The 115,343-nt window shown below is 71.6% G+C and carries 72 protein-coding genes and 1 pseudogene (1 of these 73 running past the window's edge); 44 read left to right on the top strand and 29 right to left on the bottom strand.

All coding sequences use genetic code 11. The features are described from left to right. The 3 genes and pseudogenes from ACTOWY_RS34680 to ACTOWY_RS34670 all read left to right on the top strand — a co-directional run. Positions 1-2,172, top strand: a pseudogene (locus ACTOWY_RS34680) (type I polyketide synthase); its annotated part reaches 405 nt to the left of the window's first position; the annotation flags it as partial. A 549-nt stretch (positions 2,173-2,721) separates the two neighbouring features. Further along, positions 2,722-3,906 carry a beta-ketoacyl reductase gene (locus ACTOWY_RS34675; RefSeq protein WP_441313870.1) on the top strand — a complete coding sequence of 395 codons (1,185 nt, stop codon included), beginning with the start codon at positions 2,722-2,724 and terminating at the stop codon, positions 3,904-3,906. 40 nt (positions 3,907-3,946) lie between these two features. After that, on the top strand, positions 3,947-5,437 hold the full coding sequence (locus ACTOWY_RS34670; RefSeq protein WP_441313825.1) for an FAD-dependent oxidoreductase: 1,491 nt from the start codon (positions 3,947-3,949) through the stop codon (positions 5,435-5,437). A 255-nt stretch (positions 5,438-5,692) separates the two neighbouring features. Here the strand turns inward: ACTOWY_RS34670 and ACTOWY_RS34665 are convergent, their stop codons facing one another. Continuing rightward, complete coding sequence (locus ACTOWY_RS34665; protein WP_441313824.1) at positions 5,693-6,520, bottom strand: ABC transporter permease; 828 nt, start codon at positions 6,518-6,520, stop codon at positions 5,693-5,695. Next, a complete protein-coding gene (locus tag ACTOWY_RS34660) occupies positions 6,517-7,434 on the bottom strand; it encodes an ATP-binding cassette domain-containing protein (RefSeq protein ID WP_441313823.1) in 918 nt (305 codons plus the stop codon). Before ACTOWY_RS34660 ends, ACTOWY_RS34665 begins: the two co-directional genes overlap by 4 nt. A 248-nt stretch (positions 7,435-7,682) precedes the next feature. On the opposite strand from ACTOWY_RS34660, the gene ACTOWY_RS34655 reads away from it, so the two are divergent. The 3 genes from ACTOWY_RS34655 to ACTOWY_RS34645 all read left to right on the top strand — a co-directional run bounded on the left by ACTOWY_RS34655 (position 7,683) and on the right by ACTOWY_RS34645 (position 9,673). Continuing rightward, a complete protein-coding gene (locus tag ACTOWY_RS34655) occupies positions 7,683-7,916 on the top strand; it encodes a DUF5988 family protein (RefSeq protein ID WP_441313822.1) in 234 nt (77 codons plus the stop codon). A 304-nt stretch (positions 7,917-8,220) separates the two neighbouring features. Beyond that, positions 8,221-8,991 (top strand): AfsR/SARP family transcriptional regulator, encoded by a 771-nt coding sequence (locus ACTOWY_RS34650; protein WP_441313821.1) that lies wholly within the window; start codon positions 8,221-8,223, stop codon positions 8,989-8,991. 76 nt (positions 8,992-9,067) lie between these two features. Beyond that, positions 9,068-9,673, top strand: coding sequence for a dTDP-4-dehydrorhamnose 3,5-epimerase family protein (locus ACTOWY_RS34645; RefSeq protein ID WP_441313820.1), 606 nt, complete (start codon positions 9,068-9,070; stop codon positions 9,671-9,673). A 997-nt stretch (positions 9,674-10,670) separates the two neighbouring features. Here ACTOWY_RS34645 and ACTOWY_RS34640 read toward each other — a convergent pair. The 3 genes from ACTOWY_RS34640 to ACTOWY_RS34630 are packed head-to-tail and all read right to left on the bottom strand — an operon-like array spanning position 10,671 to position 17,844. Continuing rightward, complete coding sequence (locus tag ACTOWY_RS34640) at positions 10,671-13,133, bottom strand: AAA family ATPase (protein WP_441313819.1); 2,463 nt, start codon at positions 13,131-13,133, stop codon at positions 10,671-10,673. Further along, positions 13,130-14,671, bottom strand: coding sequence for an MFS transporter (locus ACTOWY_RS34635; protein ID WP_441313818.1), 1,542 nt, complete (start codon positions 14,669-14,671; stop codon positions 13,130-13,132). The genes ACTOWY_RS34640 and ACTOWY_RS34635 overlap by 4 nt, the downstream gene beginning before the upstream one ends. Continuing rightward, the gene (locus tag ACTOWY_RS34630) at positions 14,668-17,844 is read right to left on the bottom strand and encodes a BTAD domain-containing putative transcriptional regulator (protein ID WP_441313817.1); all 3,177 of its coding nucleotides are present in this window, start codon (positions 17,842-17,844) and stop codon (positions 14,668-14,670) included. The genes ACTOWY_RS34635 and ACTOWY_RS34630 overlap by 4 nt, the downstream gene beginning before the upstream one ends. A 138-nt stretch (positions 17,845-17,982) precedes the next feature. Between ACTOWY_RS34630 and ACTOWY_RS34625 the strand changes: the two genes are divergently transcribed. The 9 genes from ACTOWY_RS34625 to ACTOWY_RS34585 all read left to right on the top strand — a co-directional run bounded on the left by ACTOWY_RS34625 (position 17,983) and on the right by ACTOWY_RS34585 (position 29,921). Continuing rightward, complete coding sequence (locus ACTOWY_RS34625; protein WP_441313816.1) at positions 17,983-19,158, top strand: nucleotide disphospho-sugar-binding domain-containing protein; 1,176 nt, start codon at positions 17,983-17,985, stop codon at positions 19,156-19,158. A gap of 128 nt (positions 19,159-19,286) precedes the next feature. Continuing rightward, complete coding sequence (locus ACTOWY_RS34620) at positions 19,287-22,463, top strand: hypothetical protein (RefSeq protein ID WP_441313815.1); 3,177 nt, start codon at positions 19,287-19,289, stop codon at positions 22,461-22,463. Between the two features lie 28 nt (positions 22,464-22,491). Further along, entirely contained in the window at positions 22,492-24,579 is a 2,088-nt protein-coding gene (locus ACTOWY_RS34615) for an NHL domain-containing protein (RefSeq protein WP_441313814.1), read from the top strand. 106 nt (positions 24,580-24,685) lie between these two features. Next, positions 24,686-25,558 (top strand): purple acid phosphatase family protein, encoded by an 873-nt coding sequence (locus ACTOWY_RS34610; RefSeq protein ID WP_441313813.1) that lies wholly within the window; start codon positions 24,686-24,688, stop codon positions 25,556-25,558. A gap of 21 nt (positions 25,559-25,579) precedes the next feature. Continuing rightward, positions 25,580-26,305 (top strand): metallophosphoesterase family protein, encoded by a 726-nt coding sequence (locus tag ACTOWY_RS34605; RefSeq protein ID WP_441313812.1) that lies wholly within the window; start codon positions 25,580-25,582, stop codon positions 26,303-26,305. 35 nt (positions 26,306-26,340) lie between these two features. Beyond that, complete coding sequence (locus ACTOWY_RS34600) at positions 26,341-27,759, top strand: purple acid phosphatase family protein (RefSeq protein WP_441313811.1); 1,419 nt, start codon at positions 26,341-26,343, stop codon at positions 27,757-27,759. A gap of 85 nt (positions 27,760-27,844) precedes the next feature. Beyond that, positions 27,845-29,071 (top strand): cytochrome P450, encoded by a 1,227-nt coding sequence (locus ACTOWY_RS34595; RefSeq protein WP_441313810.1) that lies wholly within the window; start codon positions 27,845-27,847, stop codon positions 29,069-29,071. After that, the gene (locus ACTOWY_RS34590) at positions 29,059-29,730 is read left to right on the top strand and encodes a TetR/AcrR family transcriptional regulator (protein WP_441313809.1); all 672 of its coding nucleotides are present in this window, start codon (positions 29,059-29,061) and stop codon (positions 29,728-29,730) included. The genes ACTOWY_RS34595 and ACTOWY_RS34590 overlap by 13 nt, the downstream gene beginning before the upstream one ends. Further along, complete coding sequence (locus ACTOWY_RS34585) at positions 29,727-29,921, top strand: ferredoxin (protein ID WP_441313808.1); 195 nt, start codon at positions 29,727-29,729, stop codon at positions 29,919-29,921. Before ACTOWY_RS34590 ends, ACTOWY_RS34585 begins: the two co-directional genes overlap by 4 nt. A gap of 180 nt (positions 29,922-30,101) precedes the next feature. Here the strand turns inward: ACTOWY_RS34585 and ACTOWY_RS34580 are convergent, their stop codons facing one another. Then, complete coding sequence (locus tag ACTOWY_RS34580) at positions 30,102-30,956, bottom strand: DMT family transporter (RefSeq protein ID WP_441313807.1); 855 nt, start codon at positions 30,954-30,956, stop codon at positions 30,102-30,104. Positions 30,957-31,123: 167 nt separating this feature from the next. Between ACTOWY_RS34580 and ACTOWY_RS34575 the strand changes: the two genes are divergently transcribed. Beyond that, a complete protein-coding gene (locus ACTOWY_RS34575) occupies positions 31,124-31,855 on the top strand; it encodes an SGNH/GDSL hydrolase family protein (protein WP_441313806.1) in 732 nt (243 codons plus the stop codon). A gap of 159 nt (positions 31,856-32,014) precedes the next feature. Here ACTOWY_RS34575 and ACTOWY_RS34570 read toward each other — a convergent pair whose 3' ends face one another. After that, the gene (locus tag ACTOWY_RS34570) at positions 32,015-34,762 is read right to left on the bottom strand and encodes a BTAD domain-containing putative transcriptional regulator (protein WP_441313805.1); all 2,748 of its coding nucleotides are present in this window, start codon (positions 34,760-34,762) and stop codon (positions 32,015-32,017) included. Then, the gene (locus ACTOWY_RS34565; protein WP_441313804.1) at positions 34,756-35,325 is read right to left on the bottom strand and encodes a TetR/AcrR family transcriptional regulator; all 570 of its coding nucleotides are present in this window, start codon (positions 35,323-35,325) and stop codon (positions 34,756-34,758) included. The genes ACTOWY_RS34570 and ACTOWY_RS34565 overlap by 7 nt, the downstream gene beginning before the upstream one ends. Before the next feature lie 91 nt (positions 35,326-35,416). Here ACTOWY_RS34565 and ACTOWY_RS34560 point away from each other — a divergent pair, with 91 nt between their 5' ends. Genes ACTOWY_RS34560 through ACTOWY_RS34550 form a run of 3 tightly spaced genes read left to right on the top strand, consistent with a single transcriptional unit; the run spans position 35,417 to position 37,336 of the window. Continuing rightward, a complete protein-coding gene (locus ACTOWY_RS34560) occupies positions 35,417-36,337 on the top strand; it encodes an alpha/beta fold hydrolase (RefSeq protein ID WP_441313803.1) in 921 nt (306 codons plus the stop codon). 49 nt (positions 36,338-36,386) lie between these two features. Further along, positions 36,387-37,145, top strand: a complete 759-nt coding sequence (locus ACTOWY_RS34555) for an NAD-dependent epimerase/dehydratase family protein (RefSeq protein ID WP_441313802.1) — start codon at positions 36,387-36,389, stop codon at positions 37,143-37,145. A gap of 8 nt (positions 37,146-37,153) precedes the next feature. After that, on the top strand, positions 37,154-37,336 hold the full coding sequence (locus ACTOWY_RS34550; protein WP_441313801.1) for a hypothetical protein: 183 nt from the start codon (positions 37,154-37,156) through the stop codon (positions 37,334-37,336). Between the two features lie 108 nt (positions 37,337-37,444). Here the strand turns inward: ACTOWY_RS34550 and ACTOWY_RS34545 are convergent, their stop codons facing one another. Continuing rightward, the gene (locus tag ACTOWY_RS34545; protein ID WP_441313800.1) at positions 37,445-38,152 is read right to left on the bottom strand and encodes a GntR family transcriptional regulator; all 708 of its coding nucleotides are present in this window, start codon (positions 38,150-38,152) and stop codon (positions 37,445-37,447) included. Between the two features lie 78 nt (positions 38,153-38,230). On the opposite strand from ACTOWY_RS34545, the gene ACTOWY_RS34540 reads away from it, so the two are divergent. The 7 genes from ACTOWY_RS34540 to ACTOWY_RS34510 are packed head-to-tail and all read left to right on the top strand — an operon-like array spanning position 38,231 to position 44,109. Next, positions 38,231-39,211 carry a phosphoglycerate dehydrogenase gene (locus ACTOWY_RS34540; protein ID WP_441313799.1) on the top strand — a complete coding sequence of 327 codons (981 nt, stop codon included), beginning with the start codon at positions 38,231-38,233 and terminating at the stop codon, positions 39,209-39,211. Continuing rightward, positions 39,208-39,951 carry a hydroxypyruvate isomerase family protein gene (locus ACTOWY_RS34535; RefSeq protein ID WP_441313798.1) on the top strand — a complete coding sequence of 248 codons (744 nt, stop codon included), beginning with the start codon at positions 39,208-39,210 and terminating at the stop codon, positions 39,949-39,951. The genes ACTOWY_RS34540 and ACTOWY_RS34535 overlap by 4 nt, the downstream gene beginning before the upstream one ends. Further along, on the top strand, positions 39,948-40,583 hold the full coding sequence (locus ACTOWY_RS34530; protein ID WP_441313797.1) for a hypothetical protein: 636 nt from the start codon (positions 39,948-39,950) through the stop codon (positions 40,581-40,583). The genes ACTOWY_RS34535 and ACTOWY_RS34530 overlap by 4 nt, the downstream gene beginning before the upstream one ends. Then, positions 40,571-41,830: a 3-oxo-tetronate kinase gene (gene otnK, locus ACTOWY_RS34525; protein WP_441313796.1), complete on the top strand. Its 1,260-nt coding sequence runs from the start codon at positions 40,571-40,573 to the stop codon at positions 41,828-41,830. The genes ACTOWY_RS34530 and otnK overlap by 13 nt, the downstream gene beginning before the upstream one ends. Then, on the top strand, positions 41,827-42,519 hold the full coding sequence (locus tag ACTOWY_RS34520) for a substrate-binding domain-containing protein (protein WP_441313795.1): 693 nt from the start codon (positions 41,827-41,829) through the stop codon (positions 42,517-42,519). The genes otnK and ACTOWY_RS34520 overlap by 4 nt, the downstream gene beginning before the upstream one ends. After that, positions 42,516-43,859, top strand: coding sequence for a TRAP transporter large permease subunit (locus tag ACTOWY_RS34515; protein WP_441313794.1), 1,344 nt, complete (start codon positions 42,516-42,518; stop codon positions 43,857-43,859). The genes ACTOWY_RS34520 and ACTOWY_RS34515 overlap by 4 nt, the downstream gene beginning before the upstream one ends. A 16-nt stretch (positions 43,860-43,875) precedes the next feature. Next, complete coding sequence (locus ACTOWY_RS34510; protein WP_441313793.1) at positions 43,876-44,109, top strand: hypothetical protein; 234 nt, start codon at positions 43,876-43,878, stop codon at positions 44,107-44,109. A 69-nt stretch (positions 44,110-44,178) separates the two neighbouring features. Here the strand turns inward: ACTOWY_RS34510 and ACTOWY_RS34505 are convergent, their stop codons facing one another. Together ACTOWY_RS34505 and ACTOWY_RS34500 are read right to left on the bottom strand one after the other, a co-directional pair. Next, positions 44,179-45,081 carry a hypothetical protein gene (locus ACTOWY_RS34505; protein WP_441313792.1) on the bottom strand — a complete coding sequence of 301 codons (903 nt, stop codon included), beginning with the start codon at positions 45,079-45,081 and terminating at the stop codon, positions 44,179-44,181. Positions 45,082-45,100: 19 nt separating this feature from the next. Then, the gene (locus tag ACTOWY_RS34500; RefSeq protein WP_441313791.1) at positions 45,101-45,529 is read right to left on the bottom strand and encodes a peptidase inhibitor family I36 protein; all 429 of its coding nucleotides are present in this window, start codon (positions 45,527-45,529) and stop codon (positions 45,101-45,103) included. Between the two features lie 152 nt (positions 45,530-45,681). Between ACTOWY_RS34500 and ACTOWY_RS34495 the strand changes: the two genes are divergently transcribed. Together ACTOWY_RS34495 and ACTOWY_RS34490 are read left to right on the top strand one after the other, a co-directional pair. Beyond that, a complete protein-coding gene (locus ACTOWY_RS34495; protein WP_441313790.1) occupies positions 45,682-47,169 on the top strand; it encodes a discoidin domain-containing protein in 1,488 nt (495 codons plus the stop codon). Positions 47,170-47,259: 90 nt separating this feature from the next. Next, on the top strand, positions 47,260-50,307 hold the full coding sequence (locus ACTOWY_RS34490) for a BTAD domain-containing putative transcriptional regulator (protein WP_441313789.1): 3,048 nt from the start codon (positions 47,260-47,262) through the stop codon (positions 50,305-50,307). A 273-nt stretch (positions 50,308-50,580) separates the two neighbouring features. On the opposite strand, the gene ACTOWY_RS34485 is transcribed toward ACTOWY_RS34490, so the two are convergent. Further along, positions 50,581-52,353 (bottom strand): ABC transporter substrate-binding protein, encoded by a 1,773-nt coding sequence (locus ACTOWY_RS34485; protein ID WP_441313788.1) that lies wholly within the window; start codon positions 52,351-52,353, stop codon positions 50,581-50,583. 93 nt (positions 52,354-52,446) lie between these two features. Here ACTOWY_RS34485 and ACTOWY_RS34480 point away from each other — a divergent pair, with 93 nt between their 5' ends. The 6 genes from ACTOWY_RS34480 to manD all read left to right on the top strand — a co-directional run bounded on the left by ACTOWY_RS34480 (position 52,447) and on the right by manD (position 59,578). Beyond that, positions 52,447-54,405: a prolyl oligopeptidase family serine peptidase gene (locus ACTOWY_RS34480; protein ID WP_441313787.1), complete on the top strand. Its 1,959-nt coding sequence runs from the start codon at positions 52,447-52,449 to the stop codon at positions 54,403-54,405. A 37-nt stretch (positions 54,406-54,442) separates the two neighbouring features. Next, a complete protein-coding gene (locus ACTOWY_RS34475; RefSeq protein ID WP_441313786.1) occupies positions 54,443-55,207 on the top strand; it encodes a FadR/GntR family transcriptional regulator in 765 nt (254 codons plus the stop codon). A gap of 203 nt (positions 55,208-55,410) precedes the next feature. After that, positions 55,411-56,691 (top strand): ABC transporter substrate-binding protein, encoded by a 1,281-nt coding sequence (locus ACTOWY_RS34470; protein WP_441313785.1) that lies wholly within the window; start codon positions 55,411-55,413, stop codon positions 56,689-56,691. Further along, positions 56,688-57,707 (top strand): carbohydrate ABC transporter permease, encoded by a 1,020-nt coding sequence (locus ACTOWY_RS34465; protein ID WP_441313784.1) that lies wholly within the window; start codon positions 56,688-56,690, stop codon positions 57,705-57,707. Before ACTOWY_RS34470 ends, ACTOWY_RS34465 begins: the two co-directional genes overlap by 4 nt. Then, positions 57,632-58,363 (top strand): carbohydrate ABC transporter permease, encoded by a 732-nt coding sequence (locus ACTOWY_RS34460; RefSeq protein WP_441313869.1) that lies wholly within the window; start codon positions 57,632-57,634, stop codon positions 58,361-58,363. The genes ACTOWY_RS34465 and ACTOWY_RS34460 overlap by 76 nt, the downstream gene beginning before the upstream one ends. A gap of 21 nt (positions 58,364-58,384) precedes the next feature. Continuing rightward, the gene (manD, locus tag ACTOWY_RS34455; protein WP_441313783.1) at positions 58,385-59,578 is read left to right on the top strand and encodes a D-mannonate dehydratase ManD; all 1,194 of its coding nucleotides are present in this window, start codon (positions 58,385-58,387) and stop codon (positions 59,576-59,578) included. Between the two features lie 30 nt (positions 59,579-59,608). Here manD and ACTOWY_RS34450 read toward each other — a convergent pair whose 3' ends face one another. Further along, positions 59,609-63,343 carry an nSTAND1 domain-containing NTPase gene (locus tag ACTOWY_RS34450; RefSeq protein ID WP_441313782.1) on the bottom strand — a complete coding sequence of 1,245 codons (3,735 nt, stop codon included), beginning with the start codon at positions 63,341-63,343 and terminating at the stop codon, positions 59,609-59,611. A gap of 280 nt (positions 63,344-63,623) precedes the next feature. Here ACTOWY_RS34450 and ACTOWY_RS34445 point away from each other — a divergent pair, with 280 nt between their 5' ends. Both ACTOWY_RS34445 and ACTOWY_RS34440 read left to right on the top strand, forming a co-directional pair. Then, positions 63,624-70,310 (top strand): LamG-like jellyroll fold domain-containing protein, encoded by a 6,687-nt coding sequence (locus ACTOWY_RS34445; protein ID WP_441313781.1) that lies wholly within the window; start codon positions 63,624-63,626, stop codon positions 70,308-70,310. Beyond that, positions 70,307-76,036, top strand: coding sequence for an RHS repeat-associated core domain-containing protein (locus ACTOWY_RS34440; RefSeq protein WP_441313780.1), 5,730 nt, complete (start codon positions 70,307-70,309; stop codon positions 76,034-76,036). The genes ACTOWY_RS34445 and ACTOWY_RS34440 overlap by 4 nt, the downstream gene beginning before the upstream one ends. A gap of 20 nt (positions 76,037-76,056) precedes the next feature. Here the strand turns inward: ACTOWY_RS34440 and ACTOWY_RS34435 are convergent, their stop codons facing one another. The 3 genes from ACTOWY_RS34435 to ACTOWY_RS34425 are packed head-to-tail and all read right to left on the bottom strand — an operon-like array spanning position 76,057 to position 80,649. Continuing rightward, on the bottom strand, positions 76,057-77,235 hold the full coding sequence (locus ACTOWY_RS34435; RefSeq protein ID WP_441313779.1) for a serine hydrolase domain-containing protein: 1,179 nt from the start codon (positions 77,233-77,235) through the stop codon (positions 76,057-76,059). A gap of 40 nt (positions 77,236-77,275) precedes the next feature. Then, positions 77,276-79,204 (bottom strand): N-acyl-D-amino-acid deacylase family protein, encoded by a 1,929-nt coding sequence (locus ACTOWY_RS34430; protein WP_441313778.1) that lies wholly within the window; start codon positions 79,202-79,204, stop codon positions 77,276-77,278. Beyond that, entirely contained in the window at positions 79,201-80,649 is a 1,449-nt protein-coding gene (locus ACTOWY_RS34425) for an APC family permease (RefSeq protein ID WP_441313777.1), read from the bottom strand. Before ACTOWY_RS34425 ends, ACTOWY_RS34430 begins: the two co-directional genes overlap by 4 nt. Positions 80,650-80,862: 213 nt before the next feature. Here ACTOWY_RS34425 and ACTOWY_RS34420 point away from each other — a divergent pair, with 213 nt between their 5' ends. Next, complete coding sequence (locus tag ACTOWY_RS34420; RefSeq protein WP_441313776.1) at positions 80,863-82,077, top strand: PucR family transcriptional regulator; 1,215 nt, start codon at positions 80,863-80,865, stop codon at positions 82,075-82,077. A 153-nt stretch (positions 82,078-82,230) separates the two neighbouring features. Here ACTOWY_RS34420 and rho read toward each other — a convergent pair whose 3' ends face one another. Both rho and ACTOWY_RS34410 read right to left on the bottom strand, forming a co-directional pair. Beyond that, a complete protein-coding gene (rho, locus tag ACTOWY_RS34415) occupies positions 82,231-83,358 on the bottom strand; it encodes a transcription termination factor Rho (protein WP_441313775.1) in 1,128 nt (375 codons plus the stop codon). Between the two features lie 607 nt (positions 83,359-83,965). After that, positions 83,966-84,553 (bottom strand): TetR/AcrR family transcriptional regulator, encoded by a 588-nt coding sequence (locus ACTOWY_RS34410; protein ID WP_441313774.1) that lies wholly within the window; start codon positions 84,551-84,553, stop codon positions 83,966-83,968. An 80-nt stretch (positions 84,554-84,633) separates the two neighbouring features. Between ACTOWY_RS34410 and ACTOWY_RS34405 the strand changes: the two genes are divergently transcribed. Continuing rightward, positions 84,634-85,575, top strand: coding sequence for a patatin-like phospholipase family protein (locus ACTOWY_RS34405; RefSeq protein ID WP_441313773.1), 942 nt, complete (start codon positions 84,634-84,636; stop codon positions 85,573-85,575). A gap of 78 nt (positions 85,576-85,653) precedes the next feature. Here ACTOWY_RS34405 and ACTOWY_RS34400 read toward each other — a convergent pair whose 3' ends face one another. Both ACTOWY_RS34400 and ACTOWY_RS34395 read right to left on the bottom strand, forming a co-directional pair. Beyond that, positions 85,654-86,367 carry a hypothetical protein gene (locus ACTOWY_RS34400; RefSeq protein ID WP_441313772.1) on the bottom strand — a complete coding sequence of 238 codons (714 nt, stop codon included), beginning with the start codon at positions 86,365-86,367 and terminating at the stop codon, positions 85,654-85,656. Between the two features lie 44 nt (positions 86,368-86,411). Next, positions 86,412-90,044, bottom strand: a complete 3,633-nt coding sequence (locus ACTOWY_RS34395) for an nSTAND1 domain-containing NTPase (RefSeq protein ID WP_441313771.1) — start codon at positions 90,042-90,044, stop codon at positions 86,412-86,414. Positions 90,045-90,167: 123 nt separating this feature from the next. On the opposite strand from ACTOWY_RS34395, the gene ACTOWY_RS34390 reads away from it, so the two are divergent. The 4 genes from ACTOWY_RS34390 (at position 90,168) to ACTOWY_RS34375 (ending at position 103,031) form a co-directional block, all read left to right on the top strand. Further along, entirely contained in the window at positions 90,168-95,840 is a 5,673-nt protein-coding gene (locus ACTOWY_RS34390) for a hypothetical protein (RefSeq protein ID WP_441313770.1), read from the top strand. 125 nt (positions 95,841-95,965) lie between these two features. Further along, positions 95,966-96,475, top strand: a complete 510-nt coding sequence (locus tag ACTOWY_RS34385) for an RICIN domain-containing protein (RefSeq protein WP_441313769.1) — start codon at positions 95,966-95,968, stop codon at positions 96,473-96,475. Positions 96,476-96,515: 40 nt separating this feature from the next. After that, a complete protein-coding gene (locus tag ACTOWY_RS34380) occupies positions 96,516-100,031 on the top strand; it encodes an Ig-like domain repeat protein (protein WP_441313768.1) in 3,516 nt (1,171 codons plus the stop codon). Positions 100,032-100,142: 111 nt separating this feature from the next. Further along, the gene (locus ACTOWY_RS34375) at positions 100,143-103,031 is read left to right on the top strand and encodes a hypothetical protein (protein WP_441313767.1); all 2,889 of its coding nucleotides are present in this window, start codon (positions 100,143-100,145) and stop codon (positions 103,029-103,031) included. 26 nt (positions 103,032-103,057) lie between these two features. Here ACTOWY_RS34375 and ACTOWY_RS34370 read toward each other — a convergent pair whose 3' ends face one another. The 5 genes from ACTOWY_RS34370 to ACTOWY_RS34350 form a co-directional block, all read right to left on the bottom strand. Beyond that, on the bottom strand, positions 103,058-103,555 hold the full coding sequence (locus ACTOWY_RS34370; RefSeq protein WP_441313766.1) for a DinB family protein: 498 nt from the start codon (positions 103,553-103,555) through the stop codon (positions 103,058-103,060). A gap of 201 nt (positions 103,556-103,756) precedes the next feature. Next, complete coding sequence (locus tag ACTOWY_RS34365; protein ID WP_441313868.1) at positions 103,757-104,857, bottom strand: sensor histidine kinase; 1,101 nt, start codon at positions 104,855-104,857, stop codon at positions 103,757-103,759. Then, positions 104,850-105,524: a response regulator transcription factor gene (locus tag ACTOWY_RS34360; RefSeq protein ID WP_441313765.1), complete on the bottom strand. Its 675-nt coding sequence runs from the start codon at positions 105,522-105,524 to the stop codon at positions 104,850-104,852. The genes ACTOWY_RS34365 and ACTOWY_RS34360 overlap by 8 nt, the downstream gene beginning before the upstream one ends. A 181-nt stretch (positions 105,525-105,705) precedes the next feature. Next, complete coding sequence (locus ACTOWY_RS34355) at positions 105,706-106,269, bottom strand: VanZ family protein (protein ID WP_441313764.1); 564 nt, start codon at positions 106,267-106,269, stop codon at positions 105,706-105,708. A gap of 50 nt (positions 106,270-106,319) precedes the next feature. Beyond that, entirely contained in the window at positions 106,320-107,567 is a 1,248-nt protein-coding gene (locus ACTOWY_RS34350; RefSeq protein WP_441313763.1) for a serine hydrolase domain-containing protein, read from the bottom strand. A 191-nt stretch (positions 107,568-107,758) separates the two neighbouring features. On the opposite strand from ACTOWY_RS34350, the gene ACTOWY_RS34345 reads away from it, so the two are divergent. Next, positions 107,759-111,040, top strand: coding sequence for a S8 family serine peptidase (locus ACTOWY_RS34345; RefSeq protein WP_441313762.1), 3,282 nt, complete (start codon positions 107,759-107,761; stop codon positions 111,038-111,040). 56 nt (positions 111,041-111,096) lie between these two features. Here the strand turns inward: ACTOWY_RS34345 and ACTOWY_RS34340 are convergent, their stop codons facing one another. The 4 genes from ACTOWY_RS34340 to ACTOWY_RS34325 are packed head-to-tail and all read right to left on the bottom strand — an operon-like array spanning position 111,097 to position 114,524. Then, a complete protein-coding gene (locus tag ACTOWY_RS34340) occupies positions 111,097-111,891 on the bottom strand; it encodes a hypothetical protein (RefSeq protein WP_441313761.1) in 795 nt (264 codons plus the stop codon). After that, positions 111,888-112,421, bottom strand: a complete 534-nt coding sequence (locus tag ACTOWY_RS34335; protein ID WP_441313760.1) for an RNA polymerase sigma factor — start codon at positions 112,419-112,421, stop codon at positions 111,888-111,890. Before ACTOWY_RS34335 ends, ACTOWY_RS34340 begins: the two co-directional genes overlap by 4 nt. Positions 112,422-112,462: 41 nt before the next feature. Next, positions 112,463-113,482: a phosphotransferase family protein gene (locus ACTOWY_RS34330; protein ID WP_441313759.1), complete on the bottom strand. Its 1,020-nt coding sequence runs from the start codon at positions 113,480-113,482 to the stop codon at positions 112,463-112,465. A gap of 40 nt (positions 113,483-113,522) precedes the next feature. Beyond that, positions 113,523-114,524, bottom strand: coding sequence for an alpha/beta fold hydrolase (locus ACTOWY_RS34325; RefSeq protein ID WP_441313758.1), 1,002 nt, complete (start codon positions 114,522-114,524; stop codon positions 113,523-113,525). Between the two features lie 110 nt (positions 114,525-114,634). Between ACTOWY_RS34325 and ACTOWY_RS34320 the strand changes: the two genes are divergently transcribed. Further along, positions 114,635-115,216 carry a helix-turn-helix domain-containing protein gene (locus ACTOWY_RS34320; RefSeq protein WP_441313757.1) on the top strand — a complete coding sequence of 194 codons (582 nt, stop codon included), beginning with the start codon at positions 114,635-114,637 and terminating at the stop codon, positions 115,214-115,216. Positions 115,217-115,343 lie beyond the last annotated feature (127 nt).

Raw genomic sequence — 115,343 nt, 5'->3', positions numbered from 1 at the left:
TGGGAAGCCCTGGAACACGCGGGCATCGACCCCACCAGCCTCGGCGAAACCGCCACGGGTGTGTTCACCGGGGTGACGGCCCAGGAGTACGGCCCCCGGATGCACGAGCCCGCCGACGAGCTGACCGGCCACCACCTGACCGGCACCCTGGTCAGCGTCGCCTCGGGCCGGATCGCCTACACCCTTGGCCTGCAAGGCCCCGCGGTCAGCATCGACACCGCCTGCTCGTCCTCGCTGGTCGCCATCCACCAGGCGGTCCGGTCGCTGCGCGCAGGCGAGTGCACGATGGCCCTGGCCGGTGGCGTGACCGTGATGGCCACCCCCGGCGTGCTGACCGAGTTCAGCCGCCAGCGCGGCCTGGCCCCCGATGGCCGCTGCAAGTCCTTCGCCGCCGCCGCCGACGGCACCGGCTTCGCCGAAGGCGCGGGCCTGGTTCTGCTCCAGCCCCTGTCAACCGCACTCCAGCAGGGACGCCGGGTCCTGGCCGTCATCCGCGGCACCGCCGTCAACCAGGACGGCGCCTCCAACGGCCTCACCGCCCCCAACGGCCCATCCCAGCAACGCGTCATCCACGCCGCCCTGACCAACGCCGGACTGACTCCCGACCAGATCGACGCGGTCGAGGCGCACGGTACCGGCACCACCCTCGGCGACCCCATCGAAGCCCAAGCCCTGCTGGACACCTACGGCCGACACCACCACGACCGACCGCTCTACCTCGGCTCGCTCAAGTCGAACATCGGCCACACCCAGGCCGCCGCAGGCATCGCCGGGCTGATCAAGATGGTCTACGCCATCAACCACGCCACGCTGCCCAAAACCCTGCACGTCGACGAGCCATCCCCGCACATCGACTGGTCCCACGGCAGTCTGCACCTGCTCACCGAGAGCATCCCCTGGCCCGACACGGATCGCCCCCGCCGGGCGGGCGTGTCCTCCTTCGGCATCAGCGGCACCAACGCCCACCTCATCCTCGAACAGCCACCCACCACCGAAACTCCCGCCGAGCCGCCAAACAATGCGGTCGTGCCCTGGGTCCTCTCCGCCAAGTCCGACAAGGCATTGCGCGCCCAAGCCGCCAACCTGGCCAGGTTGGCCGACCTGCGGCCTGCCGATGTGGCCCACGCATTGGCCACCCGCACCCAGTTCCCACACCGAGCCGCAGTCATCGCCTGCGACAGCAAGGAATTCGCGGCGGCGCTGGAAGAACTCGCCGCCGGACGCCCGCACCCCGCCCTGATCAGCCAGGTCGAGGACGGCGGCCAGGGCAAGTTGGTGTACATGTTCTCCGGCCAAGGCAGCCAGCACCCCGGCATGGGCAGCCAGCTCTACACAACACATCCGGTCTTCGCCGAAGCCCTGGACGAAATCTGCGCCGAGTTCAACCAACACCTCGACGAACCCCTGCGCGAGGTCATGTTCGATCAGCAATCCGCGCTCCTGGAACAAACCCTCTACACCCAAACCGCCCTGTTCGCCCTGGAACTGGCCCTGTTCCGGCTGATCACCCACTACGGACTCCAGCCCGACTACCTGATCGGCCACTCCATCGGCGAACTCACCGCCGCCGCAGCCGCCGAGGTACTCACCCTCCCCGACGCGTGCAGTCTGGTCGCCACCCGAGCCCGGCTGATGAACACCCTGCCGCCCGGCGCGATGCTCAACATCCACGGCACCGCCGACCTGCTCGACCAGATCGACATCGCCGCCTACAACAGCCCAACCCACACCGTCGCCTCCGGATCACCCGAGGACATCGACCAACTCGCAGAACTGTTGCAGGACAAGGGCATCAAGACTCGCCGCCTGCACGTCGCGCACGCCTTCCACTCCGCCCACACCGAACAGATCCTGCCTGAGTTCACCAAACACGCGGCCACCCTCACCTACCAGCCACCCCGAATCCCGATCATCTCCAACCTCACCGGATCGGTTGCCACTCAAGAACAACTCACCGATCCCCACTACTGGGCCCAACTCATCCGCCAGCCAGTCCACTTCGGACCGGGAATCGCCACCCTGGAAAACCTCGGCGCCACCACCTATCTGGAGCTGGGCCCCGACACCACCCTCACAACCCTCGCCAACCACAACACCTCCGGCCTGATCACCGCCACCCTCAACCGCGACAACCCAGAACCCACCACCCTCACCACCGCCCTCGCCCAAGTCCACCTCCACGGCCACCCCCTCAACTGGAGCACCCTCCTCGAACCCCTTCAGCCACAGCAGGTCGAGCTGCCCACCTACCCGTTCCAGCGATCGCACTACTGGCTGACCGAACCGCGTCAACCCGCGCCAGACCACCTCTCGGACGCGGATCTGGAGACGCTGCTCGGCACGGTGGACGCGGACCAGCAAGCTGCTCTGCGGACCGCGCTGCCCCTACTCGCCAGGTGGCGCCGACAGCGCGACAGCCAGTACCGCCTCACCTGGACCCTGCTGCCCGACACTCCCCACGCTCCGACAGGACGATGGCTGGTCGCCATCCCGGATTCCTATGTGGACGATCCACTGGGAGTGCTCCAGGCGCTGACGGAACACGGTCTCGACCCCGCCCCGGTGATCGTGGACACGCCAGAGCTGATCAGCCAGGCACGGCAAGGCGACGTTCGAGGCGTGCTGGCCGTTCAGCTTGATGTGGCCGCCACGGCCAGATTGCTGCGGGCACTGGATGACGCCGGGTTGGACGCGCCCGTCTGGGCTGCGACCGTCGGTGCGATGCCGGTCGAGGGTACGGCTGCCGACCCGTCCCAGGCCCAGCTCTGGGGTTTCGGGCAGGCCATGGCCGCCGAGTCCCCGGCGCGCTGGGGCGGCCTGGTCGACCTGCCGGGCCCGCTCGACCGCCGGGCCCGAGCACGACTGGCCCAGGTACTGGCCGCGACCGACGGCGAGGACCAGCTCGCGATCCGGCCCGCCGGGGTGTTCGCGCGCAGACTGGTCCGCCTCCCCATCCAGGAGGACAAGGCCCGGGTGCCCAACGGGGCGACCGTCCTGATCACCGGCTGCGACAGTCCCCTCGCCGCGCCCGCGGCCCGCTGGCTGGCCGAACACGGCGCCGAGCGATTCGTGCTGGTGGCCGAGACGCCGGTACCGGAACTCCAGTCCGGCCTCCTCGGCCGCGGAGCTTCCGTGGACCTGGTGCGGGGCGCCGCAGCTGACCGGGCGTTGCTCGCCGAGGTCATCGACGGCATCCCGGCCACGCACCAACTCGCCGTCGTTGTCCACATCGCACAGTCCACAGTGGACTCTGCCGTGATGCTGGGCGAGCTGACCGCCGAACTGGACTTGGCGGCCTTCGTGCTGTTCTCCGCCGCACCGGAGTTACCCGGTGCCGTGCCCGCGCACGCCAAGTTGCAGGCGCTCGCCCATCAGCGCGGCGCCCTGCACGTGGGCTGGGGGCCAACACACGACGGCCAGACTCCGGGCCTGCACGGCCTCTCACCCGAGCTGGCCATGAGCGTGCTCGGCCGGGCCTTCGAGCGCCAGGGACAGAGCGTCCTGGTCGCCGACGCCGACTGGTCGCAAGTGGTGAACGCGGGCGGCCACACGGCCTTGTTCCGCGCCCTCGCCGAACCGGAACCCGCCGAGCCGGTGGCCGCGGAAGCGGGGCCCTCACTACACGAACGGCTGGCCACGGCCGAGGGTGATGAGCGGCTGGCGATCGTGCTGGACCTGGTGTCCACCACCACCAAAACAGTCCTGAACATTCCCGCCACCGACCAGGTCGATCCGGAGGTCAACTTCCTGGACCTGGGGTTCTCCTCCCTCGCCGCGGTGGAGTTCAGCAAGCGGTTGCGCCGGTTGAGCATCGAGGTCTCGCCGGGTGCGATGTACGACAACCCGACGCCCGCGGCGCTGGCCGAACACCTCTGCGCGGAACTCGCGTCCGGGTCCGGGCGGTGAGTCCGTCATGAGGTTCCGAAATGTCACGAAGGGAGTTGGCATGAGCCACTCGGTCGTTGTCGCCGGCGGTGGCCCGGTCGGCCTGATGCTCGCCTGCGAGCTGGCCCTGCTGGGGGTGCGCACGCTGGTGGTCGAACAGCGCCCCCAGCCCAGGGAGGATGCCCCGGGAATCGCGGTGAACGCGACGGTTGTCGAGCTGCTCGCCCAGCGGGGCATCATGGACGCCATCCGGTCCGACGGGGTCGAGTTGCCGCAGGCTCGGTTCGCCTTGCTGTGGCTGGACACCACGCGGATGCGGGAGAAGCGGGTGTATGGGTTCGTCATCCCGCACGCTCAGCTCGCCCGGCGGCTGGCCGAACGGGCCCTGGAACTCGGCGTGACCATCCGCCGCGGACAGGAGGTCGTCGGGTTCAACCAGGACGAGAACGGCGTGGTGGTGGACCTGCGGGGGGATGCGGGCATCGAGTCGGTGCCGTGCCGCTACCTGGTGGGCTGCGACGGCGCGCGCAGTGTGGTGCGCGGGCTGGCCGGAATCGACTTCCACGGCACCGAATCCCCGTTCTACGGCCTGATCGCGGAGGTCGAGCACGAACCCGGCGACGCGCTGACGGAGTGGATCGGCACCCGGCTGGCGCCGGACGGGATCCTGATGGCGGTGCCCTCCGTACCGGGGCGGATCCGGGTGGTGACCGCCGAATTCGGCCGCACCGCGCCGGATCCCGTTGCGGCGCCGACATTCGACGAGCTGCGGGCGACAGTGTCCCGGCTGGCCGAAGCCGACTGGCAGCCCACCGGACAGGCACTCTGGCTCAGCCGGTGGGAGAACGCGACCAGGCAGGCCGAGCGATACCGGGCGGGGCGGCTGTTCCTGGCCGGGGACGCCGCGCACGTGCACTTTCCATTGGGGGGTCAGGCATTGGCGACCGGACTGGAGGACGCGGTCAACCTGGGGTGGAAGCTGGCGGCGGAGATCCACGGGTGGGCGCCGCCGGGGCTGCTGTCCACCTACCACGCCGAGCGCCATCCGGCGGGCGCGCGTGCCTGCCGCACCTCGCAGGCGCAGGTGGCGCTGATGCACCCGGTGGAGCAGGTGGCGCCGGTGCGGGAGCTGCTCACCGAGTTGATCCAGTTCGCCGAGGTCAACGAGTACCTGATCAAGGTGCAGGGGAACCTGGACGTGCGCTACCCGATCACCTCGGCGACCGCGGGCGCGCATCCGTTGCTGGGCCGCCGGTTGCCGCAGGTGCCGGTGGCCGTCTCGACCGGGGAGACCGACCTCGGCGTGCTGCTGCGGGCCGGGCGCGGGGTGGTGCTCGACCTGTCCGAGGGCGCGGTCAGCCTGGCCGGGATCGAGGGCTGGGCGTGCAGGGTGGACGTGGTCCCGGCCAAGCCGTCCGCGGAGATCGCGGCGGTGGCGCTGCTGCTGCGGCCGGACGGCTACGTGGCCTGGGCGGATTCGACCGGCGCCGATGACGCCGGCCTGCGTAGCGCCCTGCGAACCTGGTTCGGCGAACCGTCCATCAGGCGCTAACCGGACCCACCCCGTGTTGGCCGTTGTGGACGGTGAGTTGGCCGTTGTGGACGTCGAGTTGGCCCAACTGGTACGCCAGTTTGGCCCAAGTGGGCGTACCAGTTGGCCCAAGTGGGCGGGGAGGGCGGAGCGTGCCGCCAGTTCGGCCAAGACTGGGTACGACAACGGCCAACACTGTGTGCGACAACGGCCAACACGCCGGTGGGGGAAGGTGCGGCGGCCGCGTCTGGGGTTGCGCGGCCGCCGCACGGGGTTTCAGACGTCGCGGGAGCGGAAGACCGCGAAGGTCACGGCCAGCACGATGGCCGCGACCACGTACAGCCAGAGCAGGCCGCCCAGTGGTGGCAGGAAGCCGGGGTTGCCCTCCGGGGAGAGCACCTGCATGCCAGCCGAGCTGGGCCAGAACTTCAGCAGCGGCTTGCCGATCACCGAGGGCAGGCTGGGCAGGATCGCGGTGGGCACCAGCAGGGTCGCGGTGAACATGACCGCGATCCCGCCAGCCGTGGCCCGGACCAGGGTGCCCACGCCGAGGCCGAGCAGTGCGACCGCGGTCATCACCAGGCCGACGCCGACCACGGCCCGCAGCACGCCGGGCTGGTCCAGGGTCGCGAACGGCACGTCCCGCGAGGCGAAGACGCCCTGCCCGGCGAAGAACATGGCGAAACCGACCGGAATGCCGACGGTGAGACCGGCGATGGTGACCACGGTGGCCTTGGCCGCCAGCAACCGGCCGCGGCGCGGGACCGCGGCCAGACTGGTGCGGATCATGCCGGTGGAGTACTCGGAGGTCATCGCGAGCACGCCGAGCACCACCATCGCCAGCATGCCGAAGATGAGCCCGGTGAACAGGCTCTCGTAGGTGGGATCGAAGGCGGCGCGGCGGGCGTCGGCGCCGTTGCGGTAGGTCTGGGCCGCGTCCAGGCTGGCCAGTGACCCGATGCCGACGCCGACCACGGCGGTCAGGATCAGGGTGTACCAGAAGGACTTCAGGCTGGCCAGCTTCTGCCACTCCGAGCGCAGCGCGTGCCCGAAGGTCGCGGCGGGCACGGTGCTCCTGGGGCCGGTGGCGGCGTGCCGGCTCATCGCAGGGCTCCTTCCGGCACGCCGAACTCCACGCTGTCCCTGGTGAGTTTCATGAACGCCTCTTCCAGCGATGCCTGCCGGGTGGTCAGCTCATACAGCACAACGCCGTGGGTGGCGGCGAGTTTGCCGACGGCCTCGCAGTACATGCCGGAGACCTCCAGCATGCCGCCCGGTCCGGGCGTGACGCTCGCGCCGGCCTCGGTGAGGCGGCGGGCGAAGGTCTCGGCGTTCGGGGTGCGCAGGAACACCACCTTCTGCGAGTTGGCGCGGACGAAGTCGGCCACGCTGGTCTGCGCGATCAGCTCGCCGCGGCCGATGACCAGCAGATCGTCGGCGGTCAGCGCCATCTCGCTCATCAGGTGGCTGGACACGAGTACCGTGCGGCCCTCGTTGGCCAGATCGCGCATGAGGTTGCGCACCCACAGGATGCCCTCGGGATCGAGCCCGTTGACAGGTTCGTCGAACATCAGGATCCCGGGGTCGCCCATCAGCGCGGCGGCGATGCCCAGGCGCTGGAACATGCCGAGGGAGAACTTGCCGACCCGGCGGCCGGCGACCTTGTCCAGGCCGACCACGCCGAGCACCTCCTGCACCCGGTTGCGGGCGATGCCGTTGCTCAGCGCCAGGCACAGCAGGTGCTGGTAGGCGGTGCGGCCGCCGTGCACGGCCCTGGCGTCGATCAGCGTGCCGACCTCGCGCATCGGCGCGGGCAGGTCGAGATAGCGCTTGCCGTTGACGGTGACGGTGCCGCTGGTCGGCCGGATGAGTCCCAGGATCATGCTCATCGTGGTGGTCTTTCCCGCGCCGTTGGGCCCGAGGAAGCCGGTCACCAGTCCCGATCTGATCGTGAAGCTCAAGTCGTTGACCGCGGGCACGGCGCCGTACTTCTTGGTGAGGCCACGAGCCTCGATCATCCGACCTCCTTGGCGCGGACTCTTGGTCTCTCCACCGTGCCTTCGGGCGCTGACCGGAGCCTGACACCGGACAGACCCCCGCGCCGATCACCGGTCTGACCGCGGACCGCCCGGCGGGCGGGTAGGGGGTGGATAAGGGGCTGCCTGCGGGGCACCACCCCTTTTCTTTCTGGGTTCCCACGTTGTAAGCGCGCTTTTAGGGTGCTAGCGGAAAGTCTCCACACCGCACGAGGGAAGGAGGCAGTGGCGTGAATCGGATCAACGACACCCCGGGCGGCACCGAGATCGTGCTGGTGGGCGGCCCGGCCGACCTACCGGCCACGATCAGGAACCTGCGGATCGGCAACCTGGGCAAAACCAAGATCAAGATTCCGCGGCTGGGCGGTTACGAGCACTTCGAGCTGGTCGCGGAGGCGGGCAATGGCCGCCCCGCGGTGCCACTGGTGTTCCGGTGGACGATGCGCACCAAGATCGCGGAATAGCTTTCCCCGTGAGAGGGAATCGCAAGAGGATGCGGACACCGGGCTCAGGTCCGGTCGCCGCGGTCGCTGTCGTTGGGACGACGGTGCGACCCGGACCCGGCATCGCGGCCGGCGTCTGATCCTCGGGGGGACCGAACCGCCGCTGCGACGCCGACGCGTCGCCGGCCGGGAGCCGGGTTCGGTCTGACCGCCTCACCGGGAGGCGAGCACCACCTCGGCAGCTCCTGGACCACACCGCCGAGTTCATATGTGCACCGCGCTGGGGGCGGCTGACGGTGACAGAGCGCTTCAGGGGAGAGGCTTAGTGAAATACGAGATCCTGGGACCGTTACGGGTCTTAGACGACAACGCATATACCTCGATCAGCGCGCGCAAGGTGGAGATCACCCTGGCCGTGCTGCTGATCCGGGCGGATCACGTGGTGTCCTTCGACCAGCTGGTGACCGAGCTGTGGGGGGATTCGCCACCGCGCCGGGTGGCCGCGGGGGTGCACGTGCACATTTCGCAGCTGCGCAAGTTCCTGCACCGTCCGGACCGGGCGGACAACCCCATCGTCACCCACCCACGGGGCTATTTGCTGAAGCTGGGCAACGACGAACTCGACTTCCGGCACTTCCTGCGGCTCTGCGAGAGCGGCCGCGGTCTGGTGCGGGAGGAGCGCTGGGCGGAGGCGGCGGACTGCCTGGAGCGGGCGCTGGGGCTGTGGCGCGGGCCGGTGCTGCGTGATCTGGGCAACGGGCCGATCATCGACGGGTTCGCGGCCTGGCTGATGGAGTCGCGGCTGGAATGCCTGGAACTGCTGGCGGATTGCCGGCTCCAGCTCGGCAGACACCGGGAACTGGTGGCGCAGCTGTACTCGCTGATCGCCGAGTACCCGTTGCGGGAGACCTTCTACCGGCGGCTGATGCTGGCGCTGTACCGCTCCGACCGGCAGGCCGACGCACTGGAGGTCTACCGGCGGGCGCGCCGGACCCTGCACGACGAACTGGGCCTGGAACCCTGCCGGGCCCTGCAGGACCTGCAACGGGCGATCCTGTCCTCACCCAGGCAGCTGGACCTGCTGGCCGCCGGGTGACACCGCCCCGGGGTGGCGGCGCGCACCGCCACCCCGGGCCTGCGCCGGTCCGACTACGAAGGTGTGGTGATCTGTCGTGAAGTCACGTCCGCTGGCGGTGCCCGGCGTGTTCCTGTTCTCCCCCCAGGCTTTCGCCGATCCGCGGGGCGTTTTCCTGTCCCCGTATCAGGAGGCGGCGTTCGTGGAAGCCTTGGGGCACAAGCTGTTCCCGGTCGCGCAGACCAGTCAGAGCACCTCCCGACGCGGGTCGGTGCGCGGCATCCACTACACACTCGCGCCGCCGGGCACGGCCAGATATGTCTGCTGTACCAGGGGCCGGGTGCTGGATTTCGCCATTGATCTGCGGGTGGGTTCGCCGACGTTCGGGTTGTGGGATCAGACCGAATTGGACGGTCAGAGCTGCCGTTCGGTGTACTTCCCGCCGGGGGTCGGGCACGCCTTCGTCGCACTGGAGGACGACACGGTGGTGACGTACCTGATGTCGGAGCGCTATGTCCGGGAGAACGAGCTGGCGGTCTCGGTGGTGGACCCGGCAATCGGGCTGCCACTACCCGCGCTGGCCGATCCAGTGCGCTCGGACCGGGACCGCGCGGCGCCAACACTGGCCTGGGCCCGCGACCTGGGCCTACTGCCCGACTACACCGCCTGCCAGGCAGTCGAGCAACGCTGGCGGCAGAACTAATCCGCAACCCCCACCGGCGAGTTGGCCGTTATGGACGGCGAGTTGGCCGTTGTTGTACGCCACGTTGGCCGTTGTGGGACAGAGCAGAGGGTGGGGTTGGGGTGAAACCCCACGACGAGGGCTCTCGCGTGTTCTCCGTACGGCCTGGAGCATGCAGACCACACCCCGATGAGTGGCCCCTGCAACACAAACCGCCGCCAAACCCACCCAACGTGACGGGGGCCGCTCATCGGGGTGTGGTTGGCTGGCGGAAGGCCGTACGGAGAACACGCGAGCCCTCGGAGCCACGCTGGTTCAGGCCCCGGCAGCCCAAACCCCGCCCCGCAACCTGCTCATGCCGGGGTTTGATCTGCCTCCCCCCTCCGGTGGTCTGCCCGGCCGGCGAGGCCATCCTTTTTTGATCTTCGGCTCTTGATCTAAACCAAAATCAAGATCAAGGGCGTCCTCGCCGGACGGGCAGAAATCAAAGGATGGGGGGACGAACGAAGAGCAAGAACCAGTGCTCGTGTGCGGTTCCCCATCCCCGTCAGCCCTCCGATACCAAACCACATCTCACCGAGCGGCCCCCGTCACGTTGGGTGGTGTCGGCGGCGGTTTGTGTTGCAGGGCCACTCGGTGAGATGCGGTGTGTCCTCTCCAGGCTGACGGGGATGGGGAACCGCTCGGGGATAGTTTTCGAAAAGCCACCCCCGCCACCGGTATTCGGGCTTCGCCCGGTCGCGGAGTCTTGGAACCGCCCGACCGCCTGTCTCCGGGCTTCGCCCGCCTGCCCGCCCACAACGGCCAACACGCCGGCGGAGGGGTTCAACCTCCACGGGAGTGTTGGCCGTTGTCGTACCCAGTCTTGGCCGAACTGGCGGCGTCCTCCGCCCTCCCCGCCCACTTGGGCCAACCGGTACGCCCACTTGAGCCAAACCGGCGTACCAGTTGGGCCAACTCGACGCCCACAACGGCCAAGACACCGTACGACAACGGCCAACACGGGGGCGGGGGGGTGTTAGCGGGGTGTGAGTGGGGTGGCGACGCCGCATTCGGTGGCTAGGCGGTGGGCTCGGGCGGACAGGTCGGCTGCTTTGGTTTCCTCGCCGAGTTCGTGGTGGGTTCTGGCGAGTTCGGCTACCGCGAGGGTTAGTTCGTAGCGGTCGCCTTCGCGGTCGAGGGTGCCGATGGACTCGCGGAGCAGCGGGAGTCGTTCCTCGGCGGCGCGGGTGATCGCGAGTACCCGCAGGGAGACTCCGCGTGGACTGCCGCCGGCTGGGCAGCGGAGCAGCTGCTCGTAGACCAGGTCGCGGGCCAGGTCGAGTTTGCCGAGGCCGATCAGTGCCTGGGCGGCGTCGGTTCGCCAGGGCACCACGGTGGGCAGGTCGAGTTCCCAGCCGGTCATCAGCTGGCCGCAGGTCTGGAAGTCGGCCAGGGCGGCCTGGTGGCGGTCGGTGGCCAGGTAGTAGCCGCCCCTGGCGCGCAGGTACTGGAGGCCGAAGACACTGCGGAACATCATGTCCGGCACCGGGATCCGCAGGTACCTGGCGGCCTGTTCGTGCTTGCCCATCGCGGTGGTGGCCAGCAGCAGCGAGGGCAACGGCATGGCCAGGAACACGCCCCAGCCCGGCGGCGGGACCAGAGTCACCGCGTCCTCCGCGGAGGCCTCCGCCTCAGCCATCCGGCCCTGCCGGATCTGCACGATCGCCTGCAGCGCCTTGAGCAGCGCCTGCCAGGCCGGCGCCTTCTGGTACTCCGATTCCTTGACCAGGGACTGGCACCAGCTCGCCGCGCTCTCCAGCTTGCCCGCGTAGACCAGCGCGACCACCGCGGCCATGCTGGAGGCCAGTTCCGCCTCATCACGCAGCAGGACCTCGGGCAGCACCTGCTCGGATTTGGCCAGCACGTCGTGGTCCCCGGCGAGCACCCCGGTCAGCATGTCGCTGGCCCAGCGCGGTCCCAGCACACCGGCCGGGACGCCGTCGACGTCGGCGGGGCTGGCGCCGTTGGCGCGGGCCGGTCCGGCCAGTTCCGGGAAGATCGCGCGCAGCCAGCGGCGGACCAGGTCCAGGTCGCCGGAGGTCGCCGCCGCGCCCTGGCCGGGGTTCGGGTCGACCGCGTCGAGCACCGCCAGGGCCTGGTCGAGCTGTCCGTGCCAGGCCAGGTGCCGGCACAGTCCGGCCACATCGGGCGGGGCCAGGCGGCCGTGCCGGGCGTGCGTAACGAGGTCCGGCAGGTAGCGCAGGCCGCGGTGGGGCGCGAACCGCCATTCGGCCTTGGCCAGTTCGGCGGTGAGCCGGGCCTGCTCCCGCTCGTCCGCGCTGATCTCGCGGGCCCGGTGCAGGAAAACCACGGCCGGTTCGCCCTGACCGCATTTCATCGCCTGCTCGGCGGCCTCCTCCAGCACGGGCACCGCCCAGCTGCGGGTGGTGTCCTCGTCCGCGGCGATCAGGTGCCGGGCCACCACCATCGCCGAGCTGCCCCGGTCGTGCAGCACCCTGGCCGCCCGGCCGCTCAGCGCCGCGCGTTCGGTGGGCAGCAGGGTTTCCAGCACGACGGTGCGGGCGGTCTCGTGCCGGAACAGGTAGTCCCGGACCAGGCCGACCCTGGTGAGGATGCCGATGGCCTGCCCGACCGAGGGGACGTCCAGGCCGAGCAACTCGCCCAGCATCGCCTGCGTGTCCGCCCGGCCGGGCGCGGGTAAGTCCGGGCCCAGCACCGCCAGTGCCTGGGCGAGCGCGAGTTCGGCCGGGTCGCCGCGGTAGAGGCAGTAGGAGACCGCGGCACGGAAGGCCTCACCGGGTGCGCAGGCGGCGCGGTTGGCCTGGCAGTCCTCCAGGAAAGCCTGTACCAGCAACGGGTTTCCGCCGGTGACCTGGTGGCAGGAGGCGGCGGTGACCGGTGTGCCGTCCAGCTTGGCGGCGGTCAGCAGCACGCGCACCCCGGCCAGGGACAGCAGATCGAGTCGCAGTTGCCGACAGTGCGGCATGCTGGACAGTTCGGCCTTGACCGCCAGGTACTCCCTGGGTAATCGGGTGTTCTCGGTGAGCACCACCAGGATCCGCGCGGAGCGCACCCGGCGGGCCGCGTGCAGCAGGCATTCCAGCGAGGCCAGATCACTGTGCTGCGCGTCGTCGACGAGTACCACCAAGGGTTTGTCGCCCGCGAACTCCAGCAGCGCGGACCGGAATTCGCGGCAGAACCGGGAGGGGGAATCGCTGTCGGCAGACCGGGTGGCGCCGGTTTCGGCGAGCAGTTCGCCGACCACGCCCAGCGGCTCCGCCCGTTCCCGCGGCGAGGCGGTGGCGGCGAGCACCACGGCGCCGGACTCGGTGGCATACCGGCTGAACTCCTGTAACAGCGCGGTTTTCCCGCTCGCCGGGACACCGCTGATCATCACCACGCCGCCGTTGCCCGTCAGGCAGTCGGTCAGGGTGTCCCGCAGGACCGCGAGTTCGTCGTCCCGGTCGGCCAGGGTCATGATTTCTGCCCGTTGGAGCCTTCGTACAGCTCGTGGTGGTCCACGATCACGTTGGGCACCTTGCGCATCGCGATCAGCGCGGTCACCGCGGCGAGCACCAGCAGCACCGCGCCGGTGACCGCGGTGACGTGCACGGCGTCCACGAAGGCCGACCTGGCCGCCGCGACCACCTGCTGACCGGCCTCGCCGGTGAGCCGGCCTGCCGCCGCGATGGCGTCCCCGATGGACTCGCGGATGGCGGGCACCGCCTCGGCCGGGGTGCCCGGCGGCACCACCAGTCCGGTCCGGTAAACGGTGCTGAGCAGGGTGCCCAGGATGGTGATGCCCAGTGCGCCGCCCAGTTCCTGCGCGGTCTCGGCGATCGCGGAGGCCGCGCCCGCGCTGTCCCTCGGTGCGCTGGCGATGATGTTGTCGGTGGTCACCGCCATGGCCACGCCCAGGCCGCAGCCCAGCACCAGGCCCGCGGTCAGCAGCAGGGCCAGGCCGGGAGTCACGCTGATCCAGTTGAAGGCCAGGAATCCGGCGGCGGACAGGCCCAGTCCGGCGCAGACCACGCCGCCGCGGCCCAGTCTGGCCACGAGTTGGCCGCCCAGGGTGGCGCCGAGGGTGATGCCGAAGACGATCGGCAGGAAGGCCAGTCCGGTGTTGAACGGTGGCCAGCCCCAGGCGAACTGGAGTAGCTGGGTGAAGGCGAAGGACAGCACGACCAGGGTGAACACCGTGATCAGGTTGGCCACGATGGAGGCGGAGAAGGCCGGGTAGCGGAACAACCGCACGTCCATGAACGGGTGTGCCAGCCGCTTCTGCCGCCGCACGAACACCACCAGCAGCGCCAGCCCGAGCACCGCGGCCCCGATCACGTCCGGTTTGGTGAGACCGGACAGCGGTGCTTCCTTGATCGCGTAGACCACCGCGACGATGCCGATCGCGGACAGCGCCGCGCTGAGCAGGTCGATCCGGCCGGGCCGCGGGTTGCGGGATTCGGGCAGGACCAGGAATCCGCCGATGACGATCAGCAGCACCACCGGGATGTTGATCAGGAACACCGTGCCCCAGTGGAAGTTCTGCAGCAGCGCGCCGCCGACCAGTGGCCCCAGTGCGGCGCCGCCCGCGCCGACCGCGCTCCACACGCCGATGGCCATGGAACTCTCTTTGGGATCGGTGAAGACGTTGCGCAGGATGGACAACGTGGACGGCATCACGGTGGCCGCCGCCGCGCCCTGCACCGCCCGCGCCACGATCAGCAGTTCCGCGCTGGGCGCGTAGGCCACCGCCACCGAGGCCAGCCCGAACAGCGTGGTGCCGATGAGCAGCAGTCGTCTACGGCCGATCCGATCGCCCAGGTTGCCCATGGTGATCAGCAATCCGGCCAGGGCGAAGGTGTAGGCGTTGGCGATCCAGAGCAGCTGGACCGCCGAGGGTTGCAGGTCGACGGTGAGCGCGGGGATCGCCAGGTGCAGCACGGTCAGGTCGATGGCCAGCAGCATCATCGCCAGGCAGGTGACTGCCAGTACCGCCCACTTCCGCGCCTTGGTCATGCTCGCAGTCTGGCCGCCGCGGCTGACCTCTCGCGGACCACTTGCTGACGGTGTTCGGCGAGCAGGGCCAGCGCCTCGTCCGCGGACATCGACTCGCCCTTGCCCCGCAGATCCTCGAACCGTTCCACGCCAAGGGTTTCCACGGCCGCCGCGGCAACCCGCCCGGTGTCCGGATCGCCTGCCCTGGACCTGCCGCGCAGGGCCGCGCCCGCGCCGAGCAGGGTCGCGGCGCGGTCCCCGTCCCCGGCCAGCACCGCGACTCCGGCCAGGGCTTCGGCGGCCTTGGCCAGGTCGTCGGAGGCCCCGTTGGCCGATCCGACGGCGACTGCCTCGCCCAGCAGTTCCCTGGCTCCGGCGAGGTCGCCGTCCGCGGTGCGCAGGCGGGCCAGCGCGATCAGCACCCGCAGCCGGATGTCGTCCTCGGTCCACGCGGCGGCGGGCAGATCGGAGTGCGCCGACTCCATCAATCGCCGGGCCTGGGCCAGATCCCCGGCCAGCCGGGCGAGTTCGCCGAGGCCGTGCCGGGCCGCGGCCAGCGCGTGCGGCAGGTCGGCGCGGTCGGCCAGCTCGATGGCCAGCTCGAAGTCGGCGCGGCCACCGTCCGGGTCGCCCGCGCGGACCCTGGCCTCGCCGCGTTCGCACAGCAGGTCGGCCATGTCGGCGATCGCGCCCATCTCCTCGACCAGGTCGATCGCCTCGCTGGTCAGCGCGATCGCCTGCTCGTGCTCGCCGCGCCAGCTGCGCAGGGTGCCCAGCGGGATCAGCGTGGAGGCCATGCCGAGGCGTTCGCGCAGGTGGCGGAAGATGTCCAGGGCGGCGGCCAGTTCGGCCTCGGCGTCGTCGAGCCGCCCGCCCGCGATGGCCGCGACCCCTCGGTTGGCCCTGGCCGCGGCGCGCGTCCAGCGGTCCTGGCTGTCCTCGCTGTGCCGGATCACCGATTCGGCGGCGCGCGGGTTGGCCATGAACCGGACGACGTAGGGCCAGAACATGGTCAGCAGCGGGTAGCGCGGCGCCCGGTCGATGCCGTCCAGGACCTGTTCGGCGTAGAGGATGTGCGGTTGCAGGTCGCGGTCGGCGGCCCCGCCCATGGCCCCGGCGAGCACGCACATCACGTACTCCTCCTCCAGGCCCGGTGGGCAGGTGGTGCCGAGGGCGTCCAGGATCTCCCCGGCCCAGCCGCCGTCGCCGAGTTTGCCGCGCATCAGCCAGTCGGTGCTGAGCACCGCGACCAGTTGCAGGGCCAGCCGCAGGTCGTTGGTCACCGCCCAGCGCACGGCGGCGTGCGTGTCGTCGTCCCCGGCGGCCACCACACCGAGCCAGTGCCGTTGCCCGGAGCTGCGCAGTCGCGGTTCGGCCTGGCGGGCCAGGCGCAGGAAGTACTCGGCGTGCGTGCGGCGCAGCCGGGTCTCCTCCTCGGTGGCCGCGAGTTGTTCGGCGCAGAACGCGCGCACGGTCTCCAGCATGCGGAAGCGGCCGCCGGTGACCTCGACCAGTGACTTGTCGGCCAGCCCGGTCAGCACGTCCAGGGGTGTGCGGCAGACCTGTTCCACCGCTTCGAGGGTGACCTCACCGGCGAAAACGGCCATCCGGCGGGCGGCGGTGCGCTCGTCTTCGCTGAGCAGGTCCCAGCTCCAGGCCACCACCGCGCGCAGTTTCCGGTGTCGCGGCGAGGCGGTGCGGCTGCCCTGGGACAGCAGCGCGAACCGGTCGTCGAGGCGGGCCGCGACCTCGGCGGCGGGCAGGGCGCGCAGCCGGGCGGCGGCCAGTTCGATCGCTAGGGGCAAGCCGTCCAGGGACCGGCAGATGTGCAGTGCGGCCTCATCCAGCTCGAAGCCGGGCCGGACCGCGCTGGCCCGGTCCAGCAGCAGCCGGACCGCCGGGAACGCCGAGGCCTCGGTGGGCGGGGTTCCCGGTGGTGGCAAGCCCAGGGTGCGTACCGGGTAGAGCGTTTCGCCGGTGATGCCCAGTGGTTCCCGGCTGGTGGCCAGGATGCGCAGGCCGGGGCAGGCGCTGAGCAGCCGGTCGGCCAGGTCGGCCGCTGCTGCCACCACGTGCTCGCAGTTGTCCAGCAGGAGCAGCACCGGCCGCTGGGCGAGCACGGCGGTGAGCCGGTCGACCGGGTTGCTGGCGGCGGGCGCGTGCAGCAGTCCGGTGTCCCGCAGTCCCAGCGCGCCGAGGACCGCGTGCGGCACCTCGCTGCCGTCACCCAGCCGGGCCAGTTCGACGAGACAGGTCTCCGGCTCCCGCCTGCCCACTTCGAGGGCCAGCCGGGTCTTGCCGGAGCCCCCCGGCCCGGTCAGCGTGACCAGGCGCAACTCGCCCAGCAGCCGGGCCACGGCGGGCACGTCCTCGTCCCGGCCGACGAAGCTGGTCAGTTGCGCGGGCAGGCTCGCGGGCCGCGGGGACGCGGCCGGGGGCGCGGGTACCGGTGCGAACATCTCGCCCGCCAGCACTGCCCGGTGTGCCTCGGCCAGTTCCCCTCCCGGGCTGGCGCCGAGCTGCTCGACCAGGGCCCGCCGGGTGTGCTCGAACACCGCCAGCGCGTCGGCCTGGCGGCCGCTGAGGCACAGCGCGCGCATGAGCAGTCCGCAGGCGCGTTCCCGCAGTGGCTGGGCGGCGACCAGGCGCTGGAGTTCGCTCACCGGCCCGGCGTGCTCGCCCAGGGTCAGCTCGGCCTCGGCGCGGTCCTCGACCACCGCGGCGCGCAACTCCTCCAGGCTGACCGCGTAGGCCACCACCGAGCGGGCGTCCACGCCGGTGAGCGCGGGTCCGCGCCAGAGACTGAGTGCCCGGCCGAGCAGGGCGGCGGCACCGGCGTGATCGCCCGCGGCCAGCGCTCGCCTGCCCTCGGCGGCCACCCGCTCGAACAGGTAGGCGTCCACCTCGGACGGGTCGACCGCCAGCCGGTAGCCGGAGCCGGTGTGCTCGATGGGCAGGTCCAGGGAGCTGCGTAATCGGGAGACCTGCCGTTGCAGCGCGTTCACCGCGCCCGAGGGCGCCGCGCCGCCGTACTCCTCGTCGATGAGCTGCTCCACCGGCACCACCCGGCCGACGTTCATCAGCAGCAGGGCCAGCAGATCCCGCAGCCTGGCCCCGCGCACGGTGACCGCGCGCCCGGTGGGCAACCGCACCTCGATCGGCCCGAGGACGGAGAACCGCACAGTGGTCATCATCGTGGTACCGCTCCCCCTCCCGGCATGGTTACCCAGTCTGCCAGGGCAGACCCGGCTTTAGCCGGAGATTGGCCAGCCTTCAGGTAGCCGCGATGTGCTGACCCCGTCCAGCTCGTCAGTTCGCCTCCGGAGGATCTCGTGCGCATTCTCTTCGCCCCGCTCCCCCAGGTCAGCCACTACTTCCACCTGGTGCCACTGGGCTGGGCCTGCCGCGCCGCCGGGCATGAGGTGCGGGTCGCGGCCCAGCCCGCGCTCGCCGAGCACATCACCCGATCCGGGCTGACCGGCGTCCCGCTCAGTGAGGTGGCCGCCGACGGTGACTGGCTCAAGGTGGACATGGCGGCGCTGACCGCGCTGCCGCCGGAACAGCGGCTGCGGAAGCTGCGCGAGGTGCGGACCCGGCAGTTCGTCGCGATGGCCGATGCCGCCGCCGACGACCTGGTCTCCTTCGCGAAGTCCTGGCAGCCCGACCTGGTGGTGGCCGACCCGCTGAACCTGGCCGCCCCCTTGGTCTCGGAGACCCTCGGCGTGCCACTGGTGCACCACCTGTGGAGCCCGGATGTGGCCAGGCACCTCGGCTATCCCGGTCTCGGCCTGCCGGTGGCGGAGTGGCCCACCGAGCTGATCGAGCTGTACCAGCGGTTCGGCCTGGAGATCCGGCCCGGGTACGCGCGGCACACCATCGACCCGTGCCCGGACAGCCTGCAGAGCGCCGAGGTGCCCGACCGGATCCCAATGCGGTACGTGCCCTACAACGGCAACAGCCCGCTGCCGGACTGGCTGCGGCAGCCCGCCGGACGACCGCGGGTCTGCGTGTCCTGGGGCTACACGCACAACCCGGCGGGCGGCGGCGGTTCCCGGCTGCCCGAGGTGGTCGCGGCGCTGGCCGCCTTCGACGTGGAGGTGGTCGTCGCGGTGGCCAAGCTGGACAGTGAACTGCTCGGCGACCTGCCGGCGGATGTGCGCGTCGTGGCGGAACTGCCACTGCAACTGCTGCTGCCCACCTGTAGCGCGGTGGTGCACCACGGCGGCGGCGGCACGATGTTCACCGCGGCCGTCTACGGCGTGCCGCAGGTGGTGGTGATCCCGGACGCGATCGCCGCCGCGCTGCTGACCGGCCCGCTGTCGGACTGCCGGATCGGCGTCTGCCTGGAGTCGGACGCGAGCGTGGACGAGATCAAGTCCGCGGTCGGCTCGGTGCTGGCGGACAGCGCGCAGGAGGGGATTCAGCGGCTGCGTAAGGAAATCCTGGCCACCCCGACCCCGGCCGCCATCGTGCCCCGCCTGGAAGCTCTGGTGGCACAACGGAGCTGACCCGGCCAAGTACCGGAAGCGCTGCTATCTCAGCCCTTTCGCGTGGTCTGGCGGGCACTGAATGACGCGCTGATCGCGGTCCGGCCGCGGGTGATCGGATCACCGGGCAGCCCGACACGATGCGAGACGTGAAACTGTTGTCAAGAACAGTCGGCGGCGGACGGGTGCTCGTGATCACCGCCCTGTCCGCCGCCCTGCTGGCCGGTACCGTCCAGCCAGTGCACGCCGGTGCCGAGCCACCGGTTTCCCTCACCGACACCCAGTGGTCCAGCGTGCTCTTCGCCGCAGGCATGCGGATCAAGAACGACGGCATCGACCTCGACAAGGACATCATCGCCAGCGCCGAACTGCTGGACTGGCGGGCCGCCAACCCCGGCGCGGACGCCCGCGCGGTGCGCATCCACCTCGGTGAGCTGCGCTCGGCCTTCCACAGCAAGCTCTCCGTCGAGCAGACCCGGCGACCGCACGCGGAGATCCTGCGCAGGCTGCTCACCATCACCTACGACACCCCCGGCACGGTGATCACCGGCCCGCGGCTGACCCGGCTGCTCGCCGTGGTCGCCGGGCGGGATCTCACCCAGGCGGTCAAGACCCGCCAGCAGCGGCTCACCGGGACGCAGCAGGGCCTGGACCTGGACGCTGCGTTCGCCGGGTTCGAGTCCGAGGTGTGGGCCGCGGTGCACGAGCTGGCCGGGCGGGACGCGGTGTTCGCCGCGGGCTGGCGGGAGCAGATCGGCTCGGCGGCCCCGGGCCAGCCCTTCGCCCTGGACGTCACCGCGGACGTGAACACGCTCAAATCGCTGCCGGTGCTGCGGGACCTGGTCAACGTGGACGCGTTCAAGGCCAGTGGTGAGCGCGGCAAGACCGCCTTCGTCGCCGAGGGCGCGCGCCAGCTCGCCCCGGCCCAGGACAAGCTGGACGCGGCCACCCAGCAGCTCACCGACCTGCTCAAGGCGACCGAGGGCGGCCAGCCGATGCCGGGCACCGAGGTGCCCGCGCCGGACCAGGCCGCGGTGGAGCTGGCCGCCAGGGAGGCCAAGGACCGGCAGAAGATCATCGACGACGCCAAGGGCGTGGTCGAGTACGTGGTCGGCGCGGTCAAGTTCCTCGACGGCGGCGCGGGCGCGAAGCTGAAGATGTGGGCGGAGACCGCCTACAAGATCGCCACCCAGGCCAACGAGCTGATCACCGCGCTCAAGACCCTGGGCGCGGCCACCAGCATCGGCGCGGCCTTCGGCGGGATCGGCGCGGTGGTCGGCGCGGCCGTCGGCCTGGTGCAGATCTTCTCCGGGCTACTCGGCGGCGGCGCGGACAAGCAGGCCCAGCAACAGATCATGGACGCGATCAACCGCGGCTTCCAGAACGTGCAACGAAGTCTGGAGATCATCCACGAGACCATGACCAAACGCTTCGACCGTATCGACAGCGCGCTCAACACCATCTACGCCGAGATGCGCACCGGGTTCGCCGAACTGGGCCAGCTCATCCAGCAGGTCGGCGCGAACCTCGCGGTGGTGCACGATCAGCTGCTGACCCTGCAGACCCGGTTGCAGTCCTTCGGCAAGGCCGTGCTGGACGGGCTCAGCGACGGCCAGAAGGTCGAGTTCCTCAACGCGGTCACCCAGTACGTGGACTACCCGGCCTACAACAACGGCGCCACCCTGCCCACCTACGACAACCACTACGTGCCCGCGGTGTCCCGGTTCCTGAACATGGGCGTCGACGTGGCCCGCAACAGCACCTTCACCGCACACAACTACAGCGACACCGACGCGCTGAGTGTGCTGGGCAGCAAGGGGCCAGCCGGTGCGGTGGACTGGCTGGCCAACTACGCCAACCAGAACTACGGCACCACCTTCACCGTCTCCCAGCCGGGCGTCGGAGTGTCCAATGTGGACCTGTGGGCCTCGGCGGCCCGCGCCTACTACCTGACCGCCCTGCAGAACCCGAAGTTCGCCGGGCAGGAAGGCCCCGCGCAGCAGCGGGCCACCGACCTGATCAACACCGGGCTGGAGGTCAGCAGGCAGACCAAACGGTTCAACGCTCCGGACACCGCCCGCGAGGACAAGGTCAGCGCGCTTTACCGCGGCCTGGCCACCGACTACAAGTCCAAGCTGGAGAACTTCCTCGCCGCCACCAGTGCCGACACCCTGCGCAAGCGGTCGCCGGTGATGCACGAGGGCAGGCAGTTCGACCTGTTCAACCCCTACCAGCAACTCACCACCGAACAGAACGCGAAGCTGTCCCCGCCCCCGCCGACCACGCGCTCCTGCGACGGCTCGCACTGGGCCGAGATCAAGACGCCGCCGTTCATCGACGAGCTGGACAGCATCCACGCCTACGCCTATCCCTACCGGATCGGCCGCTGGATCGACCCCGGCTGGGGCCTGCAGGTCTGCTACGAGGGCGCCAAGGTCACCCGCTCGCCCACCGAGGCCCTGTGCACCTCCAGCAACTGCCAGTACACCTTCCACACCAGACTCGACATCCGCTTCTTCGAGTCGGTGACCGGTCCGCCAGGACCACCGCGCCGGTGGCGGCAGCTCAACGGCATCAAGTACTTCCCCACCTGCATCTGGAACGGCAGGCCAGGGCAGCCCGCGCCACCGCCGCCGCACTGCGCCAACCCCGACGTCAGCCCGAACCTGGAACAGGCGTTGCAGGCCGATGTGCGCTACACGCACCGCTTCGACCAGAACCACCACCTGCCGGTCGAGGGCGATCCGGTGGGCGATCTGATCAGCGAGCGGCAGGCCCGCTTCTACGACGTCCTCGCCTACGAGACGAGCAAGGACGGCATCGCCGCCGGGCACGCGCTGAACAACACGGTGCTGCTGTACCAGGCGTTCACCGACCTGGGTTTCCCGCGCGCCAAGCTCAACGACGACCAGCTGCACGCGCTGCTCTACGGCGCGCACGGCCTGATCGCCAACCGCCCGCCGGTGCCCGGCAGCGTCGGCAGTCCGATGCTGACCGCGCTCTACCAGCAGGCGGCGAAAGCCCAGCGGGAAGGCGGGATCCGCGGCAAGCTCACCCTGGAGTTGGTGAACGACAACAAGTCCGGCACACCGCCAGTGGACTGCGCGGGTTTCCGCGCGGTGGGCGTGGACCCGATTTCGCGCTGCCTGCACCAGATCGGCGCGGCCCGCGGCGACCGGCTGTACCAGCGGATGAGCACCCAGTTCCGGGCGGTGGCCGACGGCGCCCAGACCCAGACGCTGCCGCTGGTGGACGAGGTGCTGGACACCCTCAAGCTGGTCCGCCAGCACGCCCGCACCGCCTACCCCAACGGCCTTCCGAACTAGTTCTCCTTGTCCTGAAAGGAAGTGAGTCATGCGCGTGCGCGAAATCCGCCACGGGCTGCTCCTGCTCCTGTCCTCGGCGACGGTGCTGGCGGCGTTGCCGCTGCCCGCCACCGCGGCCACCCCGGCGAACACGCCGGGGGTGATCACCACCTATGCCGGCAACGGCGCCACCACCGGTCCGCTCGGCGACAACGGCCCGGCCGCCGCCGCCCTGCTGGACTCCCCGGCCGGACTCGCCAGGGACGCCGCGGGCAACACCTACGTGGCCGAGTACTGGGGTTCCCGGGTCCGCAGGATCACCCCGGCCGGGGTGATCAGCACCGTGGCCGGCACCGGCCAGTTCGGTTCCGGGCCCGATGGCGGCCCGGCCACCGCGACCCAGTTGCAGACCCCGCACGGGCTCGCCGTGGACAGCAAGGGCAACCTCTACCTGTCCGACTACCTGGCCTCGCGGGTCCGCAAGGTCAGCCCGCAGGGCTTGATCAGCACGGTCGCGGGCACCGGCGCCTACGGCTACGGCGGCGACGGCGGCCCGGCCGCGCAAGCAGTCCTCAATGGACCGTCGGGGCTGGCCGTGGACAAGGCGGACAACCTCTACATCGCCGACACCGACAACAACCGCATCCGCCGGATCACCGCCGACGGCCGCATCAACACCGTCGCGGGCACCGGTGCGCCGGGCACCGAGACCGACCGGCTGTCCGGGCCGCGGGGTGTGGTGGTCAACGCCGCTGGCATCCTGTTCATCGCCGACACCGGCAACAACCGGGTGCAGCTCAAGGAATCCTCGCCGTACGCCCGCACCATCGCCGGTCCGGGCGCGCCGTTCCAGGCGATCAAAGAACTGAACGGGCCACGCGGACTCGGTCTGGACCCGGGCGACAACCTCTACATCGCCGACACCGGCAACAATCGGGTGCTCGCGCTGACCGCCCAGCTCAAGGCCCGCGCGCAGGCCGGTGACGGCACCGCCGGGTACTCCGGCGACGGCGGGCAGGCCGTGGTGGCCAAGGTGCGCGCACCCGGCGCGGTGGTCATCGACGGCCTGGCCCACCTGTTCATCGCCGACCGGGACAACCACCGGGTCCGCCGGGTGCAGGCCGGCCGGCTGATGACCACCTTCGCCGGGGACGGCAGCCAGAACACCCACGGCGACGGCGGTCCGGCGCTGAAGGCGGGCTTCTACGAGCCGAGGGCGGTCGCCATCGGCCGCGACGGCACCATGTACGTGACCGACTCCCAGGTCGGCTCGATCCGCAAGATCACCCCGGCCGGGATCATCTCCACCGTGGTGACCGGCGCCAAGGCACCACACGGACTGGCCGTGGACAGCAAGGGCAACCTCTTCTTCGTCGACGCCTACCTGGCCGTGGTCCGCAAACTCGATCTCCAGGGCGTGCTCACCACCGTGGCCGGACGCACCGGGGAACGCGGCTACGCCGGGGACGGCGGCCCGGCCACCGCGGCACTGCTCGGCGAGACCCCGCAACACATCGCGCTGGACGGGGCGGACAACCTCTACATCGCCGACAACGCCAACTTCCGCGTCCGCAAGGTCGACGCCCAGGGCATCATCACCACCTTCGCCGGCACCGGGGTGAAGGGCTACTCCGGGGACGGCGGCCCGGCGACCGCGGCCCAGCTCAACCCGGCCGTCAGCTACGCCTCGGTGGCCGCCGACCAGGCGGGCAACGTCTACCTCGCCGACAAGGGCAACCACCGCATCCGCAAGATCAACCCGCAGGGTGTGATCAGCACGGTCGCGGGCACCGGCGTCGAACCATCGCCGATCCTGGCGCCGTCCCAGCCCGACGGCGCCCAGGCGACCACGGTGGCGCTGTGGTCACCCGGCCAGATCGCCACCGACCGGGCCGGGAACTTCTACTTCATGGAGATCGGGCGAATCCGCAAGGTCGATCCGAACGGGGTGCTGCACACCATGGCCGGTCCGGACGCCCGCTCCGGCGAGGGCCATGACCTCACCAGTGGCGGCGACGGCGGCCCCATCGCGCTGGCCGAGTTCGGGGTGGCCTGGGGCCTGACCCTTGACGCAGCCGGGAACCTGTACGTGGCCGACGGCAAGACCCGGACAATCCGCCGGATTCCGGCGCCGTGAGCACTCCCCTGGGTCGCCGATCCGCATCGGCGACCCAGGGGCGGGCGGAATCATGCACGATATCGCATCCGTTGACGAAGTAAATAAACCTTCCTAACCTCGCATCATGTCTGAGACTCCGCGAGGCAGAAGGTCTCAACCCACCCGCGATGCCGCCAACGCGCCCCGCCTCGCGGAGCTGTACGAGGACGCCGTGCGGCGCTACTCCCGCCGCAACGTCTTCCGGGTCGGCGCCCTGGGCGCCGCGGCACTCGCCACCGGCGGCGTGCTGGCCCCCGAAGCCGCCGCTGCCCCGTCCGGTCCAACCGTGTTGCTCAACGCCGACACCGTGGCCGGGTCGGCGTTACGGCCGTTCGGGCGGCACCTGGCCTTCGGCGCGGACGCCGCCCGGTCGGTGGTGGTCTCCTGGCAGACACCGGCCAGGGTGACCGCGCCCTACCTCCGCTTCGGCACTAGCCCCGGCGAGTTCGGCCCGGCCGTGCCCGCCGAGGTGCGTGCGCTGACCAGTGATCTGGCCTGGCAGAAACCGGATCACACGTTCTCGCCGCACCTGGGCAAGGCGGTCACCCAGTACTACCACCACGTCCGGCTGGACGACCTGCTGCCGAACACCACCTACTACTACCTGGTGGGCCACCAGGGTTATGACCCCACGACCAGCGGGCGGATCGGCGAGCTGGCCACCTTCCGCACCGCGCCGACCCCGGCAGGCGGCGGCGCCTTCGCCTTCACCGCCTTCGGCGATCAGGGCGTGAACTACAACGCGCTGGCCACCAACAGCCTCATCGCCGATCTCGCACCGCAGTTCCACCTGGCCATGGGGGACATGAGTTACGCGCTCAACGGCGAGGGCGGCCACCCGGCCGAGGACATTTACGACGCACGCAAGTGGGACTCCTTCTTCGCCCAGAACGAGCCGATCGCGGCGGAGATCCCGTGGATGGTCGCGCTCGGCAACCACGAGATGGAGGGCTGGTAGGACAACTTCGGCTACGGCGGGATGCGGGCCCGGTTCTCCATGCCGGACAACGCCTGGGCCGGGTCGACCTGTATCTACTCCTGGCGGTACCAGAACGTCGGCCTGCTCAGCCTGGACGGCAACGACATCTGCTACAACAGCCCGTCCAACCTCGACTACACCGAGGGCAAACAGCTGCGCTGGCTGGAGGCGCAGCTGGCCAGGTTCCGCGCTGATCCCACCATCGACTTCATCGTGGTCTACTGCCACCAGTGCACCTACTCCACTTCGGACTCCAACGGCGCCGAGCTTGGCGCGCAACAGAAGTGGGCCCCGCTGTTCGACCGGTACCAGGTGGACCTTGTCCTCAATGGACACAACCACGTCTACGAGCGCACCGACCCGATTCGCGGCAACAAGGGCACCCGGACCGCGCCGATCCGCAGCACGGTCAACCCGGTCAAGGACGGCACCACCTACATCACCGCGGGCGGTGGCGGCGAGAGCGTGAACAAGTGGACCGACCGCGGCATCGACGACTCCTACCTGGGCCACGTCCGGGACGCCACTGCGACGATGCGGCTGGACCAGCAGGACGGTCCGACCGAGCTGATCAAGGTGAACTGGTCCCGGGTGCGCTACCGCGGCTACAGCCTGGTCTCCGGCGAGGTCACCCCGGCCGCCAACGGCAATCCCGCCCAGCTGAGGATCCGCGCGCTCACCGAAACCGGCGTGCTGGTCGACGAGATCACCCTGCGGCGCAGCTGATCCAGCCCACTTGCCCTAGCAGATAAGGCTTCCTCATGTCTGACACTGCGCACCACTCGCGACGACCGCTCGGCAGGCACCTGGCCTATGGCGCGGATCCGTCCCGGCAGATGTCGATCTCCTGGCAGGAACTGGGCCCGGTGACCGGACCCTACGTCCGGATCGCGACCGAGCCAGGCAAATTCGGCCCCCCGATCGCCGCCGAGCCACGCACACTCAAGAGCGAACTCTCCTGGCAGCACGGCGAACACGACTTCCCGCCGCACGCCCCGCCCACCATGAGCCAGTACTACCTGCACGTCCGGCTCGGCAACCTCTCCCCCGGCGCCACCTACCAGTACGTCGTGGGCCACCAGGGCTACGATCCCCTTGCCAGCGGCCGCATCGGCGAGATCGCGAGTTTCCGCACCGCACCCGCCGTGGGCAGCAGCACGCCGTTCAGCTTCACCGCGGTCGGCGACCAGGGCATCGGCTACAACGCGCGCCGGGCCAACAGCGCGATCGCGGATCTGGCCCCGGCCTTCCACCTCGCGCTGGGCAACCTGAGTTACGCCATCACTTCGGGCAAAGCGGGCGTGGAGGGCGGGCACACCGACACCGACCAGTACGACGCCGCGCGGTGGGATTCTTACTTCGCGCAGAACGACATCGTGGCTTCGGGCATCCCGTGGATGATCGCGCTCGGCAACCGCGAGATGGAGGATTGGTACGCTGGCAACGGTTATGGCGGCGCCGCCGCGCGATTCGCCATGCCGGACAACGCCTGGAGCGGGTCCACCGGCATCTACTCCTGGCGGTACCAGAACGTCGGGCTGCTCAGCCTGGACGGCAACGACCTCTGCTACCGCAACACCGCGAACTACGACCACACCAAGGGCAAACAGCTCAGGTGGCTCGACAGTCAGCTGGCCAGGTTCCGCGCTGACCGCACCGTCGACTTCATCGTGGTCTACCTGCACCAGGCCCCCTTCTCCACCGCCGAGCGCGGCGCGGAGCTTGTGGCGCAACAGAAGTGGGCCCCGCTGTTCGACAAGCACAAGGTCGACCTGGTGCTCAACGCGCACAACCGCCTCTACGAGCGCACCGACCCGATCCGCGCGGGCAAGGGTACCCGGCAGGTACGGCCCCGCGGCACGGTCAACCCGACCACCGACGGCACCACCTACCTCACCGCCGGCGGTGGCGGCCAGGGCCTGGACGCGATCTACCAGAACGCCCCGGAGAGCTACCTGGACCACGAGAACACCAGTGGCACGCCGACCATGCGCTGCTTCAACAAGAACAGCTCGAAGTTCACCGAGACCAAGGTCAGCTGGTCCCGGGTGCGGTATCGCGGGTACAGCCTGGTGGCGGTCGAGGTCACCCCGGCCGCCAACGGCACTCCGGCTCAGCTCAAGGTCCGGGCGCTGGCCGAGGACGGCACGCTGATCGACGAGATCACCGTCCGGCGGTAGCCCGTCCCATTTAAGTCAGCTGATTGACTTACATCCTCCTCGTGGCCATGCTGGTGGCAGAAGCACCCACGAGGAGGAGTCGGCGATGACGCAGAGCCAGGCCGGGCAGCTGCCGCGTTTCCCGTTCGAGACCGAGGCCGCGCTGGAGCCACCCGCCGAGTGGGCGCGCTACCAGGCGGAATGCCCGGTCGCCAGGGTGCGGCTGGCCAGCGGCGACGAGGCCACGCTGCTCACCCGCTACGACGATGTGAAAGGTCTGCTGGCCGACCCCCGGTTCACCCGGCCGACCTCGGCGGACAACGCGGCCAGGGTCGCCGACACCGAGTCCGGCGGGCTGTTCAACAGCGAGATGTCCAACGTGCTCCCCCAGCACGGCGAGGGGCACCTGCGCTGGCGGCGGATGATCGGCAAGTGGTTCACCGCCCGGCGGATGAACGCGCTGCGGCCCGCGATCGAGGCCATGGCCGAACAGCTCGTGGACGACCTGGTCGCCAAGGGCGGACCGGCGGATCTCAAGGCAGCACTGGGCTTTCCGCTGCCCGTGTGGGTCATCTGCGACCTGCTCGGCGTGCCGGATGCCGACCGGGACCGGTTCGCGCACTGGTCGGACACGCTGCTCAGCATGACCCGCTACACCCAGGCCGAGATGGACCTGGCCCAGCTGGAGTTCGCCCGCTACATGGCAGGGCACATCGCGGCCAAGCGGGCCGACCCCGGCGAGGACCTGCTCAGCGCGCTGATCGGTGAGATCGGTCCGGACGGCGAGCCGATGTCCGACCCGGCGCTGATCGCCACCGGCATGGGCCTGCTGATCGCCGGGCACGAGACCACCGCCAACATGATCAGCAAGATGGTCGCGATGCTGCTGGCCGACCGGCGCCGCTGGGAGCAGTTGCTGGCCGATCCGGCGCTGGTGCGCACCGCGGTGGAGGAGGCGCTGCGGCTGGACGCCAACGCGGGTTTCGGCATGGCGCGCTACCTGACCGAGGGCCTGGAGATCGCCGGGACCACGTTGCCCGGCGGCACCACCGCGGTGTGCAGCATGGCCGCGGCCAACCGGGACGAGCACGTCTTCACCGGCGCCGCCGAAATGGACCTGACCCGCAGTCCCAACCCGCACCTGGCCTTCGGCGCCGGGGCGCACGCCTGCCTGGGCCAGCCACTGGCCCGGACCGAGTTGCAGGTGGTCCTGGAGGTGCTGCTGCGCAGGCTGCCCACGCTGGAACTGGCCGTGCCGGTGGCCGAGTTGCGCAAGGTCGAGGGGCTCGCGGTGGGCGGATTGCGGGAGCTTCCGGTTCGATGGCGGTCATGACAACGAGCAAGGCCGCACGGACGCAGGCGACCAGGGACCTGATCCTGGCCGCCGCGGAACGGCTTTTCGCCGAGCACGGGGTGTCCGCGGTGTCCAACCGGCAGGTCGGCGAGGCCGCAGGGCAGGGCAACAACACCGTGGTCGGCTACCACTTCGGCACCAAGGCCGACCTGGTCCGGGCCATCATCCAGCGGCACGCCGACCCGGTGGAGGAACACCGCGGCAGGCTGGTCGCCGAGGCGGGTGACAGCCGGGAGATCAGGGACTGGATGCACTGCCTGGTCCGCCCCATCGTCGACCACCTGGCCGCACTGGGCAGCCCCACCTGGTACGCCCGCTTCGGCGCCCAGGTGATGACCGACCCGTCGCTGCGCCCGATCATGATCGAGGAGGCGCTGACCTCCCCCAGCCTCAACCGGATCGTCGACGGACTGCACCGCAGCCTGCCCGACCTGCCCGCCGAGGTCAGGGCCGAACGCACCGACATGCTCCGCCAGCTGATGGTGCACATGATCGCCGAACGCGAGCGCGCCCTGGCCGAGGGCACCGACACCCCCAGGTCCAGCTGGCCGGACGCCGGCGCGGGCCTGATCGACGCGCTGACCGGGCTGTGGCTGGCCCCGGTCAGCGCCCCGACCGAAGAGGACGACCGACCATGAAGATCAGCGTGGACCAGGACCGGTGCTGCGGCGCGGGCACCTGCGTGCTGCTCGCCCCCACGGTGTTCGACCAGCGCGAGGAGGACGGCATCGTGCTGCTCCTCGACCAGGAGCCTCCGGCGGACCTGCACAAGATCGTCCGCGAGGCAGCCACCGTATGCCCCGCCGCCGCGATCACGCTCCTGCCCTAAGCACCCACCCACACCGTGTTGGCCGTTCTCGTACGGCGAGTTGGCCGTTGTGGACGGCGAGTTGGCCGTTGCGGACCGCGAGTTGGCCGATGTGGACGGCGAGTTGGCCGATGTGGACGGTGAGTTGGCGACGGGGCGTACCACTTCGGCCAACACTGTGTACGACAACGGCCAACACGCCTAAGCCGTTGCCACCACGGCGATCCCGGCCAGCACCAGCGCCGCCCCGATCAGCCTGCGCACCGGGTTGGCCTCGCCGAACCAGCGCCAGGCCAGCAGCGCACCGAGCACAATGGACAGTTCGCGGACCGGGGCCACCACACTCAGCGGCGCGAGCCGCATCGCGTACAGCACCAGCACATAGCTCAGTGGCGACAACACCGCGACCACCAGGATCTCGGTGCGATAGGCCCGCCACACCGCGGCGACCCGCGCGGGCTGCCGCAGTGCCACCGGCGCGAGCAGCAGGCTCTGCGCCAGGGATCCCAGGCAGAAGTAGATCAGCGGCGGGACCGCCAGGGTGGTCACCGAGTAGGCGTCCCACAGCGTGTAGCTCGCGATCGCCACCCCGGTCAGGCCGCCGTAGAGCAGGCTGGTGTTCAGCGCGCCGCGCTGGGCACTGGGCCCCAGCCCGATGACGAACACCCCGCCGACGATCGCGGCCGCGCCGAGCAGTCCCGCCCAGCCCGGCCGTTCATCCAGCACCAGCACCGCGGCCAGCACGGTCAGCAACGGACCGCTACCGCGCGCCACCGGATAGACCACCGACATCTCACCCACGGCGTAACCACGCTGCAGCACGAGGGCGTACACCGCGTGCAGCACCGCGCTCACCGCGACCGCGAGCAGCCAGGTCCACCGCGCCGGGATGTCGCCAAGGAAGAAGGCCAGCAGCGCGACCGGTCCGCAGATCAGCACCGAGGCGACCTGGTACAGCCACACGAAAGGCGCTCCCCCGTCCCCGGCCCGCTTGGCCGCGAAGTTCCACAGCGCGTGTGCGATCGCGGCGAACAGCACCAGGACGATGGCGGTCACAGGACCTCCGGCAGGCTCTCGAATGGACTACCCGGGCTCATCCTTCGCTGACGGACCGGGGCCGGTCGAGTGACTTTGTACGCACTACTCCCGGCTGATTGACAGCGACGATCTTCACCAGCGACCCTGCAATCAAGGCGAATGCCTTGTGCCACAGGGGGGTTCGAATGTCCGGACGCAGGCTTGGCAAAGTGCCGGTGATCCTGGTCGCACTCTGCGCGTTGATCTCCATCGGCTGGGTGAAACCACCTGCCCAACTCCGCATCATGCCGCTGGGCGACTCGATCACCGAGGCCCCCGGCTGCTGGCGCGCCTACCTCTGGGACCAGCTCCGCCGCGCCGGCCACACCAACCTCGACTTCGTCGGCACCAAGACCGGCGGCGGCTGCCCGGTGGGCCACGACCGCGACCACGCCGGCTACAGCGGCTACCAGGCCGTCGGCATCGCCAGGGACACCCTGCTGCCAACCTGGCTGGCCGTGGCCAGACCCGACATCATCCTGATGCACCTGGGCACCAACGACGTCTGGAACGGCATCGGCGCCGACACCGTGCTGACCGCGTACACGACCCTGGTCGACCAGATGCGCGCGAACAATCCCGGCGTGCGAATCCTGCTCGCGCGGATCATCCCGATGGAACCACCCAAGTGCACCTCCTGCGCGGAGCGGGTGGTGACGCTCAACAACGCGATCACGGGCTGGGCCAACGGGAAGTCCACGGCCCGCTCACCCATCGTGGTGGTGGACCAGTGGACGGGTTTCGACGCGGTCGCCGACACCTACGACGGGGTGCACCCGATCGACTCCGGCTTCCGGAAGATCGCCGATCGCTGGTATCCGGCGGTGACCGCCGCGGTATGTGCGGCCACCGGCAAGGTCAACTGTGCGACGGGCTGACGGCTCTGTTGGCGAATCGGCGGCGTGAGCCGCACTCCCGTACCACTTGAGCCAACTGGCACGCCCACTTGGGCAAAGCCGGCGTACCAGTTGGCCCAACTCGCCGGACGGGAGATCGCTGCCGTAGGTGAGGTGCACGCGGTCCGGCCGGGTCGTCACTCACGGCCCGGTCGGGCCCGGCTCCCCCGCGATCGCCCCTGGCAGGAACTCGCTGCCGCTGAGGCTGGTCGCGCCGGCCAGGAGCACCTCCGGCTGGATCCCGTGGCGCAGGCGTTCCCGGTGCACGGCGGCCAGCAGCTCGGCACCCTGCCCGGGGGCGCCGAACTGGTGCAGGGCGGCGGCCAGGGTGGTCAGGACGATGAGGGTGAAGCTGATGTCCTCGGTGCGCAGGTAGCGGTCCAGGGCGGTGCGCAGGGCGGTGAGGGCCTCGGTGGCCAGGTGTGGGGTGGTGCGGGCGCGCAGTAGCAGGGCCTGGCCGAGGTGGTGGGTGGCCCAGCCTTCCAGCCAGGGCAGGTTGTGTTGCCGGGCCAGGGCGGCGGCCTCGGTGAGTGCGGACTCTCCGGTGGCTGACTGTCCACTGAGGACCAAGGCGGCCCCGTGGGCCATGCGGGCGGCCGCGGTCAGCCAGGGTTCGCCGGTGGACTCGCTGAGGGTCAGGGCCGCTGCGGCGTGGTGGGTGGCGCGGGTGGCGTCGGCGAGGGCGACCGCGCCGAAGGCGGCCTGGTAGTGGGCCCGGCCGCGCAGGGCCCGGTGTTCGGAGGTGTCGCCGGTGGCGGCGAGGGTGATGGCTTCGAGGTAGGGCGCTTCGGCGCTGAGCAGGCCGGCGCCGCTGAAGCCGAGCAGGTCGCCGTGGACGATCAGGGCGCGGGCGCGATCCAGGGCGGGGGCCTCGGGGGCCGCGGCGAAGGCGGCTTCGAGCAGGGCCCTGGCCTCGGCGAAGTGGCCGCCGCGGATCCAGAACCAGCCGAGTTGGCCGATGGTGCGCAGGGCCTGCACCGGGTCGCGGGCGAGGTCGTGCCGGATTCCGGTGCGCAGGTTGGGTAGTTCGGCGGTCAGCGAGCGGATGATGTGGCCGTCGTGCGGGAAGTTCAGCTCGTCGGCGCTGTCCGCCACCAGGGTGCGGACCCAGTGGGCGTGCGCGGCGGCGCTGCGGGCCGGGGCCGGGTCGTGTTCGCGGCAGTAGTCGCGTACTGATTCCAGCAGCCGGTAGCGGGTGGGGTTGGTGCTGGTGTCGGCGCTGAGCATCGATTTGGCCACCAGGGAGGACAGCGCGGCCAGGGGCATCGCTGCCGTGGCGGGGTAGGTGAAGCCGCCGTCGAAGGGCCAGAGTTGGTGCAGGAAGGCACGATCGGGCTCGGCGAGCAGGTGCACGCTCCACTCGATGGCGGCGCGCAGGCTGCGGTGCGGGGTCAGCGAGCCGCGCGGCACCTCGCCGAGCAGGGTGAAGCGGTCGTCCAGGCGATCCAGGATCTCCCGTGGGGTGAGGATCCGGGTTCGGGCCGCGGCGAGTTCCAGGGCCAGCGGCAGGCCGTCCAGTGCGGCGCACAGGGCTTCGAGGTCGTGGGCTTCCGGTGGGGTGGGTTGCCAGCCTGGGCGCACTGCTTGGACGCGGTCGGTCAGCAGGGCCACGGCTGGGCCCGGGGTGCCGTCGGGTAGGCGGATTGCCAAGGGGCGCACCGGGATCACCTGTTCGCCGTCCAGGCCGAGTGGTTCCCGGCTGGTGATCAGCAGGCGCAGGCCGGGGCAGGTGTTGAGCAGCTCGATGGCGAGGTCGGCGACCGGTTCGGTGAGGTGCTCGCAGTTGTCCAGGACCAGGGTGCCGGTGCGGGTGGCCAGACCGGCCAGCACGGTGTCCGGGTCCGCGCCGGAGATACCGGTGGCGACGGCGATCGTGCCGAGCAGCAGCGCGCCGTCGGGCAGGTCGGCGAGCCGGACCAGCCAGGGGCCGTCGGCTTCCCGGACCCGGCCTGCGTGTTCCAGGGCCAGGCGGGTCTTGCCCACTCCGGCCGGTCCGGTGAGGGTGACCAGGCGGTGTTCGCGGAGTCGCGCGGTGAGGTCGGCCAGCTCGGTTTCCCGGCCGGTGAAGGAGGTCAGCGGGGTGCGCAGGGCCTGGCGCGGGGGTGTGACCGGCCGGGGCGGGATGGGTCGGCGCAGCCGCGGGTCCTGGGCGAGCACCTGGTGTTCCAGGTCCCGGAGTTCGGGGCCGGGGTCGATGCCGAGGTCCTCGGCCAGTAGGGTGCGGGCCCGGCGCAGCGCACCGAGCGCGTCGGCCTGCCTGCCGTCGCGGTAGAGCGCGAGCACCAGCAGCGCCCAGCGGCTTTCCCGGTAGGGCGTCTCGGTGATCAGCGCGTCCAGCTCGGGCACCACGCCCGCCGCGTCTCCCCCGGCCAATCGCGCCGCCGCCCGGGTTTCCACTGCCACCTCGTGCAGTTCGACCAGCCTGCTCGTCTCCGCCTCGACCAGCCCGGCGCCGGGCAGGTCGAGGTAGGGCAGGCCACGCCAGAGCCGCAACGCCTGTTCCACCGCGCGCAACGCGCCGCGCGGGTCGGCGGCCAGGAGTTGCCGGGCACGGGCGAGTCCGGCCTCGAACCGGGCCACGTCGGTCCACTCCGGCGGGACGAGCAGCTGGTAGCCGCCGGGGCCGCGGGCCAGCCGGTGCCGGTCCGCGGGGCCGAGCAGGCCGCGCAGCCGGGAGACGTAGACCTGCAGGGTGGCGGTGGCGGTGGCGGTGGCGCGGGCCGGGCCAGGCTCGCCCCAGACCGCCGCGGCCAGGCTCGGGTAGCTGAGCACGTCCCCGCCCGCGGCGATCAGCGCGGTGATCAACCGCCGGGGCACCGGGCCGCCGAGCTGGACGGGCACCCCGTCGCCGGCCACCTCGGTGTGGCCGAGCACGTGGCAGCTCAGCACCCGAGGACTCCGAGGAAGACGCGTTCGACCTCGTCCAGCGCGGTGAGGTCGCGCCGGGCCCTGGCGAGCACGACCGCGCCTTCGACCGCGGCGAGCAGGGCGAGTGCGAGGCCGGTGGCCGGGGGTTCGCCCACCCCGCCGAGCAAGGTGGCCAGGGGTTCTTCCCAGCTGGTCAGGGCGGCGGTGACCGCGGTGCGCACGTCCGGGTGGTCCACCGCGTCGTCGACCACGGTGGCCACCAGGGGGCAGCCGAGGCTGAAATCGGTGCGGCGCAACTCCTCCCGCCACAGCCCGACCACCGCGCGCACCACATCCGCGGGCACCGGCGGTGGTTCGAGGTCGCGGGCGGCGCGCAGCAGTCCGGCGATCCGGCCCGCGTTGCGTTCCAGCACCGCGACGATCAGTTCCTCCTTGCCGCCGGGGAAGTGGTGGCCGAGCGCGCCGCGTGCGGTGCCCGCGGCCGCGACGACCTCCCGCAGGCCGGTGCGGGCCACGCCGCGGGCCCGGAACAACCGTTCCGCGGCCGCGATCGTGCGGTCCCTGCTGTCCGTGCGCTTTCCCATCGGGCCTGCCCGCTCCTTCCCAGTACTCGGACGACTGTCATAGTATCGGTCACTCGACTAGGACGACTGTCCGAGTATCTGGAGGGGGATCATGGCTGAGTTGCCGCGCCGAACCCTGGCTCACCGGCTGGGCGCCGCGCTCGACGTGCGCTGGGGACGGCGGCTGGCTCGCCGCGAGGTGCCGCGTCCGCCCGAGGTCCGCCTCGCCAGGCTGCCCACCGCGACCGTGCGGCACCTGGACACCGATCCACCCGGCGAGCAAGGTGTGCCGCTGGTGGTGCTGCTCGCCGATCCGCCGGTCACCGTGGAGTCCTATGTGGACGTGGTGAAGTTGTTGCGCCCCAGCCATCGCGTGGTGGTGGCCGAACTGCCCGGCTTCGGCTTCAGCGCCCCGCTGCGCGGCTACGACTTCCGGTTCCACCCGGTCAACGACGTGCTCGCCGAGTTCCTCACCGGTCTCGGCGGAACGCACATCACCCTGGTCGCGCCGTGCGGAGCGGCCTACTGCGGACTGGACCTCGCCGGTCGCCATCCCGGCCTGCTCGACCGGCTGGTGCTGTCCCAGGCCCCGGGCTGGGATGCGGAACTGGCCTGGCGGGACGCCCGCGACCGGGTCACCAAAGGCATGCTGCGCCGCCCGGTGCTCGGCCAGCTGCTGTTGCGGGCGGTGCAGGCCGACCGTGGCGGCGAGTGGCTGCGCCAGGTCTGCGGCACGCCGGAGATGCGGGACCGGCTGCTCGCCGACTTCGCCGCCGCGTCCGGCGCGGGCGCGTTGTTCAGCCTGGCCTCGGTGTTCCAGCAGTACCTCACCGGTCCGGCGCCCCGGTTCGACCCGGGCGGCACGGAGGTCCTCGCGCTGTGGGGCGAGGCCGATCCCAGCCACGCGCGCAGCGATCCGGACAGCATCAAGAGCCTCGCGCCTGCGGCGACCGTGCTGCGGCTGCCCGGCGTGGGGCACTTCCCGGAACTCGAACGGCCCGAGGCGCTGCTGCGCGTGTTGCGGCGGTTGTAAGGGTTTTGCAGGGGCGGCGTGCCAGGGTTCGACGTCAAGGAGGGCACTCATGCACGTAGTGGTTGGCGCCACCGGAGGAACCGGTACGGCGCTGGTGAAAGAGCTTCTCGGCCGCGGCGAGAAGGTCAGGGCGGTCAGTCGCGGTGGCGATTCGGCCATCCCTGGCGCGGAGGCGGTGGCCGCGGACGCGAGTGACGCCAGGCGGATGCGCGAGGTCTGCGCCGGGGCCACCGCGGTGTACAACTGTGTGAACCCGCCGTTCCCGCAGTGGCGCTCGACCTTCCCCGAGGTGATCCGCTCGCTGGTCGCGGCGGCCGGTGCGGCCGGCGCGGTGCTGGCCTTCGCCGACGACACCTGGATGTACGGCAAGGCGGCCGGGCCGATGACCGAGGACACCCCGGTGCGCCCGGTCACCGAACTCGGCGTGCTGCGCGCGTGGCTGGCGGAGATGACTCTCGCCGCGCACCACCGGGGCGACGCGCGGGTGGTGATCGCGCGCGGCGGCGAACTGTACGGGCCCGCCGTGGAATCGGTGCTGGGGCAGAACCTGTTCGGCCGCGCGGTGGCCGGGCGCAGGCCGATCTGGTTCGGCGACCCGGACCAGCCGATCACCCCGACCTACATCGGGGACTTCGCCGCCGGACTCGCCACCGTTGCCGCCGATCCCGAGTCCTGGGGCCAGGTCTGGCACGTTCCGCACACCGCACCGACCACCGGCCGGGAGTTCGCGGCCGTCCTGTGTGGACAGCTCGGGCAACCGGCGAAACTGACCGCGGTGTCGGAAACCCTGGTGACCCGCTCAAACTGATCTCGACCGTGGCCCGCTTCGGCACGGCGCTGCTGTACCAGTTCGAGCGGCCGTTCGTGGTCGATTCGGCCCGGTACCTCGCCCGGTACCCTGGCAGCGCGGCCACGTCCTATGTGGACGGAATCGGGCAGACGGTGGTCTGGTACCGGGCGAACCGGGATCAGATCCGGACCAGCATGATGCCGAAGTGACCGAGGTGCGGCGGGATCTCCATGCCCGGGTACGGCTCCCGCCGCACAAACCCCCGCGACCGGTACATGCCCTGCGCGTCGTGCATGAACCGCGCGGTGTCCGGCCGGTCAGTCCGGCGCGGCCACCGACCGGCGGTCGGCCAGCACCCGCTGCTTGGCATTCTCGATATGCTCCCGCATTCGCGCCGCCGCCTGCTCCGGATCACCCTCGGCCAGTGCCTGGTACACCGCGCGGTGCTCCTCGGCGGCCAGGCCGGGCGCGCCGCGGGCCGAGCCGAGCTTGGCGAAGAACCGGAACCGCTGCACCTGGCCGCCCAGCGCGCGGTAGGCCTTGGCCAGGAACGGGTTGTCCGCCTGGGTGGCGATCAGCTGGTGGAAGCGTTCGTCGATCAGCCAGTAGGAGCTGAACACCTTGTGGTCTGGTGACTTCGCGGCCGCGGCCAGCTCGTCCACACTCGCCAGGACCTCGGCCAGGAACTCCGGGGTGGTCCGGCGGGCCGCCTCGTGGGTGAGCGCGGGTTCCAGCACCAGGCGGGCGTCCATTAGCTTGATCAGCTCGCGCTCGCTGAGCAGCGGCGCGACCCGGTAGCCCTTGAGCGCTTCCCGGTGCACCAGCCCGGTGTGTTCCAGGCGGGCCAGGGCTTCGCGCAGCGGGGTCTGGCTGACCTCCAGTTCGCGGGAGAGCGCGCCGATGTTGACCGCTTCGCCCGCCGACCATTTCCCGTCGGTGAACTGCGCGAGCAGCACCTCGTACATCCGGTCCGCCAGTGGTTGCCTGCTGGACTTCCGCCTGTTGGACTCCTGCGGCGACGCCATCCCCTGCCCTCCTGTCGACGCGTCACGATAGCCCGCCCGTCGAAACTATACTATTGACACCGATCCTATAGTTTCGGCATGAGCAAGCGAGTCCTGGTCACCACGCCCTACCTCGAACCCGGCGGGGAGGTGGACCGGCTGCTGACCGAGGCCGGGTTCGACACCGTCTTCGCCCCCGCCACCCTGCGCCAGGCCAGCGGCCTGACCCTGACCGGCGTTGTGCGCGAGGTGGACGGGATCGTGGCGGGCACCGACGCCTTCACCGCCGAGGTCATCGAGGCCGCGCCCCGGCTGCGCGTATTCGGCCGCTGCGGGGCCGGGTACGACAACATCGACGTGGCCTGCGCGACCCGGCGCGGCGTGGCCGTCACGCACACCCCCGGCGCGAACCGCCGCTCGGTCGCCGAACACGTGCTGGCCCTGATGCTCAACTGCGCCCGGCTCATCCCGCAGAACACCGCCGCCATCCGGGCCGGTGACTGGGCCCAGCGCAGCGGCCGGGAACTGCACGGCGCCACCCTCGGCCTGGTCGGGCTGGGCGCGATCGGGCGGACCGTGGCCCGGCTCACGCTCGCCCTGGGCATGCGGGTGCTGGCCACCGAACCGAACCCGGACCGGGAGTTCCTGGCCGAGACCGGTGTGCGGATCCTGCCCCTGCCCGGCCTGCTGGCCGAGTCCGATTTCGTCAGCCTGCACCTGTTCCTGGACGACTCCACCCGCGGCCTGATCGACGCGGAGGCGTTGCGCGCCATGAAACCCGGCGGGTACCTGATCAACACCGCCCGCGGCGGGATCGTCGACGAGGACGCACTCGCGGACGCGCTGGAACGCGGCGAACTGGGTGGCGCGGCGCTGGACGTACTCGCCCAGGAACCGTTGCCCGCCACCAGCAGACTGCGCGGACTGGACAGCGTGCTGATCACCGCGCACATCGGCGGCGCGACCACGCAGGCCCGCTCCCGGTCCAGCCTGCTGGCCGCCCGCCAGGTGATCGACGTCCTGCACGGCCGCCCGCCCGCGCACCTGGTCAACCCCGGGTACGCACAGGAGGTCCGGTGATCGACCTCGACCGCCTGGCCGCCAACCTCGGCTGGCTGTTCACCGAACTGCCCTTCCCACAACGCTTCGACGCCGCGGCCGCCGCCGGGTTCACCGCGGTGGAATACGCCGACCCGTACTCCTTCCCGGCCGCCGAACTGCAGCGCAGGCTCACCGACGCGGGCCTGACCCAGGTGCTGATCAACTCGCCGCAGGGCGGCACCGCCTGCCTACCCGACCGCATCGCCGAGTTCCGGGCCGGGCTGGCCCTCGCACTGGGCTACGCGGTCGAACTGGGCGCGGCCTTCCTGCACGTGCCGGCCGGGATCCGCCCCGCGCAGCTCAGCCGGGACCGCGCGTTCGCCTGCTACGTGGCCAATATCGCCTGGGCCGCCCAGCAGGCCCGCGACACCGGCGTGCGGATTGTGTTGGAGGCACAGAACAAACAGGACAAGCCGGGCTTCCTGCTCGACAACCAGGCACACGCCGCCTCGGCGGTGGAGGCGATCGGCGCGGACCACGTCGGCCTGCTCTTCGACGTCTACCACGCCCGCCACGACGAGCCGGATGTGCTGGCCGCGCTGCGCGAGTTCCTGCCGCAGACCTGGCACGTGCAGCTCGCCGATGCGCCCGGCCGCGGCGAACCCGGCACCGGCGACATCCCCTGGCCCGAGGTGTTCGACCTCCTGGAAGCGCACCGCGGCTGGATCGGCTGCGAGTACCGGCCGAGCAGTCCCACCGGCCTGGGCTGGCTCCGATGACCAGGGTCGCGCTGATCAGCGCAACCCCCGCCGCCATCGGCCCGGCCACCGCCGCGCTGGCCGAACGGTTTCCGGCGGCGGACCTGTGGAACCTGCTCGACGACAAACTGCTCGCGGACGCGCGCAACGGCGTCACACCCGAACTGGCGGAACGGATGCGGCGGCTGATCACCTACGCGGTGGACGGCGGCGCGGACGCGGTGCTGCTGACCTGTTCGCTGTATGGCACCTTCGCCCGCACCAGCACCGCGCCAGTGCCGGTGCTCGCCCCGGACGACGCCGCCTTCGACGACCTGCTGGCGCGCGCACCGCGCCGGGTGCTGGTGCTCGCCTCGATCGCGGCGGCACTGCACGATTCGGTCACCCGCCTGCGCGACCGGGCACCACGGCTCCAGGTGGTCGGCGTGCACGCGCCAGAAGCCTTCGCCGCCACCGGCGACACCAAGGCGCTGACCGACATCCTGCGCCACGCCTGCCAGCAGGAGTCCACTGTGGACGCTGTGCTGCTGGCCCAGTACTCCCTCGCGCCCGCCACGGTGCCACTGGCCGCGGCGACCGGGTTGCCGGTGTTCTCCGGACCGCGCAGTGCGGCGGCCCGGCTGAAAGCGCTGGTGGGCCAATGCTCGGGGTGATCGCGGACGACGTCACCGGCGCCACCGACGTGGCCGTGTCCTTACGCCGCAACGGGTTGCGCACCCTGCTGTACTTCGGCACGCCACCGGCCGACACCGAGCCGCCCGCGGCGGAGGCCGTGGTGGTGGCCTTGCGCAGCCGGATGATTCCGGCCGCGACCGCGGTCAGCGACTCGCTGCACGCGCTGAGCTGGCTGCGCGGGCGCCGGGTCCGGCAGGTCTACTTCAAGTACTGCTCCACCTTCGATTCCACCGCCGAGGGCAACATCGGCCCGGTGCTGGCCGCCCTGGCCACCGCACTCAACGCCCCAACCGTGGTGACCACCCCCAGCTCACCGCAACACGGCCGCACCCAGTACCGCGGCCACCTGTTCGTCGGCGACGACCTGCTGTCCGACTCGCCCCTGCGCGACCACCCGCTGACCCCGATGCGTGAGGCCAACCTGGTGCGCCTGCTGCAAGCCCAGGTCACCGAACCGGTCGGCCTGCTCGGCCACGACACCGTCCGTGCGGGCGGGGCGGCCGTCCGGCGGGCGATCCGGCAGTCCACCGCCCGCTACCTGCTCGCCGACGCGACCACCGAAGAGGACCTCCGCGTACTGGGCCGGGTCCTGGCCGAGGACCCCCTGGTGGCCGGGGCGGCGGGCCTGGCAGGCGGACTCGCGGCGGCCACCGGCCGTGGCCACCCGCCCGAGGACGAGTTCGCCCTCACCGGCCCGGCCGCGGTGCTAGCCGGCAGCTGCTCGGCCCGCACCCTGGAACAGGTCGGCGAGCTGCTCCGGCAGGGCAGGCCCGCGCACCGGCTCGACCCTGCCGCCCAGCCCGACCCGGAAACCCTTGCCGCCCAAGCACTCGACTGGTTCGACGCGACCAACGGCGACGCCCCGCTGATCTACTCCTCGATGAGTCCCGCCGAACTGCGCCACACCCAGAACGCCCTGGGCGTCGAGGGCTCAGCGCGGATCCTGGAGCGGGCCACCGGCCTGATCGCGGCCGGCCTGGCACAGCGCGGGATCCGCCGGTTGATCACCGCGGGCGGCGAGACCTCCGGCGCGGTGGTGGCCGCCCTCGGCGTGCGCGGCGGCGCGGTCGGCCCCGAGGCCGCGCCCGGCGTGCCCTGGATCCAGCCGGTCGACCCCGCGCATCCCTTGCTACTGCTCAAATCCGGCAACTTCGGCGACCCAGACCTGCTCGCCGCCGCCTCGGAAACCCAGCACCCGGTCCCCCACCGAACGGATCCGCCATGACCGATCGACCCACCGTCAGCCTGTTCAGCGCGCTCTCCGTGCGCACCGCGCTCGACGACGTGCTGCTCCCATCCTTCACCCGGCACTCCGGCGCCGACGTCGAGACCACCTACGACCCCACCACCGTCCTGGTCCAGCGCATCACCGACGGCGCACGCCCCGAACTGGTGATCGCGATCACCGAGGCGTTCCCGGCCCTGGCCGAACTTGGCGCCGTCGATCTCGCGACGCGGACAACCCTGGCCCGCAGCGGCATCGGCCTGGCCGTGCCCGCCGGCGCGGACGCACCCGATCTGTCCACTGTGGACTCGTTGTGCACCGCGCTGACCTCGGCCCGCTCGGTCGCCTACTCCCGCACCGGCGCCAGCGGCATCCACTTCGCCGCCCTGATCGAGAAACTGGGCATCGCCGGGCAGGTCAACGCCCGCGCGACCGTGCTGCCCAAGGGTTTCACCGCCGAAGCCCTCCTCGACGGCCGCGCCGACCTGGCCGTGCAACAACTCAGCGAACTGGCCGCGGTCCCCGGCGTGCGGATCGCCGGTCCACTGCCGGATCCGGTCCAGCAGCACAGCGAACTCTCCCTCGCCCTCGCCCCGGACGCCAGTACCACCGCGGCCGCGCTGGCCCTGTTCCTCACCCGGCCCCGGGCCGTGACCGCCTTCACCGCGGCCGGGCTGCTGCCGGCATGAACGCCGTCTACGCCCTCGGGGCGTTCATCGCGGTCATCGTGCTGTGGAACGCGGTGTTCAAGCGCAACATCGGCGAGGCGATGGTGGTCGGCTTCCTGGTCACCGCCGCCTTCGCCGGCGCCGACGCGGTGTCGGTCGGCTGGCAGGGCCTGGTGGACGGGCTCAAGTCCGAGATCACCTTCGCCGCGCTGGCCTTCGTCTTCGTCAGCGAACTACTCACCCGCACCGGCCTGGTGCAGCGCCTGGTCGACATCCTCAGCTCGGTGCTGGGCCGCCGCGGCGGCTCGGCCTACGCCGCGACCGTGGCCTCCGGCCTGTTCGGCGCGGTCGCGCACAACGGCGCGGCGATCGTGGCCACCATCGGCGCCATCACCATCCCCTGGCTCAAACGCTCCGGCGCCAGCGGCGAGACCGCCGCGCTTGTGCTCTCCGGCAACGCCGGGGTCGGCGCGACCTTCCCGTTCAGCGGCGCGTTCTTCCTGCTGCTCGCCGCACCCACCGTGCTGCCCGTGCTGGGCACCGGCGGCATGGTCGCCACCATGTTCGTCACCGGCGTCTGGATGGTGCTGATGCGCCTGCTGGTGGCCCGGCTGATCGTGGCCCGGCGCGGGGTAGGCGCGATGAACCCGGCCGATGTGCACCCCTTCGGCCGGACCTTCCGCACGGGCTGGACCTCGCTGCTGGTGCTGGCCTCGGTGGCGGTGCCGGTGCTGCTCACCGCGTCCCCGACCAGCGACCTGGTCTCCGCGCACGTCGGCGTGGCCGTGGACAAGGCGATCCCGATGCTGGTCTGGCTGCCGGTGGTGATGCTGCTGGTCGGCCTGCTGGTCGAACGCCGCTCCCTACCGATCGGTCGGGCGCAGTGGTGGGAGTTGCTGGGCACGGTCGGCCCGAAACTCGGCCTGGTCGGCGTCACCATGATCGCCGCCTTCGCCGCCTCCAACGTGCTCACCACCCTCGGCCTTGGCAGCCAGCTCGCCCCACTGCTGACTGGCCTGACCGGGGTGTCGCCGCTGGTCGCGGCCATCGTGGTCGGCCTGGTGATCGTGATCGTGGCCGGCCCGCTCAACACCACCTCCACGGTCGCCGCCATCGGCCCGGTCGCCTTCGCCGCGCTGACCGCCGCGGGCATTCCCCCGCACGTGGCCTTCGCCGCGATCCTGGTCTGGGCCTCCTCCGAAGGCTGCTCCCCACCCGGCGCCGCGCCGCTGTACGTGGCCGCGGGCATCGCCGCGATCAACCCGGTCCGGGTCTTCCTCCCGGTCGTCCTCTACTACCTGCTGCCCACCCTGCTCTTCGGCGTGCTGATCGCCGTCGGCGTGCTGTGGCTGCCCAGCTGACCCCAGGAGCGTGCCCGTGTACCGGATCCTGCTGTTCGCCACCCGCCTGTGCCTGCTCGCCTTCCTGCTCGGCGGCGTGCTCGTCATCGCCGGTCAGACCACCGGCATCCTGCTCGGCTCCGGCCCGGTGGTGGAGACCTTCGGCGGCTCGGTGGCCGATGTCGCCTGCATGATCGCGGCGCTCGCCGGAGTGTTCGCGTTCCTGCTGCGCTACACCCGGGAGGGCCGGGCGAACACGGTTGACGACTGAGGCGGCCCACGGCGGGTGGGCCCGGCCGGCGCGCCCCGGCCGGGCCTGCTGACCCCCACCCCCCGGGGGTCAGCCGCCGGGCACCCGCCGGGCCCGGTCCACCGCGGCCAGCCAGGCCGCGGTGAGTTCACCCAGGGTTCGCTGGTCCTCAGTGGACAGACTTGTCGCGGCGAGTTCTCGTTGCGCGGCAAGGCCACGCTGATGCACACCGGCCGCGTGGGCACAGTCGGCGTCGGTCAGCGCGAGGGTGATCTCCTGCTGCCGCAACGCTTCGCCCGGACCTTCGGCGGCGTAGCGGCGGGCGAGGTGTTCTCTCGGCTCGTCCAAGCCGTTGAAGGGATGTCCCCGCCCGGCCATGCAGGTCCGCCATTGTTCAACCGCGGCGCGGAAGAACGGGTGCCGCGGCAGTTCGCGGGCCAGGCGGTTGCCGTACGCCTCGGGCACGTGCGCGACCCTGGCCCAGGTCATGAGGTCGCCGAAGAGGTTCCGGCGGGCCTCGGCCACACAGCCCTGACTGGCGAAATCCGCCTGGCCGCCGCCGGGCAGCCGCACCGCTCTGCGTTGGTCGTCCGGCCCCAGCAACGCGGTGGTGTAAGCGGTTCGCGTCGGCTCGGGCAGGCTGTCCGCGTGCTGGTCGACGGCGGAGCGGGGCGCCGGGCCGAGCGCGCCGGGTGACAGTCCATACCCTTGGTCGCGGCGGCGCTCGGTGCCGAGGGTGCGCTCCTCGTCGGTGCGGTCGGTGAACGGCTGGTCCGCTACCGGGTAGTGATGGCCCCGGGCGCTCATGCAGGCCGCCACCAGTCGTTCCTCCGCTGTGCTGAGGATGTGCTGCTGACGGTGGTAGGCGCCGGTGCGGGTGATCAGCTCGAAGGCGGGGTCCGCGAGGGCCGGGCGACCGCTGGGCCGCCCGGCCATCAGCACCACCGCGAGCACCGCACCCGCGGCTGTCGCCGCGAGCAGGAATCCGCGCATGGCAGTCCTTTCCGCCCGGTCAGCACCAGTTGTTGGAGCTGGCCATGTCGTTGAAGTTCTGGTCCGACAGGTCCGGGAATTTCTCGCCACGCTTGATGCTCAGCCGCTGACCCAGGTAGTTGGCGTTTTCGTACAGGTGAACGGTGCAGTTCCGGCCGCGGTTGACCACCGAGGACGCGCAGTCATTCCAATTCGGGCGGAAGAAGCTGCATGCCGGTTGCGAGAACTGAGTCCAGTCCGGGTTCGCTCCAGAGAACCGGCCCCGCGGCCCCTCGTAGTCCGCGTCCACCCAGAAGCAGACGTCCCCGGCGTCACAGTTGGGAGTTCCCGCGGGCCGCACTTCCGGTGCGCTCCGCTCAGCGGCCGAGGCCGGGGCCGCGCCGGCGAGCAGGCCGCCCAGGGCCAGCGCGGTGACGGCGGCCAGGGCGGTGAAGGTTCTGGTGGACATGTCCGTTCCCCTTCCGAAGTGGTTCGTGGCCAGCTGAGGCTGCCCAGCCGGGCTTGCTTGTTGCTTGCCCACCCCGGCAACCGCCGGGCAAGCAACAAGCAAGGCCACCACCGCAACCTGGCCACCACACATCCAGGCGAAGGAGCACGCACATGCGTCTGAGCACGCGAACACTGGCGGCCCTGACCGCGGCCGCCGCACTGCTGACCCTGGCCAGTCCAGTGGCGCACGCCGCGCCGCTGCCGCCCGCGCCGACCTTCGGCCAGGCCATCGAGGACTACCCGTACCGGGACCCGGCGCCGACCGGCTGCGCCAGTGGCGCCCAGGCCGGAACCCTGGACTGGAAGGACTTCCTGCTACGGCACTACCCGAACACCCGCAACCTGGGCATCTTCGTCTGCAACACCGCCGGTGGGGCCGGTGGGCACGACGAGGGCCGGGCCTTCGACTGGGGTGTGAACGCGAATAACCCGGTCGAGCGGGACCAGGCAGAGACCGTGCTCGGCTGGCTGCTCGCGCCGGACCGCTTCGGCAACCAGCACGCGCTGGCCCGCCGGATCGGCATCCGGTTCATCATCTGGAACCGGCGGATCCTGCACCTCAACCAGCAGGACAAGAGCTGGCGGCCCTACAGCGGCGCCAGTCCGCACACCGATCACGTGCACTTCGAGATGACCTGGGCCGGCGCCCGCAGGCAGACCTCCTGGTGGACCGGCAGGCCCAGTGCCAGCGACGGGAACCTGGCCACCGCGGCGGATCTGGTCCCCTCCAGCAGTTATGAGGCTGGCGGCTGGACCCGGCACGCGGTCAACGACGGCGTCCTGGGCAGCACCCGGACCAGCGGCTGGTCCTCCGACGGCCAGACCGGCGTCAACCACGCCGAGGCGCTGGAGTTCCGGTTGCCGGGACGGCGCTGGTTCGACGCGGTGACCCTGTACCCGAGGGACGATCCGGGCAACATCGGCCAGGGCTTCCCGGCCGACTTCGCCATCGAGGTGTGGAACGGCTCGGCCTGGGTGCCGGTGGCCAGCCGCACCGGGTATCCACTGCCGTCGGCGGGCGCGCACCGGTTCCCCTTCCCCGCACAGTGGACAGACCGGGTCCGGGTGCACGGCACCTCGTTGCGCGCCAACCCGAATGACGGCAACCGGTTCCGGATGCAGTTCGCCGAGGCGGAGATCCACACCGCGGCCGCGGGCCGGGTCAGCGCGACCAGCTCCATCGAGGACTGGGGCTGGTCGGCCCAGGCCGTCAACGACGGCGAACGCGGCAGCACCGGGGCGAGCAACGGCTGGTCGTCCAAGGGCAACCCGGCTCCGGAGGCCACCGAGTGGGTGGAGATCGCGCTGCCCGCGCCCCGACCGACCGGTCGGGTGACGTTGTATCCGCGCACCGACGCCCCGCACGCCGGGATGGGCTTCCCGGTGGACTTCACCGTGGCGCTGTGGACCGGGCAGGACTGGGAAACCGTGGTGACCCGCACCGGGCACCCGCAACCCGGCGCCGCGCCGCAGAGCTTCACCTTCCCGGCCCGCCCGGCCGAACGAATCCGGGTGACCGCCACGAAACTGCGGGTGGACGGCCCCGCCCAGCCAACCCACCACGCCCAGCTCGCCGAGATCGAACTCGCCGCGTCCTGATACCCAGGCACATACCCGTGACCCGGCCCGCTGCCCTGCCGCCACCCGGCGAGCACTGGCAAGCTGGTCGGGTCACGGGTGGGGGAAGGCGTGGATTTTCGGCTGCTGGGACCAGTGGAGCTGCGCGAGGCGGACCGTCCGGTGGAACTCGGACCGGTGAAACAACGCTGCGTGCTGGCCGCGCTGCTGTGGAACGCGGGCAGGCCCACCGCGGTGGACACCCTGATCGACTGGGTCTGGGACGAGCGCCCGCCGCCGCGGGCCCGGCAATCCCTCTACAGCTACCTCGCCCGGCTGCGCGGCATCCTCGGCGGGACGCCGATCACCTACACCCCGGCCGGTTACCGGCTGGACGTGCCGCCCGAGCAGGTGGACGCGCACCGGTTCCGGGAGCTGATCGCGCGGGCCCAATCCGCGCGCGGCGAGCGGTCCCGGCAGGCCGGGCTGTTGCGCACCGCCCTGGACCTGTGGCGCGGCCCGCCGCTGAGCGGACTCTCCGGCGAGCGCGTCGAACGGGTGCGGGCCGGGCTGGAGCAGGCCAGGGTGAGCGCGACCATCGCCTGGGCGGAGGCCGCGCTGACCGAGGGCGAGTTCGCGGCGGTGGTCAGGGAGGTCGCCGACCTGCTGGCCGCGCACCCGCTCAACGAATCGCTGATCGGCGCCCAGATGCGCGCGCTGGCCGGCGCGGGCCGGGCCGCGGAGGCACTGGCCTGCTTCGCCGCGGCCCGCGAGCGGTTCGCCGAGGAACTGGGCGCCGAACCCGGTCCGGCGCTGCGGACCCTGCACGAAGCGCTGTTGCGCGGCTCGGCCACACCGGTCGCCCCGGCCGCGCCGCCGCGGGCCCGCTGGCGCGGTCCCCGGCCATTGCCCAACCGGCTCATCGGCCGCGAGCGGGCACAGGCCGGACTGGCCGGGCTCATCGCGCCCGGACGGCTGGTCACCGTGATCGGCACGGGTGGCTGCGGCAAGACCACCCTGGCCCTGCACACCGCGCGCGAGTTCGCACCGCGCTTCCGCGACGGGGTGGCGGTGCTGCTGCTGGAATCACTGTCCTCGGCCAAGGAGGTCACCGGCGCGCTCGGCGCGCTGTTCGAGGTGCGCGCGGACCTGAGCGCCGAGCCACTGGAAGCCGTGGCCGCCGCGCTGGCGGGACAGCGGTGCCTGCTGCTGGCCGACAACTGCGAACACCTCGGCCCGGCCACCGCCACCCTGCTGGGTCACCTGCTCGGCGCCTGTCCCGGGCTGGCGGTGCTGGCCACCTCGCGGCAGCCGCTGGGCCTGCCCGGCGAATCGGTGTGGCGCCTGGACCCGTTGCCGGTGCCCGCCGCCGACGCGCCGGTCACCCTCGATCAGCCCGCGGTCGCGCTGTTCCTCGAACGCGCCCGGCAGGCCGAGCAGTCCTTCACCGTGTCCACAGTGGACTGGCCGCACCTGGTGGAGATCTGCCGCAGGCTCGACGGTCTGCCGCTGGCGCTGGAACTGGCCGCGACCCGGGTGCGCGCCTTCGGCCTGAGCGAACTCGCCGGGCAGCTCCGGGACCGGCTGGACCTGCTCTTCGCCACCGGCGCCGCCGGGCACCGGCACCAGGCGCTCTCGGCCACCATCGACTGGTCCTACCGGCTGCTGACCGGGCCCGAGCAGCGGGTGCTGGCCCGGCTCTCGGTGCTGCCCGGCGGGTTCAGCCTGGCCGCCGCCGAGGCGGTGTGCGGCGCGGAACCGTTGTGCGGCAACGAGGTGGCCGCCGCGGTGGCGGCGCTGGTGGACCGGTCGCTGGTGGCCCCGGTGGACACCCCCGGCGGCAGGCGGTTCCGGCTGCTGGCCACCCTGCGGGTCTTCGCCGCCGACCGGCTGGCCGAGTTCGGCGAGGTGAGCGCCACCGAAGAGCGCCAGCTCGCCTACTGGCTGGCCAGGGCCCGGCGGATCGACGCGATCCCGCGCTACGGCAACCAGTTCGCCGCGCTCTCGGAACTGGCCCCTGACCTGCCGAACCTGCGGCACGCCCTGGCCCACGGCTACGCGAGCGGCCACGAGCAGGCCGCGGCCGAGCTGACCGCGCGGATCTTCGAGTTCTTCCTCACTCACACCGGCTATCCGGTGGAGGGCCAGTTCTGGTCCCGCCGCGCCCTGGCCTGCCAGGGACTGGCCGACCATCCCGAGGTGCACGCGTTGCTGCGGTTCCAGCACGCCGCGCTGCTGGGCCTGGCCGGGGACTTCCTGGGCAGCCTGACCGCGTTGCGCGCGGTGCTCGGCGCACTGGCCGAAACACGGCCGCGCGAGCACCTGGAGGCGATGGCCGGCCTGCTCAGCGCCCGGTGCGCGCTGCTGGATCCGGCGGGCCTCGCCGAGCTGCCGGAGCTGGTGGCCGCGGCCCGCCGGTCCACCCTGGAGGACGTGCTCACCGTGTTCACCTCGGCCGGGGTGCTCTTGAACCAGTGGGGCCGCCCCGGCGAGGCGGCGCGGTTGTGCGCGGAGTACGAGCAGCGGGTGTGGGCGCAGTTCGACCGGCCGCCCTCGACCACCCAGCTCGCGCTGCGGGTGGAGGTGGCCCTGGCCCTCGGCGAGCCGGACCGGGCGCTGGCGCTGGCCGAGGACCTGCGGCACCGGCTGCCCAGCTGGCATCACGCCGCCGAGCAGGACGCGCCGCGCCGGTCCATCGCACTGGCCTACCTGGTCACCGGGCGGCTCGCCGAGGCACTCGCGCTGCTGACCGAGACCGTCAACGCGCTGCCCGAGCAGCACTCCGGATTCACCGCGCGCTGGACCTACCTGCGGGTGCTGCACGCCGAGGCGCTGCGCCGCAGCGGCCGGACCGAGGCCGCGGTGCGGGCCCTCATCGAGGCCCTGCACAGCGCGGCGGACTCCACCAACTTCCGGTTCGGCCTGCCAGGGGTGCTGGCCACCGCGCTGCTGGCCGCCGACCTCGGCGACACCACGGCCAGCGCCGCCTTCGCCGCGGACTGGGACCGGCTGCGCCGCGCGGCCGGCCTGCCCGCCCCGCTGGGCCTGCGCGGCACGGTCGCCGAACGCCTCGGCCTGGACCCGGCCACCCCACCGGCCCCCGACCCCGGCTGGACCTGGGCGCCCGAGGAGTTCACCACGGCGATCCGAGCCGCCCTGACCTGGTGGCACACCCGGTGAAAGCCCCCAACCAGGCACCCCTCCCCCGGCGTGTTGGCCGTTGTCGTACCCGGTCTTGGCCGTTGTCGTACCCGGTCTTGGCCGAACTGGCGGCACGCTCCGCCCTCCCCGCCCACTTGGGCCAACCGGTACGCCCACTTGAGCCAAACCGGCGTACCAGTTGGGCCAACTCGACGCCCACAACGGCCAACTCACCGTCCAGAACGGCCAACTCGCCGTCCACAACGGCCAAGACACCGTACGACAACGGCCAACACGGGGGCGGGGGGTTGGTTAGGGGTGGTGGGCTGGGTTGCGGCGGGGGCGGGTGAGTAGCCAGGTGAGGGCGGCTGTGGTCAGGAGGGTGGCGGCGGCGGTGAGCCACCAGCTGGGCCAGGCAGGGTTGGGTGGGGTGGCTGGGGCGGGGTCGGCGCTGTGGTAGCCCCAGTAGCCGCTCTGGCCGGTGATCGAGCCGCCGGGGTCGGGCTGGAGCTGGAACGGGCGGAACCGGTCGCCGCGGTAGGCCTCCAGCGAATCCGGGTAGTACAGCGGCACCGCGGGCGCCAGGTCGTGCCAGCGCTGCTGCATCCGCCGGACGATCCCGGCCCTGGCCGCCGGGTCCAGCTCGGCGCGCTGCCGGGTGTGCAGGTCGTCGAACTCGGGGTCGCAGAAGAAGGTGTCGGTGTTGCCGCCGGTGCCGTCCTCGGCCGGTCGCTGGCCACAGGTCTGGATGGACAGCACGTGGTCCGGGTCGGGGCCGACGCCCCAGCTGCTGAAGGCCAGGTCGAACCGGCCTGCGCCGACCAGGTCGTTCAGGCTGGCGCCCGCCATGATCTGCACCTGCACCGAAATGCCCAGCTCGCCCAGCCAGGTGCGCACGTACTCCGCGTTGCGCGCGTCGGTGTACCGGTCGCCGCGGCCGTACAACCGCAGCGACAGCGGGCGGCCGCCGGGATCGTGCCGTTGTCCGGCCGTGTCCCGCCGGTACCCGGCCTCGTCCAGGATCTGGTTGGCGCGCACCGGATCCACCGCGCGGCGCACGGGCAGATGCAGCTCGGCGAACACCGGCGGCAGGTAGCCCGCGCCGGCCGCGCCGTGCCCGCCCAGCACCCGGTCCAGCAGCAACTGGCCGTCCATGGCGGTGGCGATCGCGGTGCGCACCCGCACATCGGTCAGCGCCGGGTGGCCGTCCCCGAGCGGGCGCCCGGAACGGCTGGCCGCGCCCGGATTCATGGCCAGCTCGTAGAAACGCTGGGCCCGGGAGCGCTGCACGATGATCCCGGGTTCGGTGCGCAGCGTGTCGTGCTGGGCCGGGGTGAGCGGCCCGGCCAGGCCGTCGCCGATCAGGTCCACCTCACCGCGGCGCAACCCCAGGATCGCCGCCTCCATCGTCTGGTAGCGCAGCAGCACCAGCTCGTCGATCTTGGCCCGGCCACGCCAGAAGTGCTCGTTCGCGGTGAACCGCAGGAACTCGTTGCGCCGGTGCTCGACCAGACGGAACGGCCCGCTGGCCACCACCGGCGCGCTGTCGTTGGTGAAGGCGCGGACATCGGTGACGCCCGACCACACGTGCGCGGGCACGATCGGCACGTCCAGGGCGAGCATGGTCGCCCGCGGGGTCCGGGTGGTGATCTCCAGCGTGCGCTCGTCCACCGCGCGCACCGACTCGAACCCGGCGACGAAGTTGCCGTTGGCGGTGCGGGCCGCCTCGTTGTCCCGCATCAGGGTGAAGGTGAACTCGGCGTCCCTGGCGGTGATCGGCCGCCCGTCGGACCAGCGGGCGCCCGTACGCAGGGTGTAGGTCCAGGTGCGGCCGTCCTGGCTGGTCCGCCAGTGCTCGGCCAGGCCGGGCGCGGGAGCGAAGTCGGCTGGCCGGTAGGCGGTGAGGTACTCGTAGTGCAGCCTGCCGATCTCGGTCCCGGCCAGCGAGGTGGCCAGGAACGGGTTGACCGAGTCCAGGCCGCGCGCCATGGCCACCCGCAGCACCCTCGGCCCGGCCGCCGCCGCCGGCGGGTTCAGGCCCGCCACCACGGCAACCACAAGCACCAGCACCGGTATCGCGCGCACGACTCTCACCCCGGCAGGCTTGCCGCGGTTGCTTGCACAATCCTTGCCGCCCAGCTCAAGCCCTGGGCAATCCCGCGGACCGAAAGTGAGGCCATGTCCCAGATCGCGCCCTATGGCAGCTGGCGGTCCCCGGTCGGTCCCGCCGACGTGGCCCGCTCGGAAACGCACGTCACCTGGCTGGATTTCGTCGGCGAAGAACTGTGGTGGGTGGAGCTGCGCACCGCCGAGGGCGGCCGGTCCGCGCTGCTGCGCCGCGCCGCCGACGGCCGGGTCGGTGAGGTGCTGCCACCGGAGTGGAACGTGCGCAGCCGGGTGCACGAGTACGGCGGCCGCCCCTGGTGCGCGACCCCGGACGGCGTGGTGTTCGTCCACTGGCCGGACCAGCGGCTCTACCACCACGACCGGCACGGGCGGCGGACCCGTCCGCTCAGCCCGCCGCCCCCGCGTCCGGCGGGCTGGCGGCATGCCGATCTCAGCCTCTCCGCCGACGGCGCCGAGGTGTGGTGCGTGCGCGAGGAACTGACCGGCCCCGCCCCTACCGACGTGCGCCGCGCGCTGGTGGCGATCCCGCTGGACGGCAGTGCGGCCGGATCACCGGCGGCGGTGCGCGAACTGACCGCGAGCCACCACTTCCTCACCGGCCCGAAGCTCGCGCCGGAGGGCCGCTCAGTCGCCTGGATCGGCTGGAACCACCCGGCCATGCCGTGGGAGGCCACCGAACTGCTCGTCGCCGAGGTGACACCGGCAGGCACGTTCGGCCGGGCCAGGGTGCTCGCGGGCGGTCCGGCCGAGTCGGTGGTGCAGGTGGAGTGGGCGGACGCGGACAGCCTGCACGTGCTGGGCGACCGCGGCGGGTGGTGGAACCTGCGCCAGGTCCCGCTGGACGGCGCACCGGCCAGGGAGTTGTGCCCGCGGGCGGAGGAGTTCGGCGGCGCGCCGTGGCAGCTCGGGCTGCGCTGGTTCACCCGGCTCGCCGACGGCAGGCTGGCCGTGTTGCACGGCGCGGGCAGGCTCGCCCTCGGTCTGCTCGACCCGATCAGCGGGGCACTGTCCGATGTGGACGGTCCCTACACCGAGTGGAGTCCGGTGCTGGCCACCGACGGCGTCCGGATCGCCGGGGTGGCGGGCGGTCCCCGGCAGGCCAGGGAGATCGTGCTCACCGACGCCGCGGACGGTTCGCCGCGGCGGGTGCGCCCGGAGCCGGTCATCGTGCCCGCGCACTGCGTGCCCCGCCCGGAGCAGTGGACCTGCCGCGAGCCGGACGGGCCCGAGGTGCACGCCTACGTGTACCCGCCGCACCACGAGGACTTCACCGGACCGCCGGGCGAGCGACCGCCGTATGTGATTTTCGCGCACGGCGGGCCGACCAGCCGCAGCGCGCCGGTGCTCGACCCGGAGATCGCCTACTTCACCAGCCGCGGCCTGGGCGTGGCCGATGTGCAGTACGGCGGCTCCACCGGGTTCGGCCGCCAGTACCGGGAACGCCTGCGCCACCAGTGGGGCGTGGTCGACGTGGCCGACTGCGCCACGGTGGCCCGCACCCTGATCGGCAGGGGTCTGGCCGATCCGGCCCGGCTGGCCATCCGCGGCCGCAGTTCCGGCGGCTGGACCGCGATCTCCTCGCTGATCAGCACGGAGCTGTACCGCTGCGGCGCGATCTACTTCCCGATCCTGGACCCGGTGGGCTGGCGCACCGGCGAGACCCACGACTTCGAGTCGCACTACCCGGACAGCCTTATCGGCCCCTGGCCGCGGACCCGCCACCGCTACCAGCAGCGCTCCCCGGTGCGCCAGGCGAGCCGGATCACCGCGCCGTTCGCGTTGTTCCAGGGCCTGGAGGACGTGATCTGCCCGCCGGAGCAGTGCGCACGACTGCTGGCCGCTCTCGACGGCCGCGGCGTGCCGCACGCCTACCTCACCTTCGCCGGCGAACAACACGGGTTCCGCCGGGCCGCCTCCATCACCGCCGCCTTCGCCGCCGAACTGTCCCTGTACGGCCAGGTCTTCGGCTTCGACCCGCCGGACACGCCGCGCCTGCCGCTGTCCACCTGAGTCGGCGCCTGCGGCCGGTCCGGGTAGCATCGCCGCCGTGCCCGGCAGCGTTCCGCCTCCGCCCCAGCGCGGTCTGCGCACCGAGACCATCTCCCGGCAACTGCGCCAGGAAATCCTCTCCGGCGAACCGGCCACCGGCGCCAAACTGCCCTCCGAACGGGAGCTGGCCGTGCGGTTCGGGGCCAGTCGCAACGTGATCCGCGAGGTGTTGCGCAGGCTGGAGGCCCAGCATCTGATCGAGATCGCGCCCGGTCGCGGTTCGTTCGTGGCCGAACGGTCCGCTGCCGAGGCGCACGGCTACGACGCGCTGTACCGGACCAGCAGGCCCACCGTGCGCCAGGTGATGGCGGCCCGGATCGTGCTCGAACTGGAGACCGTCGCGCTGGCCACCCGGCATGCCAGCGCGGCCGAGGTGGCCGCGATCCGGGCGGCGCACGAGCGGGTGCTGGCCGCGACCGACGTGGTGGCCAAGGCCCAGGCCGACGTGGACTTCCACGACACCATCGCCGCGGCCGCGGGCAACCCGGTGCTGCGGATCATGCTGGCCTCGATCAGCGGCATGATGTTCGAGATCATGCTGCGCTCCAACTCCGAGTCCGCCGACCCTGGTCCCGGCGTGCCGCACCACCCGGAGATCGTGGCCGCCATCGAGGCCCGCGACGTCGATCTGGCCCGGCACTGCATGCACGAACACCTGGCCCTGGCCGGCCGCAGCTGGGGACCGGCGGCGGACCTGAGCGTGGACGCGATGGCCTCCCACCACCTGGAAACCCTCCTGCACCGCACCCACCCGCCAACCTGAGCAGGTCACCGGAAGTTCCCCGTCCGCCGTCGAGTTGGCCAAAGTGGTACGCCCGGTTGGGCAAACTGGGCGTACGACTTGGGCCAACTCGGTGTTGGGCGGGTTGACGGACCGGTCCTGGCCCTTGCTCCTGGGCGGCCTCGGACGTACTGTCTGGCCGAACTGGTCCTACCAGTTGGACCAGGTGAGGAGGTGGGGCGTCGATGTCGCCGACCCGGCGCGGGTTCCTCACCATGCTCGGGGCTGTTTCCGCTGGTGCCGCCCTTGCGGGCTGCGGTTCGGGCGGGACTGGGCGGGATGCGCCGTTGCGGGTGCTGGCCGCGAACCACGTGTGGACGCGGGCGGTGCGGGAGCGGATCGGGGAGTTCGAGGATCTGGTGCGCAGGCGGGTGACGATCACCATGCTCACCGGGGATCAGCTAGCCAGTGCCTACAACGTCAAGCTCAACGCCTCGGCCACCGACATCGACGTGCTGATGGTGCGGGCACTGCAGGAACAGGCGCTGTTCACCCGCAACGGCTGGCTGGCCGACCTGACCGACCTGGTGGCCGGGGACGCCGACTACCGGTGGTCCGATGTGCAGCAGGCGCCGCGCACGGCCTCGATCGTGGACGGCCGGGTGCGGTCGGTGCCGGTGGTCACCGAGCGGCCGGTGCTCTACTACCGCAAGGACCTCACCAGCCCACCCGGCACGCTCGCCGAACTCCTGGACAGCGCGGTGCGGCTGCATGATCCGGGGCGTGGGATGTTCGGCGCGGTGGGGCGGGGGCAGCGGACCGGGGCGGTGACGCAGTGGTCCAGTTTCCTCTACTCCCACGGCGGTGACTTCGTGGTGGACGGGCGGTCGGCGATCGCCAGCCCGGCCGCGATCAGCGCCTACCGGTACTACGGCGAACTGCTCGGCCGGGCCGGGCCGCCGGGGGTGGCGAACATGAGCCTGGAGCAGGCCATGCCGGTGTTCGCGCAGGGCAAGGCGGCCTTCTACGTGGACGCGGACGCGATCTACACCAGCATCGTCGATCCCAAGACCTCGCTGGTGCGGGACCGGGTTGGTTTCGCGCCGTTCCCCGCGGGACCGGCCGGGGCGCGGCCGTACAACGTGCCTTCGTGGAGTCTGGGGATCAACCGGTTTTCCTTGCTACCGGAGGATTCCTGGCGGTTCCTGCGCTGGGCCTCCGCTCCGGCGATGGTGGCCGCGTTGCAGGCCAAGGGGATTCCGGGGGCGCGGGAGTCGGCGTGGGCCGATGCCGGCACGCTGACCGGGTTCCCGGCGGAGCTGGCGGCGGCGATGCGGGTCAACGCGCGCAACGGGATCGGCTCTGATCGGCCGCGGGTGTTGCAGGTCGGGCGGGCCAGGGACATCGTGGGCGCGCCGCTGGTGGCCGGGGTGCTCGGGCAGCCGGTGGAACCGGCGGCGCGGGCGGCCGATGTGGAACTCGCCGCGTTCCTGGTGCGGGATAACCGGCACCGGGAGCACCGGTGACCGGGGCGCGGCGCAGGCTGCGCTGGTTGATGCTGGCGCCTGCGCTGGCCTTCGTCGGGCTGATGATCGTCTTTCCGCTGGTGTTCACGGTGTACCTGAGTTTCACCGACGCTTTTGGCGCGGTGAACGCCGATGCCGGGTTCGCCGGACTGCGCAACTACGCCGACGCGCTCGGCGACGGCCGCCGCTTCTGGCCCGCGCTGTGGCGCACGGTGGTGTTCACCGTGGGCGCGGTCGCGGTGGAGTCGGTACTTGGGCTGGCGCTGGCCATGTTGCTGCGCAAGGCTTTCCGCGGGGTGCGTTGGGTGCGCACGGTGCTGATCGTGCCGCTGCTGACCGCGCCGGTGGCCATCGGCGTGCTGTGGCTGCTGATCCTGGATCCCACCAACGGCGTGGCCAACCACCTGCTGACCGCGATCGGCCTGCCCCGGCAGGCGTTCCTGGGTTCGGTGAGCGGGTCGCTGCCCACGCTGATGGCCATCGACGTCTGGCAGTGGACGCCGATGATGGCGATCCTGTTGCTGGCCGGGCTGTCCACGCTGCCCACCGAACCGGAGGAGGCCGCGCTGGTGGACGGAGCCAGTGCCTGGCAACGGTTCCGGCACGTGGTGCTGCCGATGTTGTTGCCCGCACTGGCCGCGGCGGTGCTGCTGCGCGCGGTGGACGCGCTCAAGACCTTCGACCTCATCTACGCCACCAAGGGCGCGGGCGGTGGTTCCGCGTTCGAGGCCGAGACGCTCAACGTGCTGGCCTACGGGCTCACCTTCGACTACCAGGAGTACGCCCTGGCTTCGGCGGTGCTGGTGTTGTTCACCGTGGTCATCGTCGGCGTGGTGCTGGTCGTGCGCCGCCGCCCGGGAAGGGAGGCCGCGCGAAGCCCTGGCTGCGTGGTGGCGCGATCACGGTGGCGCTGCTGGTTTTGGTGCTGCCGGTGGTGTGGATGGTGGCCTCGGCGTTCAAGACCAACGTGCAGATCACCGATCCCGGTTCCTGGCTGGTGTTCACGCCGACGCTGAAGAACTTCGGCACCGTGCTCTCCGGTGCCGAACTGCCGTCCTCGATGCTCAACTCGCTGATCGTCGGGGTCACCTCCACCGCGCTCTCGGCGGTGCTGGCGGTGCCCGCGGCCTGGGCGGTGGGGCGTTTTCGCTTGCACGGCACGGGTTCGCTGGTGCTGGTGGCCCGGATCGTGCCCGCGATCTCGCTGCTGGTGCCCTGGTACTACCTGTTCGCCCAGCTCGGTCTGGTGGGCAGTTACACGGTGCTGGTGCTCAGCCACATGTTCGTCTCGGTGCCGCTGATCCTGTGGGTGATGATCAGCTTCTTCGAGGGCCTGCCGGTGGAACTGGAGGAGGCGGCGCAGATCGACGGGCTCACCCCGTTCGGCACCTTCCTGCGCATCGCGCTGCCACTGGCCATGCCGGGCATCGCCACCGCCTGCGTGCTGGCCTTCATCTCCAACTGGAACAACTTCATGTTCGCGCTGATCCTGGCCGATGAGGACACCAAAACCCTGCCGGTGACGCTGTTCTCCTTCGTCTCCTACGCGGGCACCGACTGGGGTGGGCTGATGGCCGCGGCCACACTCACCACGCTGCCCGCGCTGGCGGTGGCCCTGTTGGCGCAGCAGCACATCGTCGCCGGGCTCACCGCAGGCGCCACCAAGGGCTGAGCGCCCGGAAAGAGGTAGGCAGTGAAGATCGTCGACGCGAGCGTGCTCGTGTGCGGTCCCGGCCGCAACTACGTGACGGTGCGGATCGAGACCGACGAGGGCGTCTCCGGCCTGGGCGATGCCACCCTCAACGGCCGCGAACTGTCCGTGGCCGCCTACCTGTCCGAGCACGTGCTGCCCACGCTGATCGGCAGTGATCCGCACCGCATCGAGGACACCTGGCAGCAGCTCTACCGCGGCGCGTACTGGCGGCGCGGCCCGGTCACCATGGCCGCCATCGCCGCGGTGGACGTGGCACTGTGGGACATCAAGGCCAAGGTCGCCGGACTGCCGCTGTACCAGCTGCTGGGCGGGGCCAGCCGGGACCGGGTGCGCACCTACGGCCACGCCGCCGGCCGCGACCTGCCCGAGCTGTTCGACTCGGTGCGCGCCCGGCGGGCCGAGGGTTACCAGGCGATCCGCATCCAGTCCGGAATCCCTGGGCTGCAACGGGTTTACTCCATCGCGCAGTCCGCGAACACGCCGGGGATGCCGGTGGTGGAGGACTGGGACACCGCCGCCTACCTGCGCCACATCCCCGGCGTGTTCGAGGCCGTGCGTAACGAGTTCGGCCCGGAACTGCCGCTGCTGCACGATGTGCACCACCGGCTCACCCCGCAGCAGTCCGCCCGGCTGGCCAAGTCCCTGGAGCCCTACGACCTGTTCTGGCTGGAGGACTGCACCCCGGCCGAGGACCAGTCCGCGCTGCGCCTGGTCCGGCAGCACAGCACGATCCCGCTGGCCATCGGCGAGGTCTTCAACACCGTCTTCGACTACCAGACCCTGATCACCGAACGCCTGATCGACTTCGTCCGCTCCCCCGTCACCCACTTCGGCGGCGTCACCGCGGTCAAGAAACTCCTGGATTTCGCGGCCCTGTACCAGATTCGCAGCGGTCTGCACGGACCTGCGGACATCTCGCCGGTGGGCATGGCCGCCGCGGTGCACCTGGGCCTGGCCATCCACAACTTCGGCATCCAGGAGTACTCCGGCTACCCGGCCCAGGCCGCCGAGGTCTTCCACCCCGGCTACACCTTCACCGACGGCCACCTGCGCCCTGGCGAGGCCCCGGGTCTCGGTGTCACGCTGGACGAGCAGGCCGTGGCCGCGCACCCGTACCGGCGGGACTACCTGCCGTACAACCGTTTGCTGGACGGCACCTTGCACGACTGGTGACCCGCGGGCGGGTGCGGCGTGCCGCGGGGTTCACCGCCCGGGGCACGGTGGCACCCCTTCTCCAGGGGGAAAGTATTCCGGCCAGTGGTCCAGGGCGAGGCGGCGCGGGGCGGCGGCGCAGATGGTGTCCGCCACGCGTTCGGCGTCGACGTCGAGCACCCTGGCGATCGGGTCGTTGCCGCCGGTGGCCACGGTGCGCCCGTCGGGGTTGAACGCCACGGACCACACCGCCTCGGGATGGCCGGTGACGACCGCGGACTCCGCGGGATGGCGGGGATCCGTGACATCCCACAGCCGCAGGGTGCGGTCCCAGCTACCGGTGGCCAGGGTGCGGCCGTCCGGGCTCAGCGCGACCGCGTTGACGTTGTCGGCGTGCCGCAGCACGGCGAGTTCGGCGGCCGTGCCGGTGTCCCACAACCGCACCGTGCGGTCCCAGCTGCCGGTGGCCAGGGTCTTGCCGTCCCGGCTGAGCGCGACGGAGATGACCCCGTCGGTGTGACCGGCGAGCACGGCCAGTTCAGTGGGGTGGCGGGGATCGCGGAGGTCCCACAGGCGGGTGGTCCGGTCCCAGTCCGCGGTCGCCATCCTGGTGCCGTCGCCGCTGAAGGCGAGTGTGTTGACGCCCTTGCGGTGCTGGGTGAGCAGGGCCAGCCTGCTCGGGCGGGTTCCGGCGGCGACCTGCCACAGCGAGACTGTGGCGTCCAGGGCGGCCACGGCGAGGATCTTGCCATCCGGGGTGAAGGCGACGGCGTTGACGTGCTGGGTGTGTTCGGTGATCTCGTGCAGCGGCACGGGTTTCCGGGGATCGCCGAGGTCCCACAGCCGGGCCGTGTGGTCATAGCTCGCGGTGGCCAGCAGGCGCCCGTCGGGGCTGAAGTCCAGTCCGCACACCGAATCCCGGTGACCGGTCAGCACCGCCAGCTCGGTCCGCGCACGGGTGTCCCACAGCCGGACCGTGTGATCCCAGCTGCCGGTGGCCAGCAGCCTGCCGTCCCGGCTGAACGCCACCGCGCAGATCGAGTTGCCGTGACCGGCGAGGGTGGCGCCCGCCAGGTCCCACAGCCAGGTCGTGGCGTTCTTGCTCGACGCGGCCAGACCGCGGCCATCGGGGCTGAACGCCACCGACAGCACATAGCCGGTGAGCCCGCTGAAGGTGGTCAGCTGGCGGCCACTGCCGACCTCCCACAGCCGGGTCGCCCGGTCCAGGCCGCCGGTGGCCAGCAGCCGGCCGTCCGGACTGAAGGCGGCGGCGCGCACCACGTCGGTGTGCCCGGTCAGCACCCGGGGCGGCGCCGCCGGGTCGGCCAGCTCCCACAGCCGCACGGTGCGGTCCTGGCCGGTGGTGGCCAGCAGGCGGCCGTCCGGGCTGTAGGCCACCCAGGTCACCGCCGCGGTGTGCCCGCTGAGCACCCGCGGCGTACCGAGCCGGGGCAGCGCGGTCACCTCCCACAGCCACGCGGTGCCGTCCCAGTTCGCGCTGGCCAGCTGCCGGCCATCGGGTGTGAACGCCAGGGACACGCTCACCTGGGGCACCGTGACCGCGGCCAGCTCCACCGGCTGTCGCGGGTCCGTGGCCGCCCACAACCGCACCCGGGAGTCACCTGCCGCCGCCAGCACCCGGCCGTCCGGGCTGAACACGACGGAGTTCACGTTCCCGGTGAACCCGGTGAGCACGGCCGTGGTGCGCGGTGCGGCGGGATCGCTGATGTCCCACAGCCGCACCGTGTCATCCCAGCTCCCGGTGGCCAGCAGCCTGCCGTCGGCGCGGAAGGCCACGCTGTGCACGTTGTCGGTGTGCCCGGACAGGGTCGCGATCTCCTTGGGGCGGTGCGGATCCGCCAGGTTCCAGAGCCGGGCGGTGCCGTCCTGGCTCGCGGTGGCGAGCAGCCGTCCGTCCCGGCTGTAGGTGGCCATGTTCACCTCGTCCTGGTGTCCCAGGAGCTGGGTGGCGTACGGCGTGGTGAACGTGCTCAGCAGCGCGCCGCGGGTTTCCGTGGTCGAGGCGAGGCGGTAGGCGGCCAGCCCCAGCTGCGCCGCGGCCTCCGGATCGGCGGCACGTAACGCCTGGGACTGGGCCGCGACCCGCGCACCGACGGCGATATCGCGCTGCCGGTCGGCGGTCGCGCTGACCCGCAGGGCGTACACGGTGGTGGCCGCCCCCAGCAGCACACACACGGTGAGCAGGCCGACCAGTCGGCGCAATCGCCGGGCGCCGCGCCGGGCGCTGACCTGTTCCCTGGCCCGCGCGGCCATGCTGGCCGCAAGGAATTCCCGTTCCCGCCCGCTGAGCACCGAACCGCGGTCTCTGGACAGTTCGGCGGCCAGTTCCAGGTGGGTGCCGCGGTAGAGCGCGCCGGGTTCGCGGCGCACCGACTCCCACGCGTCAGTGGCCTCGGTGAGCCTGCGGTGCCGCCGGATCAGCTCCCGGTCCTCGGCCAGCCAGCCCCGCAGCCGCGGCCAGCGGCGGATGAGCGCCTCGTGGGTGATCTCCACCGTGTCCCGGTCCAGGGTCAGCAGCCGGGCGTGGGTGAGCCGGTCCAGCACGAGCGCCACCGCCGGGTCCGCCAGATCCAGTTCGCCCCGGCGGATCCGGCGTTTGGTGTCCTCGGTGCCCTCCCCTGGTGCGATCAGCCGGAGCAGCAGATTCCGCGCGACCCGCTGCTGCTCCGGTTCCAGCGCCGCGTACACCGACTCCGCGGTCTGCGCGAGCGCGCCGTCGATGCCACCGGAGGCCAGGAAACCGGTGAGGGTCAGGGTGTTTCCGCGTCGCCGCCGCCAGGTCTCCAGCAACGCGTGCGAGAGCAGCGGCAGTGCCCCCACCTGTCCGTGCGCGTCCGCGATGAGCCTGGCCAGCAGCGCGCCCTCCACAGTGCTCCCGGCGGTCGCCGCGGGCCGCACGATCGCCGACCGGAGTTCGTCGGTGGTCATCGCGCACACCGCGACCTGGGCCTGCCGCAGCTTCGCGAACAGCTGCGGATAGCCGGTGCAGTGCGGGTAGAAGTCGGCCCGGACGCCCAGGATCACCCGGCACCGGCTCTGCCGTCCGGCGGCCAGGGCCATCAGCAGGTCGACGAACCGGTCCCGGCGCACCGGGTCGGCGCACAGGGTGAAGGTCTCCTCGAACTGATCGACCACCACGACCAGCTCGGCATCTGCCGGCGCCGTCGCCAGGCGCGCGTGCGCCAGCCGGATCGCGGACCGCGGATCGGCGTCCTCGATCGTGCCGCCGAGCGCGCTGCCCAGCTCCTCGATCGGCTGCGCGCCGGGAGAGAACAGCACCACCGGCCATTCGGCGGGCAGCCGGGGCAGCAGTCCGGCCCGCAGCACCGAGGACTTGCCTGCCCCCGAAGCGCCGAACACCGCGACCAGTCGCCGCTGCCGCACCAGCGACAGCAGCTCGGTCACCAGCTTCTCCCTGCCGAAGAACCAGTCCGCGTCCTCCCGCCGGAAGGCCGCCAGCCCGGCATAGGGCGCGGTGTCACCGTCGGCGGCTGGCGGGGTCGCCAGGCCGAGTTCGGCGGCCACCTCATGCCAGCGGCGTTCCCACTCGGCCAGATCACCGCCGCAGCCGCGCGCGTAGGCCAGGGTCACGGCCAGTGTTGGCAGTTTCCGGCCGGCCGCGGCCTGCGACAGGCTCGCCACGGAATAGTGCACCCGCTGGGCCAGCACCCGATAGGTCGGGCTGCCCGCGGCCGCGCGCAGCGCGCGCAGGCCGGCCGCGAATCGCAGCAACGCGTTGTCCCCGTTGTCCAACGGACGTTCCACCCGCGGCACGGCGTTCACCCCCCAGTTTCGCCCGGGTCATTCTGACCGGCGGCAACAGGCCACACATCGGCCAACCGGCCGCACCCGAGTTGTGCAGACCTTGGTTGTTCAAGCAGGCGTGCCGACCGTGAACAACCGCCAAGCCCTACAACTACCTCCGGGTCGGCGGGCGCATCCGCTCGCTGCCGCCACGCCACACGCGCTCGTCCTACTGGGGGAAAGAGCAGCCATGGGTATGTACTCAGCTTCTGTCCGGGGCCATTCGCCTGCCGGCCGCGTCGTGTTGTCCGTCCTGGTCGCCGCGCTGGTCGCGAGCGTGGTGTCCTCGGCCCCGCCCGAGCAGGCGCGGCCACCCGCGGACACCCCGGTGGCCGCGGCGCCGGACGCGGCCACCGCCATCGCCGCCGCCGTGCGGCAGAACTCCCCGGTCGAGGTGCTCAGCGAACGCACCGGGACCCGGACCGTGCTCGCGCATCCGGATGGCAGGCACACCGCGAAACTGACCGCCCAGCCGACCAGGTTCCAGCGGGACGGCGACTGGGTGCCGATCGACCGGACCCTGCGCACTCGGCCGGACGGCACGATCGCGCCCAGGGCGGCAGGCGATGACGTAGCCCTCTCCGGTGGCGGCACGGCGCCGTTGCTCCGGTTGGCCGAGGGCGAGAATCTGCTTGCCCTGCACTGGCCGGAGAAGCTGCCCGCGCCCCGGCTGGCCGGCAACGAGGCGACCTATCCCGAGGTGCTGCCCGGCGTGGACCTGATCATGCGGGCCGAGACTCAGGGCTACCAGCAGCTCGTGGTGATCAAGACCGCGGCGGCGGCGCGGAACCCCGCGCTGGCCCGGATCGCGTTGCGGGCCGAGACCAGCGGGGTCACCCTGACCGCCGAGGACTCCGGCGCGCTGCGGGCGGTGGACCGGGCGGGCAGGCCGGTGTTCAGCGCCGCGCCCTCGGTGATGTGGGACGCCGGTCGCGCCCGCAGCGCGCCGGTGGGCGTCGAGGTCGCCAAGGGGGTGCTGACCCTGGTGCCGGACCAGCGTTTCCTGGCCGACCCGGCCACGGTGTACCCGGTGACGGTGGACCCGACCGTCACCCCCTTCCACAAATCGCAGTGGGCCACCACGCTCTCCGGCAAGCCGGGCACCACCTACTGGGGTAAGAGCGCGGACCCGGTCCACCCGGACTGGGCACAGGTCGGGCAGTGCTACAACGCGCACGGCGACTGCCACGGCATCGGCGAGGCGTGGGCCTACTTCCAGTTCGAGACCGGCTTCCTCAGCGGCAAGAACGTGCACTGGGCCAGGTTCTATACCCAGGCCGCGCACAGCCCGAACTGCAACACCCACACGCACGTGCTGCGGCACTTCCACCACGGCATCAACGGTGACATCAGGTGGGACAACCGGCCGGTCGGTCCAGTGTGGACGGAGTTCGGCTCGCCGCCGGGCGTGGGCTGCGCCGGGCACCGAGGGGTCGAACTCGACGTGGCGGGCGCGCTCAACCGCGGCGGCACCACCACCTTCTCCCTGCAGGCCCACAACGGCGGGGCGCAGGAGGCCTGGCGCAAGTACTACTCCGGGAACACCTGGGTGGAGGTGGAGTGGAACCGGACTCCGCACAACCCGACCGGGCTGCGCACCGATCCGCCGCTGCCCCAGCCGTGCCGGTGGTGTGCGGGCGTGCCGCACATCGGCGACGCCACACTGCGGATGATCGCCGAGGTGGCCGACCCTGACCAGGACCAGGTCCGGGCGAGCTGGCGGGCCCAGGTCCAGGGCAGGCCGCTGTGGACCAAGGACGCGGAGGACTTCAAGCCCTCCGGGGTCAGCCACGACTGGGTGCTGAACCTGAACAACGAGCACGGCAGATCGGTGGCCTGGTGGGTGCACGGCGTCGACCGGGCCACCGGCGGCGGGGCCAGTCACGGGCAGTCCTTCGCAGTGGACCGGGTCGGCATCACGGCCAGACCCGAGGTGCGCAGCGCGGCCTACCCGGAGGACAACGACTGGCACGGCGGAGTGGGCGTGCCCGGCTCGTTCACCTTCGCCCCCGGCGCGGCCTGCGACGCGCAGAACACCCACGGGGTCTGCGATATCGACCACTACCGCTACAGCTGGACGAACCCGCCCTCGGCCGAGTCCAAGGTGAACGCGGACGCGCTCGGCGGCCCGGCGACCGCCCTGCTCGCACCGCCAGGGGACGGACCGCGGACGCTGTACGTGCAGAGCGTGGACCGGGCTGGGCACGCCAGCCCGGTCAAGGAGCACCGGGTCTACGTGCGGCCGGGAACCGGCCCGTTGGCCAAGTGGTCGATGGAGGGCAATGTCAACGACACCGCCTTCCTCGGTGACCGGCACGGCAGCACCCAGGGCAACGTGACCTACGCGCCGGGCGCGGTCGGCTCGGCCATGGTCGGCGACGGCGCGCCGGGAACCCAGGTCACCGCACCGAACACGGTGCGCACCGACTCGGGCTTCTCCCTCTCGGCCTGGGTGAAACTGGCGCAGGCCGACGGCGCCCGGCGCACCATCCTGCGCCAGGACGGCGCGGCGCAGGCGGGATTCGCACTGCGCTACGACGGCGACACCAGATCCTGGGTGATCGCCTTCGCCCAGGAGGATTCGGCCCGACCGGACCAGGAGTGGTACTTCGTCCGCTCCAGTGGCGAGCCGGTGGCGGGCACCTGGACCCACCTCGCCGCCACCTACGACGCCGGCTCCCGGCAGATCGCGCTCTACGTCGACGGTGTGCTCGCGGGCACGGCGCAGCGGCGGGTGGCCTGGCACGCGAGCGGCCAGGTGCGCATCGGGCCGGACTGGAACGGTGCCCTGGACGAGGTGGCGCTCTACGACCGGGTGCTCTCCGCCGCCGAGGTCAGCGCCGAGGTGCGCCGGGACAACGTGCAGACCGGGTACTGGCGGCTGGATGACAAGGACGGCCGGACCGCGGCCAACTCCGCGGAGGGCGGCGAGGCCGGGATCCTGCACGGGGACGCCAGATTCAGCGACGGCGGCGCGGTCAACCGGGCGGTGCGGCTCGACGGCGACGGCGACCACGTGGCCACCAGCAGGCCCGCGGTGCGCACGGACCGCGGCTTCTCGGTGGCCGCCTGGGTCAAGGCGGACCGGTTCGTCACCGGCGGCACCTCGATGACCGCGGTCAGCCAGGACGGCGACCGGCACAGCGGCTTCTACCTGCAATACAACAGCGAGCACAACGGGTGGCTGTTCACCCGGTTCGTGGCGGACCAGGACGAGATGCCGCCGGTGGCCTGGATCGGCTTGAAGGCCAAGCAGAAACCGGTGGCCGGCGTCTGGACCCACCTGGCCGCCACGTTCAACGCCACCGACCGGAAGATGACCATCTTCGTCAACGGCGAGCACGGTGGTGAGCTGACCCTGCCCACCGCGCCGTGGCACGCGGGCGGTCCGCTGGTGATCGGCCGCGGCAAGTTCAAGGGCAACCCGGTCGACCACTGGCCGGGCGCGGTGGACGAGGTCCGCACCTACAGCCGGGCGCTCTCGGCCGCCGAACTGGAAGGCATCGTCACCCGCAACCAGGTGCTGGCCGGGTCCTGGAAGCTCAACGGCGACCTCACCGACGACAGCCCGAACGGCAAGAACGGCGAGGCCAAGGGCAATCCGGCGTGGACGGCCGGTCAGGCCTCGATTCCCGATCCTGCCGACATGGCGATCAGCCTGGACGGCGTCGACGACCACGTGCGCACGGCCCCGGTGGTGGACACCACGCAGAGCTACTCGGTCTCGGCCTGGGTGCGGCTGACCGAACGGCAGTCCGGCTGGCACGCGGTGGCCAGTCAGGCCGGGGCGAAGGTGCCCGCGTTCACCATGGGCTACAGCGGTTCCGACGCGAATCCGCCGCACCGCTGGGTGGCCCAGATCAACGGTCCGGACGTCAACAACCCGAGGACGACCAGGGCCACCTCGGACACCCAGGCGCAGACCGGGGTGTGGACCCATCTGGCCGCGGTGTACCGGGCGGGCACCGGCGAGCTGACCCTCTACGTCAACGGCGCCCAGTCCGCCTACGCCAAGCTGACCGATCAGCCCACGTTCAACGCGCAGGCCGCCTTCGAGATCGGGCGCGGCATGTGGAACGGCGGGTTCGGTGAGTTCTTCCGCGGCGCCGTCGACGATGTGAAGGCGCACAGCAGAGCGCTCTTCGCCGAGGAGATCCGGGTGATGGCAGGCCGCGATCCGGCCCTGGTGCACCACTGGCGCTTCGACGAGGGCGGCGGCGGCACCGCGGCGGACTCGGTCGGCGCGCGCCCGGCCACCCTCAGCGGCGCGGTCCACGGACCAGGCCGGGTGGGCAACGCGATCCGCTTCGACGGCCAGGACGACGTGGCCTCCACCACCGGGGTGGATCTGCGCACCGACAACGCCTTCACCGTCTCCGCCTGGGTCAACCTGGACAAGCCCGGACCGTGCGCCGGGGTCTGCGCGATGACGGCGGTGAGCGCCGACGGCGGGAGGTCGAGCGGGTCCAGCAAGTTCCGGCTCGGCCACCGGATCGACAACGACCAGGCGCCGGAGGGCAAGTGGGTCTTCGAGCTGCCCGAGCGCGACGGCACGGTGACCGAGGCCGCGATCTCGGTGCGGCCCAGTCAGTTCAACACCTGGGTGCAACTGATCGGGGTGTATGACGCCAGGGCGGGCCAGGTCTGGCTCTACGTGCACGCGGGCGGCGAGGAGGCCGATATCGACGACGGCACGTTGCTCAGTCCCTGGCAGGCCGAGGACGGCGTCCTGCGCATCGGCCGTGGCCAGCGCGAGGGCGCGGCGGCAGGCCACTGGCGGGGCAGTGTCGACGATGTCCGGCTTTACGCGACCGGCCTGGAGGCGGAGCGGATCACCGCGCTGCACCGGTCCTACGCGGCCAGTGCCGCGGCACCGGAACTGCCGGTGGCCGGTGGCGGGCACTGGCGGTTCAACGAGAACGGCGGGAGCACCGCGGTGGATGCCAGCGACCGCGCCCAGCCCGCCACGCTGCGGGGCGGCGCGAGCCGGGCCTCCGGCCGGGAGAACCTCGGACTGCGGCTGGACGGCACCAGCGGATTCGCCGAGACGGCCACACCGGTGGTGAACACCACGGGCAGTTTCTCCCTCAGCGCGTGGGCCCAGGTGAGCCGCAACTCCGGCGACCACCAGACCGTGGTGGCCCAGGACGGCGCGACGCAGAGCACGTTCCTGTTGCAGTACCAGCCTTCCACCGGACGGTGGACCTTCGAGGTGCCGGTGGAGGGCAAGGACAGCATCGTGGTGTGGTCGGCCGAACCAGGGCTGACCGGGCTGTGGACCCATGTCGCGGTGACCTATGACGCGGTGCTCAAACAGGCTCGCTTCTACCTCAACGGCATGGTCTCCTCCGTCCACGTTGGACTGTCCATTCCGGAATCAACCGGCAAGTTCACCATCGGCCGGGGCAAGCGCAAGGGCGGCGATATCGACTTCTTCGCGGGCAACCTCGACGATGTGCGGGTCTTCGATCGCAAGGCGTTGACCGAGGGCGAGGTCCGCAGGCTGCACGACGATGTGCCGATCCAGAACCACGGCACCTGGTCCTTCGAGGGCACGGTGGCCGACACCTCACCCCGGGCTGAGCCGACCACCGTCTCCGGCGGCACCCGCTACGAACCGGGGATCCGGGGCCAGGCACTGTGGCTGGACGGCCGCACCGGCGCGGCGGCGACCCAGCAGATCAGTGTGAACATGCTGGACAGTTTCACCGTCTCGGCCTGGGCCAACCTCTCCGGCACCGGGGCCGACGCGACCATCCTCGGTCAGGACGGCGCCCGGATGAGCGGTTTCCTCCTGCAGTACAACAAGGATCTCGGCCGCTGGGTCTTCGGTGCGGCGAAACAGGACGCCGACCTGGAGCAGCTGGTGCACGCCCACTCGCCGCGCGCGCCGGAGCCGAACACCTGGACCCATCTGACCGGCGTCTACGACAACGCCGCCCGCGAGCTGCGGCTCTACGTCAACGGTGAGCTGGTCGACGTCCAGGACAACGCGCCGCTGTGGCCGGCCTGGGGCGCCTTCACCCTCGGGCGCGGCAAGGTCAACGGTCAGTCGGCAGGCCACTTCGCGGGTCTGCTGGACGAGGTGCGCACCGATCTCGGCATCGTGCCGGCGCAGGAGATCGCCCAGCGGGCCGCGCAGCCGCCGCCCGCGGGTGGACAGCTGGCCCGGTTCGTCAACGCCTCGGGTCAGCGGAGCACGGCCAACTCCGCGGGGACCCCGGCCGATCCGTTCACTCCGGTGCCCGCGGGCCACCGGTTCGAGCGCCCGCTGGGCAGGCTGCTCACGGCCGGGCAGCCCGAGACCCGGCTGTTGCGCACCTGCCGCACCGGGACCGAGGAGTTCACCTCCGCCGACCCCGCCTGCGGCGGTGGGACCACGGTCGCTGACCTCGGCTGGGCGTACCAGACCCCGCCGGAGACGGTGCCGACGGTGGCGCTGTACCGCTGTGTCACCGGAACCGACCGGTTCGACTCGCTCGACCCCGGCTGTGAGGGCGGCACCCAGCAGGAACTGCTCGGCCACACGGTCGCGCACGCGCCGCTGGCCACCTACCGGCACACCCAGGACGAGGAGCTGACCACGACGATCTTCGGTGTCCCGCCGGGCTATCGACCTGCGGGCACACCGGGTCTGGTGTTGCTCACCGAGGCGGCGGGCACCCGGCCGCTGTGGGCCTGTCGCAAGGGCCTGGACGCCTACGTCAGCGCCGATACCGCCTGTGGCGGGGACACCCAGACCGGTCCGGCAGGCCGGGTGTGGACCGAGCCGCGGCCCGGCTCGTCGAGCACACCGCTGTACCTGTGCCAGACGGCGCGCGGGGAGCGGTTCAACTCCACCGATCCGGACTGCGCGGCGGCGGGCACCCCGCCCGCCGTGCTGCTCGGCCACCTGCTGACCACCGGAACCAGGGCGGATGGGCGATGAGACGACACTGGACGAGACGCGGCCTGTCCCGGGCGCTGCTGGTCGTGCTGACCGCCGCGCTGCTGCCCGCGCTGCCGATGGCCGCCGCGGCCGCACCGGCCTCCCCTGGGCCGTCGGTGCCGCTGCCGGAAACGAGATCGGCGGCCGTCACGCCCGAATCGGGTCAGTCCCGCGGGCCGGACGAGGCCTCCCGCCGGGCGCTGTCCACCGAGCAGTCCCCGATCGCGAACACCCCGGACGCCGGCACCCCGGCGGCAACCCCGCTCTCGCCCTCGGCGAGCTGGGAGGTAGCCACCCACAGCGGTGACTTCAGCTGGTCCTATCCGCTGCGGGTGCCTCCGGCGCCCGGCGGGCTGGAGCCGGAACTGGCGCTGTCCTACCGCTCCTCCGCCGTGGACGGCCGCTCCAGCGTGACCAACAACCAATCCTCCTGGATCGGCGAGGGCTGGGACCTGTGGCCGGGCTTTATCGAACGCAGCTACGGCAGCTGCCTCGACGACGGCCACCAGACCGGGGACCTGTGCTGGCGCAACGACAACGCCACCGCGGCGTTCCCCGGCTCGGGCGGCACGCTGATCCGCGGCGAGGGCGACACCCGATGGCACCTCAAATCCGATGACGGCGCGAAGGTCGAGCGGATCCGGGATCCGAATCACCGCAACGGGGACAACGACGGCGAGCATTGGCGGATCACCACCACCGACGGCACCCAGTACTTCTTCGGCTCCCAGCCGGACTCGAAGTCGACCTGGACGGTGCCGGTCTTCGGCGACGACCGCGATGAGCCCTGCCACCGCGGTCCCTACGAGACCTCGCACTGCGCGCAGGCCTGGCGGTGGAACCTGGACAAGGTGGTGGACCGCAACGGCAACGCGATCCGCTACTTCTACGAGACCGAGGCCAACCGCTACGGCCTGAACGTAAAGAAGGCCGGGGCCGACTACATCCGCGGCGGCACCCTGCGGCGCATCGACTACGGGCTGCACGAGGGCCTGTCCGCGCCCGCGACCGGACGGGTCGAGTTCACCCTGGCGGACCGCTGCGTTCCCGGCCTGCCCGCGGCCTCCTGCGGCCAGGACAAGACCGGGAACTGGCCGGACACCCCGCTGGATCTCGGTTGCGGCACACCGGAATGCGATGACCACGTGCCCTCGTTCTGGACCACCCAGCGGCTGACCGCCATCACCACCCTTATCCGGCGTGGCACGGACTACACCCCGGTCGACCGCTGGACGCTGGGCCAGCTCTACCCCGAACCCGGCGACCCCAGCGGCAAACGCAAGGAGAACGCCGCGCTCTGGCTGAAGGAGATCAAGCACACCGGACTGGTCCACGGTGCGATCGAGCTGCCGCCGGTCACCTTCGAGGGCACCCAGCTGGCCAACCGGGTGGACGGGCCGGGCGATGGCCGCTCCGCGATCTGGCGCTACCGGATCACCGGGGTGATCTCCGAATCCGGCGGCGTCACCTCGGTCAACTACGCGCCACCGGAGTGCACCCCGGCCAACGTGCCAGCCAGGCACGAGGACAACCGGCTGCGCTGCTACCCGGTGAAGTGGAAGAACCCGGGCGGCGCGGTGGAAACCCAGTGGTTCCACAAGTACGTGGTGTCCTCGGTGATCCAGTCCGACCTCGCCTCCAGCAGCACCCAGACCGAGACCCGCTACGAATACCTGGACGGCGCGGCCTGGCGCTGGGACAACTCCGAGTTCGCCAAGGAGGAGAACCGGACCTGGAACGAGTTCCGCGGGTTCGGCCGGGTGCGCACCCGCACCGGCTCGGCGCAGGACCCTGGCGGCAGCCCGGTGGCCATGACCGAGGCGCGCTACCACCGCGGCATGCACGGCGACCGCGGCCGCCAGGAGATCCGGGTGTCGGACTCCCTCGGCGAACCCGGCACGAGTTCCCGCCTGGACTGGGACTGGTTGCAGGGCATGGAATTCGAGACGACCACCTACGCCGACGGCCAGAGCGCCGACCCTGCGGTGCTGGAGCGCACGGTCAGCTACCCGGTCTGGCACGGTCCGACCGCGAGCCGGGGTCCGCACCAGGCCTACATCGTGCGCACGGGCGCCGAACGCGGGTTCACCGCGCTGGAGACAGGTGGCTTCCGGGAGACCAAGACCAGCACCTCCTACGACCACCCGGTCACCCCCGGCCTGTTCCCGACCAAGGTGGACGACCTGGGCGATGTGGCCACCAGCGCGGACGACCGGTGCACCACGACCGCCTACGCCCCCAACACCACGACCTGGCAGCTGGATCTGCCCGTCGGCGAACGGGTGGTCTCCCTCGGGTGCGGCAGCACGCCGAAGTTCCCCGAGCACGCTCTCTCCGAGGGCCGCTTCGGCTACGACGACAAGGGAAACAAGACCAGTGTCGAGGTCGCCAGGGAACGACCGGCGGCCGGGCCGGTGTGGACCACCGCGGGCAGCACCAAGTACGACAGGCACGGCCGGGTCACCGAGACCACCGATCCACTGGGCAGGCGGAGCACGGTCGGCCACACCCCGGCCGAGGGCGGTCCGGTCACCGCGGTCAGCACGACCAGCCCGGCGACCCAGTCCCTGCCCCAGGGCCTGGTCGCCACGACCACCCTCGAACCCGCCACCGGGACGCCGGTCAAGGAGGTCGACGCCAACGGCCGGGTCACCGAACTGGCCTACGACGCGCTGGGCCGCCGCACCCAGGTCTGGCTGCCCAACCGGCCCCGCCCGGACAACCCCAGGGGCAGCACCGAATACGCCTACCAGGTCCGCCGGGACGCGCCCTCGGTGGTGACCACCAGCCAGGTCGGCCCGAAGGGCGCGCACACCACCCGCACCGCCCTGTTCGACGGGTCGCTGCGACCGCGGCAGACCCAGACCGCGGCGGCGGGCGGCGGACGGCTGCTGGTGGACACCCGCTATGACTCACACGGCCGCGCCTACAAGACGACCCAGCCCTACTTCAACTCCGAGCCGGTGGACGGCATCCTCCGGGTCGCCGCCGACACCGAGATCCCCGGTCTGACCCGCACCAGGTTCGACGGCGTGGGCCGGCCGGTCAAGGCGGTGTACCAGCAGGGCGCGCAGGACGCCTGGTCGAGCAGCACCGGCTACGGCGGCGATCGCACCCACAGCACGCCGCCCGCCGGGGGCACCGCGACCACGGTGATCACCGACGCGCACGGCCGCACCACCGAGCGGCGCCAGTACCACGCGCCGACGCCGACCGGGAGTTTCGAGGCCACCAGGTACGCCTACGCGCCCAACGGCCAGCTCGCCGAGGTGACCGGTCCGGACGGCGCGGTGTGGCGGTTCGGCTACGACCTGCGCGGCCGCAAGACCTCTACCACCGATCCGGACGCGGGCGCCACCACGATGGACTACGACGACGCGGGCCGCCTCACCTCGACCAGGAACCAGTTGGGCCGCACCACCTTCCGTGGCTACGACGAGCTGGGCCGCAAGACCGAACTGCGCGAGTCCGGCCCGGCGGGCCCGGTGCTGGCGCGGTGGACCTACGACACGGCGGGCGCGGGCAAGGGCCTGCCTGCCACCGCGACCAGGTTCCTCGGCACGGACGCCTACACCACCAAGATCGGCGGTTACACCGCGCTGAACAAGGCGCTGTCCACCTCGGTGACGCTGCCAGGCAGCGCGGGACTGCTCGCCGGCACCTACACCTGGGGCTTCGGCTACGGCGCGGACGGCACTGTCACCGGCGAGACCTACCCGGCCGTGCCGAACGCGGATCAGGTCGGCGCGCAGACGGTCAACCACGACCACGACCACTCGGGCCGGCCGACGATCACCCGCACCGGCGGCGGGGTCACACTGGTCAGCGGCACGCTGTACACCCGCTACGGCGAGATCGAGCGCCTGGAGCAGGGCGCCGAGCCACGCCGGGCGTGGCAGTCCTTCTACTACCACACCAGCACCCGGCGCCTGATGCGGTCCATTGTGGACACCGAGACGCCTGCCCCGATGCGGTCGGACCTGCACTACACCTACGACAAGGCGGGCACGATCACCTCGATGGCCGACCGGACCCTGGAGCGGCCAGCCGACATCCAGTGCCTGCGGCACGATCACCTGCGCAGGCTGACCGAGGCGTGGACCACCACGGCCGCGCGCTGGCAGGAGTCCGACGGCGCCAGTGACGGCGGCTGCACCGGCGAACCCGCCGCGGCGGAGGGTCCCGCACCGTACTGGCACAGCTACCGGCACGGCCCCGGCGGCAACCGGGTCGAGGAGACCCAGCACGTGGCCGGGGCGAAGCGCACCCGGGAGTACCGCTACCCCACCGGGTCCCAGCCGCACACCCTGCGCTCGGTGGCCGGCCCGGCGGGCGCCGAGACCTACGACTACGACGCCATCGGGCAGCTGACCCGGCGCAGCACCCCCGGCGCCGACCAGACCCTGGACTGGGACCTGGAAGGCCGCCTGACCAAGGTGACCGGCACCGGCGGCGAGACCGGTTACGTCTATGACGCCGACGGCACCCGCCTGCTGCGCAAGGAACCTGGTGGCACCACGCTGTACCTGGGCAAGCAGGAGGTCTTCCTGTCCGCGGCAGGCGGCAAGCCGATCGTCACCCGCTACTACACCCACGGCAAGTCCGTCGTGGCCATGGCCACCGGCGCGACGATGACCTGGCTGGCCGGTGATCACCAGGGCACCAGTCAGGTGGCGGTCAACACCGGGACGCTGGCCGTGGCCCAGCGGCGCCAGCTGCCCTACGGCGCCCCGCGTGGCGAGCCGCAGGGCAGCTGGCCGGGAGAACGCGGCTTCGTCGGCGGCACGATCGACACCTCGACCGGGCTGACCAATCTGCGTGCCCGCGAGTACGACCCTGGCACCGGCCGGTTCATCAGCCCCGACCCGGTGCTGGATGTGGCCGACCCGCAGCAGATGCACGGCTACGCCTACGCCAACAGCAATCCGGTGACCTTCAGCGACCCCTCCGGTCTGGCCTGCAGCGGCCCGGACGGCATCGGCTGCGGCCACAAGGTCAGCAAGGAGGGCTACGGCGACCAGCGCGACAAGGCCAACCGGGACAGGTACAAGGCGGCGCAGAACAAGTGGGTGAACAACTACCGGGCCGCGCGGGCGCGGACCCAGGAGAAGCTGCGGCAGCCGGTGATGCGCAACGGCGACGGCATCCGCTGTGCCGACGGCGCCAAGACCTGCAAGTCGGGGGTTGGCGCGGCCGAGGCGCGGGAACGGCACCAGCGGGATCTGGAGCGCTCACGCGTCATCCGGGAGCAGATGAACGCGAACTTCCCGAAGGAGGCCAAGGCGTTCATCCTGGAACTCGACGGTGTCGACTGGGCCAGGTTCGAGTCCGGCTCGGTCTGCGTCGAGGCGGGTGCGGGTGTCCTGGTGCATGCCTCCGTCACCGGGTGCGTCAACTGGGATTCGGTGGGCTTCACGGTGAGCGGCAACGTCAAGGGCGGTCTGATCGCCGGTGGTGGCGCGCACGTCTCGGTGGTCATCCGGGCCAACGATGTGGCCGCGGACAAGGTGGACAAGGGGCTCTACTTCACCGGGGAACTCGGTCCGAAGGTGATGGCGGGCGTGGGCGGCGGTCTCAAGGCGGTGGCCGAACACAGCCTGACCGACGGTGGCCGCCATGCCTCGCTCGAAGCCGAACTCGGCACCGGCGTGCACGCCAGTCTCGGCGGTGGGTACGTCCAGTTGGGCCTCAATCCCGGTTACCGCAAGAAGTGGGCTGATTTATAGTCCACTGTGGACTGTTGGGGTCATGGTCTGGCGGCAGCTTCGGCGAGCTGCCGCCAGATCGGTTCGGCCGGGCCTTCCGGCTGCAACCGGTTGGTCACCACGGCGACGGTGAGGCCGCGGGCGCGGTTGGTGCCCGCCATGGAGTTGAACCCGCCGTAGCTGCCGCCGTGGCCCTGCCAGCTGACGCCGCCGGCCTGCGCCCGGTAGCTGCCCATCCCGTAGCTGCGGTCGAAGTCCGGGCTGCGCACCGCCTGCGGCGACGGGGTCACCATGTGCCGCACCGTTTCCGGGCGCAGCAGCCGGCCGCGGGCGAACAGCGCGTCGAGCACCAGGCCCACGCCGGTCGCGGTGCCCGCGTGGTGCCCGTCGGTGAACGGCAGGCCGTACAGGTCGGTGGGGATGCCGGTCGCGCCGTAGGCGGTGAAGTAGTCCTGCAGCGAGCCGTCACTCTGGCGGTGGTAGCCGTGGGCGAGGCGGCGCAAGGCTTCCGGGGAGCGGTCCAGGGTGATGAGCTGCTCGGTGATCGGCGTCCGCGGGGTACTCGCGCGCTGGAGGTACTCGCGGTAGCCGCGGCGTAGGGCGTCGTCACCGCCGGCGAGTGTGGTCAGCACGTGGCCGAGCAGGATGTAGCCGGTGTTGGAGTAGGCGAAACGCGCCCCGGGCTCGACCGGTGTGCGGATGCCCTTGGCCAGCATCGCGAAGGTGTAGGGCCGGTCCGGGTCGTACTGCTCGCCGGGCGGGAACAGCGGTTCAGTGGCCGGATCGGCGTACAGGTCCGGGTAGCCCGAGGTGTGCGTGAGCAGCATCCGGACGCTGACCCGCCGCGCACCCGGCACCGTGTCGCCGATATAGGCCGAGATCGGCTTGTCCAGGGCGAGCGAGCCGTTCTCCACCTGGTGCAGCGCGTACGCGGCGAGCACCAGTTTGCTGAGGCTGGCGTAGGCGAACAGGGTGTCCGCGGTGACCGGCCGCGGCGGGTCGGTGATCGCCAGGCCGCGCGTGCCCGACCACAGCACCTGGCCGTGCCGGATCACCACCGCCTGCACCCCGGCCTGGCCGAAGGCCGCGGTGGCCCTGGCCAGTGCGCGGTCCATCCGCTGGGCGAAATCCTCGACCGGGGCCGCGGCCGCCGGTGTGGGCAGCAGGCTGGACATGCCGAGGACCAGGATGAGGAAGCAGTGCCGGAACCGGCCGCTCATGGTTGCTCCTAGGTGGTCAGGTGTTCGACAGGGGTGGCCGTCAGGACAGGATGCCGTAGATCGTCGGGGCACCGTCGATCCGGACCGTCGCGCGCCGCTGACCTGGTGCGGCCAGCGGATCGCGGTGATCGAGGGTCAGGGTGAACGCGCGTTCGGGGCCGGCGCCGAGCCTGCCGATGCCGGTCACGCTGAACCACCCGTCGGCGGTCTGCAACCGGCCAAGGCGCACCGAGTGCAGCACGCCCTGCGGCCCGGCGATCACCACCGTGCCCACGGCGGACCGGGCGCCGGAGTGCTGAGCCAGCGCAGCAACGATTGCGGTGGCACCGCCCGTCTCCGGGCGCACGAGTCCGGCCGTGGTCACCGCGAGGTCCTTGCCGGCATGCTGCGGACGGGTGGGCATGCTGGAGGCGCGGCGCAGTGCCTGTCCGGCGGCCGCGTGGGTGGGTTCGCCGCCGGTGAGCGCGAGCTTGCCGTTGACGAAGACCCAGTGCACGCCAACGGAATACTGCTTCGGGTGCTCGAAGGTGGCCCGGTCGCCGATGGTCTTCGGGTCGAAGACCGTCACGTCCGCGGCCATGCCCTCGGCCAGATAGCCGCGGTCCACCATGCCGACCATGGTCGCGGGCAGGCCGGTCATCTTGCGGATGGCCTCTTCCCAGGACAGCAGGGCGCGTTCGCGGACGTAGCGGCCGAGCACGCGCGGGTAGCTGCCGTAGTGGCGGGGATGGGTTTGCGCGGACTCGGTCACGCCGCCGTCGGAGGAGAAGGCGACGAACGGGTCGGCGATGAAGTTGGCCAGGTCCTGCTCCGAGCCGATGTGCATCACGGCGAGGATGGATCCGTTGTGCGCCTTGAGGACTCGCATGATCGCCGCGCCGATGGTCACGCCGCCGTACTCGGCCATCAGGTCGGCGATCGTCTTGTTGGCCAGGTCGGGCAGCACCACCTTGTCCGGGGTGCCGACGTCGTCGCGCACGAACGCGCTGATCTCGGCGTCGATGCGCGAGCGCAGGGCCGGATCGGCGAAGCGGGCCAGCATCGCCGCTGTGCCACCGTCCTTGGCCCAGCCCGGCACGTAGAACTCCAGCGCGGTCGAGGCGGCGGTGTACGGGTAGACGTCGCCACCGGCGTGTGTGCTCGATGCCCGCGCCTCGCGGAGCAGCCGCAGCATGGTCGCGGACTTGCCCCAGTTGCCCGGACCGGCCACCTTCAGGTGCGTGATCTCCGGCATCAGCCCGGCGGCCTTGCCGATCGCGATGTCCTCGGCGGTGGATTCGACGACCTGGTTGGTCTCGTCCCGGATGTGGTCGGTGAACATTGCCCGCCAGGACCGCGCGCCGCGCACGACGTCGGCGACCTCCTGGGTGCGGGCGTAGGAGGCGGGCGGGTAGCCCAGTCCACCCGAGACACCCCAGGCTCCTTGGCGCATACCGCTTTCGATCCGGGCGCGCATCTGGGCGGACTGGGCCGCGGTCGGGCGGGTGTCCCGCTCGCCCATGGTGGCCTGCCACACCGTGTTGAACCCGACATAGGGCGCGACGTTGATGCCCTTGGGCGCCGCGTCCAGCTGCCGCAGCTGCTGGTCGATCTCGTAGGCGCCGCCGCCGTCCGGGCCGAGCAGTTCGGTGGTGACGCCCTGGGTGAGCGAGCTTTTCGCCCCGGCCAGTGGCGGGCCGGTCTCGGTGTGCGCGTGGATGTCGATGAAACCCGGGGTGACGTACTGGCCGGTGGCGTCGTACCGGGTGCGGGCGCGGGTCCGGCCGAGGTCGCCGAGGCGGTGCACCCGACCGTCTTTGAGGCCAAGGTCGGTGAGCCGGCCGGGTGCGCCGCTGCCGTCGAAAACCTTGCCGCCGTGGATGATCGTGTCCAACTCCGGTGGCGGGGCGGCGGTGGCCGCGGCTGGCCAGGACAGCAGGAGTCCGGTGGCCAGCACGGCCGCCACGGGCCGCCGGGGCAGTACGGTCATGACGCGTTTTCCCTTTCTCCGCAGGCACTCAGCCGCGAGTGGTGGCGGCTGTAGAGCAGGTACACCGCCAGCGCCAGCGCCAGCCAGCCGCCGAAGAGCAGGTAGGTGGCCGGCGGGAGCTGGTGGATCAGGTAGCCGCAGCAGGCGATGGACAGCAGTGGCACCACCGGGTAGCCGGGCACCCGGAAACCGCGTTGGAGGTCCGGTTCCCGTCGCCGCAGGATGATCACCCCCAGGGAGACCACCGCGAAGGCGACCAGGGCGCCCATGCTGGTCAGGTTCGCCAGCGCCTCCAGGGGGACCACCGCGGCGATCAGCGCGACAAAACCGCCGACCAGGACGGTGCCGGTCACCGGGGTGCCCCGGCGTGGTTCGATCCGGCAGAACACCGGCGGGATGATGCCGTCCCGGCCCATCGCGTACAGGATGCGGGTCTGGCCGTAGAGCACGATCAGGATCACGCTGACCACCGAGATCACCACGCCGGCGGAGAACACCGGTCCCGGCCAGCCGCCGCCGGTGACCCGCTCCAGGATCGCGGACAGCCCGGCCTGCTGGCCCTCGAAGGCCGTCCACGGCTGCGCGCCGATGCCGGTCAGCGCCACCAGCACGTACACCGCGGTGATCACCAGCAGCGCGCACAGGATGGCCAGCGGCAGTGTCCGGCGCGGGTTGCGCACCTCCTCCCCCGCGGTGGACACCGCGTCCAGGCCGATGAAGGAGTAGAAGACGGTGGCCGCGGCGGCGCCGATGCCGGCGAAACCCATGGGGGCGAACGGGTGCAGGTTCCCGGCGTCGAATCCGGCCGCCCCGACCACCACGAACAGTGCCAGGATCGCCAGCTTGAGCAGCACCATCACCGTGTTGACCACCGCCGATTCCCTGGCGCCCCGGACCAGCAGCAGGCAGCACAGTCCGACCAGGACCACGGCGGGCAGGTTGAGGTAACCGCCGCTGCCGGGTGGCGCGGAGATGACCGCGGGCAGCTGCGCGCCGAAGAGCCGTTCGGTCAGGTCGTTGAGGTACTGGCCCCAGGTGACCGCGATGACCCCGGCGGAGACCGCGTACTCCAGCAGCAGGCACCAGCCCACCGCGACCGCGGCCAGTTCGCCGAGGGTCGCGTAGGCGTAGGAGTAGGACGAGCCTGCGACAGGAACGGCGGAGGCGAGTTCGGCGTAGCACAACGCGGTCAGCGCCGCGGTGACCGCGCCGAGCACGAAGGAGAGGATCACCGCGGGACCGGCCTTGGGCACGGTGGTGTTGAGCGCGAAGAAGATGCCGGTGCCGATGGTGCCGCCGATACCGATCATGGTGAGCTGGAAGACACCCATGGTGCGGCGCAGGCCACCGCTATCCGCCTCGGCCTCGGCCTCGGCCTCGGCGAGGAAGGCCCGCACTGGTTTGCGCCGGAACAGCTGGTTCCGCGGTGAGACACCGGTTCCCAAGAGGACCTCTTTCCGTGTCCGGGAGGTCCCGCCATCCTGGCCGCCCGCGCCCGCCCCGTCGTTGGCGGAACCGCCTACAGTTGCCCGGCCCGTCTGACGGAACCGCCCAACCTCCGCGGCGGCGCCCTCATCCATCCACAGTGGATAGTCACCGCGAAGCATCGCCGTGGATCAAGGACCCCCGCGCCGGAACCGAGCACCTATGCTGGGCCGGTGCGGAGGACCGAACCGCCCAGCATCGGCGGCACCAGCGAGGAGCTGTACGCCCTGGCCGACGCCATGGCCGCGGTCATCGGCGGTTCGGTGTCCATCGAGGACCTGGACAACCGGGTGCTCGCCTACTCCGCGCTGCCCGAGCAGCGCATCGACGAGCTGCGCCGCCGCGGCATCCTGGACCGCCGGGTCCCCGACCAGCCCCAGCAGGTGGACCAGTACCGCCAGGTCCTGGCCGCGACGGGAGTGGTGCGGCTGCCCGTGCTGGCCCCGGACGAACTCCCGCGCGCCGCGGTCGCCATCCGGGACGGCGAGCGGCCGCTGGGCACCATCTGGGCCATCGAGGGGCACACGCCGCTGGGCGCCACGGGTGAGTCCGCGCTGCTCGACGGCGCCCGGCTGGCCGCCACCCACCTGCTGCGGCACCGCGGCGCGGCCGAGTTCGACCGGCAGGTCCGCGAGGACGCCCTGCACAGCGCCCTGCTCGGCGACGGCACGGCGGGCGAGGTCCGGGTCCGGCTCGGCCTGCCCGACCCGCCGCGGCTGACCCTGCTGGCCTTCGCCCCGGCCCGCCCACCCGAGGGCGAGCCGACGGTGGACGGGCGGCTGGGCGCGGCGGCGGCCCGGCACTGGGCCGCGGTGTCCGCCGAGGCCGCCACCGCCACCATCAACCGCACCGTCTACGTGCTGCTGCCCGACGACCCGCCCGCCACCGCCCGCCGCCTGGCCGAACAGGCGGTCGCCGCACTGGAGCGCGGCCTGGACGCGCCGGTGCGCTGCGCGCAGAGCCGCGGCACCGCCGAGGTCGCCGACCTGCCCGCGCTGCGCACCGAGGTGGACGGCATCCTGCGGGTGACCACGGCCGATCCCGGCGGACGGCCGGTGGCCGCGCTCGGCGAGGTGCACGCCGGCGTGCTGCTCGCGCACCTGTCCGACGAGCTGGCCCGGCACCCCGTCCTGCGCCACCCCGGCATCGAGGCGATGGTCGAACACGACCGCGCCCGCCGCACCCACTACACCGCCTCGGTCACCGCCTGGCTGGACGCCGCGGGCAACGTCGGCGAGGCCGCGCGGCGCCTGACCGTGCACCCCAACACCCTCAAGTACCGCCTCCGGCGCGCCCACGACCTGTTCGGCCTCGACCTGTTCGGCCACCCCGACGACCGGCTCTCCTGTTGGCTACAACTCCGCCTCCAGCCCCCACCACCCCGGTGAACCAAGGACTCACCGGCGTGTTGGCCGTTGTCGTACCCCGTCTTGGCCGAACTCGTACCACTTGGGCCAACTGGTACGCCCACTTCAGCCAAACCGGCGTACCAGTTGGGCCAACTCGCCGTCCGGAACGGCCAACACGATGGCGGGGGGTGCTCAGGCTGCTGCGTGGGGGTGGGTTGCGCGGAGTTGGGTGAGGAATTCGGTGTTGGACTTGGTGGCGCGTAGGCCGTCCAGGAGTTTGTCGACGGCTTGGGCGGGTTCGGTGTTGGTCAGGGCGCGGCGCAGGGTGTGGGTGGCGGCCAGTTCCGCGGGGGAGCAGAGCAGTTCCTCCTTGCGGGTGCTGCTGCGGCGCACGTCCACCGCGGGGAAGCGGCGCTGCGCGGCGACCCTGCGGTCCAGGGTGAACTCGGCGTTGCCGGTGCCCTTGTACTCCTCGTAGATCAGCGCGTCGCCGACCGAGCCGGTGTCCACCAGGGCGGTGGCGAAGATGGTCAGCGAGCCGCCGTCCTCGATGTTGCGCGCGGCGCCGAGGAAGCGTTTCGGCGGGGTGAGCGCGGCGGCGTCGACCCCGCCGGAGAGGATCCGGCCGGACAGCGGCGCGGCCAGGTTGTAGGCCCGGCCCAGCCTGGTCAGCGAGTCGAGCAGCACCACCACGTCCTGGCCCAGTTCGACCAGGCGCTTGGCGCGCTCGATGGCCAGTTCGGCCAGCAGGACGTGCTCGGCGGGCGGCTGGTCGAAGCTGGCCGCGATGGTCTCGCCGGGCACGGCCCGGCTGAAGTCGGTGACCTCCTCCGGGCGCTCGCCGACCAGCACCGCCATCAGGTGGCACTCCGGGTGGTTGTGGCTGATCCCCTCCGCGATGGCCCGCAGCACCGTGGTCTTGCCCGCCTTGGGCGGGGCCACGATCAGCGCGCGCTGGCCCTTGCCGACCGGCGTCAGCAGGTCCATCACCCGGGTGGTCAGCACCCGCGGTCCGGTTTCCAGCCGCAGACGTTCGCGCGGGTAGAGCGGGGTGAGGTCGGTGAAGGCAGGCCGGCGGGCACTGCGCAGCGGGCTGAGTCCGTTGACCGTATCCAGCTGGGTGAGGCGTGGCGTGCCGTTGCCCGCCGGTTGCGCGGAGCCGGCGAGCAGGTCACCGCGGCGCAGTCCGTACGCGGCCACCAGCGCGGCCGGGACGGCGACGTCCTCGGGTCCGGGCAGGTAGCCGTTGACGCGCAGGTGGTGGTGACGGTTCGCCGTGGTGTCAAGCACCCCGGCGACCGTGCTGAGGAGGTCGGACATGGAGTCTTCTTTCGGTTTTGTTGATCATGTTGTTGATCACTGAGGTTGTTCGAGACACCCGTTCGGGCTGGGGAAGGCCGATACTCGGGCCACGTCCAGCACAGGAATTCCGGGATCTCACACACGCGCTTCGGGGGACATTCGTCCAGAACCCGCAAGCGGTAGACGAGGCCAAGGTAGCAGAGGCCGCGCCGGGCGGCCAGTGCGTTACCCCGTGGTCCTGACCAGCCGCCCGCGGCCGTGACCTGCGCGTTACCGCGGGTCCGGGGAAATGCGGAGGTTGTTTGTACGGCGGGAGCGCCGACACCAGACAACCCCTGGCCGCGTAGACCTTGACCGTCCGGGTCCTACCGGGGGTCCAGGACGTGAGGGGTCACAGTGAACACAACGAGGGTCAGCACGAACGCACTACCAGTCGGCAGGGCCAGCCGTGCGTGGGACACGGCGGCGGTCACCGGCACCATGCTGGGCACGGGTCACCTGCCGCGGTGCGAACCGCAGCAGGTCCTGGCGGTCTCGCACCGCATCACCTGGTGACCAGCCACCGGTAGTCCAGCAGGCGGCTCCACGCGCTCCGTTCCCCGGGTGCGTGGAGCCCGGCCGGAACCTAGGCCAGACCGCTGAGCAGAGCGTCGAGTCCGAGCCGCCAGCGCCGATCCACCGACTGCTTCGAGCCGCCGAGGCGGCGCGCGTTCTCCGCCGCGGCCAGGCCCTGGATCAGGGTGAAGAAGACCAGCGCGACATCGGTCGGGTCGCCGGAGAGCAGCCCAGCGTCCACCGCGGCCCTGACCTTCCGGATGAAGATCTTGCGCACCAGCACCCCTGCCTTGACCTCGGCCGCGGTCGGGTCGAAATCGGCGAACGGCCGGGCGAACATGACCTCGGCCAGCACCGGGTGCGTGCGGACGAACCGGCGGAAGCCCTCGGCCAGCTGCCGCAACGCCCGCAGCGGGTCCTCGGTCGGCGGCAGTGCGGACAGCTCCGCCGCCAGCAGCCGGAAGCCCTCGAAGAAGACCTCCCGGACCAGCCCGGACTTGTCGCCGAAGACCTCGTAGATGGCGGGCACCGAGGCGTTCGCCCTGCTGGCCACGGTGCGGGTGGTGAGTCCGGCCACACCCTGTTCGGCCAGCACCTCCAGCGCGCTGGCCAGTCCGCGCTCGCGGAGGGCGTCGGTGCGCTGCTTCACCCTGGGCATCAGCCGACCTTAGCACCTGGTCCACAAAGGCTGGACAGACGTTACGGAACGACGATACGAAACGATGGTACAAAGGACGGGTGAGCCTCTCCGTGACCCAGCTGCTGCGCGAGCGCAGGCGCCAGGGCAGCACCCCTGGACAGCGGCGCGACACCGCGCGCCTGGTGCTGCTGATCGAGGGCGGCAGCTCTCGCGGCGCCTACTCCAGCGGGATGACCATCCCGATCGAACGCCAGGGCCTGCTGCCGCTGTTCGACGCCGTCTACGGCAGTTCGGCCGGCGCGCTGAACGCGGCCTGGCTGCTGTGCGGCCGTGCGGAGAGCACCATGCACGCCTGGTGGGACCCGGTGGTCATGGGCTCGACCATCAACCTGCGCAACGCCCTGCGCCGCAAGCCCGTGGTGGACACCGGGTTCCTGGTCGGCACCGTGTACACCGAGATCATGCCGCTGGGGTTCCAGGAGATCCTGGACAACCCGGTGGAGTTCCACCCGCTGGCCACCGACGCGCACACCGGTCAGGCCGTGGATCTGCACGAGCAGATCAAGGACAAGGCCGGGGTGCAGGCGGCGCTGCGTGCCTCGACCGCGATGCCGATCCTGGCAGGCAACCCGGTGCAGATCGGCGGGCGGTCCTACGTCGACGCCGGGCTGAGCGAGACGGTCCCGGTGCGCACCGCGCTCGCGCAGGGCGCCACCCACCTCGTCGCGCTGCGCACCCGGCGCACAGACGAGATCGCCACTCCCCCGTCCTTCGGCGAGCGCCTGGTGGCCAGGCGGTGGTTCACCCGGCGGGCGCCCGGCGCGCTGGAACCCTGGCTGCGCGGCAACCTCATGCGGGCCGAGGAGGAGCGGTTGCTGGCCGAACATCCGGCCACGCTGCAGATCCGGCCACCGCTGGGCAGCACCCGGATCGGCCGCACCGAACGCCGCCCGCACCTGCTGCGCGCCGCGGTCGAGGCCGGTCACCAGGCCGCCGCGGCCGAGCTGGCGGACTGCGTGGACGAGCCACTGCCGCGGTGACTCAGTTCCTGGCCGGCACCCGGCCCGGCAACGCCGCCGGGGAGTACCCGGTGCTCACCGCGCCGGTGGTCTACCCGGTCAGCCGGGGCGGGACTGCTCGACCAAGGGACGCAACGCATCCCGGAACTCCGCGTTCACCGGCGGCATGGTGCGGTCGCTCCGGGTGCTGGACGGCGGGTTCAGCTTGGGACAGCCAATGAACTCCGGTTCCCGCCGCTCGGTGCTGACAAACCGGCTCGCCAGGTCGAAGGTCGCGACCTCGCGCGCGGTCCTCGCCGCACGCACCACCACCGTGTAAGTGGCGCTGTGCAACAACACCGCGCTGCCGTAGTACTTGCACATCCGCTCCTCGGCGCCTAGGGCCGCGTAGTACACGCAGGCCACCAGCTGGACCTCGGAGCGGTTCTGCGACCCGTACCCCTGCTCGGCCGGGGTGTTCTCCAGGGCCGCGGACCGCCACTGCTCCGGCAGGTGCAGCCCGGTCAGCTCATCCCCGCCCGACTGCGAGTACGGCAGCTGCCCGCCCGCCAGCAGTTGCCGGTCGACCCAGACGCGGTCGACCACGACGATCGGGTGCGGGCCTGGCCCGGTGTAGGCGGGACCGGCCGGGTTGTACGGCAGCGCGGCGGGCGCGGGCTGGCCCTGCGCGGACGGGGCGGGACAGACCTGTTGCGGCGCACTGGCATCCGGGAACCCGGGCGCGTTGAACGGCCACCACCCGACCCGCCAGGCCAGCGCCGTCGCCAGGAACAGCACCACCAGCAGCGCCTTCAGCCACCAGAACCTCGGCATACCCGGACGCTACCGCGCCCACCCGGGATCGATCCCCCGCCAGGTCAGCCGCCGCAGGGCGGGGCGTAGTCGCGTTCGGGCAGGTGCCGGGCCCACTGCTCCCGGGTGATCGGCCGGGCCCCGGCACAGGTCGCCGCGGCCGCGCGGGTCACGTCGGTCTCCCACAGCCGCGCCGCCCGGTCCGTGCCCGCGCTGGCCAGCAACCGGCTGTCCGGGCTGAACGCCACCGCGGCCACCTGGTCGGTATGCCCGGTCAGCGTGCCGACATGGTCCGGCCGGTGCGGCCGGGTCACGTCCCACAGCCGGATCGTGCGGTCCGCGCCCGCGGTGGCCAGCAGCCGCCCGTCCGGGGAGAACGCCGTCATCCACACCACGCCGGTGTGACCGGACAGCGTGGCCAGCGCCCGCGGCCGGCCGGGATCGGAGACATCCAGCAGCCGCACCGCTTTCGCCGGTTCGTGCCAGGTGGCCAGCAGGCGGCCGTCGGGGCTGAACGAGCGGGCGGTGACCATGTCCTCCTTACCGGCCGGGAACTCCACGGCGGCCGGGTTGGCCGGATCGCGCACATCCCACAGGCGGGTCGGCCGCTCACCGTCGCCGCCGGTGGCCAGGGTCCGGCCGTCCGGGCTGAACAGCACGGTCCACACCATGCCGGGATAGGGGCGGCGGGCGACCGAGCGCGGCTGCCCGTCCAGGCTCCACAGGCTCAGCGCGCCCGGCCCGCCGACGGCCAGCAGCTTGCCGTCGGGGGCGAAGTCCACCGCCACACTCGGTTCCGGCAGCACGACCAGCCGCCGGGGCGCGCGCGGATCGGCGAGATCCCACAACCGCACCGCGTCCTCCTGGCCGACCGCGAGCACCCGCCCGTCCGGGCTGAACCGCACCGACCGGACCGGGCCCGCGCCACCGGCGATGGTGGCCAGTTCCCGCCGCTCCCGCGGATCGCCGATCTCCCACAGCCGCGCGGTGCCGTCCCAGCTGCCGGTGGCCAGCACCCGCCCGCCCGGCGCGAAAGCCACCGCGGCCAGCACATCGCGGTGGCCGACCAGCGGCAGCGCCCGCAGTTCCTGCAACCGGACGCCGCGATCCTCATCAGCGGCCGCGATGGTCGACCCGTCCGGGCTGAACACCGCCGAGGCGCGCCCGCCCGGGATGGTGGTGATCGCCTTGGGGGCGCCGCGATCGCTGACATCCCACAGGATCGTGCCGCCGCCGGTGGAGGCCAGGGTGGCGCCGTCCGGACTGAACGCGATCGACCACACCGCGCTCGGATGCCCGGTGAGCACGGCGCCCGCCACCGGTGCGGCCGGGTCGGCGACCGCCCACAGCCGGACCCGGTTGTCCCAGCTGGAGGTGGCCAGCCAGCGGCCGTCCCGGTCGAAGGACACCCCGGTGATCAGCCCGGTGTGTCCGGAAAGGACACCCAGCGGCCGGGGCGCGGCAGGCTCGTTGATCTCCCACAGCCGCACCGTGTCCCCGGAGGCCACCGCCAGCACCCGGCCGTCCGGCCGGAATCCGACCGCGGTCGAGCGGACCGACTCCGGCGTCGAACCGGTGGCGGGCGCGGACAGCTCGCGCGGCTGTCGCGGATCGCGGACATCCAGCAGCCGCACGGATTTCTGGTTGGACGCGACCGCCAGCAGACCGTCGTCGGCGCTGAAGGCCAGCGAGCCGTACGCCGCCGCGCCACCGGGTTCTGCCCACAGCTGCACCGGTTTGCCTGGATCGCCGACCGCCCACAGCCGCAGGTTCGACTCCCCCACCGTGGCCAGCGTGCTGCCGTTGTGCGCGAAGGCCACCGCCAGCAGCTTCTCCGGCAGCGTGGTCACGCTGAGTTGCGTGGGCGGCCCGGAAACCTCCCACAGCCGCAGGGTCAGGTCCCCGCCGACGGTGGCCATCCGCCTGCCGTCCGGCGCGTAGGCGGCGAAGACGTCGGTGCTGGTGTGCCCGGCCAGCCGGGTCGAGCGCGGGGCGGCGTAGGCGCTGAGCAGGGTGTCCCTGGTCTCGGCCAGCGGGGCGATCCGGTGTGCGGCCAGCACGAGTTGCCCGGCCAACGCCGGGTCGACGGCCCGCACCGCGTCCGCACCGGTGAGCACCCGCCGGGCAATGGCCACGTTGCGCTGCTCGGTGGCCTCCTGCTCGGCGCGCACCGCGTACCCGCCTGCCGCCGTGGCCGCGATCAGCAGCACCGACAGCAGTGCGACCAGCCGCCGCAACCGGGTGGCCTGCCGCCGGGCGGTGACCGCCTCGGCCTGTTCGGCGGCCGTGCTCGCGGCCAGGAACCGCTGCTCCACCGCGGTGAGCACGGCCGTGGCCGACCAGTCGCGGGCCACCGCCAAGCGGCTGCCGCGGTAGAGCGTGCCGGGGTCGTGCTCGTGCGCCTGCCACACCTGCGCGGCCTCGGTGAGCATCCGGTGCACGCGCAGCCCGGCGCGGTCCTCGGCGATCCACTCACGCAGCCGCGGCCAGCAGCGCAGCAACGCCTCGTGGCCGAACTCCACGGTGTCGGCGTCCACGGTCAGCAGCCGGGCCGCGGTGAGCCGGTCCAGCACCGCCCCGGTCTCCAGCTCGTCCCGCCGGACCCGCCGCTTGGCCGGTTCGGCGCCGTCCGGGAAGGCGATCAGCCGCAGGAACACCCGGCGCGCGATCTCCCGTTCCGGCTCGGTGAACCCGGTGTAGACCTGCTCGGCGGTGCGCGCGATGGCGTGCTCGATCCCGCCCGCCGCCTCGTATCCGGCCAGGGTGAGGGTGGCCCCGCTGCGCCGCCGCCAGGTCTCCAGCAAGGCGTGCGAGACCAGCGGCAGCACCACCGCCTGGCCGGCCGCGTCCGCGATCAGCCGGGACACCAGCGCGGCCTCGACCATGCAGTCCGCGTCCGCGGCCGGCCGGGTGATCACCTGCCGCAGTTCCTCCGGGCCCATCGCGCCGACGAGCAACTGCCCACCACGCAAGGCCGCCACCAGCGCCGGATAACGCCCGCAGCGTCCGTAGAAGTCGGCCCGGACCCCGATCACCACCCGGGCCCGTCCCTGGTCCGCGGCGCCCACCAGCGCCTCGACGAACGCCACCCGCTCGGCCTCGTCCTCGCAGAGGGTGAACAGCTCCTCGAACTGATCCACCACCACCAGCGGATCACCCTCGCCCACCCGCGCCGCCAACTCGGCCACAGGGTGCTGACCAGGGGTGAACAGCACCGATGACCCCTCCGCGCGGGCCAGCAGCCCCGCCCGCAACACCGAGGACTTGCCAGCCCCGGAGGCCCCGAACACCCCGGTGAACCGGCGCTCCCGCACCAGCCCGAGCAGCTCCTCGATCACCGCGTCCCGCCCGAAGAACCGCCCGGCGTCCCCGGCCTGGAACGGCGCGAGCCCCACATACGGCGCACCGGTGTCCACCGGGTCGTCACCGGCGGTGAGTTCGGCCGACACCGTCCGCCACCGCTCCTGCCACTGCCCGGCATCCCCACCGCAGGCGCGCACGTAGGCCAGCGTCACCGCCAGGCTCGGCAACGCCCGGCCACCGGCGGCCTTGGACAGCGCGGCGACCGAGTAGCCCACCCGCGCGGCGAGTTCCCGGTAGGTCGGCGACCCGGCCTGAGCGCGTAGCTCGCGCAGTTCGGCGGCGAAGCGGCCCAGCGCGCTGTCGGCCGCGTCCAGCGGCCGTTCCCCCCGTGGCACAACGGCCTCCTGATCGCACTTTGGTGCAGCCGAACGTTGTTTCCGATCATCGGCCCGGCGGTAAACAACGCGGTCACGGTAGACCCACCGCACATACCCCGTACAGCCGAAAGAGACTTCCTGATGACGAATCCGACCAGGCTCGCCAGACGCCTCGTCATAGCCACCGCGGCGACCGCGGTGCTGGCGACTGCGGTGGCCGTGCCGAAGGCGGTCGCGGCCGATCCGGGGATCACCCCGGAGCAGCTGTCCACCGCGTTGTTCAGCGCCGCCGTCCAGCTCAAGGACAACGGCCGCACCCACGACCGCAACCTGCTGCTCAGCGCCGAGCTGGTGGACTGGCGGGCCAAGAACCCTGCCGCATCCGCGGACGCCCTGGACCGGCACGCCGCCGACGTGGAGCGGGTGGTCGGCCTTGCCGTGGCCCCGGCCACCGTCCGCGATCTGGTGCCGGACACCCTCGGCAGGGGTGTGGAGGCGCTCTACGCCATCCCCGAGGTGGACCGGGGCGGCCCGCAGCTCAAGGTGCTGCTCGGCGCGCTGACCACCCGCGATCTCAAGGCGACCAGCGCGCCGGAGGATCTGCGGGGCGTGCTGACCCAGATCACCGCCTCCTCCATCGAGATCGCGCCGACCATCTGGAAGGCCCTGCGCGAGGCCGCGAGCCAGGACGCCACCCTCAACGGCGTCTGGCAGAACCGGCTGGGCAAGGCGACCGTGGCCGAGACCGCCGCGGTGGACCCGACCGCGCCGCTGGACGCGCTCAAGCAGCTGCCACAGATCAAGAAGGTCATCGACGTCGAGGCCATCCAGGCCGGGTTCCAGCAGGGCTTCCCCGAGGGCATGGCGGCGCTGAGCAAGCAGATCAAGCCGCTGATCAAGGTGCTCGGCGACCCGAACTCGCCGGACAGCCCGCTGGGCAAGGCGCTGGCCTGGGTCAAGGAGCACGTCGACCCGGTCACCGGTGAGATCAAGCGCCCGACCGAGGACAAGCTCAAGCAGTACGCCGAGGACGCCAAGAAGTTCGACGAGTACCTGGACCAGATCGAGGGCGGCCTGTCCGCCATCGCGACCGTGGCCAAGGTGCTCAGCCCGCGCTACGCCACGGAGCTGATGAAGTTCGCCGACACCCTGATCAAAATCGGCAAGCACGTGGCGCCGATGATCAACGCGGTGGCCGCGCTGTACACCGGGATCGCCACCGGCGCCGCGATCGGCTCGATCGTGCCTGCCATCGGCACCGTGATCGGCGCGGCGGTCGGCCTGATCGCCACCCTGGTCGGCCTGCTCGGCAGCGGCGGCGGTGGTCCCAGCCCGGAGCTGGTGGCCATCCAGAACATGCACAAAGAGATGCGGGAGAGCTTCACCCAGCTCAAGGACTTCCTGATCGCCTTCCACCAGCACGTCAACGTCCGGTTCGACCGCATCGACGCCACGCTCAACCTGATGTACGGCGACATGCTGCTGAAGTTCGACGAGGTGCTGATCGCCATCGCGCGGTCCAACTTCCAGCTGACCCAGCAGATCAAGGACCTGCACGCGCACCTGCTGGGCATCGCCTCGAACATGCAGTCCAACCACCAGCAGCTGATGGCCGCCGTGCAGGCCGACGGGGCCAAGGACTTCCGCGGCGCGGTCCGCAAGTACCTGGACTACGCCGCCCGCGAGGGGCGTCCGATTCCCTCCTTCGACCAGGGCAACGACAACTACAAGGAGGCCGCGCAGGCGTACTCCGACGGCGGCGACGACCTCGCCCGCACCGCCCTGTTCATGCACAACGGCCAGGACGCGGCGCCGGAGAGCGTGTTGCCCGGCAACAACTCCACCTTCCTGGTGAACTATCTCAAGACCTGGGCGGTCAACAACGTCGGCGCCCAGTACGGCAACGGCCACCCCGGCTCCGGGGTGCCCAACGCCGACCTGCTGGCCGCGGCGATGCGCTCCTACAGCACCCTGATGAACCAGAACCCGGCGCTGTCCGCGCAGGAACAGCTGGTCGAGCTGAACGGCAAGAAGACCGTGGCCAGGGTGCAGTACCTGCTGACCGCGGGCGAGGACGTGATCGCGGCGGCCCGGCGGTTCAACCAGCCCCGGTTCAAACCGGCCACCGGACCGTGGACCGCCACCAACTCGCTGCTGGAGCGGGTCCAGCAGGACAACGCCGCCCGGCTCACCGAGCTGGCCAACGGGCTGAAGCGGTACGAGTCCGACCCCGCCGTGCAGGAGCCCGGTCGCCCGTTCAACCTGTGGGCCGACCGGAACCAGCGGGTCGAGGGCTTCATGAAACGGGACGACGTCGACGTCCCCCGGTGCCAGGAGCCTGGCAACCCCGAGACGACCATCTCGGGGATGCCCGCGTTCATCAGGAGCGACAAGCTGCCCGCGCCACTGCGGCTGCTCAAGCAGCTGCACCCCGGCATGGAGCTGGATACCTGCTGGAGCCGGGTGCGCGACAACCGGATCGACTACGAGCAGTACGACCTGCCGCACGAGGTCATCATCCCGTGCGAGTGGGGCCAGCCCGCGCATGTGGTCTGCTCGAAGTTCACCAAGGTCGGGCAGCGGAAGAAGGTGCAGCTCGATGTCTCGTTCGAGGTCCGGGGGGTGATCCCGGGCCACTCCGCCAAGCTGGACCTGGCCACGGCCAATGGCCTGGGCACCGTGACGCTGTGCGAGTTCCCTGGCAAGGACACCGTCCGTGATCAACCGCGGGAGGGTGCGTGCGTCCCGCATGAGCCCGGACTCACCAAGAAGATCCGCGAGACGGGGTACGAGCCCAAGACGAGCACGGTCAGCGAGAGCTACACCAACCAGACCCACCCGCTGATCGACAAGACCCTGGCCACCCGCAGGGCCGCCTACTACGGGCTGATCACCAACGACGTCAAGGACCCGACGCCGCGACTGCCCGAGGCGGTCCGGGTCGACACCAACCTGCGCCTGCTGCGCGCCTACCTGGAGGTCGGCTTCCCCACCGCGCTGCAAAGCGACGCGCGTTTCCGGGAGCTGATCTACGGCACCAAGGCGATCCCGGCCTCGCTCAACGTCCGGCCCTCGGTGGCCAACGAGATCAGCCCGCTCGCCGGGCTGTACGCCAAGGCGGCGCAGAACGCGGCCGCCCAGCTGCCTCCACTGCACGAGCAGAACGTGTTCAGCCAGTCCGAGCTGCCCAACTGCGCCGCGGCCCCGGAACAGGTCACCACCCAGGACCCGGTGGCCCGCTGCCTGGTCACCATCTCCGGGCTGCGCCGGGGCGCGCTCGGCGAACGGATCGAGTACTACTCCACCGACCTGGTCACCAACCCGGCCGCGCAGGACCCGCAGATCACCAGCGCACTGATGCGTTCGCTGCGGATCCAGACCAAGGCCACCCACCCGGACTACCCGCTGGATCCCCCCGGCGAGCCCAACCCGGTGCCGCCCACCGAGATCGGCAAGACCGTCGGCGGACTCGGCGGCTCCGCGCGGGCCACGCTGAACGGCAAGCACTTCATGGTGTGGCAGGGCAGGCAGGACGAAGTTCTGGTCGCCACCAGCGAGGACGGCAAGGCATGGTGGCCGCCGGTCACCATCTCCGGCCCGCACACCTCCGGCGACGTCCCGGTCCTGGCCGCCTTCCAGAACAAGCTGGTCGCGATCTGGCGCAGTGGGGCGTTCTCCTGGCAGGACGGCGACAACGGCCGCACCCTGGCCATCGCCACCAGCACCGACGGCCGCACCTGGACCACGCCCGCCCGGCTGGTGCCCGCCACGGTCGGCACCGGCGGCCTCAGCCTGTCCGTGCAGAACGACCGGCTGCAGCTGATCTTCCGCGGTCCGGGCGCCGACCAGGGCAAGTGGGTCACCTCCAGCCACGACGCCAAGAACTGGAAGCGGCCCCGGTACACCGAGAACAACGGCGGCACCAACGCCACACCCGGACTGGCCACGCTCAATGGCACCCTGGTCCAGCTCTGGCGCGGCGCGCACGCCGACCAGGCACTCTGGTTCGCCACCAGTGGCAACGGCATCGACTGGAGCAACCAGCAGTTGCTGCCCGGCGCCTTCAGCCAGTACGGGCCGAGCCTGACCGAGTTCACCGGCAAGGTGTTCGCGGTCTGGCGCAACGGCCCCAACGACGGCCTGTCCGTCAGCGACACCGCCAACGGCGGGGCCTGGGCCGCACCACGGGCCCTGCACGCGAACGCGCACGCGGTCGGGGTGCCCTCGCTGGGCGTGGTGGGCGGCAAACTCGCCGCGATCTGGCGCAACGCCACCGATCCCGACCGGGTCGACGTCTCCACCAGCACCGACGGCATCACCTGGTCCGCGCCCGAGCCGATCAGCAAGCTGGCCTTCGAGATCCGGCACCAGCACAACGAGTCGCTGATCACCGAGGCCACCCAGCTGTGGGCGCGCAACGAGCGGGAAGCGGCCATCGCCAAGGCCAAGCAGGCACTCGTGCTGGCCAGGGAACTGGTCCGGGAGCGGCCGTCCTACGCCGCCACGTTCGGGCAGTGGATCCGGCACCCGGTCGGCCACTACCTGTCCGAGTCCGGCAAGCTCGACGAGTCGATCGCCCTGTACGAGGAGGCCATCGCCGCCTTCCGCAAGCTGTCCCAGCAGGAGCCGCAGAACCTGGAGCACAAGCTCTACGAAGCGGCCACCGTGGTGGTGCAGGGCAGCCGGATCTGGGACAAGGGTGAGAAGGACAAGGGCAGGGACCGGTCCCTGGAGGGCGTCAACCTGGCCCGCCCGCTGGTGTCCAAGAGCCCGCGTTACGCCGCGGCGTTCGCCACCTGGATCCGGTGGCCGGTCAGCGCTTTCCTGGCGGAGACCGGCAAGGTGGACGAGTCCGTCGCGCTGCTCGGCGAGGCCGTGACCGCCTCCCGTCAGGCGGCCCAGCAGGAACCGGACAACCACGAGCACAAGCGAGATGAGGCGGACGCCCTGGTGTGGCAGGGCAATCGCCTGTGGTACAAGGGCGAGAAGGGCCGAGGCCTGGACAAGGCCCTCGAAGGCATCAACGTCGCCCGCCCGCTGGTCGCGAAGGGCCCGCGTTACGCCTCCCACTTCGCCACCTGGATCCGTTGGCCGGTCAGCGCTTTCCTCGCGGAGAGCGGCAAACCCGACGAGGCCATCGCCCTGCTGGGTGAGGCCGTGACCGCCGCACGTCAAGCGGGCCAACAGGAACCCGGCAACCACGAGCACAAGCTCAACGAAGCCGATTCCCTGGTGTGGCAAGGAATTCGCACCTGGGACAAGGGCGAGAAGGACAAGGGCAGGGACAAGGCCCTCGAAGGCGTCACCGTCGGCCGCGCCCTGGTGGACAAGGGACCGCGCTACGCCTCGCACTTCGCCACCTGGATCCGCTGGCCGGTCAGCGCCTACCTCGCCGAGACCGGAAAGCTGGACGAGTCGATCGCCCTGCTCGGCGAGGCCGTCACCGCCGAACGTCAAGCAGGCCAACAGGAACCCGGCAACCACGACCACAAACTGAACGAAGCGGATGCTCTGATGTGGCAAGGCATCCGCACCTGGGACAAGGGCGACAAACCCGGCGCGCTGGCCAAGGTCCAGGAGGGTCTCGCAGAGGGCCGCAAGGTGGCGGACAAGGGTCCGCGCTACGCCGAACCGCTCGGCACCTGGCTGCTGTGGCCGGGCACGGAATTCGCGATGGGCAACGGCAAGAAGCCGGAGGCGATCGCCATGGCCCAGGAAGCGGTGGACATCTTCACCCGCCTCACCGCCGCCGACGCCAAGTACCAGCCAAAGCTCGACTCCGCCAAGCAGAAGCTGACCGAACTCCAGCGCTAAGCCCGACCGTAACCCCCGGTGTGTTGGCCGTTGTCGTACCCAGTGTTGGCCGAATTGGTACGCCATCCGGCCAACACACCGTACGACAACGGCCAACACGAAGGACGATCATCATGGGACAACGCATGCGTACGCTGGTTCTGGTCACCGCCGTCGCGCTGGTCAGCACCGGATTCACCCCTGCGGCCGCCGCCCCGGCCGAGGACCTGCGGGTCATCACCAGTGGGAATGGGTGCCTGGCCCCGCTGTGGGGCAGCCCGGATCCCGGCGCCTACATCAGTTTCGAGCTGTGCGACAAGTCCAGGCCCCAGGCCTGGCGCATGCTCAGCCACGGTGGGGGCTGGATCGGCCTCCAATCGGCGGCGTCCGAGCTGTGCCTGACCGTGCTGAACAGCGGCACCGGCCACGGCGAGGACATCGTGCAGCAGCCCTGCGCGGGCAGCCCGAACCAGCGCTGGCGATCCGTCTCCCGTGACCCCTTCGCCAAGTTCCTGGAAAAGCACGCCCAGCACAGCGACAAATGCCTGAGCGCGGGCTACACCCAGCACACCGTGCCGACCGAGGTGGTGCAGATGGACTGCCAGAACATCCATTGGCAGAAGTTCGCCCTCGACACCTGGTCACCGGCCACCTGACCACTCCGCGCCACAATCCCTGACCACGAAAGGATTCCCCATGCGGAGATGGCTATCCGTGCTCACCGCGGCAGTGGTGGCGAGCGTGCTCACCCCACCGGTGCAGGCCAAACCCCAAGCAGTGAACCAGAATCCGGCCGAGGTGACGCTGCGACGCGCCGAGGTCTTCTTCCACACCAACGATGAGGACAAGGATCACGACACCCGGATCAAAATCGTGGTCACCGACCAGAACGGCACCGAGGCGGCCGTGGTCGAGGACACCTTCGGGCACTTCGACGACGGCAGTGACCACGGCCCGTTCCCGATGCGGATCACCACCCCGATCCCGCGGGATGTGATCAACGCCGGGATGACCACGATGGTGATCGATCCCAACGGCAACGACACCTGGCGGTTCAACCTGCGGGTCGGCCTGTTCTTCTCCGACGGCTCCCGGATCGGCACCGATCCGGATGGCCTGGAACTGTCCGAGGACAACACCACCAAGCGCTGGGCCATCGGCGACTACCCCAGCGAGTACCAGCGAATGGACTTCGGCTGGATCGCGCAGCCGGACACCCTGACCGACTCAGTGCGGGACGGCTACGCCCGCCGGATTCCCGCGCTGCTGTGGGAATCCTGCGTGCAGCCGGACAACACCGGCCGGGGCGAGGGCTCGCTGAGTCACGTGGTGTCCAGTGCCGCGCTGCTCAAACTCGTCGAGGACCCGACCGGGCGGTCCGAACTGGCCAGGGCGCTGGGCGCCGACCCGCCGCTGATGGCCGATCCGAGCGGCCTCTACCGGCGCTGCCTTGACCGGCTGGCGCCGGGCTGGCGGCCGCCGCCGACCGGGGCCAGGGACCGGTTCAGCACGCATCCGGGCTGGCGGCGGGTGATCAGCGACCTGATGCGGGTGCCCCCGCACGCGGGCAAACCGGGCACGGACGCGGTGACCGCCTGCCGCACCAACGGATCCGACACCGAGGACTGGGACATCACCATGGCCCTGGTGATGCGGGCCTGGGGCATGGTGCGCACGGTGCCGCACACCGTCCTTTTTGGACCGGAGGACCCGGCCTCGCACCCGGCCAAGATGGCCGCGCTGGAGAAGGAGGTCGCGGCCAGGGCGTGGTTGCAGGGCGGCACCGCCAAGGTGGACGAGATCGTCTGCACCATCATCGTGCCCGACGTCCCGGAGACCGAGAACCACACCTGGATGATCCGCACCACCCGGTTCCTGCACAACGAACTGCTGCCGCAGACCCAGACGCCACCGCACCAGCCCAAGTACCTGGTGGAGTACAACCGCGACCCGAACCCGGACAACCGGACCAACGGCGTCCGGGCCTACCTGGGGGACATGACCGCGCAGTGGTTGCGGGAGGACTTCAAGGAGTACAACGCCCGGCCCTACGTGCGCTACCAGCTGTTCGGGCTGCTCAACCTGTATGACTTCGCCCTCGACCAGTCGGTGCGCGCCGAGGCCAAGAAGGTGCTGGACTTCCTGGCCCTCAAGCACGCCGCCGAATCCCAGGACAACCAGCGGGTGGCGCCGTTCCGGCGCAAGCAGGCCGAGCAGTCGCCGTACCTGTTCCAGGGCAGCACCACCGACTCCATGGTCGAGGCGTGGGTGGGCGGGCTGCCGCAGCCGGTCCGGCCCACCGCCGGACCGGGCAGCTTCAGCGGGGAGATGGCGTTGGCCGCGAGCGCGAGCTACCGGCCGCCGGACTGGATGGCCGACCTCCAGCTGGACACCCGGCACCGGGACTTCCTGCAGTACTTCAACGGCCGCGGCCAGCAGGAGGTGGCCTACGGCGGACGGGACTTCGTGCTCACCGGCGGCGGCCGCCGCACGCCCTGCCCCTACCCGGGACCCGGCGGCATCTGCGTTGGCGCGGGCAACGACGAGGGCACCATGCAGCCCACCGTGCTGATCCCACGCCAGTTGCGCACCGGCACCGCCAACACCACCGACAACCCGAAGTACTTCGACCACGTGCGGCTGCAATCCTCCTGGGGCAAGCACATCTCCTGTGTGGACCGCAACATCGCCTGCGGGGAGAAGCTGATCGTGCCGGACCGGGTGGTGCGGGACAGCCCGGACTGCCGGATCACCCTGTCCCAGCCGGGACAACCACTGGAGATCGGGCTGCGGTTCGACCGGTCCTGCTCACCGGAACCCGGCCTGTCCTACACCGGCGACTGCTTTTTCGCCTACGGCAAGCAGATCGCGCTGACCACCGGCCTGCCGGAGATCGCCTACCTGGTGACCCACTCCTGCGAACCGGGCAGCAGCGACGCGGACCGCAAGAAGTGGTTCGAGGCGTTCGTGGAGTACATGGCCATCCAGGGCAACCCGCGTGCGGAGTGGGACCGCTGCGAGGGACCCAACCAGTACTGGATCAAGGTGCACACCAAGCAGCCGCCCGCCGACCGGATCGACCTGACCGGGGTGACCGAGGGCAGGCCGGTGACCGCGCACGGCACCCTGTGCACCGGCGAACCCGGCTTCGAGCTGATCATCAACGGCCAGGGCGGCTTCCCCGGCGCCGGCGCGCTCAGCGGTGATCTCACCCTGACCGGCGGCCGCTACCCGGTGCCCAGGGTCTCCCTGGTCACCACGCCGGGCCGGACCTCGGCGGCCGGTGAGCAGTTCGCGCTGACCGCCACCATCCACGACACCGACAACCGGGTCCCCACCGGCAAGGTGGCCTTCCTGGTCGGCGCGCGGGTGATCTCCGAGCAGCCGGTGACCGTCGCACCCGACGGCACGGTGTCGGCGAAGATGCTCACCATCAGGGGATTGGAGCTGGGCGTACGGCGGGTCACCGCGGTCTACACCGGCGACGAGGTGTTCACCGGGGCCGCGGTCACCGAAACGCACACCGTCCGCCCGGATCTGGCTCGGGCCAAGGAGCTGATCGAGCAGGGCAACCTGATGTGGAATCGCGGCGAGCGGGCGGACGGATACCTCCGGACCGCCGGGGCGATCGAGCTGATCCGCGCACTGGCCGCGGCCGATCCGGCGCACCGCAAACAGCTGGCGGAGTGGCTGGCCAACCCGGCGGCCAACTACCTCGGCGAGCTGGGCAGGCACGGCGAGGCGGTCGAATTCGTCACCGAGTCCACCGAGCTGTACGACCAGCTCATCCGGGAGAACCCCGGTGACCGGGCCCTGACGGACGGGCTGATCGGCGCGCTGTGGGAGGCCGTGGCCATCCACACCCGGACCGGCGACACCGCGAGGGCGGAGGCGGCCCGGAATCGCCTGATCCAGCTCGGCGCGTTCCTCGGACGGTGGACGATGACCCAGACCAACGGCTACGTGGTCACCCTGGACATGACCGGCGACCGGACCGGCGCCCTGGGCGGCCGCGGCACCTACAACGGGATCGCCGGCGAGATCCGGGACGGGCGCCGGAGCGTGGACAAGGTGGAGTTCGTCATCCACTGGATCGACGGCGCGATCGGCAAGTACACCGGCCAGCGCGGGGCCGACGGCAAGTGGTCCGGCGACTCCGTCCGGCTGACCGGCGAACCGATCACCGCCCGCTGGACGGCGATCCAGCCCTGACCCAAACCCGTCGAGTTGGCCCAAGTCGTACGCCTGGTTTGCCCAACCGGGCGTACGACTTTGGCCAACTCGGCGGCGGAGGGGGTGCCGCGGGTGCGAACATGGGAGCCGATGTCCGTACAGCTCGCATTTGGCCTGACCGCCGCGGCTGGGTCGCGCTGCTGGCTGCCCACCTCCGGCGGCAGGCTCGCACCCAGACCCGCCGAGGACCGGGCCGGCGCGCACCCGCCCGGCGCACCCGTCGCCATCGGACCGGCCGAGGCCGGACCCGAGCAGGTGCGGGAGGCGTGCCGGCAGCTCGTCCTGTTGGTGGGCAAGGGAACCGAGGCGGTCGCGGCGGCGGGCGTCGACCTCGGCGGCGGCTTCACCTCGGCCCGCCTGGCCGGGGCGCACGGGGACCGGCGGGACGCGGTGCTGGCCGCGCTGCGGGTGCTCGGCGCGGACGGCGCGGACCGCCTGGGTGACCGGAGTGCCCGGCTGGTGGCGCTGTTCGGGCCGTCGGCGACCAAGCGGGTCGGCGCGGCCGCGCACACCGCGGTCACCGAGGAACGCTGGGCGGCACTGGGACTGGCCGCCGCGGCCTCGGACCTGCTCGGCCCGGAGCAGCTGGAACGCCTGCTCGAACTGCGTGCCCCGGACGGCGTCGACCCGTTCCCGCGCGGCGCCGCCTCCACCCTGGCCGAACACTTCTCCCTCGCGCTGAGCGGCTATCCCCAGCCACGGCGGCTGGCGCTGATCCTCAGCCTGTGGGAACAGGTGTGCGCGCGACTTCGCCACCGGCAGCGACTGGCCCGCCTGGCCGCCACGCAGACCAAGGCCGACCGGATCGACAGACTCCGCAAACGCCACCAGGACTTCTTCGACGGTGCGATCCTGCGGCAGGCGGGGTACAGCCTCGGCAACCGCATGACGCTGGCCGGCGCGGCCCGGTGGCGGCCGCCCTCCTGGTGGGCCACCTGGGAAATCACCTGGCTGCTGCACGACGCCATCGCGGCGACCGCGCTGCTGCGGTTCGCCAGGACGGTCTCCGACCAGGGTCTCGCGGCCGCCATCGAGCAGCACCGCGGCGAGCTGCTCGCGGCCGACGCCATCCTCGATGAGGACACCCGGTCCAAGGCCGCCCGTCGCCGGGAAGGCGACTACAGCCACCCGGCGCGGCCAGGGTGCTACCTGCATCAGGTGCTCCAGCTGCTGGCGCCGGGACGGGCGATCACCCCGAAGACCGAGAACGCGGTGCGGATCCGGATCGCCATGGCCCGCAACTACGGCGAGGTCGTCCTGGACGCGGTGACCGAGCACCTCCCCGCCTTCGAGCGGCAGTACCTGCACCACTGCTGGCGCCACCAACAGCGGTGGCAGGCAGGCCACCTGCGCAGGTGGCGGGCCGCGGCGGGGTTCACCAGGGCGCCGGGTGGCTGGGAGCAGCCGCCGCTGGAGGACGCGCACGCCGAGGAGCTGACCCAGCCGCTGGCGCAGCGACTGGCCGCCGCCCCGGACGCGGACCCGGTCACGGTGGAGGAACCGCACGACCTGCTGTGGTACGCCGATCTCGCCGACGCGCTGGCGCCCTTCGCCGGCCACGAGTCCGCCACCGCGGTGCCCGGTGAGTCGATGCCCGAACTGTCCTACGCCGGAGCGGCGGACCAGGAGCAGCCGAGGGCCGACTCGGTGCCGCTGGCCGCCGCCGAGGTGGCCCAGCTGGTCGCCTTCGGCGCGACGCCACCACCCCGCTGCCGGAGCTGGACCGAACTCGCCGAGGGAGTCAGCGCCGCCGCGGTGATCGCCGAGGCCAGTGTCGGCGCCTTCCCCATCCCCAGCGAAGTGTCCACTGTGGACAAACAGGTCATCCCGGGCGCGGAACTGGTGGTGGAACTGGGCCGGGAGCCGCGGCAGCTGGCCGCCTGGTCCGGCTACATGGGCAACTGCGTTGGCGACACCTGGTACGCCGAGGTGGCCCGCCGCGGCCAGTGCGTGCTGATGGCGTTGCGGGACCCGGCCCATGGCCGCATCGTGGCCAACCTGGACATCCGGCGGCACACCGGCGGCTGGCACGTGCACGAGCTGCGGGCACGGTTCAACGACGACCTCGACGAGTCGCTGGCGACGCACATCAAGACCTGGGTGACCGGCCTGCCAGTGCCCGCACCACCCGAACCCGAACCCCTGGAACCCGTGGCGCCAACACGGGCCCGGGGTGGCGGCGCCCGCCGGAACGCGGCGACCCGGCTGCCCGCCGACCTCACCCGCGAGCTGACCGCCGAGGTCGAACGGGAACTGGCCACGACACCGGTCGCCACGGCCCGGCGCACCTACGTCACGCTGGCGCGCGGGCTCGGCCGAGCCGGGCAGCCCGCCGATTTCGACCCCGAGGCGGCGGTGATCGCGCTGAAACGACTCAGCCCGGCCGAGCACGTCGACCTGGTCCGCACCGCCCTGGACAACGGACTCGGCGCGACCGCCCTCTGGCACGCCACCCGGGTCCGGCCGCTGAGCACCGCGGTGGGCCGCCTCGACCCGGCCCAGCGCGAGTACGACCGGGTGGCCACGCTCACCGGCGCCGGACCGCTGCCGCGCTCACTGCGCGCGCTGGTCCGCCGCGCGGCGATCACCCCGGCCTACGCCATGGACGAGGTGGCGCGGGCGGTCCGGGCGGCCATCGGCGAACTGGCCAGGGACGAGACCCTGGGCCGGTCGGTGGCCCGGCGGCCCGCACCCGAACTGGTGTGCGCGCTGGCGATCGCGACCACCTGCGCCGCTCCGTCCACAATGGACGGTGTACTACGGGTGACCGAGCCTAAGCAGGCGACGGTGCCCGGTTTTCCCGCCTGCGACCTGTTCGACGAGAACGGACCGTGGCAACGAGCCCTGCCCGCGGCGGCCGAACTCGGCGCGCCGGTGCGGGTCTTCGCCGACCGGATCGCCGAGCACGGGCTGTTCATCCCGGCGGCACTGCTGGGCAAGGGCGGCTGGCCCGCGCTCTGGCAGCGCGCACACCGCTGAGAGCAGGTTGGGGCACTACGGAAGTCTCACGGGTTCGGCTGTGCGGCCTGCTCAATCTGTTCGCGAAGGATGTCGCCATGTCCGGCGTGCCGGGCGAATTCCTCGATCATGGCGAGCAGGGTCCAGCGCATGCTGACCGTTCCTTCCAGGGCGATGTCCTTGGTGTCGTCGAGGGTGAAACGGGCGGCGATCTCCCGTGATCGCCTGCTCGCGCGTTCGAACTCGGCGATCACCTCGGCCAGGGACTCCTCGTCGGTGACGGTGAAGGTGCCCTCATCCCGCTCCGAGTATCCGTCGCATTCGGACGCGTCCAGTCCCGCCCAGAACCGTTGGAACCAGATCCGTTCGGCGGCCGCGGCGTGCTTGAGCAAGGAGATCGGTGTCGTCAGCGACGTGACGAGCCGGCGGCGGGCGTCCGCTTCGGAGAGGCCGCGGACGGTCTCGATCAGGGCTTCGCGGTTGCGATCGAGCATGTTCTCGATGAGCGTTCGTTCGTTGCCGTTGGTGATTCTGTTGGTACTCAAGGCTTTCACTCCATGCGGGATTGGCGGACAGCACGATGCGTCCGAAAGGTGGAACAGGTGGGTGAACGTCGAGGCGTTCGATGCGGGTAGAACACAACACCGCGGGTGACATCAATTGCCGGGCAGATCCGTTGACGGCGCCGACCTCGTCACCCTACCACCCGGTCCCAGCGCCGAACCCGTGGGCGGCCGCACCCCGGGTCATGAGTCGGCGAACAGTGCCCGCGGTGTGCCGCGCAGCCGGACCGTGACGAGCAGACCGCCGGTGGGGCCGGGTCGCAGGTCCAGGCTCCCGTCGTGGGCCCGGACGATGCTGTGCACGATGGCCAGCCCGAGGCCGACGCCCGCGTGGTCCTCGGTGCGCACGCGTTCGGTGCCGCGCTGGAAGGGTTCGATGAGGGTCGGCACCAGCTCCGGCGGCAGCGGCTGCCCGGTGTTGGCCACTCGCAGCACGCTCGCGCCGTGCCGCGATTCGGTGTGCACCGTGACGGCGCCACCGGCTGGCAGGTTGTGCACGATGGCGTTCTGCACCAGGTTGGTCACCATCCGCAGCAGCAGCGCGGCGGAGCCCGCGGTCGGCGTGGGCTCGCCGGTGACCTCCAGGGTGATCCCGCGCCGTTCGGCCAGCGGCAGCAGGGTTTCGGCGGCTTCCTCGGCGAGCAGGGAGAGGTCGACGGGCTCGCGGGTGAAGCCGCCGCGGTCGCTGCGGCTGAGCAGCAGCAGGGCCTCGGTGAGGTCGATCGCCCGCTTGTTGGCGGTGTGCAGGCGTTCGATCAGCTCGCCCCGGTCCTGGGCGGGGTCGGTGCGGGCGACCTCCAGGAGGGTCTGGGAGATCGCCAGCGGGGTGCGCAGTTCGTGCGAGGCGTTGGCGGCGAAGCGTTGCTGTTCGGCGACATGGGATTCGAGCTTTTCCAGCATGGTGTCGAAAACGTCGGCGAGTTCGCGGAACTCGTCCTGGCGGCCCGGCAGGCGGATCCGGTGGGACAGCGAGCCCTTCGCGGCCAGCCGGGCCGCGTCCCCGATCCGGTTCAGCGGCGCGAGCATCCGCCCGGCCAGGAACCAGCCGCCCACCAGGCCGATCACCAGCAGCACGATCATGGCCACGGCCGCGGCCTCGCCGAAGATGCGCGACAGCAGGAATCGGTTGGGGCTGATCCCGAGCAGGCCCTGCTCCTTGTTCGGCACGTGCCGCAGCAGGTACAGCCAGGCCACGGCGATCAGGACCCCGCCGGTGACCAGCACGACCCCGGCGTAGCTGAGGGTGAGTTTCAGCCGGGCGCTCGCCCCCGGGTGCCTATCCACGGGCATCGCCGCCGTCGATCCGGTAGCCGACGCCGGGCACGGTGGCGATCAGCCAGGGTTCGCCGAGTCGCTTGCGCAGCGCGGAAACGGTGATGCGCACGGCGTTGGTGAACGGGTCGGCGTGCTCGTCCCAGGCCCGCTCCAGCAACTCCTCGGCGCTGACCACCCCGCCCTCGGCCGCGACCAGCACTTCGAGCACCGCGAACTGTTTGCGGGTGAGCGCGACGTAACGCCCGTCCCGGAAGACCTCCCGGCGGAACGGGTCCAGCCGCAGGCCCGCGATCTCGCGGACCGGCGGCCGGGCGTGCCCGCGCCTGCGATCCAGTGCCCGCAACCGCAGCACCAGCTCCCGCAGCTCGAACGGTTTGGTCAGGTAGTCGTCGGCGCCCAGCCCGAACCCGGTTTCCTTGTCGTCGATCCGGTCCGCGGCGGTGAGCATCAGGATCGGGATCCCACTGCCGGAGGCCACGATCCGCCGGGCGACCTCATCGCCGGAGGGGCCGGGGATATCTCGATCGAGGACCGCGAGGTCGTAGGAGTTCACGCTGAGCAACGCCAGGGCGGTGTCGCCGTCCCCGGCGATGTCGGCCGCGATCGCCTCCAGCCGGAGCCCGTCCCGGACGGCCTCGGCCAGGTGCGGCTCGTCCTCCACGATCAGCACACGCATATCAGCAGCCTAGGCAACCGCCCCCACCCACCCGCCACCGTGTTGGCCGAAGTGGACGGCGAGTTGGCCCAACTGGTACGCCGGGTTGGCTGAAGTGGGCGTACCACTTGGCCCAAGTGGTACCAGTTCGGCCAAGACTGTGTACGACAACGGCCAACACGCCGGTGAATTTCGGACATGCCTAGGCAGCCTGGCAGATCGGCGACACTGGGACGTCGGTTCTGGTGCGCCACCAGCGGCGGGAGATCAGCGCGGCCAGCACGGCGCCGGTGGCGTTGAGCAGCACATCGTCCACAGAGGACACTCGGTCCAGCTGGAACACGTACTGCGCGGTCTCGATCAGGATCGAGGCGCCGCCCGCGACCGCCAGCACCCGCGATAGCGACCCCATCGCGAAGAACCGCATCGGGGCGCAGAACCCCAGCGCCGCGAAGATCAGCATGTTGCCGATGATCTGGCCGGTGTCCATCTCCAGCAAATCCTGCAATGGCACCAGGCTCGTCCGGCCTGGCACCAGACCGGCGCGACTGCCCGGCATCAGGGTCAGCCACACGAACGGCAGCGTCCCGTAGACCAGGCCGACCTCGGCCAGCGACCGGCGCCAGGCCCACCCCGTCGGCGTGCCCGCGGCCCGCCGGAGCACCGCCAGCCCGCACACCACCGCCCCTGCCACCGGCAGTGCGAGCACCGTGCCTGCCACCAGGCCGGTCTCCGTGCCGATCCAGTCCTGCCACTTGTCGAGCACTCTTACTCCGCTTTCCTTCGACCGGGAATCTCCTGCGGTGCCACCAGAAGTCAGGGCGCGCCCATGATGGCGTTCTGCTCCTGCTCCAGGATCTCCACCAGGGGGAAATCGTCGTAGTTGCTGAGCACGACGCCGACCCAGCCGCTGTCCAGGTAGAGGTTGTAGTTGGCGCCACTGCCGGGGTTGGCGCCGCCGCGCCCGGTCACCCACTGTCCCTTGTGGATGGAGGTCGGCATCGTGTAGGTCGTGAACGCCGGGAACTCGGGCGGCGGACCGCCGAACTTGCCGCTGTCGATGGGGCTCTTGGCCTGGGTGAACAGGTCGGCGTAGGCCTTCTCCAGCAGCGTGCCGTCGCGCAGCCCCTGCCCGAACCGGGCCAGGTCCCGCGCGGTGGCGAAGCCGCCGTCCGCGGCGTGGTCGATGAAGCTGCGGGCGTTGTTCTTGCCCAGCTGGTACTGGCCCGGGCTGCCCTTGTCCAGGTTCCGGACGATGTCCACCCGGCTGCCGTCGGCGTCCCGCATGTACGAATGCGCGATGTGCGGTTCGGTGAGCCACTGCGGCCTGGTGAAGAACCCCGAGCCGGTCATGCCCGCGCGCTTGAAGATGTGCTCCTGCACGTAGTCCCAGTACTTCAGGCCGGTCACCGCCTCCACGACCTGCGCGGCGACGGCGAAACAGGCGCCCGACCGTTCCGAGCCCGAGCCTGGCACGAACTCCAGCTTCGCCAGCCGGGTCCACCGCTCCCAGTACTCGTGCACCTCCTCCTTGCTGTGGAAGACCCGCCGCAGGTCGTGCTCGGGGTTGGCCATCCCGGAGGAGCCGGTGAGCAGGTGGTGGATGGTCACCTTCTCCAGGATGTCCGGGGCGAAGCCCCGCAGGTAGGTGCCCAGCTTGTGCCACAGCCGCACCTTGCCCTGCTGGGCGAGCTGCAGGATGGCCACCGCGGCGAACGGCTGGATCGCCGAACCGAGGTTGACCGCGGTGCCGTCGTGGAAGCGGATCCCCTTTTCCTTGTCCGCCAGGCCATAACTGCGCGAGAGCACCGTCCGCCCCCGGTAGGACAGCAGCACCGTGCCGGAGAACTTGTCCTCCGCGGCCAGCTTCGCCACGAACCGGTCATAGGCCCCACCCGGCAGGGTCTCCGGCGGCAGCCGATCCTGCCGGGACGACTCCTCCGGCGCCGCCTGACCAAGCCCGGCGCCCAACAGCGGCGCCCCGGCCACCACGCCCGCGGCCGCCAGCCCACCCAGGCCGAGCAGCCGCCGCCGGTCCATGGCACCTGCGGAATCCGAGTTCATACCCACGGTCCTTCCCTGGCCGGCGCGCCGACCGTTGTCGCTTGTCGCCTCCACTGAAGTCGGTGGACTGTTGCCAGGACGTATGCGGTTTTCGATACGCCCGCGATACATCCCGGCCCGAACTGAAAGACCGGGTCCCCTGGCGGACATATCTCCTCCGAGGAGCAGTCCGTCCAAAGGAGAAGCCCCCGTTGAGACACCACCGCCCGCGGGCCGCGCTCAGCCTCGCGCTGAGCACGGTCCTCGCCCTCGCGATCGCGACCCCCGCCGCCGCGACCACGGCCCCCACCAGCCCGCCGTCCGCCACCGGCGCCTCCGCCGGACACCAGTGGATCACCCTGGTCACCGGTGACCAGGTGCGCACCGACGACAAGGGCAGGCCAGCGCAATTCCGGCCCGCGCCAGGCCGGGAGCGCATCCCGGTCGCGGTCCGCTCCGACGCCGGGCACGTGTACGCGGTGCCCGCCGACGCGGAGGTGATGATCGCCCAGGGCAAGCTCGACCGGCGACTGTTCGACCTGGCCCTGTTGAGCCGTCCCGAGTACACCGCGCGCAAGGGCCTCGGGCTGCTGGTCGCCGCCCAGGGTGGCGCACCGGGGTGGCGACGGAGCGGGGCCGAGGTGACCCGGTCGTTCCCGCGGATCGGGGCGGAGGCGCTGACGGTGTCCGCGGACCGCGCCGGCGCGTTATGGGAAGCGCTTACCGCCGGTAGTGCCAAGGAACGTCGCCCGGCGCCCGGGGTGGGCACGATCTGGCTGGACGCCGTGCACCGGGCCGCGCTGGATCGCAGCACCGGGCAGATCGGCGCGCCCGCGGCCTGGCAGGCCGGGTTCGACGGCAAGGGCGTGAAGATCGCGGTGCTGGACACCGGGGTCGACCACAGTCACCCCGATCTGGCCGGTCAGGAGATCGCGGAGCAGAACTTCACGCCCGCGCCGGACAACAAGGACCGGGTCGGGCACGGCACGCACGTGGCCTCCATCGCCGCGGGCAACGGCGCCAAGTCCGGCGGCAAGTACCGGGGTGTCGCGCCGGGCGCGCGGATCCTGGACGGCAAGGTGCTCGGCGATGACGGGTCCGGGGCGGAGTCCGGGATCCTGGCCGGGATCGAGTGGGCGGTGCAGCAGCGGGCGGACATCGTCAACCTGAGCCTGGGCGGCCACGACAGCCCGCTGCTGGACCCGATGGAGATCCTGATCAACAAGGTCTCCGAGCAGACCGGCACCCTGTTCGTGGTCGCTTCCGGCAACGCGGGCCCGAACTCGGTCGGCTCCCCCGGCAGCGCGCAGGCCGCGCTCACCGTGGGCGCGGTGGACCGCGACGACAAGCTGGCCGAGTTCTCCAGCACCGGTCCGCGCAACGGCGACGGCGCGATCAAACCCGACCTCACCGCGCCCGGGGTGGGCATCGGCGCGGCGGCCGCGGCGGGCAGCAGGCTGGGCGAGTCCCGGCCAAAACCGGCCGAGGGCTACATCTCCCTGGACGGCACCTCGATGGCCACCCCGCACGTGGCCGGGGCCGCGGCGATCCTGGCCCAGGCCCGTCCGGACTGGCGCGGCGAGCAGCTCAAGGCCGCGCTGATGGCTGCGGCGAAACCGGGCGCGCACAACCCGTTCGAGCAAGGCGCCGGCCGGGTCGACGTGGCCAAGGCGATCACCCAGACCGTCTCCGCCGACAGTTCGCTGTCCTTCGGCACCGCGCTGTGGCCGCACGGCGACGACATCCCGATCAAGCGCGACCTGGTCTACCGCAACACCGGCGACCAGCCGATCACCCTCTCGCTGAGCGCGGAAGGCAAGGGCCCCAACGGTTCCGCCGCGCCGCAGGGCTTCTTCACCCTCGGCCACAGCACGCTGACCGTGCCCGCCCGCGGCAGCGCCGCCACCACGCTCACCGCGGACACCAGGCTGGGCGGGGACGCCGAGGGCACCTTCAGCGCCTACGTCACCGCCACCGGCGGCGGCCAGTCCGTCAGCACCCCGGCCGCGGTGACCCGCGAGCCCGAGCGCTACAGCGTCACGATCAACGCGATCGACCGCAAGGGCCGGCCAGCCGCGGACTGGCGGGCCGACCTGCAGGGGATCACCGGGGAGGCCAAGGGCTCCTACCACCAGCTCGGCACCGGCCTGGAAACCCTGCGCCTGCCCAAGGGCCGCTACCTGCTCAGCGGCCGCAGCTGGATCGGCCCGGAGCAGCCGGACGCCGGCTACAACTGGTTCAACGGCGGCAACATCGAGGTCGGCGCGGACACCACCCTCACCCTGGACGCCCGGCAGGCCAAGCCGGTGGACATCAGGCTGCCCGACCGCGAGGCGGTGCAGCGGCACTCCTACATCAGGGTCGGCCACAAGACGCCGGGCATGGAGTACGGCTTCGGGCTGCTGGGCCTGCCGTTCACCGTGCTGCACACCGCGCACGTCGGCCCGGCGGGCAAGCCGGGTGAGACGGAGGAGCTGCTCGTCGGGTCCTACTCCGGAGCCACCGACCGCACCGAGTTCCACCTGGTCGACCAGTCCACCACCCTGACCCGGTTCTGGACCGGCTACCGCAAGCACCTCACGAACAAGGACCTGGTCACCGTCACCGCCGCGGCCGGTGCCACCGCGCCGGATCGCACCGGGTTCCTCTACGCCAACGCCGCCATCGGCGACAGCCCGGTGATCACCGGGGCTTTCGGCTACGCACTCCCGCACACCCGGACCATGCACCTGTACTCGCCCCAGCAGGTCTGGGGTTTCCGCTTCGAGCAGGACCACGGCAGCAGCACCGAGGCAGCCTGGGAAACGGAGGATGAGGTGCTCAAGCCGGGCCGCACCCACCAGAAGACGTTCAACACCGGCGTTTTCGGCCCCGCCCTGCCCGCGGAGCGCCGGGCCGGCCTGTTCCGGGACGGCGACATCCTGCTCGGCGGCCTGCCGTTGTTCACCGACGGCCAGGGCCGCGGCGGCGGCTCGGCCATCGACTCCGGCTCGACCGTGCTGAAGCTGGACGGGAAGGTGATCGGCTCCACCGACCGTCCGCTGGACCCGGAGACCTTCTTCTCCCTGCCCGCGGCATCGGGCCGCTACGAGTTCAGCACCACGGCCAACCGCAAGGACCTGGCCTCGATCAGCACCTCGGTCACCACCACCTGGGGCTTCACCTCGGCGCACACCGACAGCCTGACCAGGGTGCCGGTGTCGATGGTCCGGTTCACCCCGGCCCTCGGCCTGGACGGCACGCTGCCCGCGCACTCCTGGCAGCGGGTGCCGCTGACCGTGCAGGGCGCGGCAGCCGGTGACCAGCTCAAGTCACTGACCGCGGCCGTCTCCTACGACCGGGGCGCCAGCTGGCAGCAGGCCTGGGTCGCGGGCGGGGCGGTGTTCGTGGTCAACCCGGCCAAGGGCAAGAGCGTGTCGCTGCGGGCCACCGCGGTCGGCAAGGGCGGGGACACGGTCACCCAGACCGTGCTCGACGCCTATCTGACCAAGTAGCGCGGGGAAGGACACGAAGCGCCCGGCCGACTCCCCGGCCGGGCGCTTCGTGCTGTTCAGCGGCGCGGGAACGCCTGGTCGTAGAGCGCCCGCAGCTCCGCGTCGGCCGGTCCGCTGTACCCGCAGCCCATGACCTGCCGGTCGGCGGCGGCGACCAGGTAGGTCTGGCCGGGTTCCGGCGTCAGCCCGGCCAGGATCGCCGAACTGGCCGCGTCGGCGTTGCGGACCTCGGCCAGGTCGGTCTCCGCGCCGGTCCAGGTGCGCTTGACCTGGAGCGTGACCAGGTTGTCCACCACCCGCAGCACGGTGCCCTCGAAGGCCAGCCCCGCGGTCTCGGCCAGGTGCCGGGCTTCCGGTCTGGGGCACCGGCCGCCGGGGTCCGCGCGGTCGGTGAGCACGTTCACGGTGATCTTGCCGCCCGTCGTTGGCGAGGTAGTTGCTGGTGGCGGGCTGGTGGTGTGCGGGGTGCCCGAGGGCGGTCGGCCGGTGGGGCTCGGGTGGGCCGCACTGCTGCCGGGCACCCCCGTGACCGTTCCCGGGAACGTTCCCGGGCCCGGTCCCGGCCGCTCGGTGGCGGTGGGCAGTGCGATGACCGGCCCAGGGCCCGGTTCGGCGCCGCCGCCGTTCCCGCCGCTGGTCAGGGCGATCACCACGGCCGTGGTGGCGACCAGGGCGCCGGCGCCGATGAGCACCAGCGGCCGCCGGAGGAAAGGTGGCCGGGGCGCGGGCACGTCGAGCGCGGCCGTGCTGGCCTCGGTGAGCAGTCGGCGGGTCTGCTCGGGCGGCAGGGGGCGCAGTCCGGCCGCCGGGTCGGCGCGGCGCAACCGGTCGCGCAGGTTGTCCTCGGTCATGGCCGCTCCACTTCCGCCTGCGCCCGCTCGTGCTCGGGCAGCATGGACCTCAGCTTCTGCCGTGCCCGGTGCAGGCGGATGCTGACCGCGTTCGGGCTCAGCCCCACCACCAGGGCGATCTCGGCCGGGCCGAGTTCCTCCCAGGCCCACAGCCGCACCAGCTCGGCGTCCACAGTGGACAACCGGGCCAGCGCCCCGGCCAGCTCCGGATCCGGGTCCGGCCCTGCGGGCGGCGGCTCGGGCGGGGCCTGTTCCGGCGGTCTGGCCAACTGCCAGATCCGCACCAGCAGCCGGTCCTGCCTGCGGCGCGCCCGGTCGGCGTTGGCCAGGCAGTTCCGCGCCACGGCATAGGCCCAGGCCAGCGGCTCGGCCGGGAGTTCGGCCCGCCGCCGCCAGCAGACCAGCAGGGTCTCGGACAGCACGTCGTCCGCGGTCGCCGGATCCGTCCGCCGGGCCAGGTACCGCCGCAACGGCTCGATCAGCCCCTGCGCGACCGCCTCGAACCCGGTCTGGCGCGGCTCCACGTCCACCTGCTCCACCCTGGGTTATGTCCGGCTGCCCGCCCAGTCTTTCAGTGACGTTCCAGCGAGTCGGGCCAGGCGCCGGGAACCGGCCAGGAGTCCTCGACCAGGCGCCGCAGCCGGTGCAGTGCGGGGTCGGCCTCCCGGTCCGGCGGGTGCACGATCAGGTCGCGGATGGCGTAGGCCAGGGTGTACAGCCGCAGGCGGGCGGCGGGGTGCGGTCCGGCGAACGCCGCCGGGTAATCCGCCGCCAGCCAGCGCAGCACGGTCGGATGGGTGTCGGCCCCGACCAGGTGGTCGGTATCGGCGCGTGCACAGAGTCGCTGCAGGTCCAGCAGTGGCGGCCCGAACCGCACCCACTCCAGATCCAGCATGGTCAGCTCGCCGGACTCGGACCACAGCAGGTTGCCGAGCTGGAGGTCGCCGTGCATCAGCCCGTGCGCGGCCGGATCGTCGACCGGTTGACCGAACGGCGCGAGCCGGTGCAGCAACTCGGCCGCGGCGCGGAGCAGACCGGGTTCCACGTGCGGCAGGCCGCTGGCGTGCTCGGCCAGCTCGGCCGCACGCGCCACCGGCAGCGGGTTGAGGTCGGCGCCGAGCAGACCGGTGATCCGGTTCTCCGGATGGTAGGGACGTTCCAGCAGCAACGCGGTGAGGTCGGGCGGCGGCGTCCACTCGTGCAGCTCCCGCAGCATCGCGGCGAGCTGGGACACCGCCGACCGGCGTTGCCCTTCGGTCAATGCGGGCCAGCACTCGTCGAGCGGGCGTCCGGGCACCAGACGGGTCAGCGAATACGCGAGCTGACTCCCGTGCAGGAACAGCGTGCCGTGGTCCAGTACCTCCGGGCGGCGGATCGCGGCGGGCAGCCGCCGGGTCACCGCGACCTCCCGGCCGATCCGGGCGACATCGCCGCGCCAGGACACCCGCAGCACCACCGGGCCGCGCCACTCGTCCTCGATCAACCAGGTGTCGTTGGAGTGACTGACGATCCGCCGTGGTGGCGTGGTCGGCCGCAGCCCGGCGGTGGCGCACGCGTGGTCGAGGCGGGCGTCCTGCGGCGAGACGGTCACCAGCTGATCCTCGCACCCGGCGGCAACCGTTTTCCGGGCCTCAGCCCTTGAGGAAGCGCAACAACTCCTCGGTGACGAACCGCGGGTTCTCCGCCACCAGCCAGTGCCCGGCCTGCGGCACGTCCACCGCGCGCACGATGTTCGTCAGCCGTGGCGCCACCGTGGCCTTGATCGCCTCCACCTGTCCCTGCGCCGTCATGACCAGCGCCGGGACCCGCACCGGAGCGGCCGCCACGGTGTCCCGGACGTCCTTGTCCAAGCTGCGGTACAGCTCGAAGCCACCGGAGAGCGCCTCGGGGCGGCGATAGGTGCGGGCGTACTCGGTGATCTCGGCGCCGGTGAACGGGGAGCGGTCGCTGGTGCCGCCGAAAGCCGTGCCACCAAAGGAAACCTGGGGGTAGAACAGGGCCAGGTACTCGCGGACGTTGTCGCCCACCACGGCTTCCGGCACGCTGCGCTGGGAGTGGAAGGCGATGTGCCAGCTCAGCGAACGGTAGGTGGCGGCGTTGATGCCGGGGCCGGGCAGCGGCAGGTCGAGGTAGCCAAGCTGCCTGGTGTCGGCGGGGAACTGGGCGGCGTACTGGAAGGCCACCGCGGCGCCGAGGTCGTGGCCGATCACGCGGGCGTCGCGCAGGCCGAGGCGCTCGGCGATCAGGGTGTGCACGTACCGGGCCAGGGTGGCCTTGTCGAAGCCGGCCGGGGTGCCGGTGCTGTCGCCGAGTCCGGGCAGGTCGACGGCGTAGACGGTGTGGTGCTCGGCCAGTGCGGGCAGGATCGGCCACCAGCCGAACCAGGTCTGCGGCCAGCCGTGCAGCAGCACCACCGGAGTGCCGCGGCCACCGGTGACGTAGTGCATCCGGACGCCGTCGACCTCGGCGAACTCGTGCCGGAAGGTCTTGGCGAAGGCCGGATCGCCGTGGGTGGCGGTGGCGTGCGCGGGAATCTCGGCGGCGGGCGGCGCGGCACAGGCCGCGGTGCTGAGCAGCAGGGCCAGGGCGATGGCGGCGATCCGGCGGGCGGGGCGGCGCGGTGCGGTGATCATGGGTTCCTGTCCTGGAAACGAGGTCGGCGGCACCGGATGGCGCCGCGGCCAGTCTCACCAGGGGTTGCCGAAGCTGGCACGGAATCTTGCCGTTCTGGCAACCTGGAGCCATGGACGACGAGATGGACCAGGTGCTCGACGCGGTCGGCCCGCGCCTGCGCGCGTTGCGCACGGCCCGCGACCTCACCCTCGCCGAACTCGCCGCGGCGACCGGGATCTCGGAGAGCACCCTGTCCAGATTGGAGAGTGGGCAGCGCAAGGCGACCCTGGAACTGTTGCTGCCACTGGCCCGCACCTACGACGTGCCGCTGGACGACCTGGTCGGCGCGCCACGCACCGGCGACCCGCGGATCCACCTCAAACCGATCCACAAGTTCGGCCTGACCTTCATCCCGCTGTCCCGGCGGCCGGGCGGGGTGCAGGCGTTCAAGATGCTCATCCCGGCCCACCGCGAACCGGCCGAACCTACCCCGCAGACCCACCCCGGCTTCGAGTGGCTCTACGTGCTCAACGGCCACCTGCGCCTGATCCTCGGCGAACGCGACCTCACCCTGCCCCCCGGCGAGGCCGCCGAGTTCGACACCTCCACCCCGCACTGGCTGGGCAGCCCCGGCGGCGAGGCCGTCGAGGTCCTCGTCCTGTTCGACCCCCAGGGCGTCCGCGCCCACGTCCGAACCACCCCGGAACGCTAGCCCCAATGCCGCGTAGTTAGGGTTTGGGGTCTGTTGTCAAGCCTGCTGCTGTCAGCACGATCACGGTGATCTCTGCTCGATGGTTGGTGCGGTCGATGTCGCCTTTCGCGCGGTGTTTGGAGATCGC

It is taken from the genome of Crossiella sp. CA198 (assembly GCF_052078295.1).
GTDB lineage: Bacteria > Actinomycetota > Actinomycetes > Mycobacteriales > Pseudonocardiaceae > Crossiella.
The sequence above is the reverse complement of the archived record's forward strand: the minus strand, read 5'-3'. Positions and strand labels throughout refer to the sequence as shown.

Bases quoted from the DNA above. Each gene is read 5' to 3' on its own strand.
- otnK (WP_441313796.1), top strand. From the start codon at position 40,571: ATGCTCGGGGTGATCGCGGACGACGTCACCGGCGCCACCGACGTGGCC.
- ACTOWY_RS34505 (WP_441313792.1), bottom strand. From the start codon at position 45,081: ATGCGCGGATTCCTGCTCGCGGCGACAGCCGCGGGTGCGGTGCTCGCG.
- ACTOWY_RS34460 (WP_441313869.1), top strand. From the start codon at position 57,632: ATGGTGGCCTCGGCGTTCAAGACCAACGTGCAGATCACCGATCCCGGT.
- ACTOWY_RS34665 (WP_441313824.1), bottom strand. From the start codon at position 6,520: ATGAGCCGGCACGCCGCCACCGGCCCCAGGAGCACCGTGCCCGCCGCG.
- ACTOWY_RS34320 (WP_441313757.1), top strand. From the start codon at position 114,635: ATGGACGACGAGATGGACCAGGTGCTCGACGCGGTCGGCCCGCGCCTG.
- ACTOWY_RS34520 (WP_441313795.1), top strand. From the start codon at position 41,827: ATGACCGATCGACCCACCGTCAGCCTGTTCAGCGCGCTCTCCGTGCGC.
- ACTOWY_RS34500 (WP_441313791.1), bottom strand. From the start codon at position 45,529: ATGTCCACCAGAACCTTCACCGCCCTGGCCGCCGTCACCGCGCTGGCC.
- ACTOWY_RS34585 (WP_441313808.1), top strand. From the start codon at position 29,727: ATGAAGATCAGCGTGGACCAGGACCGGTGCTGCGGCGCGGGCACCTGC.
- ACTOWY_RS34575 (WP_441313806.1), top strand. From the start codon at position 31,124: ATGTCCGGACGCAGGCTTGGCAAAGTGCCGGTGATCCTGGTCGCACTC.
- ACTOWY_RS34545 (WP_441313800.1), bottom strand. From the start codon at position 38,152: ATGGCGTCGCCGCAGGAGTCCAACAGGCGGAAGTCCAGCAGGCAACCA.
- ACTOWY_RS34555 (WP_441313802.1), top strand. From the start codon at position 36,387: ATGCACGTAGTGGTTGGCGCCACCGGAGGAACCGGTACGGCGCTGGTG.
- ACTOWY_RS34515 (WP_441313794.1), top strand. From the start codon at position 42,516: ATGAACGCCGTCTACGCCCTCGGGGCGTTCATCGCGGTCATCGTGCTG.
- ACTOWY_RS34495 (WP_441313790.1), top strand. From the start codon at position 45,682: ATGCGTCTGAGCACGCGAACACTGGCGGCCCTGACCGCGGCCGCCGCA.
- ACTOWY_RS34360 (WP_441313765.1), bottom strand. From the start codon at position 105,524: ATGCGTGTGCTGATCGTGGAGGACGAGCCGCACCTGGCCGAGGCCGTC.
- ACTOWY_RS34590 (WP_441313809.1), top strand. From the start codon at position 29,059: ATGGCGGTCATGACAACGAGCAAGGCCGCACGGACGCAGGCGACCAGG.
- ACTOWY_RS34630 (WP_441313817.1), bottom strand. From the start codon at position 17,844: ATGATGACCACTGTGCGGTTCTCCGTCCTCGGGCCGATCGAGGTGCGG.
- ACTOWY_RS34480 (WP_441313787.1), top strand. From the start codon at position 52,447: ATGTCCCAGATCGCGCCCTATGGCAGCTGGCGGTCCCCGGTCGGTCCC.
- ACTOWY_RS34340 (WP_441313761.1), bottom strand. From the start codon at position 111,891: ATGACCGAGGACAACCTGCGCGACCGGTTGCGCCGCGCCGACCCGGCG.
- ACTOWY_RS34640 (WP_441313819.1), bottom strand. From the start codon at position 13,133: ATGACCCTGGCCGACCGGGACGACGAACTCGCGGTCCTGCGGGACACC.
- ACTOWY_RS34470 (WP_441313785.1), top strand. From the start codon at position 55,411: ATGTCGCCGACCCGGCGCGGGTTCCTCACCATGCTCGGGGCTGTTTCC.
- ACTOWY_RS34530 (WP_441313797.1), top strand. From the start codon at position 39,948: ATGACCAGGGTCGCGCTGATCAGCGCAACCCCCGCCGCCATCGGCCCG.
- ACTOWY_RS34400 (WP_441313772.1), bottom strand. From the start codon at position 86,367: ATGCCGAGGTTCTGGTGGCTGAAGGCGCTGCTGGTGGTGCTGTTCCTG.
- ACTOWY_RS34600 (WP_441313811.1), top strand. From the start codon at position 26,341: ATGTCTGACACTGCGCACCACTCGCGACGACCGCTCGGCAGGCACCTG.
- ACTOWY_RS34375 (WP_441313767.1), top strand. From the start codon at position 100,143: ATGTCCGTACAGCTCGCATTTGGCCTGACCGCCGCGGCTGGGTCGCGC.
- ACTOWY_RS34595 (WP_441313810.1), top strand. From the start codon at position 27,845: ATGACGCAGAGCCAGGCCGGGCAGCTGCCGCGTTTCCCGTTCGAGACC.
- ACTOWY_RS34675 (WP_441313870.1), top strand. From the start codon at position 2,722: ATGCCGGTCGAGGGTACGGCTGCCGACCCGTCCCAGGCCCAGCTCTGG.
- ACTOWY_RS34670 (WP_441313825.1), top strand. From the start codon at position 3,947: ATGAGCCACTCGGTCGTTGTCGCCGGCGGTGGCCCGGTCGGCCTGATG.
- ACTOWY_RS34610 (WP_441313813.1), top strand. From the start codon at position 24,686: ATGTCTGAGACTCCGCGAGGCAGAAGGTCTCAACCCACCCGCGATGCC.
- ACTOWY_RS34380 (WP_441313768.1), top strand. From the start codon at position 96,516: ATGCGGAGATGGCTATCCGTGCTCACCGCGGCAGTGGTGGCGAGCGTG.
- ACTOWY_RS34350 (WP_441313763.1), bottom strand. From the start codon at position 107,567: ATGAACTCGGATTCCGCAGGTGCCATGGACCGGCGGCGGCTGCTCGGC.
- ACTOWY_RS34390 (WP_441313770.1), top strand. From the start codon at position 90,168: ATGACGAATCCGACCAGGCTCGCCAGACGCCTCGTCATAGCCACCGCG.
- ACTOWY_RS34385 (WP_441313769.1), top strand. From the start codon at position 95,966: ATGCGTACGCTGGTTCTGGTCACCGCCGTCGCGCTGGTCAGCACCGGA.
- ACTOWY_RS34635 (WP_441313818.1), bottom strand. From the start codon at position 14,671: ATGACCAAGGCGCGGAAGTGGGCGGTACTGGCAGTCACCTGCCTGGCG.
- ACTOWY_RS34440 (WP_441313780.1), top strand. From the start codon at position 70,307: ATGAGACGACACTGGACGAGACGCGGCCTGTCCCGGGCGCTGCTGGTC.
- ACTOWY_RS34540 (WP_441313799.1), top strand. From the start codon at position 38,231: ATGAGCAAGCGAGTCCTGGTCACCACGCCCTACCTCGAACCCGGCGGG.
- ACTOWY_RS34605 (WP_441313812.1), top strand. From the start codon at position 25,580: ATGCGGGCCCGGTTCTCCATGCCGGACAACGCCTGGGCCGGGTCGACC.
- ACTOWY_RS34615 (WP_441313814.1), top strand. From the start codon at position 22,492: ATGCGCGTGCGCGAAATCCGCCACGGGCTGCTCCTGCTCCTGTCCTCG.
- ACTOWY_RS34565 (WP_441313804.1), bottom strand. From the start codon at position 35,325: ATGGGAAAGCGCACGGACAGCAGGGACCGCACGATCGCGGCCGCGGAA.
- ACTOWY_RS34435 (WP_441313779.1), bottom strand. From the start codon at position 77,235: ATGAGCGGCCGGTTCCGGCACTGCTTCCTCATCCTGGTCCTCGGCATG.
- ACTOWY_RS34410 (WP_441313774.1), bottom strand. From the start codon at position 84,553: ATGCCCAGGGTGAAGCAGCGCACCGACGCCCTCCGCGAGCGCGGACTG.
- ACTOWY_RS34660 (WP_441313823.1), bottom strand. From the start codon at position 7,434: ATGATCGAGGCTCGTGGCCTCACCAAGAAGTACGGCGCCGTGCCCGCG.
- ACTOWY_RS34430 (WP_441313778.1), bottom strand. From the start codon at position 79,204: ATGACCGTACTGCCCCGGCGGCCCGTGGCGGCCGTGCTGGCCACCGGA.
- rho (WP_441313775.1), bottom strand. From the start codon at position 83,358: ATGTCCGACCTCCTCAGCACGGTCGCCGGGGTGCTTGACACCACGGCG.
- ACTOWY_RS34325 (WP_441313758.1), bottom strand. From the start codon at position 114,524: ATGATCACCGCACCGCGCCGCCCCGCCCGCCGGATCGCCGCCATCGCC.
- ACTOWY_RS34560 (WP_441313803.1), top strand. From the start codon at position 35,417: ATGGCTGAGTTGCCGCGCCGAACCCTGGCTCACCGGCTGGGCGCCGCG.